Annotated in this window: 103 protein-coding genes, 3 tRNA genes and 1 other RNA gene (2 of these 107 cut by a window edge); 71 read left to right on the top strand and 36 right to left on the bottom strand. The window is 58.9% G+C overall.

Features of this window, described 5'->3' with window-relative positions; translation table 11 throughout:
* From dnaJ to leuA, 12 genes are all read left to right on the top strand, one after another.
* On the top strand, nt 1-147 hold the 3' end of the coding sequence (gene dnaJ, locus AC061P_RS08075; protein WP_449646877.1) for a molecular chaperone DnaJ. Its footprint begins 954 nt before the window's first position; only the last 147 of its 1,101 coding nucleotides appear in the window; its start codon lies off the left edge, out of view; it ends in the stop codon at nt 145-147.
* A 9-nt stretch (nt 148-156) separates the two neighbouring features.
* Nucleotides 157-888 carry a 16S rRNA (uracil(1498)-N(3))-methyltransferase gene (locus tag AC061P_RS08070; RefSeq protein WP_480390869.1) on the top strand — a complete coding sequence of 244 codons (732 nt, stop codon included), beginning with the start codon at nt 157-159 and terminating at the stop codon, nt 886-888.
* 17 nt (nt 889-905) lie between these two features.
* Nucleotides 906-1,256: a histidine triad nucleotide-binding protein gene (locus AC061P_RS08065; RefSeq protein WP_480390868.1), complete on the top strand. Its 351-nt coding sequence runs from the start codon at nt 906-908 to the stop codon at nt 1,254-1,256.
* Complete coding sequence (locus AC061P_RS08060) at nt 1,252-2,310, top strand: PhoH family protein (RefSeq protein WP_449648180.1); 1,059 nt, start codon at nt 1,252-1,254, stop codon at nt 2,308-2,310. The genes AC061P_RS08065 and AC061P_RS08060 overlap by 5 nt, the downstream gene beginning before the upstream one ends.
* Before the next feature lies 1 nt (nt 2,311).
* The gene (ybeY, locus tag AC061P_RS08055; RefSeq protein WP_449646874.1) at nt 2,312-2,773 is read left to right on the top strand and encodes an rRNA maturation RNase YbeY; all 462 of its coding nucleotides are present in this window, start codon (nt 2,312-2,314) and stop codon (nt 2,771-2,773) included.
* A 6-nt stretch (nt 2,774-2,779) separates the two neighbouring features.
* Nucleotides 2,780-4,090: a hemolysin family protein gene (locus AC061P_RS08050; RefSeq protein ID WP_449646873.1), complete on the top strand. Its 1,311-nt coding sequence runs from the start codon at nt 2,780-2,782 to the stop codon at nt 4,088-4,090.
* Nucleotides 4,087-4,986 carry a GTPase Era gene (gene era, locus AC061P_RS08045; protein WP_449646872.1) on the top strand — a complete coding sequence of 300 codons (900 nt, stop codon included), beginning with the start codon at nt 4,087-4,089 and terminating at the stop codon, nt 4,984-4,986. Before AC061P_RS08050 ends, era begins: the two co-directional genes overlap by 4 nt.
* A 99-nt stretch (nt 4,987-5,085) precedes the next feature.
* Nucleotides 5,086-6,252, top strand: coding sequence for a sensor histidine kinase (locus AC061P_RS08040; protein ID WP_449646871.1), 1,167 nt, complete (start codon nt 5,086-5,088; stop codon nt 6,250-6,252).
* Nucleotides 6,249-6,896, top strand: a complete 648-nt coding sequence (locus AC061P_RS08035; RefSeq protein WP_449646870.1) for a response regulator — start codon at nt 6,249-6,251, stop codon at nt 6,894-6,896. The genes AC061P_RS08040 and AC061P_RS08035 overlap by 4 nt, the downstream gene beginning before the upstream one ends.
* A 73-nt stretch (nt 6,897-6,969) precedes the next feature.
* Nucleotides 6,970-7,731, top strand: coding sequence for an ABC transporter ATP-binding protein (locus AC061P_RS08030; protein ID WP_449646869.1), 762 nt, complete (start codon nt 6,970-6,972; stop codon nt 7,729-7,731).
* A complete protein-coding gene (locus AC061P_RS08025; protein WP_480390867.1) occupies nt 7,728-9,122 on the top strand; it encodes an ABC transporter permease in 1,395 nt (464 codons plus the stop codon). The genes AC061P_RS08030 and AC061P_RS08025 overlap by 4 nt, the downstream gene beginning before the upstream one ends.
* Before the next feature lie 238 nt (nt 9,123-9,360).
* On the top strand, nt 9,361-11,142 hold the full coding sequence (gene leuA / locus AC061P_RS08020) for a 2-isopropylmalate synthase (protein ID WP_449646867.1): 1,782 nt from the start codon (nt 9,361-9,363) through the stop codon (nt 11,140-11,142).
* A 179-nt stretch (nt 11,143-11,321) separates the two neighbouring features.
* On the opposite strand, the gene AC061P_RS08015 is transcribed toward leuA, so the two are convergent.
* The gene (locus AC061P_RS08015) at nt 11,322-11,978 is read right to left on the bottom strand and encodes a trimeric intracellular cation channel family protein (protein ID WP_449646866.1); all 657 of its coding nucleotides are present in this window, start codon (nt 11,976-11,978) and stop codon (nt 11,322-11,324) included.
* Between the two features lie 328 nt (nt 11,979-12,306).
* The gene (locus AC061P_RS08010; RefSeq protein ID WP_480390866.1) at nt 12,307-13,074 is read right to left on the bottom strand and encodes an SDR family oxidoreductase; all 768 of its coding nucleotides are present in this window, start codon (nt 13,072-13,074) and stop codon (nt 12,307-12,309) included.
* A gap of 158 nt (nt 13,075-13,232) precedes the next feature.
* On the opposite strand from AC061P_RS08010, the gene recO reads away from it, so the two are divergent.
* The 7 genes from recO (at nt 13,233) to AC061P_RS07975 (ending at nt 20,474) form a co-directional block, all read left to right on the top strand.
* Nucleotides 13,233-13,961, top strand: coding sequence for a DNA repair protein RecO (gene recO, locus AC061P_RS08005; protein WP_449625403.1), 729 nt, complete (start codon nt 13,233-13,235; stop codon nt 13,959-13,961).
* Nucleotides 13,958-14,770, top strand: coding sequence for an isoprenyl transferase (locus tag AC061P_RS08000; protein WP_449646864.1), 813 nt, complete (start codon nt 13,958-13,960; stop codon nt 14,768-14,770). The genes recO and AC061P_RS08000 overlap by 4 nt, the downstream gene beginning before the upstream one ends.
* 81 nt (nt 14,771-14,851) lie before the next feature.
* The gene (locus AC061P_RS07995; RefSeq protein WP_480390865.1) at nt 14,852-15,568 is read left to right on the top strand and encodes an NUDIX hydrolase; all 717 of its coding nucleotides are present in this window, start codon (nt 14,852-14,854) and stop codon (nt 15,566-15,568) included.
* Nucleotides 15,555-16,844: a quinolinate synthase NadA gene (nadA, locus tag AC061P_RS07990; RefSeq protein ID WP_480390864.1), complete on the top strand. Its 1,290-nt coding sequence runs from the start codon at nt 15,555-15,557 to the stop codon at nt 16,842-16,844. Before AC061P_RS07995 ends, nadA begins: the two co-directional genes overlap by 14 nt.
* Nucleotides 16,845-16,846: 2 nt before the next feature.
* A complete protein-coding gene (gene nadB, locus AC061P_RS07985; protein ID WP_449646861.1) occupies nt 16,847-18,430 on the top strand; it encodes an L-aspartate oxidase in 1,584 nt (527 codons plus the stop codon).
* Complete coding sequence (gene nadC, locus AC061P_RS07980) at nt 18,427-19,284, top strand: carboxylating nicotinate-nucleotide diphosphorylase (protein ID WP_449646860.1); 858 nt, start codon at nt 18,427-18,429, stop codon at nt 19,282-19,284. The genes nadB and nadC overlap by 4 nt, the downstream gene beginning before the upstream one ends.
* Entirely contained in the window at nt 19,284-20,474 is a 1,191-nt protein-coding gene (locus AC061P_RS07975; RefSeq protein WP_449646859.1) for a cysteine desulfurase family protein, read from the top strand. The genes nadC and AC061P_RS07975 overlap by 1 nt, the downstream gene beginning before the upstream one ends.
* Here the strand turns inward: AC061P_RS07975 and AC061P_RS07970 are convergent.
* On the bottom strand, nt 20,444-21,406 hold the full coding sequence (locus AC061P_RS07970; RefSeq protein WP_449646858.1) for a LysR family transcriptional regulator: 963 nt from the start codon (nt 21,404-21,406) through the stop codon (nt 20,444-20,446). The two genes, AC061P_RS07975 and AC061P_RS07970, sit on opposite strands and share 31 nt — an antisense overlap.
* Nucleotides 21,407-21,488: 82 nt before the next feature.
* Here AC061P_RS07970 and AC061P_RS07965 point away from each other — a divergent pair, with 82 nt between their 5' ends.
* From AC061P_RS07965 to AC061P_RS07945, 5 genes are all read left to right on the top strand, one after another.
* On the top strand, nt 21,489-22,535 hold the full coding sequence (locus AC061P_RS07965) for an aminotransferase class V-fold PLP-dependent enzyme (protein WP_449646857.1): 1,047 nt from the start codon (nt 21,489-21,491) through the stop codon (nt 22,533-22,535).
* A 55-nt stretch (nt 22,536-22,590) separates the two neighbouring features.
* Entirely contained in the window at nt 22,591-23,976 is a 1,386-nt protein-coding gene (locus AC061P_RS07960) for a glycine--tRNA ligase (RefSeq protein ID WP_449646856.1), read from the top strand.
* 768 nt (nt 23,977-24,744) lie between these two features.
* Entirely contained in the window at nt 24,745-25,422 is a 678-nt protein-coding gene (locus AC061P_RS07955; RefSeq protein WP_449646855.1) for a hypothetical protein, read from the top strand.
* Nucleotides 25,419-26,087 (top strand): DsbA family oxidoreductase, encoded by a 669-nt coding sequence (locus AC061P_RS07950; RefSeq protein ID WP_480390863.1) that lies wholly within the window; start codon nt 25,419-25,421, stop codon nt 26,085-26,087. The genes AC061P_RS07955 and AC061P_RS07950 overlap by 4 nt, the downstream gene beginning before the upstream one ends.
* 3 nt (nt 26,088-26,090) lie before the next feature.
* Nucleotides 26,091-26,240 (top strand): hypothetical protein, encoded by a 150-nt coding sequence (locus tag AC061P_RS07945; protein WP_480390862.1) that lies wholly within the window; start codon nt 26,091-26,093, stop codon nt 26,238-26,240.
* Nucleotides 26,241-26,364: 124 nt separating this feature from the next.
* On the opposite strand, the gene AC061P_RS07940 is transcribed toward AC061P_RS07945, so the two are convergent.
* From AC061P_RS07940 to AC061P_RS07920, 5 genes are all read right to left on the bottom strand, one after another.
* Nucleotides 26,365-28,353 (bottom strand): glycosyl hydrolase, encoded by a 1,989-nt coding sequence (locus AC061P_RS07940; RefSeq protein ID WP_480390861.1) that lies wholly within the window; start codon nt 28,351-28,353, stop codon nt 26,365-26,367.
* 40 nt (nt 28,354-28,393) lie between these two features.
* Complete coding sequence (locus AC061P_RS07935; protein ID WP_480390860.1) at nt 28,394-29,128, bottom strand: efflux RND transporter periplasmic adaptor subunit; 735 nt, start codon at nt 29,126-29,128, stop codon at nt 28,394-28,396.
* Nucleotides 29,125-30,807 carry a glycosyltransferase family 2 protein gene (locus AC061P_RS07930; RefSeq protein ID WP_480390859.1) on the bottom strand — a complete coding sequence of 561 codons (1,683 nt, stop codon included), beginning with the start codon at nt 30,805-30,807 and terminating at the stop codon, nt 29,125-29,127. The genes AC061P_RS07935 and AC061P_RS07930 overlap by 4 nt, the downstream gene beginning before the upstream one ends.
* Nucleotides 30,808-31,123: 316 nt before the next feature.
* On the bottom strand, nt 31,124-31,564 hold the full coding sequence (locus AC061P_RS07925) for a hypothetical protein (RefSeq protein ID WP_480390858.1): 441 nt from the start codon (nt 31,562-31,564) through the stop codon (nt 31,124-31,126).
* The gene (locus AC061P_RS07920) at nt 31,564-32,067 is read right to left on the bottom strand and encodes an aminoacyl-tRNA deacylase (RefSeq protein ID WP_480390857.1); all 504 of its coding nucleotides are present in this window, start codon (nt 32,065-32,067) and stop codon (nt 31,564-31,566) included. The genes AC061P_RS07925 and AC061P_RS07920 overlap by 1 nt, the downstream gene beginning before the upstream one ends.
* A gap of 57 nt (nt 32,068-32,124) precedes the next feature.
* Here AC061P_RS07920 and dusB point away from each other — a divergent pair, with 57 nt between their 5' ends.
* From dusB to AC061P_RS07900, 4 genes are all read left to right on the top strand, one after another.
* Nucleotides 32,125-33,291, top strand: a complete 1,167-nt coding sequence (gene dusB, locus AC061P_RS07915; protein WP_449646848.1) for a tRNA dihydrouridine synthase DusB — start codon at nt 32,125-32,127, stop codon at nt 33,289-33,291.
* Nucleotides 33,281-34,525: a deoxyguanosinetriphosphate triphosphohydrolase gene (locus tag AC061P_RS07910; protein ID WP_480390856.1), complete on the top strand. Its 1,245-nt coding sequence runs from the start codon at nt 33,281-33,283 to the stop codon at nt 34,523-34,525. Before dusB ends, AC061P_RS07910 begins: the two co-directional genes overlap by 11 nt.
* A 32-nt stretch (nt 34,526-34,557) precedes the next feature.
* Nucleotides 34,558-36,492 carry a DNA primase gene (gene dnaG / locus AC061P_RS07905; RefSeq protein WP_480390855.1) on the top strand — a complete coding sequence of 645 codons (1,935 nt, stop codon included), beginning with the start codon at nt 34,558-34,560 and terminating at the stop codon, nt 36,490-36,492.
* 160 nt (nt 36,493-36,652) lie between these two features.
* Nucleotides 36,653-38,278: an ABC transporter substrate-binding protein gene (locus tag AC061P_RS07900; protein ID WP_449646845.1), complete on the top strand. Its 1,626-nt coding sequence runs from the start codon at nt 36,653-36,655 to the stop codon at nt 38,276-38,278.
* A gap of 85 nt (nt 38,279-38,363) precedes the next feature.
* On the opposite strand, the gene AC061P_RS07895 is transcribed toward AC061P_RS07900, so the two are convergent.
* Nucleotides 38,364-38,465, bottom strand: a complete 102-nt coding sequence (locus AC061P_RS07895) for a hypothetical protein (RefSeq protein WP_449648179.1) — start codon at nt 38,463-38,465, stop codon at nt 38,364-38,366.
* Here AC061P_RS07895 and AC061P_RS07890 point away from each other — a divergent pair.
* The 10 genes from AC061P_RS07890 to AC061P_RS07845 all read left to right on the top strand — a co-directional run bounded on the left by AC061P_RS07890 (nt 38,457) and on the right by AC061P_RS07845 (nt 47,218).
* The gene (locus AC061P_RS07890) at nt 38,457-39,482 is read left to right on the top strand and encodes an ABC transporter permease (protein WP_480392170.1); all 1,026 of its coding nucleotides are present in this window, start codon (nt 38,457-38,459) and stop codon (nt 39,480-39,482) included. The two genes, AC061P_RS07895 and AC061P_RS07890, sit on opposite strands and share 9 nt — an antisense overlap.
* 2 nt (nt 39,483-39,484) lie before the next feature.
* Nucleotides 39,485-40,513 carry an ABC transporter permease gene (locus AC061P_RS07885; RefSeq protein WP_449646844.1) on the top strand — a complete coding sequence of 343 codons (1,029 nt, stop codon included), beginning with the start codon at nt 39,485-39,487 and terminating at the stop codon, nt 40,511-40,513.
* Complete coding sequence (locus AC061P_RS07880; RefSeq protein ID WP_480390854.1) at nt 40,510-42,189, top strand: ABC transporter ATP-binding protein; 1,680 nt, start codon at nt 40,510-40,512, stop codon at nt 42,187-42,189. The genes AC061P_RS07885 and AC061P_RS07880 overlap by 4 nt, the downstream gene beginning before the upstream one ends.
* 1 nt (nt 42,190) lies before the next feature.
* Nucleotides 42,191-43,012: an ATP-binding cassette domain-containing protein gene (locus tag AC061P_RS07875; RefSeq protein ID WP_449646842.1), complete on the top strand. Its 822-nt coding sequence runs from the start codon at nt 42,191-42,193 to the stop codon at nt 43,010-43,012.
* Nucleotides 42,999-44,021, top strand: coding sequence for a lactonase family protein (locus AC061P_RS07870; RefSeq protein WP_480390853.1), 1,023 nt, complete (start codon nt 42,999-43,001; stop codon nt 44,019-44,021). The genes AC061P_RS07875 and AC061P_RS07870 overlap by 14 nt, the downstream gene beginning before the upstream one ends.
* A 51-nt stretch (nt 44,022-44,072) precedes the next feature.
* A tRNA-Asn gene (locus AC061P_RS07865) sits at nt 44,073-44,145 on the top strand.
* 133 nt (nt 44,146-44,278) lie between these two features.
* Nucleotides 44,279-45,514: a sensor histidine kinase gene (locus AC061P_RS07860; protein ID WP_480390852.1), complete on the top strand. Its 1,236-nt coding sequence runs from the start codon at nt 44,279-44,281 to the stop codon at nt 45,512-45,514.
* A complete protein-coding gene (locus AC061P_RS07855; protein ID WP_449646839.1) occupies nt 45,511-46,173 on the top strand; it encodes a response regulator transcription factor in 663 nt (220 codons plus the stop codon). Before AC061P_RS07860 ends, AC061P_RS07855 begins: the two co-directional genes overlap by 4 nt.
* A complete protein-coding gene (locus AC061P_RS07850; protein ID WP_449646838.1) occupies nt 46,173-46,916 on the top strand; it encodes an AzlC family ABC transporter permease in 744 nt (247 codons plus the stop codon). The genes AC061P_RS07855 and AC061P_RS07850 overlap by 1 nt, the downstream gene beginning before the upstream one ends.
* Nucleotides 46,913-47,218, top strand: coding sequence for an AzlD domain-containing protein (locus AC061P_RS07845; protein WP_449646837.1), 306 nt, complete (start codon nt 46,913-46,915; stop codon nt 47,216-47,218). The genes AC061P_RS07850 and AC061P_RS07845 overlap by 4 nt, the downstream gene beginning before the upstream one ends.
* 27 nt (nt 47,219-47,245) lie before the next feature.
* Here the strand turns inward: AC061P_RS07845 and def are convergent, their stop codons facing one another.
* On the bottom strand, nt 47,246-47,809 hold the full coding sequence (gene def / locus AC061P_RS07840; protein WP_449646836.1) for a peptide deformylase: 564 nt from the start codon (nt 47,807-47,809) through the stop codon (nt 47,246-47,248).
* Nucleotides 47,810-47,849: 40 nt separating this feature from the next.
* Between def and AC061P_RS07835 the strand changes: the two genes are divergently transcribed.
* Entirely contained in the window at nt 47,850-48,791 is a 942-nt protein-coding gene (locus tag AC061P_RS07835) for a DMT family transporter (RefSeq protein WP_449646835.1), read from the top strand.
* A 129-nt stretch (nt 48,792-48,920) separates the two neighbouring features.
* Nucleotides 48,921-50,165, top strand: a complete 1,245-nt coding sequence (locus AC061P_RS07830; protein ID WP_480390851.1) for a glycosyltransferase — start codon at nt 48,921-48,923, stop codon at nt 50,163-50,165.
* Between the two features lie 53 nt (nt 50,166-50,218).
* Here AC061P_RS07830 and AC061P_RS07825 read toward each other — a convergent pair whose 3' ends face one another.
* Nucleotides 50,219-50,761 (bottom strand): Dps family protein, encoded by a 543-nt coding sequence (locus AC061P_RS07825; protein WP_480390850.1) that lies wholly within the window; start codon nt 50,759-50,761, stop codon nt 50,219-50,221.
* A gap of 126 nt (nt 50,762-50,887) precedes the next feature.
* On the opposite strand from AC061P_RS07825, the gene AC061P_RS07820 reads away from it, so the two are divergent.
* From AC061P_RS07820 to AC061P_RS07810, 3 genes are all read left to right on the top strand, one after another.
* Nucleotides 50,888-51,133: a hypothetical protein gene (locus AC061P_RS07820; protein WP_480390849.1), complete on the top strand. Its 246-nt coding sequence runs from the start codon at nt 50,888-50,890 to the stop codon at nt 51,131-51,133.
* A 118-nt stretch (nt 51,134-51,251) separates the two neighbouring features.
* Nucleotides 51,252-51,325 (top strand) — tRNA-Ile (locus AC061P_RS07815).
* Nucleotides 51,326-51,545: 220 nt separating this feature from the next.
* Nucleotides 51,546-54,383: a discoidin domain-containing protein gene (locus AC061P_RS07810; protein ID WP_480390848.1), complete on the top strand. Its 2,838-nt coding sequence runs from the start codon at nt 51,546-51,548 to the stop codon at nt 54,381-54,383.
* Nucleotides 54,384-54,514: 131 nt separating this feature from the next.
* Here AC061P_RS07810 and AC061P_RS07805 read toward each other — a convergent pair whose 3' ends face one another.
* The 3 genes from AC061P_RS07805 to AC061P_RS07795 all read right to left on the bottom strand — a co-directional run bounded on the left by AC061P_RS07805 (nt 54,515) and on the right by AC061P_RS07795 (nt 56,818).
* Complete coding sequence (locus tag AC061P_RS07805; protein WP_449646831.1) at nt 54,515-55,888, bottom strand: NAD(P)/FAD-dependent oxidoreductase; 1,374 nt, start codon at nt 55,886-55,888, stop codon at nt 54,515-54,517.
* A 4-nt stretch (nt 55,889-55,892) separates the two neighbouring features.
* The gene (locus AC061P_RS07800) at nt 55,893-56,546 is read right to left on the bottom strand and encodes a Pr6Pr family membrane protein (RefSeq protein WP_449646830.1); all 654 of its coding nucleotides are present in this window, start codon (nt 56,544-56,546) and stop codon (nt 55,893-55,895) included.
* 83 nt (nt 56,547-56,629) lie between these two features.
* On the bottom strand, nt 56,630-56,818 hold the full coding sequence (locus AC061P_RS07795; RefSeq protein WP_480390847.1) for a PLDc N-terminal domain-containing protein: 189 nt from the start codon (nt 56,816-56,818) through the stop codon (nt 56,630-56,632).
* Between the two features lie 34 nt (nt 56,819-56,852).
* On the opposite strand from AC061P_RS07795, the gene AC061P_RS07790 reads away from it, so the two are divergent.
* Together AC061P_RS07790 and AC061P_RS07785 are read left to right on the top strand one after the other, a co-directional pair.
* The gene (locus AC061P_RS07790; protein WP_480390846.1) at nt 56,853-58,205 is read left to right on the top strand and encodes a CoA transferase; all 1,353 of its coding nucleotides are present in this window, start codon (nt 56,853-56,855) and stop codon (nt 58,203-58,205) included.
* 54 nt (nt 58,206-58,259) lie between these two features.
* On the top strand, nt 58,260-59,087 hold the full coding sequence (locus tag AC061P_RS07785; RefSeq protein ID WP_480390845.1) for a DUF1684 domain-containing protein: 828 nt from the start codon (nt 58,260-58,262) through the stop codon (nt 59,085-59,087).
* A gap of 29 nt (nt 59,088-59,116) precedes the next feature.
* Here AC061P_RS07785 and AC061P_RS07780 read toward each other — a convergent pair whose 3' ends face one another.
* Nucleotides 59,117-60,586 (bottom strand): helix-turn-helix domain-containing protein, encoded by a 1,470-nt coding sequence (locus AC061P_RS07780; RefSeq protein WP_480390844.1) that lies wholly within the window; start codon nt 60,584-60,586, stop codon nt 59,117-59,119.
* Between the two features lie 143 nt (nt 60,587-60,729).
* Here AC061P_RS07780 and aceA point away from each other — a divergent pair, with 143 nt between their 5' ends.
* The 3 genes from aceA to AC061P_RS07765 all read left to right on the top strand — a co-directional run bounded on the left by aceA (nt 60,730) and on the right by AC061P_RS07765 (nt 65,611).
* Nucleotides 60,730-62,031: an isocitrate lyase gene (gene aceA, locus AC061P_RS07775; protein WP_480390843.1), complete on the top strand. Its 1,302-nt coding sequence runs from the start codon at nt 60,730-60,732 to the stop codon at nt 62,029-62,031.
* Nucleotides 62,032-62,126: 95 nt separating this feature from the next.
* Nucleotides 62,127-63,746 carry a malate synthase A gene (gene aceB, locus AC061P_RS07770; RefSeq protein WP_480390842.1) on the top strand — a complete coding sequence of 540 codons (1,620 nt, stop codon included), beginning with the start codon at nt 62,127-62,129 and terminating at the stop codon, nt 63,744-63,746.
* A 182-nt stretch (nt 63,747-63,928) separates the two neighbouring features.
* Nucleotides 63,929-65,611 carry a bifunctional 3'-5' exonuclease/DNA polymerase gene (locus AC061P_RS07765; protein WP_480390841.1) on the top strand — a complete coding sequence of 561 codons (1,683 nt, stop codon included), beginning with the start codon at nt 63,929-63,931 and terminating at the stop codon, nt 65,609-65,611.
* A 14-nt stretch (nt 65,612-65,625) separates the two neighbouring features.
* Here the strand turns inward: AC061P_RS07765 and AC061P_RS07760 are convergent, their stop codons facing one another.
* Genes AC061P_RS07760 through AC061P_RS07750 form a run of 3 tightly spaced genes read right to left on the bottom strand, consistent with a single transcriptional unit; the run spans nt 65,626 to nt 67,109 of the window.
* On the bottom strand, nt 65,626-65,868 hold the full coding sequence (locus AC061P_RS07760; protein WP_480390840.1) for a hypothetical protein: 243 nt from the start codon (nt 65,866-65,868) through the stop codon (nt 65,626-65,628).
* Complete coding sequence (locus AC061P_RS07755) at nt 65,869-66,459, bottom strand: class I SAM-dependent methyltransferase (RefSeq protein WP_480390839.1); 591 nt, start codon at nt 66,457-66,459, stop codon at nt 65,869-65,871.
* The gene (locus AC061P_RS07750) at nt 66,456-67,109 is read right to left on the bottom strand and encodes a PadR family transcriptional regulator (RefSeq protein ID WP_480390838.1); all 654 of its coding nucleotides are present in this window, start codon (nt 67,107-67,109) and stop codon (nt 66,456-66,458) included. Before AC061P_RS07750 ends, AC061P_RS07755 begins: the two co-directional genes overlap by 4 nt.
* A gap of 274 nt (nt 67,110-67,383) precedes the next feature.
* On the opposite strand from AC061P_RS07750, the gene AC061P_RS07745 reads away from it, so the two are divergent.
* Nucleotides 67,384-68,142: an avidin-fold protein gene (locus AC061P_RS07745; protein WP_480390837.1), complete on the top strand. Its 759-nt coding sequence runs from the start codon at nt 67,384-67,386 to the stop codon at nt 68,140-68,142.
* On the opposite strand, the gene AC061P_RS07740 is transcribed toward AC061P_RS07745, so the two are convergent.
* The gene (locus AC061P_RS07740; RefSeq protein ID WP_449646819.1) at nt 68,139-68,726 is read right to left on the bottom strand and encodes an Lrp/AsnC family transcriptional regulator; all 588 of its coding nucleotides are present in this window, start codon (nt 68,724-68,726) and stop codon (nt 68,139-68,141) included. The two genes, AC061P_RS07745 and AC061P_RS07740, sit on opposite strands and share 4 nt — an antisense overlap.
* 134 nt (nt 68,727-68,860) lie before the next feature.
* Here AC061P_RS07740 and AC061P_RS07735 point away from each other — a divergent pair, with 134 nt between their 5' ends.
* From AC061P_RS07735 to AC061P_RS07715, 5 genes are read left to right on the top strand one after another with little or no spacing between them, the layout of a single operon-like run.
* Nucleotides 68,861-70,423 carry an ABC transporter substrate-binding protein gene (locus tag AC061P_RS07735; protein ID WP_480390836.1) on the top strand — a complete coding sequence of 521 codons (1,563 nt, stop codon included), beginning with the start codon at nt 68,861-68,863 and terminating at the stop codon, nt 70,421-70,423.
* 14 nt (nt 70,424-70,437) lie between these two features.
* A complete protein-coding gene (locus tag AC061P_RS07730) occupies nt 70,438-71,499 on the top strand; it encodes an ABC transporter permease (RefSeq protein ID WP_480390835.1) in 1,062 nt (353 codons plus the stop codon).
* Nucleotides 71,496-72,350, top strand: a complete 855-nt coding sequence (locus tag AC061P_RS07725) for an ABC transporter permease (RefSeq protein ID WP_449646816.1) — start codon at nt 71,496-71,498, stop codon at nt 72,348-72,350. Before AC061P_RS07730 ends, AC061P_RS07725 begins: the two co-directional genes overlap by 4 nt.
* Complete coding sequence (locus tag AC061P_RS07720) at nt 72,347-73,201, top strand: ABC transporter ATP-binding protein (protein ID WP_480390834.1); 855 nt, start codon at nt 72,347-72,349, stop codon at nt 73,199-73,201. The genes AC061P_RS07725 and AC061P_RS07720 overlap by 4 nt, the downstream gene beginning before the upstream one ends.
* Complete coding sequence (locus AC061P_RS07715; protein ID WP_480390833.1) at nt 73,198-74,040, top strand: ATP-binding cassette domain-containing protein; 843 nt, start codon at nt 73,198-73,200, stop codon at nt 74,038-74,040. Before AC061P_RS07720 ends, AC061P_RS07715 begins: the two co-directional genes overlap by 4 nt.
* An 88-nt stretch (nt 74,041-74,128) precedes the next feature.
* Here the strand turns inward: AC061P_RS07715 and AC061P_RS07710 are convergent, their stop codons facing one another.
* Nucleotides 74,129-75,583, bottom strand: a complete 1,455-nt coding sequence (locus AC061P_RS07710; protein WP_480390832.1) for a phytoene desaturase family protein — start codon at nt 75,581-75,583, stop codon at nt 74,129-74,131.
* 180 nt (nt 75,584-75,763) lie between these two features.
* Here AC061P_RS07710 and AC061P_RS07705 point away from each other — a divergent pair, with 180 nt between their 5' ends.
* Entirely contained in the window at nt 75,764-76,267 is a 504-nt protein-coding gene (locus AC061P_RS07705) for a DUF3145 domain-containing protein (protein WP_480390831.1), read from the top strand.
* A gap of 225 nt (nt 76,268-76,492) precedes the next feature.
* Here AC061P_RS07705 and AC061P_RS07700 read toward each other — a convergent pair whose 3' ends face one another.
* The 7 genes from AC061P_RS07700 to aceE form a co-directional block, all read right to left on the bottom strand.
* Complete coding sequence (locus AC061P_RS07700) at nt 76,493-77,398, bottom strand: alpha/beta fold hydrolase (RefSeq protein ID WP_480390830.1); 906 nt, start codon at nt 77,396-77,398, stop codon at nt 76,493-76,495.
* 146 nt (nt 77,399-77,544) lie between these two features.
* Nucleotides 77,545-78,780, bottom strand: a complete 1,236-nt coding sequence (locus AC061P_RS07695; protein WP_480390829.1) for a beta-ketoacyl-[acyl-carrier-protein] synthase family protein — start codon at nt 78,778-78,780, stop codon at nt 77,545-77,547.
* A 116-nt stretch (nt 78,781-78,896) separates the two neighbouring features.
* Nucleotides 78,897-79,145, bottom strand: a complete 249-nt coding sequence (locus AC061P_RS07690) for an acyl carrier protein (protein ID WP_009772406.1) — start codon at nt 79,143-79,145, stop codon at nt 78,897-78,899.
* 68 nt (nt 79,146-79,213) lie between these two features.
* Complete coding sequence (locus AC061P_RS07685) at nt 79,214-80,218, bottom strand: beta-ketoacyl-ACP synthase III (protein ID WP_449646808.1); 1,005 nt, start codon at nt 80,216-80,218, stop codon at nt 79,214-79,216.
* On the bottom strand, nt 80,215-81,135 hold the full coding sequence (locus AC061P_RS07680) for an ACP S-malonyltransferase (RefSeq protein ID WP_480390828.1): 921 nt from the start codon (nt 81,133-81,135) through the stop codon (nt 80,215-80,217). Before AC061P_RS07680 ends, AC061P_RS07685 begins: the two co-directional genes overlap by 4 nt.
* A 95-nt stretch (nt 81,136-81,230) precedes the next feature.
* On the bottom strand, nt 81,231-82,379 hold the full coding sequence (locus tag AC061P_RS07675) for a PucR family transcriptional regulator (RefSeq protein ID WP_449646806.1): 1,149 nt from the start codon (nt 82,377-82,379) through the stop codon (nt 81,231-81,233).
* Nucleotides 82,380-82,429: 50 nt separating this feature from the next.
* Complete coding sequence (aceE, locus tag AC061P_RS07670; RefSeq protein ID WP_449646805.1) at nt 82,430-85,156, bottom strand: pyruvate dehydrogenase (acetyl-transferring), homodimeric type; 2,727 nt, start codon at nt 85,154-85,156, stop codon at nt 82,430-82,432.
* 179 nt (nt 85,157-85,335) lie between these two features.
* Between aceE and AC061P_RS07665 the strand changes: the two genes are divergently transcribed.
* The 8 genes from AC061P_RS07665 to rnpB all read left to right on the top strand — a co-directional run bounded on the left by AC061P_RS07665 (nt 85,336) and on the right by rnpB (nt 95,593).
* Entirely contained in the window at nt 85,336-85,812 is a 477-nt protein-coding gene (locus AC061P_RS07665) for a redoxin domain-containing protein (protein WP_480390827.1), read from the top strand.
* 75 nt (nt 85,813-85,887) lie between these two features.
* Nucleotides 85,888-85,960: transfer RNA gene (locus AC061P_RS07660), tRNA-Val, on the top strand.
* A 126-nt stretch (nt 85,961-86,086) separates the two neighbouring features.
* Nucleotides 86,087-87,481: a pyridoxal phosphate-dependent decarboxylase family protein gene (locus tag AC061P_RS07655; protein WP_480390826.1), complete on the top strand. Its 1,395-nt coding sequence runs from the start codon at nt 86,087-86,089 to the stop codon at nt 87,479-87,481.
* 26 nt (nt 87,482-87,507) lie between these two features.
* Complete coding sequence (locus tag AC061P_RS07650) at nt 87,508-88,422, top strand: DMT family transporter (RefSeq protein ID WP_480390825.1); 915 nt, start codon at nt 87,508-87,510, stop codon at nt 88,420-88,422.
* Nucleotides 88,423-88,431: 9 nt separating this feature from the next.
* Complete coding sequence (locus AC061P_RS07645; RefSeq protein ID WP_480390824.1) at nt 88,432-93,567, top strand: cytosine permease; 5,136 nt, start codon at nt 88,432-88,434, stop codon at nt 93,565-93,567.
* Nucleotides 93,568-93,576: 9 nt separating this feature from the next.
* Nucleotides 93,577-94,395, top strand: a complete 819-nt coding sequence (locus tag AC061P_RS07640; RefSeq protein ID WP_449646800.1) for a Nif3-like dinuclear metal center hexameric protein — start codon at nt 93,577-93,579, stop codon at nt 94,393-94,395.
* Nucleotides 94,396-94,425: 30 nt separating this feature from the next.
* Nucleotides 94,426-95,166 carry a zinc ribbon domain-containing protein gene (locus AC061P_RS07635; RefSeq protein WP_480390823.1) on the top strand — a complete coding sequence of 247 codons (741 nt, stop codon included), beginning with the start codon at nt 94,426-94,428 and terminating at the stop codon, nt 95,164-95,166.
* A 56-nt stretch (nt 95,167-95,222) separates the two neighbouring features.
* Nucleotides 95,223-95,593, top strand: an RNA gene (rnpB, locus tag AC061P_RS07630) — RNase P RNA component class A.
* A 9-nt stretch (nt 95,594-95,602) separates the two neighbouring features.
* On the opposite strand, the gene AC061P_RS07625 is transcribed toward rnpB, so the two are convergent.
* From AC061P_RS07625 to map, 3 genes are read right to left on the bottom strand one after another with little or no spacing between them, the layout of a single operon-like run.
* Complete coding sequence (locus AC061P_RS07625; RefSeq protein WP_480390822.1) at nt 95,603-96,313, bottom strand: VIT1/CCC1 transporter family protein; 711 nt, start codon at nt 96,311-96,313, stop codon at nt 95,603-95,605.
* A 3-nt stretch (nt 96,314-96,316) separates the two neighbouring features.
* Nucleotides 96,317-97,063 (bottom strand): polyphosphate--glucose phosphotransferase, encoded by a 747-nt coding sequence (gene ppgK / locus AC061P_RS07620; RefSeq protein ID WP_449646797.1) that lies wholly within the window; start codon nt 97,061-97,063, stop codon nt 96,317-96,319.
* A 20-nt stretch (nt 97,064-97,083) separates the two neighbouring features.
* The gene (gene map / locus AC061P_RS07615; protein WP_480390821.1) at nt 97,084-97,950 is read right to left on the bottom strand and encodes a type I methionyl aminopeptidase; all 867 of its coding nucleotides are present in this window, start codon (nt 97,948-97,950) and stop codon (nt 97,084-97,086) included.
* Nucleotides 97,951-97,998: 48 nt separating this feature from the next.
* Between map and AC061P_RS07610 the strand changes: the two genes are divergently transcribed.
* Nucleotides 97,999-98,166 (top strand): methionine aminopeptidase, encoded by a 168-nt coding sequence (locus AC061P_RS07610; RefSeq protein WP_449646795.1) that lies wholly within the window; start codon nt 97,999-98,001, stop codon nt 98,164-98,166.
* 32 nt (nt 98,167-98,198) lie between these two features.
* Here the strand turns inward: AC061P_RS07610 and panB are convergent, their stop codons facing one another.
* Nucleotides 98,199-99,029, bottom strand: a complete 831-nt coding sequence (gene panB / locus AC061P_RS07605; RefSeq protein WP_449646794.1) for a 3-methyl-2-oxobutanoate hydroxymethyltransferase — start codon at nt 99,027-99,029, stop codon at nt 98,199-98,201.
* A 150-nt stretch (nt 99,030-99,179) separates the two neighbouring features.
* On the opposite strand from panB, the gene AC061P_RS07600 reads away from it, so the two are divergent.
* Together AC061P_RS07600 and AC061P_RS07595 are read left to right on the top strand one after the other, a co-directional pair.
* Nucleotides 99,180-100,517, top strand: coding sequence for a glutamine synthetase family protein (locus tag AC061P_RS07600; RefSeq protein ID WP_449646793.1), 1,338 nt, complete (start codon nt 99,180-99,182; stop codon nt 100,515-100,517).
* Nucleotides 100,518-100,533: 16 nt separating this feature from the next.
* Nucleotides 100,534-103,464: a bifunctional [glutamine synthetase] adenylyltransferase/[glutamine synthetase]-adenylyl-L-tyrosine phosphorylase gene (locus AC061P_RS07595; RefSeq protein WP_480390820.1), complete on the top strand. Its 2,931-nt coding sequence runs from the start codon at nt 100,534-100,536 to the stop codon at nt 103,462-103,464.
* A gap of 64 nt (nt 103,465-103,528) precedes the next feature.
* On the opposite strand, the gene glnA is transcribed toward AC061P_RS07595, so the two are convergent.
* Nucleotides 103,529-104,965 carry a type I glutamate--ammonia ligase gene (gene glnA, locus AC061P_RS07590; protein WP_449646791.1) on the bottom strand — a complete coding sequence of 479 codons (1,437 nt, stop codon included), beginning with the start codon at nt 104,963-104,965 and terminating at the stop codon, nt 103,529-103,531.
* 136 nt (nt 104,966-105,101) lie between these two features.
* Here glnA and AC061P_RS07585 point away from each other — a divergent pair, with 136 nt between their 5' ends.
* Nucleotides 105,102-105,506, top strand: coding sequence for an RDD family protein (locus tag AC061P_RS07585; protein ID WP_480390819.1), 405 nt, complete (start codon nt 105,102-105,104; stop codon nt 105,504-105,506).
* A 50-nt stretch (nt 105,507-105,556) separates the two neighbouring features.
* Here the strand turns inward: AC061P_RS07585 and AC061P_RS07580 are convergent, their stop codons facing one another.
* On the bottom strand, nt 105,557-106,273 hold the full coding sequence (locus tag AC061P_RS07580) for a DUF4191 domain-containing protein (RefSeq protein WP_480390818.1): 717 nt from the start codon (nt 106,271-106,273) through the stop codon (nt 105,557-105,559).
* 448 nt (nt 106,274-106,721) lie between these two features.
* Here AC061P_RS07580 and AC061P_RS07575 point away from each other — a divergent pair, with 448 nt between their 5' ends.
* Complete coding sequence (locus tag AC061P_RS07575; protein ID WP_480390817.1) at nt 106,722-107,942, top strand: hypothetical protein; 1,221 nt, start codon at nt 106,722-106,724, stop codon at nt 107,940-107,942.
* An 11-nt stretch (nt 107,943-107,953) separates the two neighbouring features.
* Here AC061P_RS07575 and sucB read toward each other — a convergent pair whose 3' ends face one another.
* The 3 genes from sucB to AC061P_RS07560 form a co-directional block, all read right to left on the bottom strand.
* Nucleotides 107,954-109,540, bottom strand: coding sequence for a 2-oxoglutarate dehydrogenase, E2 component, dihydrolipoamide succinyltransferase (gene sucB, locus AC061P_RS07570; protein WP_449646787.1), 1,587 nt, complete (start codon nt 109,538-109,540; stop codon nt 107,954-107,956).
* 60 nt (nt 109,541-109,600) lie between these two features.
* Nucleotides 109,601-110,974 (bottom strand): dihydrolipoyl dehydrogenase, encoded by a 1,374-nt coding sequence (lpdA, locus tag AC061P_RS07565; protein WP_480390816.1) that lies wholly within the window; start codon nt 110,972-110,974, stop codon nt 109,601-109,603.
* A gap of 97 nt (nt 110,975-111,071) precedes the next feature.
* Nucleotides 111,072-112,559: a leucyl aminopeptidase gene (locus AC061P_RS07560; RefSeq protein ID WP_480390815.1), complete on the bottom strand. Its 1,488-nt coding sequence runs from the start codon at nt 112,557-112,559 to the stop codon at nt 111,072-111,074.
* A gap of 101 nt (nt 112,560-112,660) precedes the next feature.
* On the opposite strand from AC061P_RS07560, the gene AC061P_RS07555 reads away from it, so the two are divergent.
* The 3 genes from AC061P_RS07555 to AC061P_RS07545 form a co-directional block, all read left to right on the top strand.
* Nucleotides 112,661-113,596 carry a proteasome assembly chaperone family protein gene (locus tag AC061P_RS07555; protein WP_449646784.1) on the top strand — a complete coding sequence of 312 codons (936 nt, stop codon included), beginning with the start codon at nt 112,661-112,663 and terminating at the stop codon, nt 113,594-113,596.
* 99 nt (nt 113,597-113,695) lie between these two features.
* Nucleotides 113,696-115,117, top strand: coding sequence for an RNA polymerase sigma factor (locus AC061P_RS07550; protein ID WP_480390814.1), 1,422 nt, complete (start codon nt 113,696-113,698; stop codon nt 115,115-115,117).
* 7 nt (nt 115,118-115,124) lie between these two features.
* A protein-coding gene (locus AC061P_RS07545) for a coenzyme F420-0:L-glutamate ligase (RefSeq protein WP_449646782.1) crosses the window boundary here: on the top strand, nt 115,125-115,343 show its beginning. It continues 483 nt past the right edge of the window; only the first 219 of its 702 coding nucleotides appear in the window; its start codon is at nt 115,125-115,127; its stop codon lies beyond the right edge, outside the window.

Raw genomic sequence — 115,343 nt, 5'->3', positions numbered from 1 at the left:
GGCATCCAAGTGGTCACACCTACCAAGTTGAGTGGTGCCGAGCAGACCTTGATCAAACAACTTGCTGCCATTCGCAAGAGCAAAGAACCGCATTTTGCTGAATTCCAGCAGGGCCTGTTCGCGAAGCTTCGCGATCGGTTCCTGTAGGCGACGACCGTGGCGCACCTGTACATTGATGAAGAGCTCGACGACGCGCAGGTCGGCGATACGGTTTCGCTGACGAAAGCGGAAGCCCGCCATGCGGTGACAGTCTCACGCCTCAAGGTTGGCGAGACGATTGCGATTAGCAATGGTGCTGGGCTCACAGTTTCGGGGCCCATCACGACTGCCGAACACACAGAACTCAGCATCGAAGTAGCCGAGACGCACCGCACGCCACGCAGCACCCCTGCGGTGTTTCTCGCTCAAGCATTGGCCAAAGCCGACCGTGATGAGCTTGCGGTTCAAGTAGCGACCGAACTCGGCATTGACGGTGTGATTCCGTGGACGGCAGCACGAAGTATTTCGCGCTGGCAAGGCGCAAAGGTCGCGAAAGGACGCGATCGGTGGGCGGCAATTGTGCGTGAAGCGAGCAAACAGTCGTTACGCACGTGGTTACCTGACGTGCTCGATCTGGTCACAACGAAACAACTGGCTGATTTTGCGTCAAGCACGCGGATGCTCGTCCTCGAGCCAACCGCGACCGAAACTCTCGCTGACCTCGTCGTGGACGATCGCGACATCGTGCTTGTCGTTGGGCCAGAGGGCGGGGTCGCTGACCACGAGTTGGAGCTTCTCACCGCGGCCGGAGCATCCACTGTTCGACTGGGCAGTGAAGTCTTGCGCACGTCCACCGCTGGCCCTGCTGCCCTCGCTGTGCTGAACGTCAAACTTGGCCGCTGGGCCTAGAGGTTTAGGCTAGAGGTATGTCTGATTCACCTTCGATCTTTACGAAGATCATCGCTCGCGAGATTCCCGCGGATATTGTCTTCGAGTCAGATTCCGTGATTGCGTTTCGCGACATCGCCCCGCAAGCACCCGTTCATTTGCTCGTTGTTCCCAAAACCGAGCAATTCGCTAACGTCTCCCAGTTGGCGGCCGGCGACCCGGCCTTGCTCGCCGAGTTAGTCGCAGTAGCCAAGCAACTCGCAGACGAGCACACCGATAGCGAGTACCGATTGATTTTCAATACCGGCGAAAGTGCCGGTCAAACAGTGTTCCACGTTCACGCTCACGTGCTCGGTGGACACCTCGAGGAAGGCACCCTTGGTCATTAGTGACTCTGAGTCCGCACGTACCGAAACGACGCCTCCGGAGGACCGCGAGAGCGTGGCAATCGAAGTAGACGGCGTTGCTATGGTGCAGTTGCTTGGTCCCCAAGACCGACTGCTCCGGGTCGTGGAAAGTAAATTTCCCGATGTAGAAATGCATGTCCGTGGAAACGAGATCACCCTGACCGGGGATCCGGTTCCCCTTGCTGCTGCCGAAGAACTCGTTGACGAACTCATCGCAATGGTTCGCAATGGTCATGATCTTGGCACTCAAGAAGTTGATGCATCAGCGAGCATCCTGCGTCAGAGTCAGGGCAGCCCCAACGCCCTCCTTGGCCAAACAATTCTTACCGCCAGGGGCAAAGCTATTCGCCCTAAAACGCTGGGGCAGTCGCAGTATGTCGAAGCGATGGACAACAACACCATCGTATTTGGTATCGGCCCAGCCGGAACCGGCAAGACGTACCTAGCAATGGCGAAGGCCGTTCAAGCGTTGCAGCGCAAAGAAGTTGATCGCATTATTTTGAGCCGCCCAGCCATCGAGGCGGGGGAGAGGCTCGGCTTCCTGCCCGGTTCGCTGACCGACAAGATTGACCCCTATCTGCGCCCGCTTTATGACGCGCTCAACGACATGATGGATCCAGAACTGGTTCCTAAGTTGCTAGCGGCAGGCACAGTCGAAGTCGCGCCGCTCGCCTACATGCGAGGTCGCACCCTCAACAACGCGTTTGTTGTGCTCGACGAGGCCCAGAACACCACTCCAGAGCAAATGAAGATGTTCCTCACCCGATTGGGATTCGACTCGAAGATGGTCATCACCGGTGACATCACTCAGGTGGACCTGCCGGAAGGAGCGAGCGGGCTCAAGCTCGTGTCGAATGTTCTGCAAGATATTGACGACATCCACTTTGCTGAACTCACGAGTGCAGATGTTGTTCGTCACACCCTCGTTGGCAAGATTGTTGATGCCTACACGACCTACGATGCTGAGAAGCAGCTCGACGACTACAACCGCAAGAGCCGACCGCGAGCTCGCAGCCGCAATCACGAGGGACGATAGCGTGTCAATTGAAATCAACAACGAGTCGACCATTGTCGTAGATGAGCATGCCTTTCAGCGCCTCTGCACTTTTGCTCTCGACCAGCTTCATGTTCACCCGGATGCCGAACTCGGCATCGTCTTTGTCGACGAAGCAGCAATGGAGCAGCTTCATGTGCAGTGGATGGACGAGCCGGGTCCCACCGATGTGTTGAGCTTTCCGATGGACGAGCTTCGCCCGGGAACAGAAGAGCGCCAAACGGCCGCCGGATTACTCGGTGACATTGTGGTGTGCCCTCAGGTCGCCATTTCCCAGGCCGAAACTGCCGGGCATTCCCCCCTCGAGGAAATGCTTTTGTTGACAACTCACGGCCTGCTGCACTTGCTCGGATTCGATCATGCAGAACCTGACGAAGAAAAAGAGATGTTCAGCCTTCAGCGCGAAATCCTGTTGGGCTTTGCCCTAGCCGAACGAAGTAGGTAGCCGCTCATGCTGAACGGCATATTCATCACCGCAGCGATCATCCTCGTTTCGCTCGGTGGTTTGCTTGCGGCGGCGGACTCGGCACTGACAGTGCTGAGTCGGAGCGACCTCGTCGAACTGGCTGGCCGCAGCCGCGCGAAGAAAGCCATTCTGGCGATCTCGCAAGATCTGGGCGCGCACTTCAACGCGCTCAACTTCATGCGAATTGTGCTCGAAACGACCGCTGCAGTTCTTGTAACGCTGGTATTCGCCTCCGTCTTTGAACAGTGGTGGTTTGCCCTGCTGTTCAGTGCGCTCATCATGACCGGCGCCTCGTTCGTTCTCGTCGGCTCCAGCCCCAGGAGCGTCGGACGAGCACACTCGCGCAAAGTTGTTCAGATCGCAGCCCCCGTTGTTCGCGGCATCCGTGTCATCTTGGGACCGATCGCTGATGCCCTCGTCGCAATCGGCAACCGAGTGACACCCGGGCGACCTCGCACCGCTACATTCTCCAGCGAAGAACAACTGCTGAGCATGGTCGACGAAGCAACAGAACACGAAGTTCTGGATCAGGACGATCGCGATCTCATCCACTCAATATTCGAGTTCAACAACACAGTCGTGCGTGAAGTAATGATCCCGCGCACCGACATGGTGACGGTAGAGGCCGATGTTACCGCCAGCGCCGCGATGGGGCTTTTCCTGAGTCGCGGTGTTTCGAGAGTTCCCGTAATCGGCGAAGACATCGACCAAGTAATGGGCGTGCTGTACTTACGCGATGTCGCACGAGTCGTCTACGAACAACCCATCGAGGCAGACAAACTGACCACACGAGAACTAGCACGGCCTGCACTATTCGTGCCCGAGTCGCAGCGCGCTGACAGCCTGCTGCGCCAAATGCAGCTCGAATCGAATCATCTCGCCATGGTCGTTGACGAATATGGCGGCATCGCAGGGCTAGTCTCATTGGAAGACCTCATCGAAGAACTTGTCGGAGATATCTCAGACGAGTACGACCGCGAGGTCGCAGAGTTCGAAGAACTCGCCGACGGCACCTACCGTGTGAGCGCGCGATTGCCCATTGACGAACTGGGCGACCTCTTCGGACTCGAACTTGATGATGACGAAGTCGACTCTGTTGGTGGTCTCATCATGAAAACGTTGGGCCGACTGCCGGAGAGCGGTGCCGTAGCGCACTATTCCGGACTTGTTCTCACGGCCGAGCGCACCGAAGGGCGGCGCAAACGCATCAGCACAGTGCTCGTTGCTAAAGACCCTTCTCTAGACAATCAGTACGACTCAATCTCGAATGAACGAGAGAACGGTGAATCACAGTGACCGACGCCAGTGAGTTCAGAGCAGGATTTGTGACCTTTGTTGGTCGACCCAATGTCGGAAAATCGACCCTCACGAATGCTCTTGTTGGCGAAAAGGTGGCCATCACCTCGTCAAAACCGCAAACAACCCGTCGTGCTATTCGCGGAATTGTGCATCGAAAAGATGGTCAACTGATCATCGTCGACACCCCCGGAATGCACCGGCCGCGCACTCTCCTGGGAGAGCGGCTCAACTCGATCGTGCAAGACACCCTTGGCGAAGTAGACGTCATCGGTCTCTGCATCCCCGCGAACGAGAAGATCGGCCCGGGCGACCGCTACATCAACGAACAGCTCGATTCGTTCCCGCGCGCAAAAAAGGTGGCCATTGTCACCAAAATCGACGCATCGTCGCGACCGGGTGTTGCTGAGCAACTCCGTGCGGTCAGTGAGTTGCGCGACTGGGACGAAATCATTCCGATTTCCTCGTTTGACAGCATCCAGCTCGATATTTTGTCAACCGAACTCGTGAAGCTCATGCCCGTCTCCGAAGCTCTCTACCCGGATGATGCCGTTACCGATGAATCGACAGAGTCGCGCGTTGCAGAGCTCATTCGTGAAGCCGCACTCGAAGGCGTCATGGATGAACTGCCTCACTCGATCGCCGTCACGATCGACGACATGATCGAACGCGAAGACAAGAACCTTCTCGAAGTGTTCGCGAACATCTTCGTTGAACGTGACAGCCAAAAGGGAATCATCATCGGTAAGGGTGGTGAGCGGCTTCAGGATGTTGGAGCTCGTGCCCGTGCGGAGATCGAGAAGCTCGTTGGCAAGCAGATCTTCCTGTCGCTTCGCGTCAAGGTTGCCAAGGAGTGGCAACGTGACTCGAAGCAGCTGGGGCGTCTCGGCTTCTAGTCGGCGGTGGTCACCTTGTGTACATCGGAAGGATGATTCTGCGATCCGATCGCCCAGATTACGGGTTTTTCGATGCCTCAGCCGCGTAGCGTTGATGTCATGATCCGCACTCTGTCCCGTGGCGCTCTCATTACAGACGTGAGTATTGCGCTCGTCGCCACTGCCGTGCGCGCGCTTATCGGCATTGACGTTGTGTCGTTGTGGTTCGTTGTGCTCGGTTTAGGGCTTGCCCTCGCGGTGCGGCGGCTGAGTCCGGCGATTGCGTTGACAATCTCATGGTTTGCGGCGCTTACCCAGATGGCTTTTCTGCTGCCCGTGGACGGGGCCAACCTCGCGATTCTTGTCGTGCTTTTCGCCTCGGCCCGCTTTGGCTCCCGCCGGGTGCGGCTTGCCGGGTTAGTGTCGACCGTTGTTGGTTCCTTACTGGGGGCGATTTATCTCGTCGTCTCGTGGGCTCCGTCGACGGGGAGCTGGGCATCGATTCAGTTTTCGCTGACCTCAGACAGCATCTTCCAGTTCGCCGTCACTCTTGGAGGGATGCTCGCGCTTCTCTGTTTGAGCTGGACTGCGGGATTGCTCGCGCGAACTCAAGCAATCTCTCAAGAAAACAAGCGGGGCAGGCTGGTTGCTGAGCAGATTGCAGCCATCGAGCACGAACGAAATCAGATCGCGAGAGATATGCACGATGTGGTGGCACACTCACTTGCGGTCGTGATCGCGCAAGCGGATGGTGCGCGTTATGCGTCAGCAGCCGACCCGGGCTCAGCCGAACGTGCCCTGTCAACAATTTCTGGAACCGCACGCGAAGCGCTTACTGATGTTCGATTGCTGTTGGGGCAATTGCGGCACAGTCAGACAGCGGGGCCACAGCCGGGGCTCGCCGATATTGCTTCGCTGGTCGACCAGATTCGCTCGGCGGGGCTCGACGTTGTTGTCACCGAAACAGGCAATTCTCCGCTGATTCCCATGGGGCAGCAGATCACGCTCTACCGAATCGTTCAAGAAGCGTTGACCAATGCGCTCCGGCATGGGGACACATCCCAACCCGCAGCACTCGTTCTGGACTGGGGAGAAAGCACTGTGACAGTTTCGGTGACAAACGACTACGAATCTCCTCGTGCGGGCGCCCAAGAAAAAACGCAACCGCACTCGGGGCATGGTCTTATCGGAATGCGAGAAAGAGCGCAGTTGACCGGGGCAGAATTGACCGTTCAAGACCACGACAGCCAATTTGAGATCGTCGTCACAATGCCGGTGGTCCGATGAGCGCCATCCGTGTCGCCCTTGTCGACGATCAAGCACTTTTCCGCGCAGGCATCCGGATGCTCGTCTCCTCCCAGACCGACCTTGAGTGCGTCGGTGAGGCTGGCGACGGCGTTGAAGCAATCAGCATGGTCACTGAGACCCAGCCCGATGTAGTGCTGATGGACCTTCGCATGCCCGTGATGGACGGTATCGAGGCGACACGAGCGATTCTTGAGGGAACGGACGCTCCGCATCCGCGCATCATCGTGCTGACTACATTCGACCTCGACGAGGCCGCCGCACGTGCGATTCGGGCCGGTGCGAGTGGCTTTGTGTTGAAAGACGCTGACCCTGAGTTCTTACTCGCTGCTATTAGAACGGTGCATTCGGGCACAAGCGTCATTGCCGCTGCCGCGACCCGAGAGCTCTTCGAACACTTCGGCAGTGCTCCCCGAGTCCAGCCGGTTTCATTCGAAACTCTCACGGCTCGAGAGCGGGAGATCTTCTTACTGGCCGCTCGTGGACTCAGTAACGCGGAGATCGCGAAAACAGAGTTCTTGAGTGAAGCAACAGTTAAGACTCACGTCAGTCGAGTGCTGACGAAACTCGGTCTCCGTGACCGAGTTCAGCTTGTCGTCTACGCCTATGAGAATGGGCTCGCTTAACTCATCCTCGAGGATGACACGGTGGGCACTGCAGGCTGATTCGCTCGTGGGTCGACCGCGACAAGCTTGAAACATGGACAATTCAAGCGGGAGATCCGAGATCATTGCTCGGGTCGAAAACCTCTCAAAATCGTATGGCTCAGGCTCAACAAGGGTGACAGCGCTGAGTGACGTTTCGCTGGGCATCCGTGCCGGGGAATTCACCGCGATCATGGGCCCGAGCGGCTCCGGCAAATCGACACTCATGCACATTCTCGCCGGACTCGATACGGCGACTTCGGGGCGAGTGTGGCTTCGCTCGACGGACATCACTGATCTTGACGACACCGAGTTGACGATGCTTCGGCGTCGGCGCGTGGGGTTCGTATTTCAGGCGTTCAACCTCGTACCCACTCTCGACATCGAGCAAAATATCTTGCTTCCGTTTCAGCTCGATGGGAGGTCTCCGTCAACGACTGAGCGTGGCTGGATTGAACAATTGGTCGACTCCTTGGGGTTGCGCGAACGGATGAGCCATCGCCCGCACGAGCTCTCGGGAGGGCAGCAGCAGCGCGTCGCCATCGCGCGGGCGCTCGGCTCCCGCCCAGAACTCATTTTTGCTGATGAGCCAACCGGAAACCTCGACTCCCGCACCAGTCGTGAAGTGCTCTCACTCCTAGCTGCTGCAAGCGCAGAATTCGGTCAAAGTATCGCGATGGTAACCCACGACCCGATCGCGGCGAGCTATGCCGATCGCATCATTTTCTTGGCCGACGGACGCGTCGTGGACGACCGCGGCCGATCAAGCGCGGCGGACATTAGCCGGTTCATGCTGGAGATGGAGACGGCATCGTGAGGTTGCTGAATCTTCGCGATCACGCCTCGAGTATCCTCGTCGCGGCCTTGAGCAGTGCCTTCGGCGTCGCCCTATTGCAGCTCACTAACAACCTCGCTACTTCGCTCACGTTGAACGAAGACTACGGGCAGCGCGCGGGGGTTCAGATGGCCCTGAGCGTGCTGGCCTCCGTGTTTATCGTCATCTCGGTGTACGTGGGGTCAATAGTCACAGCGAACACGTTCGCCACCGTGATCGCGGGGCGCACCCGCACGATTGCGCTCGTCCGACTGATCGGGGGCAGTGCGCGCAGCCAGAGAGAGCAAGTTGCGCGCGAAGGTCTTGCTGTTGGCGCTATCGGTGCGGTAATTGGCGCCATCTTTGGCGCGCTGACCGCCTTTGCGATATTCCAGTTCGCACAGTCCACGGATGTGCTGCCGACAATCGCGTACAGCTTCTTTGATCCCATCGCCCTTCTTCCGATCGTTGGTGTAGTTCTCACTACGTGGCTCGCAGCGTGGGTCGGATCGCGACGGGTGCTCACCGTTACCCCGATGCAAGCACTAGGAGCATCCGTAGATTCGCTCGCTCACTCCGGGAAGCCAGCTGTGCGACGAGTTGTGGGGTCAACCCTCCTGTGCGGTGTCGGCCTGGGAGTCGTGGTGCTCGGCATGCTTGTCGGGCTAGTGACTCAACAGGGGATGCTGATCTCACTCGTGGGCGGAGTGATCTCATTCACGGGCTTTATCCTTGGTGCGCAGTTCGTTATGCCCCGTGTATTGCGTGCAGTTGGCTCACTCATCGGGCGCGGAGCGTCGGGGGAGCTCGCAGCAAAAAATGCGCTCCGCTATCCAGAACGGAGCACTCGCATCACGTTGGGCCTCGTAATCGGGGTCACCCTGATCACAATGTTTGCAGTCGCTACGGAGAGTTTTCGATTCCTGATCATGATCTCACCGGCCTATGGGGAGTCCGACGGCGCCGCCGATGCTCTCTCTGTCTTGTCGAGCACTTTCTCGATCCTGATTGGATTCAGTGCGATTATTGCGGCAGTGGGCCTCGTTAACACGCTTTCGTTGAGTATTGTGCAGCGTACTCGAGAGCTGGGCCTTCTGCGAGCACTCGGATTCACGGCTGCGCAGTTACGGGCAATGATCCGTGTGGAGAGCGCGCAACTAACGATCGCGGCGAGCCTAGTGGGTTTAATTCTGGGGACCTTCTACGGCTGGGCGGGTGCTCAATCTCTGTTGGGGTCAACTTCGGGCTCAGCCGTGTTCGTGCTTCCGGTTATCCCGTGGTGGATCCTTGTCGCAACAGTGATCCTTGCGGGCGGGCTCGCCTTAACCGCGGCAATCGCACCGGCTCGCCGAGTGACCCGTATTACACCGGTGGAGGCTCTCGCCGTCGAATAATCGCGCCTGATCTCACGGCCCCGCCCTTCACCTGTGGCGGGGTCGTGAGGTGGGTTAATTGGTGATTGGGCGGCGAAGTGCTGCACAGTGCTATTCTGAAATGGTGTTGTTCGGTCTGCTCCTCCTTAGCTGCCGCGACGAGTCCTAATCCAGGCCTCACTCGTCGCGGAGTTTGTCATTGGCTGACCAGATTCGTAACGAGTGGCTCACAAGGCCTTGAGAGCAGCAGGAGCACCAAATGAAGAACAATCAGTCAGCATCCTCGATGCCGATCCACAAGTACCGTCCGTTTCACGAGATCATTTCTGTTGATCTGCCGGACCGCACGTGGCCATCGAAGCGCATCACTCAGGCACCGCGCTGGTGTGCCGTCGATCTTCGTGACGGCAATCAGGCCCTGATCGATCCGATGAGTCCAGAACGCAAGCGGATCATGTTCGATCTGCTCGTCAAGATGGGCTACAAAGAGATCGAGGTCGGCTTCCCCTCGGCGAGCCAGACTGACTTCGACTTCGTGCGCTCACTCATTGAGACGAATGCGATTCCGGATGACGTCACCATTCAGGTGCTGACGCAGGCTCGCGAAGAACTCATCATTCGCACCTACGAATCGATCAAGGGAGCCAAGCAAGCGATCGTTCACCTCTACAACTCCACCAGCGTGCTGCAGCGGGATGTCGTGTTCCGTAAAGACAAGCAGGGCATTATCGACATCGCGCTCAATGGTGCTCGTATCTGCAAGGCATCCGAGGCAATGGTCCCGGAAACCGAGGTGTTCTACGAGTACTCGCCCGAAAGCTACACCGGCACCGAGCTCGAGTTTGCCGTGGATATCTGCAACCAGGTGCTCGAAGTCTTCAAGCCCACTTCGGAGCGCAAGGTCATCCTGAACCTGCCGGCCACGGTTGAAATGGCTACCCCCAACGTTTATGCAGACTCCATCGAGTGGATGTCGCGCAACGTGAATCACCGTGAGAACGTCATCATCTCTCTTCACCCACACAACGACCGTGGAACGGGAATCGCGGCGGCAGAGCTCGGCTACATGGCCGGGGCCGACCGCATCGAGGGTTGCCTGTTCGGAAATGGTGAGCGCACCGGAAACGTTGACCTCGTTGCCCTGGGGCTCAACCTGTTCACGCAAGGTATCGACCCGCAGATCGACTTCAGCGACCTAGACGAGATCCGTCGCACTGCAGAGCACTGCAACCAGCTGAAAGTTCATGAGCGCAGCCCGTGGGCTGGCGACCTCGTTTACACAGCGTTCAGCGGATCGCACCAAGATGCCATCAAAAAGGGCTTCGAATCGATGGCGGCTCAGGCCGAACGCGAAGGCAAGCACGTCAACGATCTGGTCTGGGCTGTTCCTTACCTGCCGATCGACCCCAAGGATGTCGGCCGTGGCTACGAAGCTGTTGTTCGGGTCAACTCACAATCGGGTAAGGGTGGTGTCGCTTACCTACTGAAGTCCGACCACAACCTTGATCTGCCGCGCAAACTGCAGATCGAGTTCAGCGGAGTTGTGCAGTCGAAGACCGACTCCGAAGGTGGCGAGGTTTCTAGCGAGCAAATCTGGACGTCATTCCAGGACGAATACCTGCCGGCATCCGCCGATCACGCAGACCAGAAATGGGGCCGTTACGAGCTCCTGGCGACACGGACGACAAGCGCCAACGATGGTGAAGTGAGCCTCGAAGCGCGACTGCGCGTCGACGACAGCGAGATCGACACCAGCTACGTAGGAAACGGTCCGATTGACGCGTTCTTGGGCATGCTGTCCGCACAAGGCCAAGGTATTGAAGTGAAGCTCTACGACTACGTCGAGCACACCATGAGCGAGGGCAGCAATGCGCAGGCTGCTGCCTACGTTGAGCTCGATATCCACGGTCAACGACTGTGGGGCGTCGGAATCGATGGTGACATTTCACGGGCATCGCTCAAGGCGATTGTCTCAGCGGTCAACCGTTGGGTTCGCGCAAACCGCACTGCTCCGGAACCCGAACTGGTCGCAAGTAACTAGCGTTCGGTTTTGCTCACAAGCCCCACCTATTTTTCGTGGGGCTTGTGCCCGTTAACTGGCAGGTTTTGGGTAGGTCTTGAGTACGTTTCGGAGCGCTGGCGAGTGCTGGCGGCCGACGGTGAGTGCTGGCGACCGACGGCTAGCGCTGGCGACCGACCGCTATCGACGGCGACCGACCGCTATCGACGGCGAAATTTGGGCATACCGCTGATGGTTCGCTGCTCCGGAAGGCTCCAGTTGAAGAGCACAGCCAACACGCGCACCCCCACGGTGAGACCGACACAAATCGTGGCGGCGACAAATACGGGAACGTCGAAACTTCGCATAATCACGAGGCTGGTGGCGCCAGCGGTCGCTGCTACGGCGTAGAGGGATCCGACATGCATCAGTGCGATCGGCATCGACAGGAGTACGTCGCGCATGATCGATCCGCCGATGGCAGAGATCACGCCGACAAAGATTGCTGGGACCTCTGGAAGGCCCAATGAGAGCGCTTTTGTTGTGCCGATAGCGCCGAAGAGACCAATTGTGAGTGCATCCAGCACTGTAATTAGGGGCCCCATGCGTGAAATGAGGCGCTCAAGCAACATTCCGAAGAGCGCAGCACCTGTCGCCACGATGAGATACCAGTTAGTGGTCAACACCACCGGCACCTCAGAGAGGACTATGTCGCGGACCATGCCGCCGCCGAAACCTGTCGAAATGCCGATGATTGCCACTCCCAGTAGATCCAATCGGCGATCGCGAAACTGAGCCGCAAACATTGCTCCCTGCATTGCACCAACGCCGACGGCCAACAGTCCGGCCCACAGAGGGATCTCGAAGGTCTCATTCACGCACTATTCGTACCACGCATAGTGAGTCGTGCCCGGTTGTGCGGCGGGCAAGCCTGCAATCGTCGCCCGGCAAATCGGGGTCGATGGGCCGACGCGAGCGGCCTTTCGGTGGTGCGGCCTTCGGAAACTCAGGAAAACCGAAACGATTTGCGCACTCGACCTCCACAGCTGGTGGGTCCGCGCTCGTGCGCGCCGCGGATCTCCTGAATTTCCGAAAGGGGTGGGAGCAATTTGAGCTCGCGGCCGACTAACGGGAGTCAACGTTGTGAGCTAATTCGCGTCGGAGCTGTGCACGTGCACGTGCTCCTGCTCGCGCTCGAGCACTGAATTAGTTCGCGCCTGAGTTGCGAAGCGAAGCCGCCGCGCGGGCGTGTGCTTCGGCGTAGGCAGAAAACGCAATTTTCCCGTCGCCGGGCAGCGAAGCGAGGTGAAATCCGCGCGCGAAGGATCGGCCGACAGCCCCAGGAACCGGAAATGACCACACCGGTTTACGCAGCGAATGAGCCGCGTTCCACTGGTGTGCTAATTCCCGAAAACTGAGCTGCTCCGGGCCACCGAAGTCAGCCACGCGGCCGCTGGGGCCAGCATCCACCAGTTCGACGAGTCGTTCGGCCACCTCATCCACCGCTACCGGCTGCATCCGGAAAGACGGAACGATGGTGACGGGCAGCCGGCGTTGAGCAATGAATAGGCGCGCCACGAAACTATGGAACTGAGTGGCGCGAAGAATTGTGTACGGAACTCCAGAGGCACCAATGAATTGCTCGCACAGATACTTGTCGCGATAGTAGCCGAGCGCATGCTTGTCGACACCAACAATCGACATGAACACCACATGGTCAACCGGATGCGCGGCAATGGCCCTCAGCAGTTGCCGCGTCTGGTGCGAATCGTGGGTGTTCGCGCCGCTCGCTAAGTGCACGACCGTTGTCACGCCAGAAAGTGCAGCAGCGATACCGGATCCGGTGCTCAGGTCGCCAACTACGCGGCCCGGACCCGGGCGTCGACTCAGCGATCGCACTTCATGACCGGTCGCCTCGAGCAGCGAAACGGTCGGTCTGCCAAGGGCGCCCGTCGCACCAGTGACAAGAATCATTGTGTTCTCCTAGAAGCCAAGTGCAGGTTCGGAGTAGGTTCCCAGTTCTGCCCAAAATCTACTCCGAACTCGCTCCGTTTGCTGCAGACGAACCCAAAACGATTCGGCCTTCGGGCCGTCGCACAGCAAACCGCAACATGCCGGGGGATACTTGAACCGTGCCTACCTACCGTGATGAAGCCGTCGTGCTGCGCACCCACAAGCTGGGTGAAGCCGACCGTATCGTCACGATGCTGTCGCGTGAACACGGCAAGATCCGGGCGGTAGCCAAAGGGGTGCGTCGCACGGCCTCCAAGTTTGGGGCGCGACTGGAGCCATTTATGGTTGCCGACATCCAGTGTTATATCGGTCGTAGTCTCGATATCATCCAGCAGGCAGAATCACTCGGGTCGTATGGTTCCGAGATTACCGCCGACTATGCGAGCTATACCGCCGCAAGCGTGATGGTCGAGACGGCAGACAAAGTCACGGATGACGATGGCTCCTTGCAGCAATATCTTCTGCTGGTTGGTGCGCTGCGGTCTCTCGCGCGGCGCGAGCACAACCCGAGCCTCACTCTTGACTCGTACCTCTTGCGGAGCCTCTCGATTGCGGGTTGGGCGCCGAGTTTTGTTGATTGTGCGGTGACCGGGGCGCCAGGGCCGCATTCGGTTTTCGTCGCGCAGATGGGTGGTGTCGTGGCTGATGAGGTCGCCCCGCCCGGTTCGCCACGACTGAGTCCTGACACGCTTGAACTACTGGGGGCCTTGCTGGCAGGTCAGTGGGATGTTGCGGAAGCGTCTGAGGAGCGGTCACGTTCCCAAGCCAGCGGCGTCGTTGCCGCCTACACTCAGTTTCATTTGGAGCGCAGTCTTCGTTCCATTCAGCATGTGGATCGGAGCGCATGAGCCGCGTAGCAAAAACTCACAAAGATGCTGGGGAGTTTCGTCCTCTCGACTGGACAGGCATCCAGCCGCCGACGTTGCCCAAGGGCTCGGTACCTGAGCACATCGCGATTGTCATGGACGGCAATGGGCGCTGGGCCAACGCGCGCGGCCTCACGCGTGTAGAAGGCCACAAGGCGGGCGAGGCGAGCCTGCTTGATGTCGTGGCTGGTGCTATCCAAATCGGGGTGAAGCACATCAGTGTGTATGCGTTTTCGACCGAGAACTGGAGTCGTTCGCCCGACGAGGTTCGCTTTTTGATGGGCTTCAATCGGGATGTGCTGCACCGTCGCCGGGATCAGCTCAATGAGTGGGGCGTGCGTGTGCGCTGGGCCGGCCGTCGGCCTCGACTGTGGACTTCGGTCATCAAGGAGCTTCAGTTTGCCGAAAAACTCACAGAAAACAACAGCACCCTGACTTTGACGATGTGTGTCAACTATGGCGGTCGCACCGAGATTGCGGATGCTGTGCGATCGATCGCTGATGATGTTGCGGCGGGCAGGCTGAAGCCGTCTGCCGTCTCAGAGAAGCTCATCCAGAAGCGCCTATACCAACCGCAATTGCCCGATGTTGACCTGTTTGTGCGGTCGTCGGGGGAGCAGCGGATGAGCAACTTTATGCCGTGGCAGAGTGCGTACGCCGAGATGGTGTTTTTGGACACGCTGTGGCCTGATTTCACTCGCGAACAGTTGTGGCAGGCGATTGAGATTTATGCCGGTCGTACACGGCGCTTCGGTGGGGCAATTGACGCCCCTGATACCTCTCCCAGCTAGCGGTCGTACCGTTTTGGTCAGGCTGACTTTAAGGTGTAGTCTGTGTTCAGGTCACGATGACTCTTACTGAAGGGAGTGGCGATGCAGAAGAGCGAACAGCGAATTTCCCTCGCGGTATCAACCGTGATTTTCGCGCTGCGCCCCATCCCTGAATCCGGTCAGAGCGCACTGTGGATCCCTTTGGTTCGCCGCACGCGCGAGCCCTTTGCCAGACAGTGGGCGCTGCCAGGTGGTTGGGTTGACAACGACGAGAGCTTGGCGGATGCCGCGGCTCGCAATCTGCTCGAAACCACCGCGCTTGAACCCGCCTACCTTGAGCAGCTCTACGCCTTTGGCGATGTTGAACGCTCGGTCAGCAGCCGAGTGGTGTCGATCATCTACTGGGCGCTCGTGCGTCAAGAGGAAGCCGAGCGCGCCACCGAGGGAGAGAAAGTTCGCTGGTTTGCCGCCGATGACCTTCCTGAGCTTGCCTTCGACCATAACGTCATCATTGACTACGCCCTCTGGCGACTGCGCACCAAGATGGAGTACTCACGAATTGCGCGGGCCTTCCTCGGGGAAACCTTTACGTTGAGTGAGTTGCGACTCGTGCACGAGGCCGTGCTGCAACGGCAACTCGATCCCGCAAACTTTCGCCGCCAAATCGAAAACTCGGGCTCACTGGTGCCCACAAACCACGTTGTCTCGGGTGGGCGTCACCGGCCGCCGAGGCTCTACCGCTATGACGAGGGCGTTGAGCTCGTCGACAACGGCCCGCTCGGCCATCTAAAGACAGGGAGCACTCGTGTCATCCATTGATTCGACAATTCAGCGCATTACCAAGACCGGAGACGGCGAAACCTGCGCTCCTGAGCTAGCGGATGGCCCGTGGACCTTCGACCTCGGTGTGCCGAGCTATGGTCCTGGCGCATCGATGGGCGACGTGATTCCGACGGGAGCACCACGTCAGGGGCAGCTCCCGCTTGAGTACCAGAAGGCATCAAACGAGGATCTGCACGCGCGCATCATTGCCGCAAAGGCGACCCTCGGCGATCGTGCCGTCATCCTCGGTCACTTTTACCAGCGGGATGAAGTTGTGCAGCACGCCGACTTCTTAGGGGACTCTTTCCAACTCGCCAACGCCGCCCAAACCGTGCCGAACGCTGAAGCGATCGTGTTCTGTGGCGTCCACTTCATGGCCGAGACCGCCGACATCCTTGCGCGCTCCGATCAGGCGGTCATCCTGCCCAACCTCGCCGCCGGATGCTCGATGGCCGACATGGCCGACATTGATTCGGTCGAGGAGTGCTGGGAGCAACTCACTGAGGTGTACGGAACCGAGCCGGATGCCGATGGCCGGGTGCCGATCATCCCCGTGACGTACATGAACTCGTCGGCAGCGCTCAAGGGGTTTTGCGGCCGCAATGGCGGTATCGTCTGCACCAGCTCTAACGCTACGACGGTGCTGGAGTGGGCCTATGAGCGTGGCCAGCGCGTGCTGTTCTTCCCCGACCAGCACTTGGGGCGCAACACGGCAAAGAAGATGGGGATCTCCACCGACCTGATGCCGATGTGGAACCCGAACAAGCCCCTCGGTGGCAATGACACCGCGACGCTCAACGAGGCCAAGGTGGTTCTCTGGCACGGCTTCTGCAGCGTTCACAAGCGCTTCAACGTCGGCCAAATTGAGCAAGCTCGCGCCGATTACCCCGGTGTTCGTGTGATCGTGCACCCCGAGTGCCCGATGCCGGTTGTGGATGCCGCCGATGAGGCCGGATCGACCGACTACATTCAGAAGGCCGTTGCTGCCGCAACCGAGCCGACCACCTTTGCTATCGGCACCGAGATCAACATGGTCAACCGACTCGCGGCGGAATACCCGCAGCACACAATTTTCTGCCTCGACCCAGTGGTCTGCCCGTGCTCGACGATGTACCGCATCCACCCCGGCTACCTCGCGTGGGTGCTCGAGGGACTCGTTCGTGGAGAGGTGCTCAATCAGATCACCGTTCCGGATGATGTAGCAGCGCCCGCGCGGATTGCCCTGGAGCGCATGCTCGCAGCCAAGCCTCCGGCAGCGACGAAAGAGGCATAGCCATGGCACGGGTCATTGTTGTCGGCACGGGAATTGCGGGGCTCATCACCGCCTACCGGGCGAGCGCGCACCACGATGTGGTTCTCGTGACGAAGGCGGAGATGGCGGAGAGCAACACGAAGTACGCCCAGGGTGGTGTTGCTGCAGTGTTGTTCCCCGATGATTCGGTTGCCAGTCACGTCGCGGACACGATGCGGGCAGGCGCCGGCCTCTGCGAGAGGGATGCTGTAGAAGTTCTATGCAGTGAGGGCCCGTTGCGCGTGCAAGAACTCATCTCTCTCGGGGTTGAGTTTGACCGCATTGCCAATGGTGAGCTTGCTCGCGGCCACGAGGCTGCGCACTCCTCGCGCCGCGTCATTCACGCGGGTGGGGATGCCACAGGTCTCGCGATCGAGGTTGCGTTGTTGCGCGCCGTTCGAGCTCTTGCCGTGGAAACCTACGCGTATACGTTTATGCGCGATCTAGTGACCGAGACGGATGCTGACGGAAAGCCCCGAGTCACCGGAATCGATGTCATTGCTCCCGATGGAAACTCGCGAGTGATCGATGGCGACATTGTTGTTCTTGCTAGCGGTGGGGCGGGTCAGCTTTACAAGCACACCACCAACCCCTTCGTGACGACCGGTGATGGTGTCGCTGCTGCTTACCGTGCGGGTGCAGCTCTCGCCGATGTCGAATTTTTCCAATTTCACCCCACTTCGCTGGCGGTGCCCGGCAATCCGCTCGTCTCAGAAGCCGTTCGCGGTGAAGGTGCAACACTGCTCGACGAACACGGCAAGCGATTCATGTTCGATGTGCACCCCGATGGCGAACTCGCACCCCGCGACGTTGTCGCCCGCGGGATTGCCCGCGCCATGGAGAAGCAAGACGGCCGCCCGATCATGCTCGACGCGACGGCTCTCGGCACCGAGTTTTTGGCACAACGGTTCCCCGGAATCACTGAAGTCTGTACCGAGCATGGCTTCGACTGGGGCACTGAACCCATTCCAGTCACGCCAGCGGCGCACTACTGGATGGGCGGCATCCGCACCGACATCGACGGCCGCACGAGCGTTCGCGGTCTCTACGCGGTTGGCGAAGCATCCTGCACCGGTGTGCACGGCGCTAACCGTCTCGCCTCCAATTCGTTGCTTGAGTCACTCGTCTTTGCATGGCGCGCAGCCGATGCACTCAACGAGCCTCAGCGAGCGATCGAGGTAGACGTTCTCGAGCCACAGTTCGAAATCACGGGCAAAGAACCTTTCACTCGCGACCAACTGCGAGAGCTCATGTGGACCCACGTCGGTCTTGAACGCGATGCCTCCCGCCTTGAAGAAGCAGCCACAATCCTCGCGAGCTGGCACTCCGAAGCGAACACCGTCGAGGGTGCCGAAAATGCCAACCTCCTCGACCTGGCGCGCCTCGTCGTTGTTGCTGCGCTGCGTCGCCAAGAGTCTCGCGGCGCTCATGAACGCACCGACTTCCCCGAAACGCGCGAAGAACTCGCATTCTCCACGCGGTGGGCCGCAGTGAACGTGGCAGGAGACTTCATCCCCGCCGAAGATCGCATCGCAGTAGAAGACCAAGCAGAGACGGCCAAGCGATGAATCCCGAACTTGTTGACACTGTCATCCTGATGGCACTCGCCGAAGATGCCCCCTGGGGTGACGTAACGAGCGAAGTTTTTGTACCCGAAACGGCCACCGCAACCGCCGTACTCAACGCCCGCGAACCCGGTGTCGCAAGCGGACTCGAAGTTTTTGCACGCACCTTCCTGCTCGTGGATGCCCACGCCGAGGTAACGCTGCACATCAGCGATGGCGACACGTTCACCGCCGGCCAGCAACTAGCTACCGTCTCGGGTAACGCCCGTGCGGTGTTGCGGGCGGAGCGAATAGCCCTCAACCTCAGCCAGCGGATGTCCGGCATCGCTACCCAGACGGCGGCGTACGTCGCACAGGTGGCGGGTACTCATGCGCGCATTGTCGATACGCGCAAGACGACGCCGGGCCTGCGTGCACTGGAACGTCACGCTGTGCGCTGCGGTGGCGGACATAACCACCGCTTCAGTTTGTCGGATGCCGTGATGGCGAAAGATAACCACCTTGCTGTGCTCGCGGCCGAGGGTATCGATCTGGGTGAAGCTATCCGCCGTGCTCGCGCCCGCATCGGTCACACGACGCACCTTGAGGTTGAAGTTGACCGTCTCGATCAGGTCGAAATGGTTGTTTCGGCTGGCGTCGACACGATCATGCTCGACAACTTTTCGACAGATGACCTTCGCGCCGGTGTTGCGCTGGTTGCCGGCCGCGCCATCGTCGAGGCGAGTGGGGGAGTCAACCTCGATACCGTCGCGGCAATTGCGGCGACCGGTGTTGACGTCATCTCGGTAGGGGCGCTCACTCACAGTGTGCGCTCACTTGACCTTGGTCTCGATATTGCGGTGAGCGCAGCGGCCTGATGATTTTTCTCGACTCAGCAGCAACCACACCGGTGCGCCGCGAGGTGCTCGAAGCGATGTGGCCGCTGCTGACGGGAGACTTCGGTAACCCCTCTAGCCATCACGAGCTGGGAGAGTCCGCGAAACGTGCCCTGGATGCCGCACGCAAGAGCGTTGCTGCCTCGATCGGGTGTCGGGCATCCGATGTCATCTTCACCTCGGGCGGCACGGAGTCAGACAATCTCGCGATCAAAGGGTTGGCGCTCGCTGAGCCTCGCGGGCGTCATATCGTCACGAGTGCCGTTGAGCATGAGGCTGTGCTCGAATCGGTCGACTATCTGAAGCGCATCCACGGATTCGAGGTCACTGTGTTGCCGGTTGACCGCCACGGCCGTGTCGATCTCGCCGAGGTTCGCGAAGCACTGCGCCCAGACACGACTCTGTGCACAATCATGTACGCCAATAACGAGGTCGGTGTTGTTCAGCCCATCCCGGCGATTGCCGAACTGTGCCGCGCCCACGGGGTGCCCATGCATACGGATGCCGTGCAAGCCGCTGGATGGCTCCCTCTCGACCCTGCAGCGCTTGGCGTCGTCGCGCTCAGCCTGTCTGGACACAAGCTAGGGGCGCCAAAAGGAATCGGTGTGCTGATTATCAAGGGCAGCCGCAGTCTTGAGCCTGTGCTGCACGGGGGAGGCCAAGAGCGAGGCAAACGCTCTGGCACCGAAAATATCGCCGGCGCCGTCGGTTTCGCGCATGCGCTGGCGCTCGCCGAAAGCGACCGGGTCGAGCGAGCCGCGCGTATCGCGCAACTGCGAAATGACTTTGTTGCTGACGTGTTGACGCGCGTACCCGACGCGATCTTCACCGGGCCCGCGCTCGGGGCTGCGACAGTCAGTGATGACGACGAGACGGAAAGGCGCGCGCCCGAGCGTCTCCCCAACAATGCTTCATTCTGCTTCCCCGGCACGAGCGGAGAATCGCTCCTGCTCGAACTCGGCCGCGCAGGAATCATCTGCTCTGCAGGCTCAGCGTGCGCTGTCGGCAGCGATGATGCCTCTCACGTTCTTACGGCAATGGGCATTGACGAAGAAATCGCCCAGACCGCGGTGCGCTTCAGCCTCAGCGGGGATACAACCGGCGAGCAACTCGCCGCCGTCGCCGCTGAGATAGAAACCGCCTACCGCGCGGTGCGCTCACTCTCGGGATAGTCCTTCAAGCCCCAGGCAGCTCCGCCAAGCGCAGTGAGAGTCAAGACAGTAGTTGCCACACTCGGAATCCTCGTCGCCCCTGGCTGAATCACGTACTGAATGGTGCGCTCACTCGACGGTTGCGGAGCATGGATGCTCACACCCTCCGGCAGCGTCAGCGACGACAGTGCCAACTGAGGGAGAAGCGCAACCCCAAGGCCGCGCGAGACAAAGCTCAATACGGCGAGAGCGTTATCCGTCTCCAACCCGATCTCGGGCGCGAACCCTTCGAGATTACAGAGGGCAAGTAAATGGCCACGACACAGGGTGCACCCCGCGATCCACGGGTCGTTGGTCAGGTCGGCCAGGCTCACGCTGTCCGCCTTCGCTAGGGGATGAGTGTCGGGCAGTACAAGCACCACCGGCTCCGTAAACAGCGGCACTGTCGTATGGCCGCCATCGCGCGACAAATGCGGGTCAGCCCGGTCTTCCGGATACGAGAACGTGATCGCCACATCCGCAGCCCCATCCCGCAGCAGTTGCAAGGCCTGCGGAGGCTCAGCCTCCACATAATTGACAGTCAAATTCGGATGCTGCTGCCGCAATTGACGAATCAGGGGCGGAATCAGCGTCGACGACGCCGTCGGGAAAGCCGCGATGCGCACTGTTCCACTCGACAAACCGGCCAACTCGGAGAGTTCGGCGCTCGCGGCATCCACGGCATTGAGTACGGTTACGGCGTGGCTGGCGAGAGCGCGACCGGCCTCAGTGAGGCGCACGCCGCGGCCAGAGCGGACGACGAGTGCGAGCCCAATACGAGTCTGCGCGCGCGTGAGGTGTTGGCTCAGTGCCGGTTGGCTGTAGCCGAGGGCACGGGCTGCCTCGCTGATCGTGCCGTGTTCAGAGATGGCGCGAACGATGCGCAGCGTCAGGAGGTCAGGCGTGGTGTCCATAGTAAAAGCATAACCAAATGTGATTCTTTATATCCCAATCATGCTCTTGTCGCATGAATGTCATGCGAGCCATCATGGAGGCATGACCTCCCCAGCGCTCACGAACGCGATTGAAAGTTTCGCGAATACTCGCGGTTACCTTTCCGCCGCCACCATGGGCCTGCCGACGTGTGCCGCCGTCACCGAAATGACCGAAAAGCTGGGGCAGTGGGCCAGAGCCACCTGCAACCCCATGAACTACGGCGATATCGTCGAACGCACCCGAGGCCACTACGCGCGCCTAGTCGGAATCAATGCAGCCCGCGTCGCGATCGGTTCGCAGACCTCGGTTATGGCATCGCTCATTGCGTGCTCACTGCCGACGGGTTCCGAAGTGCTCGTCGTCGAATCCGACTTCACCTCCATCGTGTACCCATTCCTGCAACACCCTGACCTCGTCGTGCGTGCAGTCCCGCTGGCCGAACTTGCGGATGCCATCACCGACAGCACCGCGCTCGTCGCGTTCTCGCTCATCCAATCCTGCAACGGTAAAGTCGCCGACGTTGCGGCAATCACCGCAGCGGCAGCCACCCACGGAGCACGCACTCTCTGCGACATCACCCAGGCCGCCGGCGTTTACCCTGTGGATGCCACCCAATTCGATGCGACTGTCTGCCACGCCTACAAGTGGCTGTGTTCGCCCCGCGGCGTCGCGTTCCTCACGATCTCCGAGGATTTTGCCGAACACGTCACGCCAGTGCAAGCGGGCTGGTATGCGGGAGCGGATGTCTGGGGCAGCGTCTATGGCACCGACATGAAACTTGCTAAGGATGCTCGCCAATACGATGTCTCACCTGCGTGGCAAGCATGGGTGGGGGCCGAGCATCCCATCGCCATGTTCGCCGACCTCGATATCAGCGAAGTCTGGGAGCACTGCACCGGCCTAGCCAACCAACTCTGTGATGCCCTCGGCATCGAACGCCAGAACCAAGCGATCGTGACCTGGCCGGATGAGACGGGCGCAGATCTTGCCAAACTCACGGCCGCCGGAATCACCGCATCCGGTCGCGCTGGCCGGCTCCGCGCTGCATTCCACCTCTGGAATAACGAAGACGACGTCGCGGCGGTTATCGCCGCGCTGCGCGTCTAGCTAAACTGGTCATCCGCCGACCGTGCATCCAGCTCGGCTGACTATTGGAGTTTCTGTGGCTACGCCTAACCCCCTCGACGCCGTTATCAACCTCGCCAAGCGCCGAGGTTTCGTCTTCCAATCGGGAGAGATCTACGGCGGTTCACGCTCAGCCTGGGACTACGGCCCACTGGGAACCGCCCTCAAAGAGAACATCAAAAAGCAGTGGTGGCAGACCTTCGTTCAAGGTCGCGAAGACGTAGTCGGGCTCGACTCCGCTGTCATCCTTCCTCGCAAAGTTTGGGAAGCATCCGGCCACGTCGAGGTCTTCTCTGACCCGCTTGTCGAATCACTGCACACCCACAAGCGTTACCGCGCCGACCACCTTCTTGAAGCCTACGAAGAGAAGCACGGCCACCCTCCCGTGAACGGGCTTGCCGACATCCGCGACCCTGACACCGGCCAGCCCGGATCATGGACCGAACCGCAAAACTTCTCCGGACTCCTCAAGACCTACCTCGGCCCCGTCGACAACGAAGAGGGCATGCACTACCTGCGCCCCGAAACCGCTCAGGGCATCTTCACGAACTTCGCCAACGTCATGGGCGCGGCCCGCATGAAGCCGCCGTTCGGTATCGGCCAAGTTGGCAAGTCATTCCGTAACGAAATCACGCCCGGAAACTTCATTTTCCGTACCCGCGAGTTCGAGCAGATGGAAATGGAATTCTTCGTCGAGCCCGGCACGGACGAAGAGTGGCACCAGACTTGGATCGACGAATCCATGAAGTGGTACACCGACCTCGGCATCAAGCCCGAGAACCTGCGTTTCTACGAGCACGCTCAAGAGAAGTTGTCGCACTACTCCAAGCGAACAGTGGATGTCGAGTACCGTTTCCGCTTTGCTGGCGGAGAGTGGGGCGAACTCATGGGCATCGCCAACCGCACCGACTTTGACCTCCGCACGCACTCGGAAGCTTCAGGCTCAGACCTGTCGTACTTCGACCAAGCCAAGGATGAGCGCTGGACGCCCTACGTCATTGAGCCCGCGTTCGGACTTACCCGTGCTCTCATGGCCTTCCTCATTGATGCCTACGCCGAAGATGAGGCGCCTAACGCCAAGGGTGGTGTCGACAAGCGCACAGTGCTGCGTCTTGACCGTCGCCTCTCGCCGGTAAAGGTTGCCGTTCTGCCGCTATCGCGCAACGAACGCCTTTCGCCGATGGCTCGCAGTATTGCGGCGGACCTCCGCAAGTACTGGAATGTCGACTTCGATGACGCCGGCGCAATTGGCCGTCGTTACCGCCGCCAAGACGAAATCGGTACACCATTCTGTGTCACGATCGACTTCGATTCGCTCGATGACAACGCTGTGACAATTCGTGAGCGCGACTCGATGGAACAGAAGCGTATGCCCATCGAAGAGTTGCGCGGCTACCTCGCGCAAGAGCTCATCGGCTGCTAGCAGTCTCGCGTGGCCCCGGGCGGTATCCGCTCGGGGCCACGCGCACCTGTTTTGCCGTCGCCGGGGCATTCGCGGTGTTCGCGGCGCAGGTTATCCCGCGGTTTCACCGCCGGTTTTGTCCCGAAACTGGTTTTGTCCCGACAGCGTTTTGTCCCGACACCGGTTTTGTCCCGACAGCCGCGTAGTCCCCTTCGGAAATTCAGGAAAACCTGAGTCGCGCGATCCGTGGCCCGGCTGCTTACTTGGCAGTGAGGTGGCGGCTTCGCCAATCTCCTGAGTTTCCGAAGGTTGCAGCTACTCCACACCGGCGATATGTGCACCGACTCCACCAACGTGAACACAGCCATCCAATGACGGCCGGCGCGCAAGATGCTGGCATACATGGTGGAAGTAGATGCGTTAGTGGACGGTCTGGGTGGAATAGCCCAGAAGCGCCAGCTGGTCGCGCTTGGTGCGAGGGACTGTGACTTGACGCGCGCCGTCAAGGACGGCGTAGTAACGAGAGCGCGGCAAGGTTGGTACACGACTTTGGATATTTCCGAGCCTAGAGTGAGAGCCGTTCGGGTCGGCGGGAGGCTGACCGGCATTTCGGCTATTCGAGATTGGGGCGGGTGGGTTCTCGGTGATCATCCGTTGCTTGTTTCTGTTCCGCAAAACGCGGCGCGGCTGCGCAGCCAGTGGAATCGAAGGAAACCGATTGGAACGCGTCGTGGGGTCCAGTTGCATTGGGATCCGCCTACCAGGAGCGATTGGGGAACTGCTTGGTGCGTGAGCGTGTTCGAGGCCCTTCGCCGCGTGATCCTCGATGAGGATCATGAGACGGCGGTCGCAGCTCTCGATTGGGCTCTGCACAGCGAGCGAATCGACCTATTCGACCTCGAGCGGCTGATCATCGACCTCCCCGGCCACAAAAATCGTTTCCGTTCGTGGGCTGACGGTGGATGCGAGAGTCTCCCGGAAAGTCTCGCGCGTACGAGATTGCAGCTTGCGGGGCACAGCGTCGAAATTCAGGTTCCAGTGGGGAGCAAGCGCATTGACATGGTCATTGACGGAATTATCGGTCTCGAGATCAATGGCAGACAGTTTCACGCGCACACTTTTGAGGAAGACCACCTCAAGGGAATCGAGATTACGATCGCTGGGTTCCATGCGATGAGCGTGAGCGCTCAGATGGTGTTCCACCAGTGGGGCTTATTCGAGCAAGCGTTGGACGTCGCGCTTGCGTTGCACTCTTCAGGAGGCCGCCGCGCACGCGGCACGCGCCGCGCACCTTCGGAAACTCAGGACTTTCGACAGGACGGGCCCGAGGAGCCCCGTGTTCTCGGGGCTCCGCAGTCTGCCTCTGCCATATTTCCTGAGTTTCCGAAGGGCGTTGGCGGGGAGCCGCGGGGATTGGCGGGCACAAGCGGGAATAACCGCGCCGCGCAGACGTTGGAGTCACAGTGAATGAAACTGCTGCACGCCCGATTGCCCCCGTAAAAGTCGACATCTGGTCGGATGTTCAGTGCCCCTGGTGCTACATCGGAAAGCGGCGCTTTGAAGCCGCTGTCGACAGCTCAGGCGTTGCTGTCGACATCGAGTACCACTCCTTCGAGCTGGCACCTGACACTCCCGTCGAGTACGAAGGCACGCCGATTCGGTTCTTGAGCGAACGCAAAGGGCTCCCCATGCCCCAGGTTGAGGAGATGCTGACCCGCGTCACCGACATCGCAACGAGCCTCGGACTTGATTATGACTACGAGCACATTCACCAAACCAATACAGTGAAAGCCCACGAACTTCTTCACTACGCCAAGGCTCATGGCCGTCAGCTTGAGATGAAGGAACGCCTACTCGAGGCGTACTTTGTGAAGACCGAACACGTTGGCCGGATCGCTGATCTTGCGGACATTGCAGCATCTATTGGCTTCGATCGCGACGAAGTCGTGAGCGCGCTCGAGTCGAGCGAGTACCTCCCTGCGGTGAAAGCTGACATGGAAGTTGCCATGCAATATGGCATCCAAGGCGTGCCATTCTTTGTGATTGACGGAAAATATGGGGTTTCAGGCGCGCAAGAAAGTGAAACTTTCGCTAACGTTCTCACACAGGTACTTACTGAGAGAGATGCGTAACTAATGGATGCCGCAACGAAGCCAATCCCGACCTTCGCCCTACAGCAGGTTGGTGACCCCAATGTCGGTGTCTGCGACGGTGATGCCTGCATCGTTGACGATCACCGTTCTCAGGCATTTGTGAACCGTCAGATCGACGAAGGACTCGTCTAAGGCCTCCTGCAAGTGAACCGACATTCACATCGTGGTCGCGAACAGTATCTGACTAATCCGTCGCGTCGGGATGTTCTACCACGCCGCCTCGCCTAGACACCCTAGGATTGCTCGCCGACAACTTCTAGAGTTGACTCATTACCCACGCGAGCAGATGGCTTCGGCTGTTGCCATCGTCGATGCGATCCTCGTTGAGATTTGCGCACTCTTGGAGTGCCTGCGCCGCCTCTTCTGGGCCGGCAAGCGCCGTATACATCAGAAGGTAGTCGCCGAACAGCACGTCGTATCCGTTCGGTGCCGCTTCGGCAAGATTTGTGCGAACTCGTTCCGGATCATCGCCCAGATATCCAGCGATAGGGCTCATGGGTAGCACGAGGATTCCGAGCATGGCGCTCGGTTCGGCGCTGAACCAGGTGGCGTAGTCTCGTTTTCCGCCCCAGTTGAGTGACGTGATGGGGTGGTCGAAGCCGTCGTAAACTTCTGCGCTTGTGTCGAAGTTTGTCCAGTAGGCCAGTGCTGATGCGGTTTCTGCTGAAAGCATCCATTGTGCTTCTGTTGCAAGTTCTGGTTGGTGGCTTGCTTGGGCCCACAGCGCTAGTCCGTTCCAGGCGCTGACAGCTTCTGAACTTGATTCTTGATTGTTTCCGTCGGCAAAGGGCGATGTGCCGCTTGCCCAGGAGTGTCCAGCGTAGGCATCGAAGACTCGACGTTCGGGAAAGTAGCTGCTGTCGCCTTGGACGGCGATGTCCGCCGCGAGCAAGTTGATCACGGGCGCCCATTTTTCGACGAGGGCGGGATCGCTGGCGGCCACTACTCCTGCGACGTACAGGAAGTAGCCGTAATGGAAGTGGTGATCGTTGAATTCGTCTGATCCGAAGGAAGCGGCACGTCCGACGATTCCGCGGGCGTCTTCGTCGTAGACGAAACAGCGCTCGGTGCGATTGACGCATCCGTCGGGGGCGGTCCAGATATCCATTTCGCGGACGAGCTGATCTGTGATGGTTGAGGCGAGATCGTCCTCGCCGAGTTGATGGGCGATGTCGAGCATGTTGGCAAGGCGGTACATCCATTTTCCGCCGAAATAGGTGTCAGCGGGGGCGGCGAGCGTGGAGGCGACATCCACTTCTAGTTGTGCCGCGAGCAGAGCCTTGTTCTCGTCGGAAAGGGTCGATAGGTCAAGTGATCCGGTCGGTTTCTGGGTGGGCACCGACCAGGTGAGCTCGGTCACGGTGCAGGCATTTAGTTGCCCGTAGACACTTTTCCAATTGCCGGTGTCGCAGGTTGTGTCGTCTGAGAGCGCGGCATACTGGTGCGGCATGGCGGCCACTATCGTCGCTGCACCATCGGCGGTTGTGTAGGCGATGCTTGTGGTTGTTGTTTCGTCAGCTACCGAGTAACGGATACTCGTGCTCACGATGGGGGATGCCGCGGCTGTCACGTAGTCGTCGATCGATCCTCCGTCGGCGACGGCGAACCATGTGGCCATTTGGCCGGGGGAGAGGCTGAGTTCGGATCCCGACTCGGTCATTTTTCCTTTGCTGACGAGCCCGTATTGGGTTCCTTCGATCGTGGTGGTCCATGCTTTGGTGCCGGCTGTGAGTGGTTGTCCGAGGGTGAAGTTTACTGGTTCGGATGCGGTGAAGCTCACGAACGGGGATCCTTCGACGATCACTGTTGTGCCGATGTCTTTTCCGCTGGTGCTGCTCGCAATCGTGACCGACGCCGCGTCATAGTCGGTTATGGCATAGTCGTCTGCGCCAAAATCGGCCGTTAGCGCGGCAAAGAACCCTCCGGCGATGAGATTCTTGCTGGTGACGACGTTGGGGACTCCGATCGCGAAACCGTTTTCCGTCATCTGGAATCCCAGCGGCAAGGGAAAGACGGGCATTGGCTCAGCGCCGAACACCATTCCGGCGAACCATGTGTTGGTGGGCGGGAGGAGGCCGTCAGCGAGTCGTGCGTGGGGGAGGGCGGTTACCGTTTGTGCCGGCAGTTCTGCGATGAGCGGAGCGACACTACTGTCGGGAAATATAGCGTCAGAGGGGTTAACCGGGGTGGTGGATGTGGTTGTTGCGCTCGTGCATCCGCTGACGGACATGATGACTGTCATCATTGCCAGCAGAGCTAGTTTTCGCTGATCGCTCGCCACGCGACTACAGGCCGATCTTTCTCAGAAAGTCGGCCATGCCATCAAAGGCTCCGGCCAGGATGCCGTTGTCGCTCAATTGCAGTGTGGCGGTGACGGGCGTTCCGGCTTTCACGAGGCCGTTGAACGCGCCATCGGTGAGGGCATCGCTCTCAACACGGATGGTCGTCTCGGCTTGACCGTCTACGGTCTGCACGTCGATGGTTGATACGGAGCCGTCGATGCTTGCGCCATTGGGCAGTAGGAGCGTGACGGGTGCGCTTTCGCCGATGCGGGAGTAGTCCCGCCCGGTGAGTTCGTACTGCGCGACGACCGAGAGCGAGCCTGCTTTTTCGATTGTCGCGAGAACCTGCCCTGCCTGAACGAACGATCCGGGCTTTGTGGTGACGTCTCGCACGGTTCCAGAAACAGCAGCTGTAAGGGTGATCATGCCGTCGTCGGTCACCGTGTAAGCGACGGTCTCGGGCTTGAGGAGTCCCTCGGCGAGGTCGGCTTGAAGCGAGGGGCTCTGGAGGGTGAAGAGCACGTCGCCCGCGGTCACTCTTTGGTCGTCTTCGGTGATGAAGCTGCGCACGAGGGTTCCCCCGTAGTCGATGCCTACGGGGTATCGCTCTGCTGCAATTGATGCGGAGACGCTGGTGGCTTGAGCCTGGCGTTGGGTGAAGACAATGGTTAACCCGAACACCAGGGCGAAGACGACGATGAGTCCGGCGAATAGTTTGAGGTTGCTGCGCCACGTCATGCTGGAGTTCCGTTCAGGGTGAGGAGGTGTTTAGCCAACCGATGGGTGCGGCTGAGCGAGACATGTTCGCGCATGGCGGCGGCGACGAAGCTGCCCATGATGATCGTGTTTGTGACGTTCCACCCGGTTGCGAGGGTGAGAACGCCATTGTCTATGTCTCTGAAGATGGCCACGAATGAGGTCAGGAGCAGGAAGACGAAGAACAGCACTTGGGGAATCATGAAGTTGAACGGTGATGACATTTTCGAACGGTCACCGGTTGCGCTCCACGACTGCTCTTTTCCGGTGAGGACGTTGATGAGTGCCGCGAGGTAGATGGGCGCTGACACGGTTGCGAGCATGAGTGTCTCCCAACGAAACGAGCCCATGGTGTAGAACGCGAGCACAATCTGCATGAGATAGAACCCGGCGTAGAAGAGCACCCAGCTGACGACGGTGGTCGACAAATTCATGGGTCGGAGATCGAAGTAGATTTCGAGTGCGGGGACGACCATAAGTAGAAGGGGACAGATTCCGGTGAGGTAGAAGGATGCAGTCACCAAGTATTGGAGTCGCTGGTCGAGGGTGAGCTTTCGTTTGCGGCTCAAAGGGTTGTGATTGAGCAGAATTTCGAAGCCGCCTGTTGCCCAACGCAATTGTTGTTTCGTGTATGACTCGACAGTGTCGGGAGCATGGCCGACGGCAAGCGTCATCGGGATGAAGATCGTGTGCCACCCACGCTCGTGGAGCATGAGTGATGTCCACACATCTTCTGACATGGAGTCGGTGTAAATACCTCCGATGTCGTCGATGGCTGCCCTGCGGAAAATGACATTGGTGCCAACGCAGAATGCGGCATTGAACCGATTTCGTCCGGGCTGAATGAAGCGGTAGAACACCGACTGCATGTAGCCGGCTCCGCGGGAGATGACGTTGTGCAAGTTTCCGTACGTTTGCGGGGTTTGCACGAACGCGACTTCGTCGCTTGAGAAGAAGGGGATGGTTTCGTTGAGGAAGTCGGGCGATGGCACGAAGTCTGCGTCGAAGATCGCGAAGAATCGTCCTTTGGCCAAGCTGAGGGCGTGGTTGACGTTTCCCGCTTTTGCGCCACCGGAGCTGAGTCTGCGCACGTACCGAGCGCCCAGTTCTGCAGCAAGGTCGCGAACTTCGTCAGATCGCCCATCGTCGAGAACCCAGGTGATGTGGGCACCGCGCATTGCTAGCGCGGCGGTCACGGTTTCGCGAATGACTTGAACGGGTTCGCCATAGGTGGTGATGAAGACGTCGGTGGTCGCTTCGGTCTCATCGAGGTACATGGTCCAGAGGGATGGCGAGTTTGTTAGCCCATCGCGCAGAATGTCGCGATCGTGAAACAGCTTGGATTTCGCGTCGTGAAATGCAAAGCCACGAGGGTCTTGCGAAGCCGAAAGAATTGTCCACATGGACAGCAGTGCCTGGAGGATGAGGATCGTTTCGGCAATGATGACGAGCGTGTACGGCAGCCAGTCTCCACGACTTGCGGGGTTAAGCAGGAATGATGCGTAGGCAAGGATGCCGAGGGTCGCGATCATCACGAGGATCACGAGCGATGGTGACTGTGCTTTTACTGGTTCGGTGATGCGCGGAGCGGGTGAACCTTCTGGGGTTGCTCGTGCGGTTGCTCGCGCAGTCGCCTCAAGGCGAGATTGCAGGGTCGTCATTCTGGCTTCTTTCGGGAGAAGTGTTCTGCGACGCAGCACGAGTAACACTCACCATGACGTTGCCGGATGCGCGGAGGGTAATGAATGCGACCGGATTGTCACAGCGGCATCATTGACGTGCATACAGGTAGGCCGTGCGACGGGGTAGGTCGCAGGCCTGAGAAATCAGTGCTTCAATAACTCGGGTGGGGCGGGTTTCGCGGGTGAGGCGGGTTGTTGGCCCTACCGTACGGCAGGGAGTTGCCCCTCAACAGGGGGTAGCCAAGAGAAAAGGCAATTGTTTACTTTCTCTTAGCGTGTTCGTAACATGGGCGGCTTATCCGACGAAGCCGCGGCCCGACCATTCGATGATTTCTGCTGCGGTCGCGTGCTCTGGTGCCGCCTTGGCGACTCGTGAGGGAACCTGCGTTAGCGGCACTGTTGTTGGGCGTTCCGGTAGGGACTGGTGATGTCCGTCCCGGGCATTGAAGCGTCTATTGATGAGTGCACCGAGGATGGCGCCGATTCCGAATCCGAGCAGAAGCAGAAGTAGGTAGCCGGTTGGATCGGTTTCGGCTGCAATGCCGAGTGCCAGCGTCGCTGCAACACCGACAGCGGCACCGATCGTGATGGCGACCCACCAGCGCTGGAGCCGTGCGTTCTCTTTGTCCCACGCTCTCTGAGCGCGAAGCTGTTCGAGGGCTTGTTCACCTTCAGCTTCGCTTACCCACGTTCGTCCTTCGAAGCGAAACACATTGGGGTGGTTGTCGAGTGCCATTATTCGGTTCCTGCTTCGGTTCCTGCTTCGGTTCCTGCTTCGGTTGTGATGTCGGCGAGGGTGGCGTCGAGTCCACTGATGAGATCATCGGCAACCACCCAGACGGTGTAGCCGTGGTCTCCTGATCCCATCGAGACTCGTTTGCCGGCGATGCGTTCGTCGGCGAACACGGGCCAGGCGGTGCTGCTGCCGAGTGGTGTGATGGTGCCGCGCGCAAATCCGGTGGCCTCGAGCGCGAGGGAGGCTTCGGGCATCCGCAACTTATTGACACCGACGACGGCCCGCAGTTTGGGCCAAGAGATCTGGCGGTCGCCGGGAACCAAGGCAAAGAGGTAGCTGCCGTCACTGCGCTTGACGACGAGCGACTTGACGATTTCGGCTGGGGTAATGCCGAGCAGCTCGGCGGCGTGCTCGAGTGAGGTGGCTGGTGCGCGTTCGACGATCTCGATTGGGATGCCGCGGCGCTCGGCATCGTCGCGAACGCGGTCGGTTCCTGCCGTCATTAGGGGCCTTCCGGTATGCGCACCGCCGGTTCAGGCGCGACATGGGACAATTGATGTGTGACTATTCTTGCCCCTGCCGACCCGCGTGTCGCGCCACAGCTCTCAATCGGTAACCTCGACCTCGATGTTCCGGTCGTTTTGGCGCCAATGGCCGGCATCACCAACACCGCTTTTCGCCGGCTCTGTCGCGAATACGGCGCTGGCCTGTACGTCAGCGAAATGATCACGAGCCGAGCTCTCGTCGAGCGCACGCCCGAAAGCATGCGACTCATCACGCACCACGAGTCAGAGACGACGCGCAGCATCCAGCTCTATGGGGTTGACCCTAAGACGGTGTCTGAAGCGGTCACGATGTTGGTCGCCGAAGACCGTGCAGACCACATTGACTTGAACTTCGGATGCCCCGTTCCCAAGGTCACTCGCAAGGGCGGGGGAGCGGCGCTCCCGTGGAAGATCGATTTGTTCCGGGAGATCGTTGAAGGTGCCGTGAAAGCTGCCGGCGATGTTCCGTTGACGATCAAGATGCGCAAGGGCATCGATTCTGACCATTTGACGTATCTCGAGGCTGCTCGCGTTGGCGCGGGCGCCGGCGTCGCCAGCATCGCTTTGCATGCGCGCACGGCTGCCGAGTTCTATTCCGGTACCGCCGACTGGTCAGCGATCGAAAAGCTCAAGAACACCATCACCGATACACCGATTCTTGGCAACGGTGACATTTGGAGTGCAGCCGATGCTTTGCGCATGGTCGATGAGACCGGATGCGACGGAGTCGTTGTTGGTCGCGGTTGCCTCGGTCGTCCGTGGCTCTTCGGTGACCTCGCTGCGGCGTTCCGAGGAGAGTCGCTCAAGGCGGAGCCAACACTCGGCGAAGTTGCCATCGCGTTCAAGCGTCATGCCGAACTGCTGGTGGAATTCTTCGGCGATGAGGATCGCGCGTGCCGCGACATCCGCAAGCATGTCGCTTGGTATTTTAAGGGCTATGCGGTCGGTGGCGAGTTGCGTGCGGCGATGGCGACCGTGCACGACCTGGCTCAGCTAGACGAATTGCTTGCTCAGCTTGACTGGAACCAGCAGTACCCTGGTGCTGACGCTGAGGGCCAACGTGGTCGTGCGGGAACCCCGAAAAAGCCATCGCTTCCGCAGGGCTGGCTCGATAGCCGCGAACTGCAGGAGACACACCGTAGTGAACTCAACCAAGCAGAATTGAGCACCAGTGGCGGCTAAGGGCTACACAGAGGCTGACGCCGAGCGTTGGTTTCCCGAGCAGCATTCGAGTCGTCGTAGCGATTTTGCGCGCGACCGTGCGCGAGTGCTTCATTCGAGCGCGCTGCGCCGTCTAGCCGCAAAGACTCAGGTCTTGAGCCCCACGATGGGCACCGACTTTGCCCGCAACCGTCTCACTCACTCGCTCGAGGTTGCCCAGGTGGGCCGCGAGCTTGCCGACAGCCTCGGTCTCGACCCCGATGTGGTCGACACTGCGTGCCTTTCTCACGACCTCGGGCATCCGCCTTTCGGCCACAACGGTGAGCGAGCCTTGAACGAATGGGCGCAAGACATTGGTGGCTTCGAGGGCAACGCTCAGACCCTGCGTCTGTTGACTCGCATCGAGCCCAAAGTTTTTGGTCCCGATGGCCGCAGCTATGGGCTTAATCTCACCCGCGCGAGTTTGGATGCGAGCACAAAGTATCCGTGGCCAAGCGCGCAGGGCATCCCTGACCCGAGTGGTCGCAGCAAATATGGATTCTTTGACGATGACACTGCCGCGTTTGAGTGGTTGCGAGCTGGTGCCCCTGATCGCCAGCGCTGCATCGAAGCCCAAGTGATGGATCTCTCGGACGACATCGCCTACTCAGTTCATGACTTTGAGGATGCCATTGTTGGCGACTTTGTGGATGTGACGGCGCTCGGCGCCAGAGTAAATCACGACGATCTTGTGAAGTCGATGTTTGCGTGGATCGGTGGCGAGTTCACGCACGATGAACTGATCGCGGCGTTCGATCGCCTCGACCTGCTTGATCCGTGGATCGATCAGTGGGATGGCAGTCGGGCAGCCCATGGTCGGCTCAAGAATCTGACGAGTCAGCTCATTGGCCGATTTGCAGGTGCTGCCGTCCAGGCCACACGCGAGGCATATCCCACAGACGCTCTGGCACGATTCGGGGGAAGCCTCATCATTCCCCAAGAGATTCAGGCGGAGATTGCGGTGCTCAAGGGGATCGTTGCCGCCTTTGTGATGTCGACGAACGCTCGCCGACCGATCTACCAGCAACAGCGCGATGTACTCACCGAGCTGGCCGATGTGTTGTTGTGGACAGCTCCCCGCAATCTCGATTCCGGGTTCACTGCCGATTGGAATTCCGCTGAGAACGATCACCAACGCAAGCGGGCCGTAGTAGATCAGGTGGCGAGCCTCACCGATCAGTCCGCGATTGCGTGGCATACACGCCTAGTTGGCTAGAGTCACACCGCGGTAAGCCTACAATTACGATTGTGGCTGGCCTTATCAAGAGAAGCGATATCGACGAGGTGCGTTCGCGCACCAATCTCGCCGACATTGTTGGCGACTACGTCGCTCTCAAGAGTGCTGGTTCCGGTTCGATGAAGGGATTGTGCCCTTTTCACGAAGAGCGCAGTCCCAGTTTTCATGTTCGGCCTCAGGTCGGTTTCTACCACTGCTTTGGTTGTGGAGAAGGCGGTGACGTTTTCACGTTCCTGCAGCGCATGGACCATGTCTCCTTCTCCGAAGCAGTTGAGCGCCTCGCCGGCCGGATCAGCTATGAACTTCACTATGAGGACGGCGGCGCTGCAACTGATCACGGCAATCGTGCCCGCATTCTTGCTGCTAATCAGGCGGCATCCGACTTCTTCGTTGCCCAGTTGTCAACTCCAGAAGCGGCACCGGGGCGCACGTTCTTGGGTGAACGTGGTTTCGATCAGTCGGCAGCCGAGCGCTTTGGCATTGGTTTCGCTCCTCGTGGCGGCGTTCTCGCGAAGCACCTGAACTCATTGGGGTTTACCTCGGATGAGCTCGTCATCGCTGGGCTCATTGGCAAGGGGGAGCGCGGCGACTACTACGACAGGTTCCGGGGGCGACTGGTGTGGCCCATTCGCGATGTCACCGGCCAGACTCTCGGTTTTGGTGCGCGTCGGCTTCTCGACGAAGACAAGGGCCCCAAGTATCTGAATACTCCCGAAACTCCCGTTTATCACAAGAGCCAGGTGCTCTACGGTCTCGATCTTGCCAAAAAAGACATCTCGCGCAGCAAGCAGATCGTGGTTGTTGAGGGCTACACCGATGTCATGGCCTGCCATCTTGCCGGAGTGACGACCGCCGTTGCTACCTGTGGCACCGCTTTTGGCGTTGACCACATCAAGATTGTGCGTCGGATGATCGGCGACTACGACAACGCAGACACCACAGCTACCGGCGAAGTGATTTTCACCTTCGACCCGGATGAGGCTGGCCAGAAAGCGGCGAACCGCGCGTTCGCTGAGGAACACCGCTTCGCTGCACAAACTTTTGTTGCTGTTGCCTCTGACGGTCTTGATCCCTGCGATTTGAGGCTCAAGAAGGGGGATGGCGCAGTGCGTCGCCTCGTGAGCACGCGCAAGCCCATGTTTGAGTTCAAGATCCGCCGCGAGTTGGCTGTTCATGACCTTGAGACTGTCGAGGGTCGCGTGGCTGCGCTGCGGGCTGCAGCTCCTGTAGTGGCGGGGATTCGGGATCAAGCGCTTGGTGTTGGCTATGTGCGCAGCGTTGCGGGTTGGCTGGGGATGGAACCGAGCGAAGTTCAGAGTGCGGTGACATCGGCGAAGCGTCAGGCGCCGAGCGCTGCTTCGGCGACCGCTGCGACAAATTCGCGTGCTGGTGAGAGTGCACCGGAGAGTTCGAACGCACGCAATGGCGCTGGCTCCGCTGCTTCGTCGGGAGAACCACCTCAGGAGCAGGGCCCGTCGATCATGAGCCTGAAAACAGACGCAACCACGCGGTTGGAGCGCGATGCGCTGATGGCAGTACTGCAGCATCCGGATGTCGTTGGTGACGAACTCATCCGCAAACTGACTCAGATTTCGTTTGCCGACAACACCCTCGCTGTTGTGCGGGATGCGATCGCTTCGCTGGTGGATCGAGCGCTACTACCTGGTTGGGCTTCGGCGGTTGCCGATGAGGTTCCGCAGTCGTTCTCGACCTTTGTGAAGCAATTGAGTGTCGCGCCGATTCCTGAGCGTGAAGAACGCATCCCGGTGTATTGCGTTCAGATCACGACCGATCTGGTTGAGCGCGACCTTTTGCGCCAAAAGCGGGAGCTTCTCGGCGTGCTTCAGCGCATGGACCGGGAGAGTGATCCTGAGCGTTATGTGCAGACCCAGCGTGACCTGATGAGGATCGAAGCAGAGCGTCGTGCCCTGCGCGAAGACTCCTAGTTTTCCTCGCTTGGTTGCGTTCGTGTAAATATCGTTCATTTGGGTACCAACAACGTAGTGCTTGCCGGCCAATTTGTGTTTCCATTGGTGAACTACGATGCGCGGCGCCTACAAACGCGCCGTCGCATTTTCTGCACGCAACAGGAAGAGGTAGACGGATATGACATCCGCATCCAAGAACAGCAAGCGAGTCCTTGCTGTAGTTGCCGGTTCAGCAGCGTTCGCGCTCGCTTTGACTGGCTGCCAAGCTGGGGGAGATTCCTCCGGCGGTGGCGGTTCTGAGTCGCTTATCGTGGGCACGACTGACAAGGTCACGTTCCTCGACCCGGCCGGTTCGTACGACAACGGTTCGTTTGCACTAATGAACCAGGTTTTCCCGTTCCTGCTCAACTCGCCGCTCGGCACTTCCGATGTTGAACCTGACATTGCAGAATCTGCTGAGTACACGAGCGATGATGAGTACACGGTTGTGCTCAAGTCGGGCTTGAAATTCGCTAATGGCAATGACTTGACGTCTTCTGACGTGAAGTTCAGCTTCGACCGCCAGGTCGCAATCAATGACGAAAATGGACCTTCGGTTCTTCTCGGCAACATTGACAGCGTTGACGCCGTTGACGACACCACCGTGGTCTTCCACTTGAAGAACGGCAACGACCAGACGTTCGCACAGATTCTGTCGAGCCCTGCTGCGCCGATCGTTGACGAAGAGGTGTTCTCGGCTGACTCCGTTACTCCCGATGCTGACATCGTTGATGGCATGGCCTTCGCCGGCCAGTACGTCATCGACAGCTATGACTTCAACAACATTGTTGCTTTCAAGGCCAACCCTGACTACCAGGGTGTTCTTGGCGCTGCGAAGACCGACAGCATCACTCTTAAGTACTACACCGATGCTTCGAACCTGAAGCTCGATGTTCAAGAGGGAAACATTGATGTCGCGCACCGTAGCCTTTCGGCAACGGACGTCGCTGACCTCGAGGGCAATGACAACGTCAATGTCGTCGTTGGCCCCGGTGGAGAGATCCGCTACATCGTGTTCAACTTCGACACCCAGCCGTTCGGTGCTGCGACTCCTGAGGCTGACGCCGCGAAGTCGCTTGCTGTTCGTGGAGCCGTCGCTGACCTCATCAACCGTCAGGAAATCTCTGACCAGGTTTACAAGGGCACCTACCTGCCCCTGTACTCCTACGTTCCTGACGGACTCACCGGTGCAACCGAGGTTCTCAAGGACCTCTACGGCGATGGTGAAGGTGGACCGAGCGTCGACGCAGCGAAGAAGCGTCTTGCTGATGCCGGAGTGGAAACTCCTGTGACACTCAACCTGCAGTACAACCCAGACCACTACGGTGAGTCCTCGGGTGACGAGTACGCGCTTGTTGAGAGCCAGCTCGAAGCTGACGGTATCTTCGACGTCAACCTGCAGTCGACTGAGTGGGTTACGTACGCCAAGGAGCGCACGGCAGATGCTTACCCCGCTTACCAGCTGGGTTGGTTCCCTGACTACTCCGATGCTGACAACTACCTGACCCCGTTCTTCGGTGATGGTAACTTCCTCGGAAACCACTACGCGGATGCTGAAGTCAACGATCTGATCGTTGCTCAAGCAACCGAACTCGACCCTGCCACGCGTGAGGGAATGATCGAGGAAATCCAGGCGAAGGTTGCGGCTCAGCTGTCAACCGTTCCGTTCCTTCAGGGAGCGCAGATCGCTGTGACTGGCAAGGACGTTACCGGAGCTACGCTCGATGGTTCGTTCAAGTTCCGTTACGGTAGCTTGGCAAAATAGGGGCATTTCGCTCTAGTTAGACCTTTGTCTAACGTTGTGACGAACAGGGGGTGGCCCACACACAATGTGGGTCACCTCCTCGTCTTCATCCTCTGCACGATAGGTAGGTATGTCGCAGTCTGCTTCCGCCGTGATTGATCCGGCACCGTCTCCAACGCCCACTAGGCGTCCTCGGGGGATCACAAATCCTCTCGCTCGTTTTCTTATCGTTCGATTTTTGCTAATTTTTCCGACCGTGTTCATCCTCGTAACGATGGTGTTCGTGCTGATGCGGTCGATCGGTGATCCCATTACGGCGGCACTTGGTGGCCGCCTGACGGCCGCTCAGCTTGCAGAGCGCATTAGTTCTGCCGGCTACGACCGCCCGATCTTGGTTCAATACTTCGAGTACTTGGGTCAGATCTTTACCGGTAACTTCGGCACGGCGATCACCGACGGTCGCCCGGTCTCAGAGCTGCTCGTGACGTATGGAAGCGCCACGTTAGAACTCGCGGCCTACGCGATTCTCGTTGCACTGATTGTGGGTATTCCGCTGGGAATGGTTGCGGCGTACTTCCGCGACAAGTGGCCAGACGCAGTGCTGCGTGTTGCCGCGATCCTCGCCTACGCCACCCCGGTCTTCTTCGCGGGGCTGCTGCTCAAGCTGGTCTTCGCTGTGTGGCTCAAGGTGTTGCCTGTTGCCGGCCGCGCATCCACTCGCACTGAATTGCAGCTCAGCACTCTCGACAACAAGTCGGGCATTTACATTATCGATGCGTTCCGGCTTGGCAGCCCAGCCGCAATCGGAGATGTGCTGTCGCATGCGGTGCTGCCCGGCCTAGCGCTCGGTCTGCTCACTGCTGGCATCTTCATGCGTCTCGTGCGCACCAACGTCATCGGCTCGTTGTCGATGGACTATGTGGATGCCGCCCGCTCACGTGGTGTGAGTGAGTTCCGTCTCGTGCGCAAGCACGCATACAAGCCAGCGCTTATCCCGATCATCACGGTGATCGGTCTGCAGATCGCACTCTTGCTTGGAGGCGCGGTGCTGACGGAGACCACGTTCGAGTGGAAGGGTCTTGGCTTCAAGCTCGTCGAGTACTTGGGCGCCCGTGACTTCGTTGCTGTGCAGGGAATTGTGGTTCTGCTGGCGGTCATCGTGGCTCTTACCAACTTCATGGTCGACATAATTGCGGCGATCATCGACCCGAGAGTGAGGTACTGATCATGAATACAACACCCTCACGGTTCGTACGTATTTGGCGGCGTTTGCCCGTCGTCCATCAGGTTCGTCAGGCGGTGGGCCTCCAGCGCGGGATGCTCGTTGCTGGTCTGATCTTGACGGGAATCTTCCTGTTTACTGCCCTGTTCGCGCCCTTGCTTGCGCCCTATGGGTTCTCGCAATTGCGTGACGATGACGGCACCTTTGGTGCTCAGGTTCCTCCGGGTGGTGAGCACATTCTTGGCACCACTGTTGGTGGCTACGATGTGCTTTCTCGCGTGATCTGGGGATCGCGGACTGCGGTGCTGGTGATCGTGGTCGCGGTCGCATTGTCGATCTTCGCCGGGGTGCTCCTTGGCTTGGTCTCTGGCTACTTGGGCAGTTGGCTCGACCGCGTCTTGGTTGTCATCTCCGACGCCGTTTATGCGTTTCCTACGCTGTTGCTCGCGATTGTTGCGGCAATTGCCATTAGCGGTGGTCGTTCGAGTTTCTGGGGCGGTGTATTCGCTGCGGCCATCTCAATCACGGTTGTCTATATTCCGCAGTACTTCCGGGTGATTCGAGCAGAAACGGTGCGAATCAAATCAGAAGCGTATGTGGAGTCGGCAAAGGTTCTGGGTGCGAGTACACCTCGCATCATGTTCCGTCACGTGTTCCGCAATGCCACTCGCACGTTACCGCTCATCTTCACGCTCAACAGTTCGGAAGCAATTCTGACGCTGGCGGGCCTCGGCTTCCTTGGCTTCGGCATTGAGCCTTCTGCCGCGGCGGAGTGGGGTTATGACCTCAACAAGTCGATTTCGGATGTCACGAGCGGTATCTGGTGGACGTCGCTGTTCCCCGGCTTGGCTATCGTGCTCGTCGTGCTGGGAATCACTCTGGTGGGAGAGAGCCTAAACGACCTCGCGGATCCCCGACTGCGCACACGTCGTCGTGCCGAACAGTCAGCGCCTATCCTCGAGACTTCCGCTCTGAACACGGTTGATCTTGATGGCGATGAGACAACGATGGATCCTTTGGAGGCTCGCTCATGAGCGACATTGTTGAGATCAAGAATCTCGAAGTGACCTTCGCCACTGATGGCGGAGATGTAAAAGCTGTAGATGACGTCTCTCTGACGCTTGCTCCTGGCGAAGTTCTGGCGATCGTCGGCGAGAGCGGAAGTGGAAAGAGCGTTACGGCAAAGTCCGTACTCGGGCTGCTTCCCGAGACCGCTGTTGCGCGTGGTGCAATCCTGCTCAATGGCAAAGACGTCGTCGGGATGTCTGGCAAGCGACTTCGCGAATTGCGCGGTGTCGATGTCGCCATGGTCTTCCAAGAGCCGTCACTTGCTCTCAACCCGGTTTTCACGGTCGGGTGGCAGATTGCCGAAGGCCTCCGCGCTCACGGCAAGGTGAACAAAAAGCAGGCTCGCGTCAAGGCGATTGAGATTCTTCGCAAGGTCGGAATTCCTGAGCCAGAGAAGCGCGTCGACTACTACCCCCACCAGTTCTCTGGTGGGCAGAAACAGCGAGTGGTTATTGCAATGGCACTCGTGCTCGAGCCGGAGCTGATTGTTGCCGACGAGCCAACTACGGCGCTGGATGTCACAGTGCAGGCAGAAATTCTTGACCTGCTTCGCCTGTGCCGGGACGAATTTGGTGCTGCAATAATCCTGATTACCCACAACATGGGTATCGTCGCGGACCTTGCTGACCGTGTTGCAGTGATGTATCAGGGCAAGCTCGTTGAAGAGGCTCCGGCACAGGAACTCTTTGACTCTGCGAAGCACCCGTATACCCAGAAGCTTCTTGCTGCCGTTCCTCGCGTCGGAACCGGTGCTGCGCGCGCTGCCGCTCGCGTCGTTGACCGTAAGGATGCGGGGGGCGACTCTCGGGTCGAACCTGTCGTCGTCGCGAAAGATCTACGGATCTCGTTTCCTGGTCGTTTCGGCCAGCCTGCATTCCGCGCGGTTGATGGTGTGAGCTTCAGCATCTCTCCCGGTGAAGTTCTTGGTCTTGTTGGCGAGAGTGGATCGGGCAAGACCACGATTGGGCGCGCCATTGGCGGTCTCAACAAGGTCACGGGTGGTTCGCTGCAGGTTCTTGGTCACGAGATGTTGCACTTCAAGGAGCGCAACTTTCGGCCGGTCCGCAGCGATATCGGTTTCGTCTTCCAAGACCCGGCATCGAGCTTCAACCCACTCCTGACCATCGCCGAGTGCGTAGCCGAGCCGCTGATCGTTCACGGTAAGGCTCAGGATGCCAAAGATGCCCGCGGTCGGGTGAATGAACTTCTCGAAGCGGTGCAATTGCCGCGCGCATTCGGCGATCGCTATCCACACGAACTGAGCGGTGGCCAACGTCAACGCGCCAGCCTCGCTCGTTCGCTGGCATTGCGCCCTCGACTGCTGATTGCCGACGAACCGACGAGTGCGCTCGACGTGTCGGTGCAAGCGAAGGTTCTTGAGTTGTTCGCTGACCTTCAGCGCGATCTCGGGTTCGCGGCGCTGTTTATCAGCCACGATCTCGCCGTTGTCGACATGCTTTCTGACCGAATCGCTGTTCTCTACAAGGGGCAACTTGTTGAGGAGGGCGTTGGCTCTGATGTGCTGGGAAATCCGCAACATCCGTACACCCAGCGCTTGCTTGCATCGCTTCCGGTTCCTGATCCTCGGGAACAAGCTGAGCGTCGCGAAGCACTGAGGTCGCTGACTGCCGTAGATTATTGAGGTGACTTCTACTCAGGCAACAGTGAGCGCGCGTGACTTGTCATTGCGCTACCCGTCGCGCAACCCAGAAACACGTTCGGTTGCCGTCAATGGCCTGAGTTTTGAGATCGCTGCGGGCGAAGTTTTGACTGTCGTTGGCGAGAGTGGCTCTGGCAAGAGCACTCTCGCCAAGGCTGTTGCCCTCCAAGCCGAGACTGGCGCCTACGGTTCGCCGCTGTTTAGCGGGGGTGAGCTGACCGTTATGGGCACCGAGCTTCGGTCGGTCAGCCGTCGCAAGCGAGATCATCTGAGCCTGCGCGTGGGCTATTTACCGCAGGATGCCGGCAACCACCTCAACGGTCGGCTCACAGTTGGCGAGAACATTGCGGAACCGATTTTTGTGCGCGACCGTCGTTTCAATCAGCGTGAAGCAGCCGAAGCGGTCGCCACGCTGATTGACACCGTTCGGTTACCCCTGGCCGTAATGAATCGTTACCCCTACGAGCTGAGCAAAGGGCAGCGGCAACGTGTTGCTATCGCGCGAGCAATGATCCTTGAGCCGCAATTGCTCGTTGCCGATGACCCTACTGCCGGCATCGACGTCAATGTTCGCGCCGCCATTCTTGATCTCATCGTTGACCTCCAGCACGATCGCGAATTCTCGGCCCTTCTCGTGACCGCTGATCTTGCGGCTGTTCGCCGAATATCAACCAACATTGCGGTCATGCACCGCGGAATCCTGGTCGGTATTGGTGAACTTGACGAAGTTTTGTCCGACCCGTGGCATCCGTATGTGCAGGGACTAGCCAATTCGCTTGTGGAGCTCAAAAGTGATCAGCACTAACCTGACCCTACATTCCCCTTCGACCTGGCTGGTTGGCGGCTTTGGGCCAGATATGGAGTGCGAATCCGAAGGGATTTCGGTGATGCGAAGTCGGGCGGATGGGTCGCTAGAGTTTTCTCACGTTGCCGCTTCTGTTTTGTCTGCCTCGTTTCTGGTTGTCGCTGGCGACGCTGTGTACTCCACGCTGGAGGGCTCAGGCGAGATTGCGGTGTTCCGTCGTGACGGGGAGACCTTGAGCGACGCAACGACGACTTCTAGCGGCGGCCAGTATCCGTGTCATATCACGGTGCGCGACTCCGTGATTGTCGCCGCCAATTATGGAACGGGAACGCTGGGTGTCATCGAGCGGACCGCGCACTCAAGTGCTCTCGATGCGCGCTACGTGCAGGAAACGGCCGGTACAGGTCCGCGACCGCAACAGGAGGGGCCTCACGCCCACTCGTCTCTTTTCGTCGACGAGTCGACCCTCCTCAGCCTCGATCTTGGCGCTGACCGCATCAGAATTTTCGAGTACAGCGACTTCACTCTCAATCAGGTGGATGAGGTGGTACTACCGGCAGGATTCGGCCCCCGCGACATTGTGGCCCGCCCCGGCAACCTCTTTTATGTTCTCGGAGAACTCGGGCTTGGTTTTCTCGTATTTGAATGGCGCGATCGCGAACTTCACCAGCTGTGCGCAATCGCGCTGCCGGGCGCGGTCGAGGGCGATCACGCGTCAGCAATCGCTATTTCCGCCGACGGCCGCCACGCCTATGTAGGCGTGCGACGCAGCAACCTCATCGCCGTGCTCACGATTGCTGAAGATGGTCGCAGTGTTGCACCTCTCACCGCCGTATCGTGCGAGGGGGACTGGCCACGTCACATCGTCATGGACGACAACATCTTGCATGTGAGCAACCAGCTTTCGCACTCCGTCGCCAGTTTTCGCATTGATGACAACGGAATCCCGAAGCTGATAGCCCCGCCAACCCGGGTTCTTTCGCCGACATACCTCGCTCGAATCGCCTGATGGTTTTTGATGTGCTCAATCCTTTGCTAAAGTAGTTCCGTTGCACAGCGATCCTCGATAGCTCAATTGGCAGAGCAATCGGCTGTTAACCGGTAGGTTCTTGGTTCGAGTCCAAGTCGAGGAGCTTATGAGTCCCGGCCACTAAGGTGGCCGGGACTTTGTGCATTCCGGAGCGAGGTCGACTACTCCACCGGGAGTAGCCGCGGGTGCGCCGCTGAGCCGATGTGCGTGTGTCGGTCGGCAACTAGCATCAAGGCATGCATTCATCCGATCGACCGTCTCGCACAGCCAGCGCGATGGTAGATGCGATCGCGCGGGGACAGCGCTTTGGTTACCCAGAGTCACGACGGTCCATCCTCTTGCGTCAGTGGGTGCCGGTTGTTCTTTCCCTGATTGTTCAAGTGCCGATTACGCTGATTGGTGTTTCGCGCCCGGGCAACTTTGATGGGGCGAGTGTCGCCCTCATCCTTCTCGCCATCGTCGGACCGGTCCTGCTGATCTGGATTCGGCGGCATCCTGGACCGATCGTTGCGCTGATCTCGGCTGCTGCCGCTGCAGACTTTCTTATCGGCTACTCCGTCATTTCGCCGCCCTACTTGGCGTTGGCTTTTGCCATTGTGATCGCGATCTCTCGAGGAGCCCGTTCGTGGACCTGGATCTCGATGATCGTCGTGTGGGAAGCAACGCTCTTGGCAGGATTGTTAGTGGGCATCGCTCTGGAACCGCCACGCGTCATTGCGACGACTCTCGGGCTGCTCTTGGTGCTCGGTTTTGCCGAATCCCATCGTCGACGCGGAGAACACATTCTGCAGTTTCAGCAAGCTTTCGCTGATCGACGTGAGTCAGAGTTGCGCGCAGAACGCGTTCGCATTGCCCGAGAACTGCATGACGTGTTGGCTCATTCCCTCAGCCAAATCAATGTGCAGGCGGGGGTTGGTCTTCACCTCATGCACAAACAACCCGAACAGGCAGAGGCTGCCCTTGCGAGTATCAAAAGCTCAAGCAAAGAGGCGCTCGACGAAGTGAGATCGCTGCTGGGGATGCTCCGCACGGAAAATGACGACGATGATTCCTTCACCGGCGCGGCTGTGCCGCCGGTGCCAGAGCCTGACCTATCGCGACTGAACCATTTGGCGGACTCGGTGCGATCGCAGGGCCTCGCGGTGAGCCTCAGGTGTGACGTGTCTGCAGAGACGCCCCCAGCCGTGCAATTGGCGCTCTATCGAATTGTGCAAGAGTCGCTGACAAATATTGTTCGCCATGCGAATGCGACGGATGTGAGCGTGAACGTCGGCTACGACGACGGCGACTACCTCGTTACAATTGCCGACAACGGTGATGGAATTGACAGCACTGTCGACAACGAGGGGCGAGGTTTGCTTGGCATGCGAGAACGAGCTGACCTCCTCGGGGGGAAGCTTCAGCTTGGCGAATCCGAATCTGGTGGCGCCCTCGTGACGGCGCGCATTCCGCGTCGACTGGCATCCGCATGATTCGTGTTGTTGTTGCTGACGATCAGCAACTGATTCGTGCCGGTTTCCGCAGCCTTTTGAACGCCGAAGACGACATCGAGGTGGTTGGCGAGGCCGCTACCGGCACCGATGTTATTGACGTTGTGCGTCGTGAGCGCCCCGATGTTGTCCTGATGGACATCCGGATGCCCGACGGTGATGGGCTGTGGGCTACTGAGCAAATCGCCACCTTCCCTGAGCTCGCAGCGACCCGCATCGTGGTCGTGACGACATTTGAGGTCGACGAGTATGTTGCGCGCGCCATCAGGGCCGGAGCGAGCGGATTTTTGGTCAAAGATACTGAGCCGGTGGAGTTGATCCGTGCGGTGCGCGTAGTGGCGGCGGGCGATGCTCTTCTGAGCCCCGGAGTCACGAAGCGACTGCTTGCCCGATTTGCTGGCAGTTCTTCCGTGGCGGTCGACGCGAGCATCCTGACCGCAATCACTGTTCGGGAGCGTGAAGTTCTTTCTCTCGTTGGTCAGGGCCTCACGAACGCCGAAATTGGCGCGAAACTTTTTTTGAGTCCGCTGACGGCCAAGACCCACGTTTCGCGAATCATGTCCAAGCTGATGGCGCGCGACCGCGTTCAACTGGTGGTGATCGCCTACGAAACCGGGCTGGTTTCTTCGGGGCGCGCATAGTGGCCGCACGTGCACGTCAGCGATCGCCAGACGTTGCCGCGGCAATCCGATCGAGCTTTGCAGTGGGGCTCGCGGTTGCCGCCTACGGGGTCTCGTTTGGTGCGCTGTCCGTCGCCGCCGGCTTGGATGTCTGGCAAACCTGTGTGCTGAGTCTGCTGATGTTCTCTGGCGGCTCCCAATTCGCGCTGGTTGGGGTGTTGGCGACCGGGGGAGCCTCAGCGGGAGGTGCCGCTATTGCGAGCGCTGTATTGCTCGGAACACGCAATTCTCTCTATGCGCTGAGGGTTGCGCCGATGATCGGCCCTGGCCGCCTCAAGCGGCTGGTCGCTGGTCATTGGACGATCGATGAGACCACAGCTGTGTCCACCGCTCAACCGACGCTGGAGAGCCAGCGCGCAGGATTCTGGTGGACCGGGCTTGTCATCTATCTGGGCTGGAATCTGACGACGCTGATCGGCGCCCTCATTGGTGATCAGTTGGGAGATGTGAGTCGCTACGGTCTGGATGCGGCGGCCGCTGCAGCATTCCTGGGTCTTCTGTGGCCCCGGCTGAAGCAACTGCAGCCGATCGTGGTCGCGATTGGTGCTGCTGTCGTCGCTGGCGTGCTGATGCCAGTGCTGCCTGCTGGCGTTCCTGTGCTGGCTGCCGCCCTTGTCGCCGTTGTTGTTGGCCTCATGAATCTGTTTGGCACTCGCGAGAGCGACATTGCTGAGGCTGAGCCCGATCCGATGGGGGAGCGATGACTATTTGGCACATCGTGCTGCTCGCGTCGATTGCGGTACTTGCCCTCAAACTTGCTGGCTTCGCGGTTCCGGCAGCGTGGGCAGAAAAGCCCACGGCAGCCCGGCTGACGAATCTGCTGACGGTTGCGTTGCTGGCGGCGCTCGTCGTTGTGCAGACCTTTGGTTCCGCGCGAGGCTTCGAAGTGGATGCCCGGCTGCCAGCAGTAGCACTTGCCGCTGTGCTCTTCGCCATGCGAGTGCCCTTTATCGTCGTGATTATTGCTGCCGCCCTGATCGCTGCAGCAATCCGAGCCTTCAGTTAGCGGTCGAGCCGACGAGAACGTGAACAGCTAGGCGTCGAGCTGTTCCTCGGTGGGTAGCCAGGAGTTTCCCGGCTGACCCCAACCTTGCTTGCGGATCGCTTTCGCCGCGGCCTTAGCATCAGGTTCGCGAAGTCGGTCGGCGTAGAGCACACCATCGAGGTGGTCGTATTCGTGCTGGAAGATGCGGGCGAGCCACCCGGATGCTTCAATCTCGAAAGGTTTCTGATCGAGGTCTACGGCGCGCAGGATTACGCGGTCGGCGCGTACTAAGCCGAACCGTTCGCCGGGGATCGAAAGGCAGCCTTCTTCATCCTCCTCGCCCGGCGCCGCGATGGGGGTTGGGGTGTGCCACAACTCTGGATTGATAGCGACTCCGCGCCAATGCGTGTCGTCTTCATCGATCCAGTCGTAGACGAAAACGCGGAGTCCTACACCGACTTGGGGTGCAGCGAGCCCGACGCCCGGCGCCTCCTCCATGGTTTCGAACATGTCGCCAACAAGGGTAGCGAGGCTGCTATCGAAGGCCGTTACCGGTATCGCGGGAGTGTGGAGCACCGGGTCGCCGGTGATAATGATGGGGAGAACGGCCATGCACCCAGAATATCCCGGTTGAACCGAGTACATTTGACGGGTGCCGCCGGACATTCTTGACCTCACAGAGCAGATCAGTCTCACCCCATCTCAGGCTGTCGGTATTCCTTTGGCGCTCATCGGCGCAATTCTGCTTTCCCTTGGCGCACAGTTTCAACATCGCGGCGTTGCCCGCATGGAAGAACATCACGGCAGCGAAGCAAGTTCTGGGCTCAGCTTTAGTCAAATTATGGCGCTGCTTGCTCGCCCATCTTGGGTTATTGGCACAACTTTTCTGGGCCTCGCCATTGTCTTTCAGCTGTCGAGTTTGGCTATCGCGCCCATCATGGTTGTTCAACCTCTGGGTGCCGTTGCGCTCGTTATGACGGCGATCATGAATTCCCGTCTTGCCAAGGTCAAGCTGGATGCGATTTCTATCCGCGCCATTGTGATGTGCGTTGGTGGCGTTGGAGCTTTTGTTGCCCTCGCTGCGATTTTCGCGAAATCGACGGTGATCACGCAGCGCGAGTTGTCGACTGTTCTGATCATTTTGGTTATCGTTTTGGCGTTGTGGATCGCGTTGTTCCTGTTTTTCCGCAAGAACGCGTCGCCGGTGTTTTACATCCTCGGGGCGGGGATGCTCTTCGGTTTCGTGGCGACTCTCGCCAAAGTGGTCATCGATCGCATCAAGACCATCGTGATTTTGGGTTCAGGAATCGAGAGCACTGATTTGCTTACCGTGCTCTGTATCGTTGGCCTAATTGCGGCATCCTTGCTCGGCTCCTACTTCGTTCAGACGGCTTATGCGTCTGGACCACCGGATTTGGTGGTGGCCGGTCTGACTGTTGTTGATCCTCTTGTCGCGGTGACGGTCGGCATCATCGTGTTGGGCGAGGCCTCGGATGCGCCTCTCTGGGCGGTAGTTTCCTTTGTGATTACGGGTGCTGTCGCCATTTGGGGTGTCTTCTTGCTCTCGAAGCACCACCCTCAACTCAGGATGTAGGTTTCCTTCTCATCGGCAGCGCAGCCCGCTTGGTGGAGTGCAGTGGGGTACGTTATTAGGTGCCGTTGACCTGACCGGGTTGTAAACGAGTTAGCTCGTGACGATAAATTGTTAAGGAACTCTTCGACTGTGACCTCCGCTGTGAGACGCTCGCCCCACGAAGGCAAACCGCGACTTCGCATCCTGATTGGCGCAGATACGTTCTGGCCTCAAATTAATGGTGCCGCAACCTTCATCGCCCGACTTTCCGCCGGGCTTGCCGAGCGCGGACATGATGTTCACATTGCCGCCCCGTCGTATTCCAACAAGAAGTTGGGCACGATGATCGAGGAGCATGAGGGTCAGAAACTGACCCTCCACCGTCTGTACTCGTGGAAGTGGCCTGGTCACCCGTGGCTTCGGTTCATGTTGCCGTGGCGCGTTAAACGCAACTCGGCGATCATCCTTGATCAGATAAAGCCTGACGTCATCCACTTTCAGTCGCACATTGTTATTGGGCGCGGTTTGACCATTGAGGGTGAAGCGCGCGGTATCCGGATGATCGGTACCAACCATTTCATGCCAGAAAACCTGCTCGATCACGCCTACATCATTCCTCGGTTCATGCGCGATAAAGCGATTCGGATGGGCTGGGCTGCGGCTGGTCGTTCGTTCGCTCGGGCCGCGCGGGTGACGACTCCGACGCGTCGGGCCGCCGACTATCTCGAAGAAAACACCCTAGTTCGCAACGTTATTGCGGTGTCGTGCGGAATCGATGCTGATGGTTATAACGGCAATCTCGAGCCCAAACCTGAGAACCTCATTGTTTTCTTGGGTCGTCTCGCTGACGAGAAGCAAATCGACAAGCTCATTCGCGCGCTCGCCATTATGGATCCGGCGCTCGACGCCAAATTGGAGATCGTCGGCGGGGGAGAGCTTGAGGCCAAGCTGCGCTCGCTTGCGGCATCATTGGGTATCGAAAACCGGGTTAAGCTCACCGGATTTGTGGAGCAGGATCAACTGCGCGACGCCCTTCAGCGCGGTTCCGTGTTTGCGATGCCATCTACTGCGGAGTTGCAGAGCATTTCTACGATGGAGGCGATGGCCTCAGGTTTGCCGGTGGTTGCCGCGAACGCGATGGCGCTCCCGCATTTGGTTCATGACGGTGAGAATGGCTACCTCTTCGAGCCAGGGAACGTCGAAGATTTGGCCGAGAAGCTCACGCGCGTGCTTACCCTTCCAGCGGATGAACTGCTGAAGTTCAAGAAGGAGAGCCTGGCCATTGTGGCGGCTCACGATATTCAACGCACTCTCGATACGTTCGAGAGTTTGTACCGCGGCGAAGAAGTTACTGACCCTGCCGCTTTGGGTAAAAAGAACGAGAGCGCCTCCTAAGAGACGCTCTCGTTGGAGCCACAGCAATCAGCTCACTTGTGCAGGCGTGGAGCCTACTTCTTTGCGGGGGTTCGGTTTTCTGCTGAGACCATCCATGCGAACTGCTCAAGGCTTTCGATGATGGCGTGCAGCAGGTCCGCGCTCGTGGGATCTTCTTCGTCGATCGGGTCGTGAACTTCACGGATGGTGGCAACTGTGCCCTCGAGGCGTTCCGTCAGCAGGTCAATGGTGTCTGTCGTGCTGATTTCGCCTGCGGGAAATTCGGGAAGAGTCGTGGTGGCGGCGACGGTGTCACTGCGGCCGTCCGGGGTGGCGTGGAGGGCGCGCATCCGTTCGGCTATGGTGTCGCTGAAGCCTCGTGCGGCGTCAATTATTTCGTCGAGAACGAGGTGGGTGTCGCGAAAGTTCTTGCCCACAACGTTCCAGTGGGCTTGCTTGCCCTGAAGCTGCAGTTCGAGCAGGTCGACAAGCACGAGCTGCATCTTGTCGGCGAGGCCTTTCGATGCGGTGAAACCGTGCTCCGCATTTTGCTGGCGGGTCTTGCGAGCCCCAGATTTGGCTGGACTCGTGGTCTGCGCTTTCTGTGAATCAGTCATGTCGCTACGCTACGAGCGCTGCTTGAGAGCTTGCTCAACGTTCTTTGAGAGTCTGCCGAATATCAGTGTTGGAAAAGAGGAAACTATTGATTTAGGCTCAGATTAAACTCAGGCTAGGAGATATTCATGGGCTCAAGATTGTTGCTCGTCGCGGCGTGGCTGTTGCCGGTCGCCATACTCATTCTCGGCGTTAACGCTGGCGCCACCATCTGGGTCTATATGGAGCCTCAAATGGATATGGTTCCGGCACCAGAAACGTACGGCATCGCCTTCTGGGCCGGCGTCGCCGCGCTGTTGCTGAGTGTGCTCGTTGCTGTCGGAATCTCCATTCAGGTTGCGACTTCGCGACCCTCAGCCCAGACAGTGGGGTAGTGGGCGAACGCGTGTGTTTCTTGTGGCAGCGCGGCGCGCACAATTCGAGGCAGGACGTGTCACCGTGAGTGCCCCATTTGCCGGTAACGTAGATACGCGTTCGCACTCGTGCGGACACGGGGCGGTAGCTCAGCTGGTTAGAGCAAACGACTCATAATCGTTCGGTCACGGGTTCAAGTCCCGTCCGCCCTACCGAAATTTCGTGGTCTTGATTCCGGTTCCGGACAAGCTCCGAGGATCCTGCTATCGAACCCAAGATGACGCTGCCGGTGAGCATTGGCCCACTTTTGGCTTTATTCAGGATTTATTTTAAATACTGGACAAAGTGTTTATCGTCTGGGATGCTATCGCCGTGGACGCAGATCCACATGCGCCAGCTTGGTACGGCGCTCGGCTGTGATCAAGGAGGATCATGAAGAAAAGGATGATTGTTGCGACAATCGTGGCTTCAGCCCTGGTGGCGACATTAGCCACACCGGCATTGGAAGCGGAAGCAGTCGCCATCGGCGCTTCCGACTTCATCAAGGCGAGTGGAGCCGTGCTGAAGAAGAATTCGGGCACCGGCGCCACTGTCAATCTCCGCGGAACGAATGTTGGTGGGTGGCTCGCCCAAGAAGACTGGATGTCACCGCTGGGTGAGTTCGCGGTCGATCGTACTGGCTGGACGATAACCGCCTCGGCAGGTACTCCGAACTCTGCCCTCGATGGCGCCTCAACAACGCGCTGGACCACAAACAGTAACCAAACCGGCTCGGAATGGGTCCGCCTCGATCTGGGCGCCCCGACTCTGTTCAATCGGCTCTCGATCGACAACTCAAACAACTCGGGTCAGTATCCACGCAATATCGCAATTGAGACTTCGAATAATGGCACTGCGTGGAAAAGTGTGGCCAATCAGGCAGGCACCGACGGCGTGACAATCGCGAAGTTCAGTCCGCAGGTTGTGCGATATGTGAGGGTCTCGCAGACCGCTGTCGCCGGTGCTTTGTGGTCGGTGGGGGAGATTAACCTCTTCAACGATCCAGTGCTCTTTAACGGGACACACACTGCGACGGCATCGTCGACCGCAGGTGGCGCAACACCAACTTTAGCGCTGGACGGAGACGTGGCCACGGTATGGCAGAGCGGAGTCCCTCAGGCCCCAGGTCAGACCTACACAATCGACCTCGGCCGCAACGTCGACATGGACAAGGTGCTCTTCGACTCAGGCGCTGCGACATCTAACGACTTTCCCCGAATTTGGGACGTCTACACGTCGTATGACAACGTGGCGTTCACGCACGTAGCCAGTGGATTTGGCACTAACCGGGTGATCCAAGCCGACTTCCAGGGCGGGAAGGGAGGCCGCTATCTGCGCATCGCTTCCAATGGCACGTCTGCGCAATGGTGGTCGATCGCTGAGATTGCGATCTCCTCAGGCAACAACCTCGATCGCGGAGGCTGGGTCATCAGCTCAAGTGTTGGGGCTTCGCCAACTAACGTGGCCGACAACTCAACGAGTTCACGCTGGACGACCGGTGTGGCCCAATCGAGCGGACAGACGCTCAGCGTAGATATGGGCGCACTCATCACGATGAACAACGTCACCACAGACACTGCCAAGAACACCTCAGATGAGCAGGACTATCCCCGCGGATACAACCTTCAGCTCTCTAAGAATGGTTCAAGTTGGACGACCGTCGCCTCCGGCGTGGGAACGCACAAGGCGACCACGATCCATTTCGTTGCGCAAGCTGCTCGCTACTTCCGCATCGTACAGACCGCCACATCCCCACGGTGGTGGTCCGTCGGTGAACTGACTGCCGGTTTATACAACGACGACTATTCGCTAAACAACACGCTGACGTCACGGTTCGGTAGCGGCGGAGCGCAGACGATCATCAATGCTCACCAAGATGCGTGGCTAACGACGACAGACCTCGACAACATTGCTGCCGCAGGGATGAATTTTATCCGGGTGCCAGTGGGGTGGAACACCCTTCTGAACCTCGATGGTACGTGGAAGTCAGATCCTTGGAACAAGCTTGATTGGGTGATCAGCGAGGCGTCAGCACGCGGCATGTACGTACTCATCGATCTTCATACTGTGCCAGGAGGTGGATGCCCTTGGGGCAGTTGCGGCCGCATTGGACCGAATCCCAATGGCTTCTGGGGGAGCGCGACCTACCAGAACTGGACAGAGGATATTTGGAAGGCCATCGCAACCCGGTACAACGGCAATCCAGGCGTCGCCGGCTACGACCTTATCAATGAGCCACTGATCGACTACGGCGAGGACGCCGATGATGTCGCTCAAAAGAGTGACTATTACGATCGGCTGTACGACGCCGTTCGCGCCATTGACTCGGACCACACGATCTTCTTCGGTGCGTTCTTCAGCCTGAACTCCATCGCATCGCCGTCGACTTATGGGTGGACGAATGTCGTATATGAGTACCACCCCTACGACATGCCCAACTCGAAGGACTGGACTGCTCAGAACCAACTCGTTACCAACGAACTCGCTGGGTTGCCAGCAAAGCTCACCAACCCAGGCGTGCCGATGCTGTACGGCGAGTACTCGCTTTACTACAACGATGACGTGTGGTCGCGTTTCATGGCGGGTCTGAACGCGCAGAGTGTGTCGTGGTCCGCCTGGACGTACAAGGTAAAAGGATCGGCAAACGATGGCTTCGCCTACTGGGGGATGTACTACGACAACCCCAATCCAGTCCCGATTATCAACAGCGATAACTCGTCGACCTTCGTATCAAAGGTAGGAAAGTTCGGTACCGCCAATTTCACGAAGAACACGAGGTTCGTTGCTACCCTGGCGAAATACGCCGGGGGCTTGTCCAGCTATTCGCCAACAGCGATTAGCCATACCGGCTGGACCGCCTCGGCATCGTCGACAGCAGCTGGCACTTCTGCAGCGGGCGGAATAGACGGTGCGAACGGGACATCATGGAGTAGCGGGCAGGCGATGGCGGGTGGCGAGTGGTATCGCATCGACATGGGGTCAAACAAGACTGTCGCCATGGTCACCGTGCAGACTCCCTCTGGGGCGACGTGGGACTACCCACGAGGTTTCGACCTGGAAACATCCGTCGATGGAGTTACTTGGACAACTGGCGCTACAGGAATAGCGTACGGGTGGAAGCGTCCAATCTCGATAACTCCGATTAGCGCTCGATACATCCGGGTTACCCAGACGGGATCCGCGCCGCAGTGGTGGTCAATTGATGATGTGTCAGTGGTTTCTTCATACTGATTCATTGACGCACGGGTTATGAAGTAGTCGGAAGTCCCCGGGCCTCGTGCCCGGGGACTTTTCTCAATCCGTCCGCCCTACTCAAGTAATCCGTTAACAGCGCGGTGGTGCGTAGTCCGCTTCTTATCGCTCTAGTGACCACGGCCCGAAACCACGTCGGCAATTGTCGCAAGTGGTGACGTCGTGGTGCGTCTGGTGAGTTCGGCACGATCGGCCAGAGAATATGCCTTGTATAGCGCTGTGACGGCCAACCATCGAAGTGGCTCTGGTTCCCAGTTGCGCATTCGGTGATTAACCCAGGGCAGCTCGGTCAGAGCGCTCGGTGTTCCGAGGATCAGATCGCTCAGCGTTCTTCCGGCAAGATTCGTTGTGGCTACCCCGGTGCCCACGTAACCACCGGCCCAGGCCAGTCCGCTTGCTTGGTCGAGTCCCACGGTTGCTGCCCAGTCGCGGGGCACTCCAAGCACGCCAGACCACGCGTGGTCGATGGCAGTGTCGACGGTCGCAGGAAAGAACCGGTGCAGGATGCCGCGCAGAAGTTCGGCCGTGCTCGACGGTGTGAGACCGTCAGAATCGGTTTGTGACCCGAATCGGTATGGCACACCGCGACCGCCAATCGCGATGCGGTCATCGGCGGTGCGCTGCGCGTACACGTAGGCGTGCGCCATATCGCCGAGAGCATCCCGGCCGTCCCAACCGATGGAATTCCAAATATCAGCGCTGAGGGGCTCAGTTGCGATAAGTGATGAGTTCATCGGTAACCAGGTGCGGTGCAAACTTTTCAGGCCCGCAGTGAAACCCTCGGTTGCGCGCACCACAAATTCAGCCTCAACGGTGCCGTGGTCTGTGATGGCGCGGTGCGGCAGAATCTCGCTCACTCGAGTGTCTTCGTAAATCTCGACTCCGAGAGCTTCGACGACACGGGCCAAGCCCGAAGCGAGCTTCGCTGGCTGTATTCGCGCGCAATGGGGGTGCCAGCTGGCACCGGTTGTGCCGACCACATTGATGCGGTCGGTTGCTTCCTTCGCGGAGAGAAGTTCGACATCCGTCATTGACCACGCGCGTTCCGCGAACGCGGAGGCAACGAGTCGACTTTGTTGTGGTGCATCGTAAGCAACCGTGAACTCGCCGCCCTTGATGATGTCGGCATCGATGCCTTCGAGGGCAGCAACACGAATTACCTCGTCGACAGTCTCATTCATGTGTGTTTGGAAGCGCGCGGCGGCATCCCTGCCATGAGATTTGACATATTGCTCGCGCCCGCCGGTGACGGCGTTCGTTAGCCAGCCTCCGTTGCGGCCGGAAGCTCCGTAGCCAGCAAAACGCTGCTCGAGAAGGACGACTCGAAGTTGGGGCGCCGCTTTTTTCAGGTAGTAAGCGGTCCAGAGCCCGGTGTAACCGGCACCGACAATACAGACATCGGCGCGGAGCGAGCTGGGCAGTGGGGCTCGAGGGGCATCGCGTCCAATCTGGCTCCACCAGAAAGACACATCACCGTTAATCATCCCGTTACGGTACGCGCAGCACTGAACGTTTACGGGAGATCCAGAACACCAGCGAACCGAAGGCCAACATCACGACGACGATTAAGCCAACGTAGAAGAAGACGCTCGCGTAGCCAGTATCGGGGTGCAAGAAGGGGTAGGGAACCCAGCCGTCGGTCGCGCCGCGCACGAGCACCACCACGACCCACACGATGGGGTAGATGAGCACGATCCAGAGTCGGTTGAAGCCGATCCGCGCGCGGTCGGAGAAGAGGACCCAATCGGCAAGCGCGTAGATCGGGGTGACGATGTGCAAAGCAGTGTTTGCCCACGCCACCGGCACGCCCCCGGCCGCGCCAAGAGGCGCCAGCAGCGTTGCGTAAACGACGCCAACGATGATGATGTAGGTCGTCACTGAAGCGCGCGCGATGTTGAGAGCTGGCGACGCAGCCTCTCCCCGAAGCGAAACGACCGCGATAACGGTGTAGACGACGGCAAGGAATATGTTCGATTGAATCGTGAAATACCCGAACATATTGAAGGGGTTGATCGCGGTGCGACCAGCGGCCTCAGCGACAGTCGCGACGACCGCCCCTGCTACTAGGGCAGCAATCGCTAGACGCAGGATGGCAACAACAACGGTGCCATTTCGGGTAGCGGACTTCGTTGCGTTGGCCATAGTTCCCCTCGAACCAAAAAACGTGCGGTCGAGACTGACTATAGCGAGTGCCTAGGTTGTGGGGTCGTCACCATGCTGCGGCGTTAGTTGCGCACCTTGCCGCGACCGAAGATCAGCCACAGGATCGAACCGATGATCGACAAGAAGAATGCCACCAAAATCCAAACAAACTTGCCGAGAACGCCATGATTGTTGCTCTTGGCAATCGAAATGACCGTGATTATGAAGATGATCAAGCCGACAACGCCAAAACTGAAGCTAATAGGTTCCATGGTCTAAATCCTATCGGCGTGGCACTATCAAGATATGAGTTTGCTGGATGCCGCGTGGCAATCCCTTGGGGAAGATGCCGCAGCCCTCGCCCTGGTTCGTGACCATGGCACCGCCGTACCTCTATCGGGCGCGCTACCCTCCGGTCGATTCGTTCACGATGCCATTGCGGCGGCCTCATTTTCTGCGTCCCTGCTGGCGGCACGCCGAGTGGGATGTGCAGTACCTTCCGTCGAGTTGACCCCGCTCAAAGTGGCCACAGCGGTCACTAGCGACAAACACTTTCGGCTGAACGGTGAGCCTGTCTCCGCGTGGGCTGAACTCTCCGGTTTCTGGCCGTGCAGCGACGGCTGGGTACGCACCCACGCCAACTACCCGCACCACCGCTCCGCACTCCTGCGAGCTCTCGGCCTCGCCGACGATACTGGCGCCGATGAGTTCATGCTCGCCCTGCATCCGATGGTCGCTGCTGAGGTCGAAAGCGCAGTGGTCGCTGCTGGGGGAGTCGCTACCGTTGTTCGCACCGCTAAAGAATGGGCCGCGCATCCCCAAGCTCAAGCGATTGCAGATCTTCCCGTTGTTGAATTCACGAGCCTGGGCGATACCGAGCCTGCTCAGCTGATGGACAGTGCCGTCGACGCCCCGCTTGCCGGAGTGCGCGTGCTTGACCTCACTCGAGTGATTGCCGGGCCCGTCGCGGGCCGAACGCTCGCACTCTGGGGAGCTGACGTCTTGCGCATCGACAGCCCGCGGCATCCCGAAATTGACTGGCAACATCTCGACACAGGCGCGGGCAAACGTTCAGCACTGCTCGACCTCGACGATAGCGCTGCCCGGGCGACCTTCGAGAAACTGCTCGAAACCGCGGATGTCGTACTCACCGCTTACCGCCCCGGTTCTTTAGATAGGTTCGCTCTTTCGCCCGCGGCTCTCGCCGAGCGGCGTCCGGGAGTTATCGTGGGCCGCCTGAGCGCGTGGGGAACAGTTGGACCGCTGGCTGAGCGTCGTGGTTTCGACAGCATTGTGCAGGCGGCGACGGGTATTGCGATGGAGGAGGGCACGGGCACTCCGGGTGCTCTTCCTGCTCAAGCACTCGATCATGCTGCCGGCTATTTGCTCGCTGCGGGTGTTACTTCGGCTGTTCGTCGCCGCATCGATGCTGGTCATTCTTGGCTTGTTGAGGTCTCTCTTGCGCGGTTGGCTACTGAACTTCTGCAGCAACGTCGCCCGCGTCACGCACCTGAAGCATCGGGCGACTTCGTTCCGACTGTGACGACTCGTGACGGTGTGACGAGCGCCGTGGCCGCTGCTCACTACGATGGTGGGCCAAGCAACTTTTTGGCGCCGGCCGTTGCGTGGGGTTCGAGCGAAGCGAAATGGCTTTCCTGAAATAATCCCGTGTCGGCGGTGGTTGGCATGATGGACTTCAACAAGGATGGATTTATGACTGACACTGCTGCTCCCGCGATCACTCCCGAAGCTAAGCTCGCGAAATTTCGTGAACGACGCGACCAGGCTGTCGTGCAGCAAAATGGCAACCTTGCTCTGACCAATACGCAGTGGGTTGATGCCGAGCAGACCATTTGGGGAGTTCCCGGAACGTGGGCACCTCATGACAACGGGCTAACGGTCACAGCCACCGCAGAAGACAACATCGTTGTTGACGGCACACTGGTTGACGGCAGCGCTGTTGTGCGCAGCAAGAGCGACGAGAACCCCAGCTCTATCGTGTTCGGCGAAACCGTCACCGGGTTTGTTATTAAGGCTCCCGAGGGAAACCACGCACTGCGCGTCTGGGACACCAACTCGCCGGCCATCCAAGAATTCGGCACGATTGATGCGTACGCTTACAACCCCGACTGGGTGATTACGGCGGCGTTTACGCCCAACCCCGAGGGCACCACCCTCGGATTTGAACATTTGAAAGACAATGGTCAAGAGCGTGAGCAGCCCATTCCGGGCGACATCTCGTTCACGAAGGATGGCATTGACTACAGCCTCGCCGCGTTCAAATCGGGCCGAGCACTTCAACTCGTTTTTGCTGACGCGACGAGCGGCGTCGATACCTACAGTGTTGGTCGCTTCCTGTTCGTCGCCCCCAATCCCGATGGCACGATTGTTCTCGACTTCAACCTCGCGATCCTTCCGCCCTGTGCTTTCAGCTACAACTTCAATTGCCCTATGCCTCCCAAGCAGAACCGCTTCACCGTTCCCATCGAAGCCGGCGAGAAAAACGTGCTGAAGAAAGATGGTTCGCTGCTGCACGAGTAGGCAGGCTGTTTTCCTGGGTCGCACGTTCTCTAAGCGGACGGCGAGTGCGTCTCTAAGAACTCGAAGACTTCGGTGGAGTCAACACCGGGATACATTCCTGTGGGCATCGCCGCGAGAAGAGAACTGTTGAGCCGTGCGCTCGGGAGTGAATGTTGTGCCCACCGCTCCGAGAGATTCTCGGGGGCGCTGCGGCAGCATCCATCATCGGGGCACGTCGAGACTGCCCGATTGGTGGTGTCGCGGCCACGGAACCATTTTGCGGAAGCGAATGGGGTTCCCAAGCTCACGGAAAAGTCCCCGCGACGGCCCGACTGGATGCGCGACGTGCACCAGTAGGTGCCGCCCGGCTTATCGGTGTACTGGTGGTAGGGACTGAAACGGTCCTCGACGTCGAAGACTTTGCGGGCGCTCCAATTTCGGCACACAATTTGACCCTCGATTGCACCAAGAGCATCCGTGGGAAAAGCGGCATTGTCGTTCTCGTAGGCTTTGGAGATTGTGCCGCCCTCGTGCACTTTAAGAAAGTGCACGGGAACGCCGAGGTGCTCGGTCGCGAGATTCGTGAAGCGGTGTGCTGCAGTCTCATAGGGCACAGCGAAGGCATCCCGCAGGTCCTCAACAGACAGCTCGCGTTGGGCCTTCGCCGCCGTCAAAAACTCCACCGCAGTCTTCTCCGGAACCATTAGGGCCGCCGCCAAATAGTTGGTCTCTACTCGCTGGTGCAAAAATTCGGCATAGTCAGCGGGCTCGCGGATGCCCAACACATGTCCCGCGAGTGCCTGCAGCAATGTCGACCTCGGGTCTGTGCCTTCGCCCTGCGCCACTGGCAAATAAATGCGGCCATTGCGCAGGTCCGTCACGCTGCGAGTGGATGCGGGGAGGTCAGGTACATAGTGAAGCGAAAACCCGAGATGCGAGGCGAGGTCTGAAGCTACCCGCTGCGAGAGTGGTCCACCAGTGTGACCAACGGCATCCAATAGCTCTCGGGCGGTGGTCTCTAGCTCGCCAAAGTAATTGTTGCGTTTGCGCATCATGCGGCGCAGTTCGGTGTTTGCCCGCCGAGCCTCTTCCGGTGTTGCGGCGCGTTCACGGTGAAGGCGCTGCAATTCGTCATGCAAGCCCAAAACGGTTTGGATGGCTTCATCGCTTAACGTCTTGCGCACGGGCAGCTCGGGAAGGGCAAGCGAAGAATAGAGCGGACCGCGCTGGGCGCGTTCGAGCGCGATCTCGAGAGCGGCGCGACGTGATGGAGGCTCGGCGTTGAGAAGGTCGTCGACCGTTACGTCGAAAATGCGAGCGAGTTTTTGTAGCTCACTGAGTTTGAGTTCGCGCTTGCCATTCTCGATTACCGACACCTGGGATGCGGCACGGCCGAGTGCGGCTCCAAGATCGTCGAGGGTGAGTCCGCGATCAGTGCGGAGTTGACGGATGCGACGGCCAACGGTGAGGGAATCGAGCATGTCCTCATCGTCTGCCTGCCTGAGCGTGCGTGGGGTCATCTCTGAGTCCTCCATGACTGTCTTCTGCGGAAAAACAGAAGAATTGGATTTATTCTGCCGCAAAACCCGATGAAGAACTAGTGTGCAGGCCTCACAGTCGAAGAAAGGAAGCACCGCAAGCACCACCGACCGAGGAGCACACCATGACGAACAACCGTCCAGGCGACCAGATTCAGACCGCAGCCGAACTCGAAACCGAGTGGAAGACGGATGCACGGTGGAACGGTATCGAACGCGACTTCAGCGCTGAAGACGTCGTCGCCCTCCGCGGGAGCGTTCGAGAAGACCACACTCTTGCTCGTCGAGGCGCCGAGAACCTCTGGAACCTCCTCCAGCGAGACGACACCGAGTGGGTTGCCGCTCTTGGTGCGCTCACCGGCAATCAGGCCGTTCAGCAGGTGCGTGCAGGGCTCGAAGCCATCTACCTCAGTGGTTGGCAGGTCGCCGCCGATGCCAACCTTTCTGGCCAGACCTACCCCGACCAGAGTCTGTACCCGGCAAATAGCGTTCCTGCTGTGGTTCGCCGCATCAATAACGCACTCCTGCGGGCCGACCAGATCGAAACCGCAGAGTTCGGTGCACCGGCTACCGACTGGATGGCGCCGATTGTTGCTGACGCCGAAGCAGGCTTTGGTGGCCCACTGAATGCCTACGAACTCATGTCGTCCATGATCGAGGCTGGAGCTGCCGGCGTGCACTGGGAAGACCAGCTCGCCTCCGAAAAGAAGTGCGGCCACATGGGCGGGAAGGTTCTCATCCCCACCGCTCAGCACGTTCGCACTCTCAACGCAGCTCGACTCGCTGCCGACGTTGCCGGGGTATCGAGCATCATCATCGCTCGCACCGACTCGCTCGCTGCCGACCTCATCACCAGTGATGTGGATGACCGCGACAAGCCATTCTTGACGGGTGAGCGCACGAGCGATGGTTTCTATCGCACCACTCCGGGCATCGAAACGGTCCTGAGCCGCGGCCACGCCTACGCGCCCTATGCGGATCTGCTCTGGGTGGAGAGTGCGAAGCCCGATCTTGAGCTGGCGCGCACCTTTGCGGAGAGCATCCACAAAGAGTTCCCTGGCAAAAAGCTCGCGTACAACTGCTCGCCATCGTTCAACTGGAAGCGTCACCTCGATGACGACCAGATCGCGAGCTTCCAGCGTGAGTTGGCCGCCATGGGCTACGCGTTCCAGTTCATCACCCTTGCCGGATTCCACGCCCTCAACCACTCCATGTACACGCTCGCGCGTGGCTACAGCGAGCGACACATGAGTGCGTATGTGGAATTGCAGGAGGCAGAGTTCGCGTCTGAAGCAGACGGCTACACGGCAACGCGCCACCAGCGCGAGGTCGGAACAGGGTACTTCGATCGCATTGCGACGGCCCTCAACCCCACGAGCGAAACCCTCGCCCTGGTCGGCAGCACCGAAACCGCGCAATTTCATTAGAGGGCACCGCCATTAAAGGGCACCGCCATTGAAGGCACCGCCACTAAAGGGCACCGCCGCTCATTCAACTTCGAAACTCTTTCTAAGGACATCTCATGACCACGCACAGAATGGAACCGATCGCCGAATCGCAGGAACGATTCGACGAGATCCTCACCCCGGAAGCTCTGCACTTCTTGACTCGGCTGCATGACCAGTTCGCTGGTCGCCGCCACGACCGACTCGCTGCTCGTATGGAGTCGCGCAAGCACATCACGAACGGACGCAATTTGCGTTTTTTGCCGGAGACAGCAGCTATTCGTGAGGACAGCAGCTGGCGGGTTGCCGGCGCCGGCCCGGGACTCGACGATCGTCGGGTTGAGATCACGGGGCCGACCGATCGCAAGATGACGATCAATGCCATGAACTCTGGCGCAAAGGTGTGGCTTGCCGATCAAGAGGATGCAACGAGCCCAACGTGGCACAACGTTATCGACGGCCAGATCAACCTGTACGACGCAATCCGTCGCCAGATTGACTTCACTTCTCCCGAGGGCAAGACCTATGCTCTCGGCGAGGAGACGCCAACGATCGTGATGCGACCGCGCGGGTGGCATCTGGTAGAGAAGCACCTCCGGTACACCGACCGGGCAGGGTTGCGCACGCCGGCATCCGGCTCCCTCGTCGACTTCGGGCTCTATATATTCCATAACGCGCACGAACTGATCGAGCGCGGCAGCGGCCCGTACTTTTACATCGCCAAAATCGAGAACCACCTCGAAGCGCGCCTGTGGGATGACGTGTTCACGTTTGCCGAAAACGCGCTGAACATTCCACATGGCACAATCCGCGCGACTGTGCTGATCGAGACGATTCCTGCCGCGTTCGAGATGGAGGAGATCCTGTACGAGCTGCGCGAACACTGTGCAGGTCTCAACGCCGGCCGTTGGGATTACATTTTCTCGATCATCAAAAACTTCCGTGGTCGTGGCGCAAGTTTCGTGCTTCCCGACCGGGCCGCCATCACGATGACGGTTCCGTTCATGCGGGCCTACACCGAGTTGCTCGTGTCGACCTGTCACAAGCGGGGAGCTCATGCCATTGGCGGCATGAGCGCGTTCATCCCGAACCGCCGCGACCCTGAAGTGACCGCTCGTGCACTTGATGCGGTGACTCGCGACAAGCGCCGCGAAGCGACCGACGGTTTCGATGGAACGTGGGTGGCGCATCCGGACCTCATTGCGACCGCGCGCGCAGAATTCGACACCGTGTTAGGGGATCACCCCAACCAGGTTGACCGCCTGCGCGACGATGTGCACGTTACTGCCGACGACCTGCTCGATCTGCGTATCGACGGTGCGGTAACGGATGCCGGAGTGCGCTCGAATGTTTCCATCGCGGTGCGCTACATCGAGAGCTGGCTGCGCGGCGTCGGAGCTGCCGCGATTGACAACCTCATGGAGGATGCGGCGACTGCTGAGATCAGCCGCAGTCAACTGTGGCAGTGGATGCACCAGGGCGTTGTCACCGCAGAAGGAACGCCGATCACGCACCGTCGTATCGAGACGGAGCTCGAAGAGACACTCGCAGAAATTGAGCGCACGCCTGGTGACCGTTTTGAGGAGGCGGCGGCGATCTTCCGTGAAGTCACCCTCGAGAAGGAGTTTCCCACCTTCCTCACTCTGAGTGCCTATAGCAGTTACCTCGTAGAACAGCCCCGCGAGAACGCCGCCTGACAGACCACGGGCTAGCCGCAGGATCTGAGACCACTCGCCCCACCCGTCGGTCGATGGATCTGGCGGCTAGCCCATTTTCGCCCTCTGCTGAGTGATGCGCCCGCTTCGCTGTGCACGTTCGCTAAGTCACGGCGCGACCCGAGGCTTGCTCTGCTGTCGGCGGTTCACGGCAGACTAGGGGCGTGTACATCGTTCTCACGACTGTCGGCCGCGACGTGACTGCTATTCGTGTTGACCCCCTCGGCCTGGTGCTTCGCGAGGAGAACGTCACTGACGTGTCGCAGTTTGTCTCGGATACCCAGTCGAATGAGCCCGATGTGCGGTGGGTCTGGCATGACACGGCCTCGTGGTACCCCCAATTGCTCGCCGCTCGAGTGCGCGTAGCTCGGTGTTTCGATGTGCGGCTGTGCCACACAATTCTTCGCAACTCGGTCTTCACGAGTGAGTCTGCACTCGCACAAGCGCGCAGCGGCAGTTGGGGCTCGCTACCGCAATCCGGGCCACCAGCACTTACCGAACTCGGTCCCGTGCAGCACTCAACGCTTTTTGATTGTGACGAGGATGCTGCCACCGCAGCTTCGGAAACTCTTGATGTGCTGTCAGAGTTTCAGCGTCAGCTCGACGCGATTTCATCATCAGCCGAGGCCGGACGACTGCATCGCCTACTGTCTGCCGAGTCAGCGGGGGCGCTCATCGCGGCTGAAATGAGATTCGCCGGGCTACCGTGGAGCGCCGAAGCGCACGACAGAATTTTGAGCGACCTACTCGGTCCGCGACCGGCAACCGACGGCTCGCGACCCGCGAAACTGCAAGTGCTTGTCGACGACATCCGCACACTGCTCGACGCGCCCCACCTCGCGCCAGAGTCGCCCGCCGAACTCTTGCGCGCGCTCAACGTCGCGGGAATTCAAGCCACGACCACGCGTTCGTGGGAGCTCAAGCAACTCAAGCACCCCGTGATAGCGCCTCTGCTCGAGTTCAAAAAACTGCAACGCCTGATGACAGCGAATGGGTGGAGTTGGCTTGACTCCTGGGTTGTTGACGGGCGATTTCGGCCAGATTATGTTCCCGGGGGAGTCGTTACCGGGCGTTGGGCGACGAGCGGTGGGGGCGCGCTTCAGCTTCCCCACCTAATCCGCAGTGCCGTTCGAGCTGACCCGGGCTGGAAACTCGTTGTCGCCGATGCTGCTCAACTGGAACCCCGTATCTTGGCTGCAATGGCAGGCGATCGCGGAATGGTAGCGGCTGGTGCATCCGGAGATCTTTATGAGGGAATTGTTGCTAGCGGCGCTGTCGAAACTCGGAGTCAGGCAAAACTGGCGATGCTGGGGGCAATGTATGGCGCGACTACGGGCGAAAGCGGGCGCCTCATGCCTCAGCTTGCTCGCGCTTACCCTCAAGCAATCGCTCTCGTCGAGCGCGCAGCTCGTGCGGGTGAGCGTGGCGAAGTCGTCAGCACGCAACTAGGCCGCAGTTCGCCTCCTGGCGCGCACGCCGCTCACTACGACGAATCGCAGACTCCGGCGCAACGGGCTGCATCTCAAGAGCGGGGGAGATCGTGGGGCCGCTTCACTCGTAACTTTATTGTGCAGGGAACCGCCGCCGAGTGGGCTCTGTGCTGGATGGCCAGCATCCGTAACAGGCTAAGTCAGCTCTCTGAGGCGACGTGGTTTACTGACGCGCCGCACCTCGTTTTTTTCCTTCATGACGAAGTTGTTGTGCATGCTCCCGCTCATTTCGCGGATGACGTCGCTGAGCAAATTACCCAGGCAGCGGCGGATGCCGGACGGCTCGTTTTCGGCAGTATCCCCGTCACGTTTCCCCTGAGCACCGCAGTTGTCGACCGCTACGATCAAGCGAAGTAGTGTTCTGGTTGCCGTTAACGGATGCGCGTTGCCTGAAGGGTAAAGGTCAACGGCACTTGTTCAGCTCCGTGAGTGAGTCGATACTCGCCATCATCTCCGCGCGCCATATGCCCGGGAAGGGCATCCCAGGGAACGCTGTGGTGCTCGGCGAGTCCATCAATTCGCATGCCGTGTTTGAGAAGCGCGGTGATCATTTCGCCGAGACCGTGGTTCCACTCGTGGCCTGTAGTGGCAGTGAAGACGTGATCGGTTTGCACCTAAGTTCCGGCGTCTTCCCAGACGAGAGCATCCGGCTGTTCAAAGTATGGGTAACGCACCACGAACGCCTCGGAATTCTCATCGTCTAGTGCCCGCAACAGGGGATGGCCATCGCGAATGAAAAGGCGCCCGCCAACGCGGAGGAGGGCGGCAACGGTAGCGGCCCACTGCTCGATGCTGGGCAACCAGCAGATAGCACCAATGCCTGTGTAGACAAGGTCGAAGGTCGTGCCAGCGAGCACTAACGGTGCGTCATAGACCTCAGATTGAACAAATTTTGTTTTCGCCTGTGTTCGCTCGGCAAGTGAGCGCGCTTCGCTGAGGGCGGCGGGAGAGAAGTCGAGTCCAGTCATTGACGCACCGAGGCGTTCGAGAGACAGAGTGTCTGTGCCGATATGACATTGGAGGTGGATTCCGCGCATTCCGGAGATATCTCCCAGAAGGGGCACATCAAAACGCACGACGTCGCTCAGGAAACTGGGATCGCTAACAAACCGCTCGACACCGTAGTCAGGGGATTGCGCGTGAACCGATGCCCGCTCATCCCAACTTGCGAGGTTTGCTGCTACATACTCGGGAATGTCGGTCATGCTGTCTCCACTTTGTCGTGAGAGGTCGCCACCCGCGGCGCGACCTGTGCTGGTCTGCCGCGTTTGGGCTTCGTTGTTGTGAGTGGGAATGAGTGAACACGACCGTGCGATTGAGCTGTCGTGAGCGAAGTCTCGACATGATCGAGCCAGCGCAGTTCAGCTTCGGCGTGGGCGTGCATGGAATCGGTGACGAGCTGTTCGGCGAAGTCGCTGGCATCTCGAGCATCCGCCCGCTGCTCAACCCCAAGGGCAAGGGCGTCGATCGCTCCCCGGGTTGCCACGCGCTGATGCTCGATGACAGCGTGAGCATCGACGCCCGGCAAGGTCACGGCGATGGCCAACTTGATCGCCAACTCATCACGGCTGGCGGAATAGCGCTCGACGGGCGAGTTTAACCAAGTGTCGGATTCGAGCCGGCCGGAGTCTGTAATGGAGTAGTAGGTGTGTTGTGACGCATCACTTTGCTCTGTGGCGTTCTGTGCGCTCTTAGTCGCGAAGCCGTCGCGTACGAGTCGATCGAGCGTGTTGTAGATCTGCCCAACGTTGATCGGCCAGGTTGAGCCAGTTCGCCGGTCAAATTCTGAGCGCAACTGGTAGCCGTAACAGGGCCCCTGCGCGAGAATTGTAAGCAAACTGTGGCGGATTGACATAGAAGACCTTCCGGGTAAGTCGATGCTGCGTATGCACTAACTGACCCTAGTGAGGTCCCGGATGCCCGCGCCAGAGGCCCGGGCGTGTCGAGCTCATTGGTTGGTGCCACAGTCCTTGGCAACCGTGCGTGACGAAAATACCAGTCGAGACATAATTGATCGTCTGCTCGCGTCACGTTACCGAATGTCTGACCCAAGGCTCACCGTTCTGGATGAACTGGACGCTTGTGCATCGATTTCGTGCAGGCCGACTCTCGGCCGCATACTCGTGGGCGTGAGTGACGTTCCCGCGCCCCAGTCGGCAGCAGCCCCCCTTCCCGAGTCGATCAATGACCGCGAATTTGTCTTGACCTCCTCTTCTAGTAGTGCTGTGGCATCCGAGTCACCGACGCGATTTCGCTATCGCCAAGAGGGTCAGATGATCTGGGGTGAGTATGTCGGCGATACCGTGAGCGTGGGGCGTTTCGTCGGTCGCCGGGACGGGGACGCATTGACAATCCGCTTCGCCCATCGTCTTTCGGCGAGCGACGAGGTGGTTCTCGGGTCTGCGGACAGCACTATTCAGTGGAACTCGGAGGGAAAACTCGAGCTGTACGAAACCTTTGAGAAGGATGGCGAGCCGCAGGTCAGTGTTTGTGTCGAAGCTGATCACTCGATTGCGTGGCCGGTATTGGATCCGGAGTTTCGCACTGAGCCGCAGCTCGACGGCACCACCTTTGTCCTTGAAGCATCTTCGGCCAGTGCCGTAAGTGCAGACCCCACTCGTTTCGAGTTTGATGAGAACTCCGGTGTGGTCTGGGGTTTCTACTTTGGCGACACGGTCACATCAGGTCACTGCGTCGGGCGCTACCGCAACGGTGTTCTCGACGAGTACTTCGTTCACCATGTGATCGCAAGCGACTCGACTCTGCTTGGCGACAGCAGTACAACGCTCAGGCGTCGAGCTGATGGCCGCCTTGAACTTGTCGAAGACTTTGTCCTCGACGGCGTGCCAGGCACGAGCGTTTGCGTGCAGGTTGTCGACGCTCGCTAGTTGTTGAGACCAGCACGGCTGGGGTCAGCGCGAGTGAATCGCGTGAGGCCCAATTGTGCTGGTTCCTGGGGGCGCTCAGGGAGGTCGATGGGCAAGAGGTAGGGCCGCTGAAAGACTTCATCGAGCACGAGTACCGTCTCAAGCGACTTCACTTCTGGCAAGACTGACAGCACGCCGACGATGAAGTCGTGAATTGCCCCAACTTCATGACCTCTGATGAGGAGCATTGCATCGTGCTCACCGGTGGTGATGCGGCACGACTCGATCTCGGTCATGTTCGTGATGCGGTCGCGAAAGCTCGCCCAGGTCTGCGGATGCACGGAGAGAAACACGAGAGCGCAGATGCCGAGACCAGTCTTGGCTGGATCAACCTGGGCGCTAAATCCCGTGATGACGCCATCGGACATGAGCTGCTCAACCCGCGTGTACACATTGGCGCGGGAGACGTTTACCTTCTCCGCAAGAGCCGACATCGATATTCGTCCGTTATAGCGCAGCTCGCTCAATATCTTCAGGTTGATCTCATCCAATACGGGCGGTGATTGTCCAGCGGTGGATGATGTGCTGCTTGCTTTACTAGACATATTATACGAAGTCTCCCTCAACTTTGAACCAAGGTCTGAACTATGGTGCCTTTGATTGGACAGACTAGCGGCATTTATGCCAATCTCAAGAAAAGCCGTCCAGCGGCTGTCCTCAAAACCACAAGGAGTTCCTTTTGCGTACACAGTTCCGCTATGTAGCGGCAGCGTTCGGATTGACGGCATCACTGGCACTTGCCGGTTGCGCCGCGGCGGCGCCCGAAGTAAGCGCTAGCGTCGTTATCGACACCGCCTTTACTCTCGAGACCAGCGACCCGGGACGCAACTACGTACCCACCGGCTACATGGTGTCGAAGGCTCTTTACGAGACCCTCCTCGACTTCGCAGGGTCGGACGAATCAACTCCCGTTCCCGGACTCGCGACGTTCGAGTCGAACGATGACGCGACAGTATTCACCTTCACTCTCGAAGACGGCCGCGTCTTCTCGGACGGATCAGCGATCACCGCCGATGACGTTGTCTTCTCGCTCAACCGCGTAGCGGGAATGACGGAGAGCAAGGCAAACTTCTTGATGAACGGAATCACCGTCACCAAGATCGACGACATGACCGTCGAGCTCAGCACGGAGACCCCGTCGCTCAAGCTCCCCGCTCTCATGACCAACCCGTCACTCGCCATCCTCAACTCGAAGCTTGTTGTCGAAAACGGTGGAACGACGGATGACTCGGATGCTGCTGAAGAGTTCTTGAACACCACCTCGGCGGGTTCGGGCCCGTACATCCTTGATTCGATCAACTTTGAGTCGCAGGTAGTGCTCACCGAAAACGAGAACTACAACGGCGACGAAGATATCGACTTCACTCGTGTCGTAATCCGCAACGTATCGGAAGCGGCAACGCAGAAGATCAACCTTGAGGGCAATGACTCGCAGATCGCTGTTGACCTCAGCGGTGACCAGGTCGCTGGCCTGAGTGACGGCATCAACGTCTTCTCAACTCCGTCAGCGCAGACGATCTTCCTTCTGATCAACCAGAACGATGAAGTAGCCAGCGTTACGTCGAGCCCTGACTTTGCGAACGCCGTTCGTTACGCTCTCGACTACCCGGGTCTGCTTGAGCTTGCTGGTGCCGGCTCCGCGCAGGCAACCGGCGTTATCCCGCCATCCTTCCTCGGCGCACTAGATTCAGGCGTTGAGCAAGACTTGGACGTTGCGGCAGCATCGCTAGAGGCATCCGGCTACAACGGTGAGAGCATCACCCTCGAATACCCGAATGACTACCCGGTTGGTGGAGTGAGCTTCACCCCGCTGGCTGAGCGCATCCAGTCTGAGCTTGCGGATGCTGGCATCACTATCGAGCTCGCTCCGGCGCCGTTCACCACTCAGATCGATCGCTACGTAACCGGCGCTGAAGGATTCAGCATCTGGTTCTGGGGCCCTGACTACGCTGACTCGGCCAACTTCCTTCCGTTCGCGGCAGGGCAAAAGGTTGGACTGCGCGCCGGCTGGACCGCTGAGCAGGACTCGGACGTTGTCAACCTCGCTGCTGCGGCAGAGAATGCAACGAACTTCGACGAGCGTGAGACCGCGTTCAGCAACTTTGCTGAGGCACTGCAGCAGCGCGGACCCTTCGTTCCGCTGATCGTTCCCGGCTCGAACATCGCCACGGTTGACTACATCTCCGGAGTTGCTTACAACTCCACCTGGACGATGGACATCGCCGAACTGCAAGCTAAGTAGAAAGTATCTCTAGCGTGGGAAACACACCCCGCGCGACTCGCAAGTACCCGTCCAGATCACCGTTGGTCGGGTACTTGCTTCGTCGCCTCGGAACCTCAGTCCTGCTCCTCTTCGGGGTCACTATTGTCACGTTCGCTTTGGCGAACCTAGTGCCAGGAGATCCGATTGCGGCAGCGCTTGGTGAAGGGGCGGCGAGCAACCCGGCGACAGTCGCGGCCTACGTTCAGGAACGTGGTCTCGATCAGCCGCTTCCGGTGCAATACGCCAACTACATCGGCGGACTCTTCCAGGGCGATATGGGGGTCTCGTTGCGCACAGCTCAGCCCGTGGCATCCGACCTCGCTCAGGCTGTTCCCGCAACTGTCGAGATCGCCCTCTTGGCCATCGTCGTCAGTTTGGGTGTCGGAGTGGCCCTGGGCTCACTCGCCGCCTACCGTCGTGGCAAGATCAGTGACCAGCTGGTGCGTGTCTTTTCACTTATCGGCCTCAGCATCCCAACGTTCTGGATGGCGCTGGTTAGTTTCAACTTCTTCTTCCTTCAACTGCGTATCGCTCCCGGTTCCGGCAGGCTTTCACCGGCACTTCCTCCGCCGCCGACGGTGACGGGGTTCTACACAGTGGATTCGTTGCTGGCCGGCCAGTGGGTCACCTTTACTGATGCGCTTGCCCACCTCATGCTTCCCGTGTTCGTTCTGTCGCTATTTACCATCGGCCTCCTGACACGGTTTGTTCGCACCTCCGTTCTTGAGGTGTTGGATGCCGACTACGTTCGTGCTGGTCGCGCCAAGGGCCTCAGGGGCTCACGGCTGCTCTTCGGTTATGTGCTGCGCGGTGCTTCGCTGCCTATCCTCACGATCGTGGGTCTCGCCTTCGGAACGTTGCTGTCAGGAACAGTTCTGGTTGAGGCAGTCTTTGCGTGGCCTGGCCTCGGTAGCTACGCGTATAACTCGGCGACGAGCCTTGACTTGCCCGGCGTCATGGGCGTCGGTCTCGTTGTCGGCGTCGTCTACTTGACTATCAACTTCGCCGTCGACCTTCTTTACGGTGTACTCGACCCGAGGGTGAGGCTCGCATGAGAAAACGTTGGCTAAAGATTCCCGCAGCCTGGGTGACTCCGCTTGGAGTCATCGGTGCGGTCATTGCTGTGGCGTGGGTGGGCATTGCCTTCACGTCTCGACTCTGGGTTCCTTTCGACCCTCTCGCTCAGGACTTGCCCCGGCTCCAGGCTCCCGGCATTGACACGCTCATGGGCACGGATGCTCTCGGCCGCGACATTTTCTCGAGACTGATGACCGGTGCCGGCGTGACGATTCCGTTGGCGCTGATGCTCGTACTGATGTCCTTGGTTGTGGGAACGCTGATCGGCGCAATCGCCGGGTACTTTGGCAAATGGGTGGATGAGTTGCTCATGCGATTGACTGACTTGGTCATGGCGTTCCCCACGGTCATCCTGGCCATGGTGGTTGCGGCTGCTCTTGGCCCGTCGCTCTTCAACGCGGTGATCGCAGCCTTTGTGGTTTCGTGGCCGCAATACGCTCGAATGACTCGCAGTATTGTGCTCGGACTTCGCACTCAGAACTATGTGATGGCTGGTCGTCTTATGGGCTTCTCGCCGTTCAAAACCCTCCGCGTCGACATCGCCCCCAACGTTGTCGGACCGATTTTGGTGCTCGCGAGTCTCGACGTCGGCACGGCGATTCTTTTGCTCTCTGGACTGTCGTTCTTGGGCCTTGGTGCGCAACCGCCAACACCAGAGTGGGGTTCCATGATTTCGGCGGCCATCCAAAACTTTGATAGCTGGTGGATCGGGCTGTTCCCCGGTCTCGCGATTCTCACCGTGGTAATGGCGTTCAACTTTGTTGGCGACTCGCTGCGTGACATTTTCGATCCCACCTCACAGGTCTCGAGAGCGGCGGCACGATCATGAGCGACGTAGCAACACCAGAGTCAGCGGATGCTGCGAGCACTTCCCGCAGCGCAGTTCTCACGATCGACGCGCTCACGATCGGCATCGGCTCGCGAAATAACGTCAAAGCCATCGTTAAGGGCATCAGCCTCGCACTCACCCCCGGACGTGTTCAGGGGCTCGCGGGGGAGTCGGGGTCAGGGAAGACGATCACGTCGTTGGCGATTCTGGGGTTGCTTCCCAGTAACTCAGTTGTTGGCGGGTCGATCCGTCTCGAAGACACCGAACTTGTGGGGATGTCGCGGCGCGAGTTGAACCAGATCCGTGGTCGACGTGTCGCAATGATTTTCCAGGATCCGTCGTCGAGCTTGCACCCTCAGTTGACGGTCGGTACGCAGCTCACCGATCACGTTAAACGTCATCTGGGGTTCTCGACCAAGCAGGCTCGCGTCCATGCAATTGCGCTTCTGGATCGGGTGAGGGTTCCGAATCCCGAGGAAGCTCTTGCTCGGTATCCCCATCAGTTTTCGGGCGGTCAGCGTCAGCGCATTGCGATTGCGATTGCGTTGGCGTGCGACCCTGTTGTTTTGCTTGCTGATGAACCAACCACGGCTCTTGATGTGACGGTGCAAGCCGGTATCTTGCATTTGCTGCGCGATCTTGCGAATGAGCGTCAGCTCGCCGTGTTGCTTGTTACTCATGACCTCGGTGTCATGAGCGCCGTTGCTGATGACATCGCCATTATGCGTCATGGTGAAGTCGTTGAATCCAATGTTCGGCAGGAGATTTTCGATCATCCGAAGCATGCTTATACGCGTGAGTTGCTCGCGTCTTTGCCGGGTGCTTCAGGCTTTCAGGAGGCGAACGAATGAGCGAACTGCTTGAGGTCTCTGACCTCGTTATCGAATATCACGGAGCTACTGTCGTGCGTGCTGTCGACGAGGTGTCGCTTACTATCGCGCCGGGCGAGGTCCTCGCGCTCGTCGGTGAGAGTGGTTGCGGCAAGTCGAGCTTGGCGCGCGCTGTTGTTGGTATGGAGAGGCCACGCGCTGGAACCGTGAGCTACCGTGGCTCGAATGTTCCCTTGCTTGGGGTTCGTCGTCGAACACCGAATTTCACGTCGATTCAGATGGTTTTTCAAGACCCGAACTCGTCGCTCAATCCCCGTATTCGTGTAGGACAGCAGGTTTCTGAGGGCATTCGCACGGCAGTGGAGCGCGGCGACGAGGGTTCGGTCCCTGAGGAGTGGCTTGAGCGGGTTGGCCTCCCCACGGAGATGGTCTCTCGTTATGCCCACGAATTGTCGGGTGGACAGCGGCAGCGGGTTGCTATCGCCCGTGCACTTGCGGCTAGGCCCGATCTTCTGGTCGCCGATGAACCGATTTCAGCTCTGGATGCGTCGAGCCAGGCATCGGTTGCCAACATGATGCGCCGGCTCGCGCTCGATGCCGGCGCCGGTTTGCTCTTCATTTCTCATGACCTTGCGATCGTGCGTTTGATCGCTGACCGTACTGTCGTGATGTACCGCGGCAAAGTCGTGGAATCTGGTGTCTCTGACCTTATCTGGAACGAGCCGGTGCACCCTTACACTCGCGCTCTCATCTCGGCCATTCCTGAACCGGATGGAAAGGGCAACCTTCCGGCGGCGCCTGCTGCTGAGGCTCCCGAAGAGTGGCGCAGCAGCATCCCTGAGGCACTGAATCGTTCCTAAACGGGTACGGGGTAGCGTCCTTGCTGATGACGGCTGACCGCATCCTTCCTCGGTTATGGCCGTTTGTTGTTAGACCGGGAGGGGTGCGTTAGCCACCAATTGTGAGGTCAGGTGTCTTCGTGATTCCGAATTCATGTCGCAGCGCTGAACGAGCGGCATAGAAACCACACAGTCCGTGAACTGCTGGCCCTGGCGGTGTCGACGACGATGCTAGATAGATGCCCTTCGTCGGGGTGCGCCATGGATCAGTTGACACGACGGGTCGCTGGAGAAGCTGCCGAAGAGTGACGGCGCCAGCGGAAAAGTCACCGCCAACGTAGTTGGGGTTGTATCGCTGAAGGTCTGTTGCGGCCATGTGGTGCGAACCAATAATGAGATCGCGGAATCCTGGCGCAAATCGCTCAATTTGGGCGACGATCAATTCGGTCATGTCGACAGTAGAGCCGCTCGGAACGTGGGCGTACGCCCACACCACGTGTTTGCCCGCCGGTGCTCGACTTGGATCGAGAACGGTGGGTTGCGAGACGAGCACATACGGTGATTCGGGATGAATTCCGTGCGCAACCTGATCCTCGGAATGAGCGATTTCTTCTCGAGAGCCACCCAAATGAATTGTTCCCGCGTTCGCCACTTCGTGATTCGTCCACGGAATGGGGCCAGAGAGGGCGAAATCCACTTTGGCTGCCGCGTTACCGTAGCGGAAGCGGCGAAGCGATTTTCTGTAGCGTGACGGCAGCTTTTCGCCGGCGATGTGGTCGAGCGCGCGGGCGGAAACATCGAGCAACACCGCTTTCGACGCAGGCAATTGGTCAAGCGAATCCACTTCAGTGCCTGTGGTGATTGTGCCGCCGTGGGCGCGTAAATCGTCGGCCATCACATCGACAATTCCTTGACTGCCTCCCACAGGAATCGCCCAACCTCGCGCATGAGCTTGGGCCCCGAGGAGCAGGCCGGCACCAGCCGATGACAGGCGCGGCATTGGGCCTATCGCGTGAGCGCTGAGACCCGCAAGCATGGCAGGCGCAATACTTTCCCTAAACCGCATGTTCCATGCTGGCGATCCTTGCTCTAGCACGCGCAGTGCATAGGCCGCTGCGGCGATGGGGGAGCGCGGAATGCGGAGAAGTTGGTTATTTGTAAAGTTGGTGACGTCATCCATGCGATCGACCAGGGGGCGCATGAGGCGGTGCCAAGCCGCACCATCCCGGCCCAGCGAATCGACAGTTCGATCGAGGTCTCGGTAGGCGATTCCCGCCTCGCCCTTGTCGAGCGGATGCGCGTAGGAAATTTCGGGAACGATAAAGTCAAGGCGCTCTGCGAGCTGAAATTCTTGGAAGAACGGTGAGGCGAGCGCCATCGGGTGTACTGCCGAGCAGATGTCGTGTCGGAAGCCGGGGAGCGTTATTTCGGCGGTGCGTGCTCCACCGCCGATCGTGTCGTTGCGCTCGATGACGTGGACGGCGAGCCCTGCCCGAGCCATCGTCACCGCAGCTGCGAGTCCATTGGGGCCTGAGCCGACGATGACAACGTCCGTATTTGTCACTGAACACCTTTTCTTTGTTGAGCAATTCGAGACTACTAGGGAAATTCTCTTGCGTATCTCACCCACCTTCGGCGATAATGTCCCCAAGCGGTTCGCCGCACAATTTAATAGCTTAAGTGCCGTCACAGGTGCCGTTCGTGGGTCGATGGGGAAGTCGCACCCAAACGGAACGGAGATATCGTGACTGCACAAAACGCTCGCGGAGTGCTCTACGTGCACTCTGCTCCTCGCGCGCTCTGCCCACACATCGAGTGGGCAGCTGGTCGCGCTCTTGAACGTGCCGTGAACTTTGACTGGGATGACCAGCCGGTGCTCAAAGGTTCTCAGCGAGCTGAGTTCTATTGGGAAGGCCCTCAGGGCTCTGGCGCGCAACTCGCATCGTCACTCCGCGGTTGGGAGCACCTTCGGTTCGAGGTAACAGAAGATCCATCGCCGGGTAGTGACGGAGGTCGTTGGATGCACACGCCCGATCTGGGGATATTTTTCGCCCAGACAGACAGCGCTGGCAACATGGTTATCCCAGAAGATCGGGTTCGCTACGCCATGGAAGTGGCCGGATCTGACGCTTTCGAGCTCCACCGTGAACTTCGCTTGGCACTGGGCCAGGCGTGGGACGACGAACTCGAGTCTTTCCGCCATGCCGGTCAAGACTCGGCACTGGTGTGGCTCCATAAGGTGGGATGACGATGATCTCCGAACGCCCGCAGGCCCTTCAGTACGCGGCTGACACGCGGATCTTCCTCATCGAGTGGAGTGACTGTATCGATGTGGTTATCGATCCAGCAGATTCGAATTTTGATGGCGAATGCACTCTCCATGACGGGTGCCGGTCAATCCTCTAAAGATGCAGTCACGAGTGAGAGCTCCTTTGCGTCCAGCGCATCGCCTGGCTCCTAGTTTTGCCTGCTACTAGTTTCGTGCCAGTGCGAGAACGTCAATCGTTGCGCGCGCAAATTCTTCTGGTGCTTCTTGCGGTGTGTTGTGGCCAATGCCCTCTAGCGTACGAAACTCGTATGGTCCGACAAATTTGTGGGAGTCTGCCTCCGCAGAGGAGACTCCGACGCCATCCGCTGCACCGTCGAGAACAATTGTTGGAACACTGATGTTTGGCTGGGCCAGAAGTCTGTCTTCAATGTCTTGATAGCGGTCATCCCCTGGGGCCGTGCCATATCGATGCCGGTATGAGTGAACGACAACCTCAACGAAGTCTGGATTGTGCAGACTTGCGCGCGACTGTGGAAATGCGGACGCTGCGTGCTTCCACGTGGGTGACCAGTTAAGCCACAACAGCTGGCAGAGTTCATCTCTGTTCTGTTCGAGCCCTCGGCGACCACGTTCTGTTTGGAAATAGTACTGGTACCAGTACGTTGCTTCTTCTGCAGGAGAAGCGGGTTCTTGTGCTGTCGCTAGGTCCTGAATGTTGTAGCCGTCGACTGAGACCAGCCCGATGACGCGCTCCGGAAAGATCGCTGACACGATGCACGCAGCTCGCCCACCCCAGTCATATCCGGCAAGTACGGCCTTCTCTATTCCGAGTGCGTCCAGGAGATCTACGAGATCCTGAGCTAGAGCGCCCTGTTGACCGGATCGTAGTGTCGCGGGATCAACGAATTGAGTCGCGCCAAAGCCCCGCAGGTGGGGCACAATGACCCGTAGTCCCTTCTCCGAAAGTATCGTCACTACCTCGTCGTAGGCGCGAACGTCGTAGGGAAAGCCATGAAGCAGCACGACGGCGGTGTCGGCATCGTCGTTGATCGACTCGTAAGCGAGAGTGAGGGTGCGTGTGCTGACGCTTCGCTGGGTGGTCTGAGGCATAACGCGAGAATAGTTCCGGCCTCAGACAATTACAGGGCGATGAACGATCCTTATCGTCGTTGACGAAGAATCGCCCGCCAGATCGTGGATCGTGACGGGCGACTCTTTGTTGTAGTGCTTCGCACAGAGTGCGCGAAATGAGCTTGTTAGACCGAGCGGAATGCGGCGACAGCGTTGTGTCCGCCAAAGCCAAACGAGTTGCTGATTGCTAGCTGCGGACCCGTGCCGAGGTCGCGCGGCGACGTTACAACATCCAGTGGAATTGCGGGATCCTGTTCGGTCAGGTTGATCGTCGGAGGAGCTGTGCGGTGGTAAAGAGCCAGCACAGTGAAGATCGCTTCGAGTGCACCTGTACCGCCAAGCAAATGCCCTGTCGCGCCCTTAGTGGCCGAAACGGGAATGTTGGGCAGGTGGTCGCCAAAGATGCGTAGGAGCGCCTTGTATTCCGCGATGTCACCGACGGGCGTGCTCGTAGCGTGAGCATTGATGTGTGTGACGTCTGCCGGAGTGGCTCCTGCCGCCTCCAGAGCGTCGCGAACGGCGCGTGCCGCAGCGGTTCCCTCAGGATCGGGCGCAGTGATGTGGAACGAGTCGCTCGTAACAGCACCACCGGCCAACTCGGCATAAATACGTGCTCCACGAGCAAGCGCGTGTTCTTCCGTCTCGAGCACGAGCGTTGCTGCACCTTCGCCAAGAACGAAACCATCGCGCGAAATGTCATAGGGGCGCGAAGCAGTCGCTGGGTCATCGTTGCGCTTCGACAGCGCTTGCATTGATGCGAAGGCGGCAATCGGCAGAGGGTGCACCACTGCTTCAGTTCCACCAGCGATCACGACATCCGCGAGTCCAGCTTGAAGGTGGGCGTAAGCATTTGCCAGTGCTTCGGTGCTGGAGGCACAAGCAGAAACATCGGTGCGGGCGTAAGCGCGTGACGGGATTGCCATGCTAATAGCCGCTGCCGCAGCGTTGGGCATGAGCATCGGGATGGTCATGGGCAGAACGCGACGCGGGCCCTTTTCGCGCAGGGTGTCCCAGGCGTCAAGGAGAGTCCAGAGGCCACCGATACCGGTCGAGTAGTCGACACCGATACGCACAGGGTCGACGTCGGGCGAGCCAGCATCAGCCCAAGCTTCACGGGCAGAAATCAACGCGAATTGGCTGGAGGGGTCGAGGCGCTTGTACTCAACGCGCTCAAGAACTTCTTCTGGCCGTACCTTCGCCTGAGCGGCAAAGGTGACAGGCAAAGAGTGTTCCGCGACCCAGTCGTATTCGAGTGAGCGGGCACCGGATTCACCGGCGAGGAGGGCGTTCCACGACTCCGTCGCGGTTCCGCCGAGTGGCGTAGTGGCACCAATGCCGGTGACAACGATCTTTTTGGTCATTTCACGTTCCTTTTGAATATACGACTCAGGCATTCCACAAGGGGCTGCGCGTAGACATAGTGCTGCGCGGCGGCCAACCGAACTCGTGTCGATTGGCCGGCCGCGATTAGCTCGATCTAGCCTTGAGCGTTGGTGATGAAGGTGACAGCGTCACCGACGGTCTTGAGGTTCTTTACCTCTTCGTCGGGGATCTTTACGTCGAACTTCTCTTCGGCGTTGACAACAATCGTCATCATCGAAATCGAGTCGATATCTAGGTCATCGGTGAACGACTTGTCCATCTCGACAGTATCGGTCGCAATGCCGGTCTCGTCGTTGATGAGCTCAGCCAGTCCGGCCATGACTTCTTCGGTGGACAGTGCCATGTTTTTCTCCTTGGGGTGTGAATTGACCGTTAGCCAGTGTAGGCCAGCGGCCGCGCTTAGCGGGGGTGCTACGGCAGAACGATTACCTGCGCGCCGAAAACAAGACCAGCACCGAAGCCAATCTGCAGTGCAAGGCCCCCACTGAGTTCAGGGTTTTCCTTGAGCAGACGGTGAGTGGCCAGCGGGATTGACGCGGCTGATGTGTTGCCAGTGTCGGCAATATCGCGTGCGATGACAACGGACTCCGGAAGCTTGAGTTGCTTTGCGAACTCATCGATGATCCGCATGTTTGCCTGATGGGGGATGAACGCTGCGAGGTCCTCTGCAGTGATGCCTGCGACATCCAGAGCCTCTTTCGCTACCTTCGCCATGTCCCAGACGGCCCAGCGGAAAACCGTCTGGCCCTCCTGGCGGAGCGTCGGCCAAGCCGCATCACCCTCGCGGAAGTCGACGAGTGTCGCATTCATCTTGATGGCGTCTGCTTTAGAGCCATCGGAGCCCCATACTGGTGCGGAGATTCCGGGAGTGTCACTCGGTCCGATAATGACGGCACCTGCACCATCGCCAAGCAGGAACGAAATACTACGATCGGTGGGATCGACCACGTCTGACAGCTTCTCGGCACCGATAACTAGCGCGTACTTCGCTGCACCGCTGCGGATAAGCGCGTCGGCCTGAGTGACGGCATAGCTGAAACCAGCGCATGCTGCATTCATGTCATAGGCCGCAGCCGGATTCGCACCAACGCGGTCGGCGACGACGGCGGAGATTGAGGGGGACTGCTGAACGTTGCTGATCGTTGCAACAATCACCACACCGATCTCGGCAGGATCGATACCCGACTTCTCAATCGCTTCACGTGCCGCATCCGTTGCCAAGTCGAGCGCAAGGATGCCAGCGGAAGCACGACGGCGTGTGATCATTCCAGTGCGCTGTTGAATCCACTCATCGCTCGAGTCAATCGCCTCGACAAGCTGGTTGTTGTCAACAATAAGGTCACCGCGTGCGGCGCCGTAACTATAAATTCTGGTGAACTGTGTGCCGACTGACTGGTTCAGTGTGGGTGCGGTCATGCGTTGGCCTCCATCAGGTCAAATGCTGCTGATAAGTCATCTGGTGTCTTGACGGCGACCGCCGGGATGCCCCGGAGTCCACGCTTCGCGAGACCAACTAAAGCGCCGGCAGGCGCAAGTTCAATAATTCCGGTGACGCCAGCATCCGCCAACGCATTCATGGTGAGATCCCAACGCACCGGTGACGACACCTGGCCAACCAACAACTCAACGAAGTGCTCGCCGACTTCAATGAGCGATCCATCACGGTTGGTAAAAATGGGGAGAGTGGGATCGTTCTTGGCGAGTCCAGCGGCGACCGTCTCCAGGTGAGCGACGGCGGGCTGCATGTAGTGCGTGTGGAATGCCCCAGCGACCTGCAGGGGGATAACGCGAGTGCCCTTGAGCGGTTCCTCGGCAAGTTTGGCGAGGGCATCGAGCGCTCCAGCGACAACAATCTGGCCGCCACCGTTGAAGTTTGCCGGCTGCAGCCCAAGCTCAGCAAGGCGTTCGAGCAGCGCTTCTTCATCGCCGCCGATAACCGCGGACATTCCTGTGTCCTCGAGGGCGGCCGCAGAAGCCATCGACGAGCCACGTTCAACAACGAAGCGGATTGCATCATCCTCAGAAAGGATTCCCGCCGCCGCCGCTGCCGTAATCTCGCCGACAGAGTGGCCAGCAACCGCACCGATGTGCTTACGGCGGTCGCCGCCGGTGAGCGCAGTGAGAGTCAGAAGACCGGCCGCAACGATGAGGGGTTGGGCAACCGCGGTGTCGCGGATAGTGTCGGCATCCGACTCCGTGCCGTGCTTGACGAGATCGATTCCCGCGACCTCAGAAATGGCCCCGAGCTGATCGCGCAGGGTTTCATCCTCGAGCCAAGGTACGAGAAAACCGGGGGTCTGGGAGCCCTGACCGGGCGCTACTACAACAATCACTTAGCTAGTCTGCCAATCTTTTCTCAGAAACGCTTGGATGACCCCACCAAACCTTTGGGGGATCGTTGTGTGAAATCACCAAAGAAGGAACGAGGCTAGTGTGAGCGGCCCGCGTCTGGGTCCGAAATCGACCCGACAATGAGTGCTGCCTGCAGGATTAGCGCTTCACGAGCCCCGGTAGCATCCCAGCCGATGACTTCGCTGACACGCTTGAGGCGATACCGCACCGTGTTGGGGTGCACGAAGAGTTCCCGCGCCGTCGCCTCAAGCGAGCGGCCGTTGTCGAGATAACACCACAGCGTGGTCAGTAGATCGGTTGAATGAGCCTGAAGAGGCTTGTAGATCTTGTTGATGAGCGTCGAACGCGCGAGCGGATCTCCAGCGAAAGCACGTTCCGGCAGTAGATCATTGGCCAAAGTCGGTCGTGGAGCGTTTCGCCACGACCGAGCAACGGCGAAACCTGCCAAGGCGGCCTTCGCGCTCTTAGACGCATCAACCAGACTCGCAACCTCAGGACCAAGAACCAGATGGCCACTTCCGAACCCGGGTTCGAGCTGTTCGGCGATCGTGATGAACGGGAGGGGCTCAGCATCCTCGCTCTTTTCAGAACGGGGAGCAGCGCGCCCGATCACCAAAACAAGGCGACTACCTTGAACACCGATCAGAACATCGGCATCCAAATGCCGCGCTGTGCGGCGAAGCTGGTCGACATCGAGCATCCGAGGTGCGGTGCCAACAAGCACACACACCTCTCCATGACCGTTCCACCCCAAAGCGGCAATGCGACTGGGGAGCTCGTTGTCGTACTCCCCGCTGAGAATCGAATCGACAACGAGAGCTTCAAGACGTGCATCCCAGAGTCCTCGTGCTTCAGCGGCTCGAGCGTAGACATCTGCCGAAGCAAACGCGATTTCCCGTGAGTAAAGCAGGATTGCTTCACGCAAGACATCGTCATCAGCCTTGACCCGTGCTTCAACAACCTCAACCGTGATGCGGATCAGCTGCAGCGTCTGTTGCAAGGAGACCGAGCGGAGCAGCTCGCGAGGTGCTGCCCCGAAAACATCTGCCGCAATCCACGGTGTCGTTGTCGGATCTTCGAACCAACTGATGAAGCTCGTAATGCCGGCCTGCGCCACGAGTCCGACAGCGGAACGCCGCCCTGGTGGCATTTCGCCATACCAGGGCAGCGTGTCCTCAAGCTGTTTCAGTGTTGCTGTCGCAAGTTCGCCCGAAATCACACGCAACCAGGCGAGCGTCTGCGCCTTGGTCTTCTGTACCGGGGGAATGGTTGCGCCTAGCTTTCGCCGCCGGCAGAACCGGTGGTGCCTGCATTGACGTCATGGAGGCTGTACTTCTCAATTGCTTGAGCGGGAACAGCTGGGTCCATTTCGCCGCGCTTGACGAGTGACTCCAACGTGCGAACGACGAGCGAGTGGCTGTCGATCTTGAAGAAGCGTCGTGCAGCGGCGCGTGTGTCTGAGAAGCCGAAGTCATCAGCACCGAGCGTCGCGAAGTCGCCAGGTACGAACGCACGGATCTGATCCGGCACCGCATGCATGAAGTCAGTGACCGCAACAAACGGGCCCTTGGCATCCGCAAGCTTCGAGGTGACATACGGCACACGCGGCTCTTCGTTGGGGTTGAGGAAGTTGTATTCCTCAGCCGCAAGTCCGTCGCGACGCAACTCAGTCCACGAGGTGACTGACCAGACATCAGCAGCAACGCCCCAATCGGAGGCGAGAATTTGCTGCGCTTCGAGCGCCCACGGAACAGCGACACCGGACGCCAACAATTGTGCCTTCGGACCAGTGATCGTCGGAGCAGTCAAGTGATAAATACCCTTGAGAGCACCGTCGACGTCGAAGTTCTCCGGTTCGGCAGGCTGAACAAGAGGCTCGTTGTACAACGTCAAGTAGTACATGACGTTGGGATCCTCGTGCTCGCCGCCATACATACGCTCGATTCCCGCGCGAACAATGTGGCCAAGCTCATAACCGTATGCGGCGTCATAACTGACGACTGCAGGGTTAGTCGATGCCAGCAAGAGCGAGTGGCCATCAGCGTGCTGAAGCCCTTCACCCGTGAGCGTCGTGCGACCCGCAGTTGCGCCCATGATGAAACCGCGCGCCATTTGGTCGCCGGCAGCCCACATCGCGTCACCAGTGCGCTGGAAACCGAACATCGAGTAGAAGACGTAAACCGGGATGAGGGGCTCACCGTTGGTGGCATACGAGGTGCCGACGGCAGTGAAGGCAGCAAATGCTCCTGCCTCGTTGATGCCGACGTGCACAATCTGCCCCTGAGGGCTCTCCTTATACGCCAGCAACTGCTCACGGTCTACCGAGGTGTAGTGCTGACCGGCAGGGTTGTAAATTTTAGCCGTGGGGAAGTAGGCATCCATGCCGAACGTGCGTGCCTCATCCGGAATAATCGGAACGATCCGGTTACCAATTGACTTGTCGCGCAGCAGGTCTTTCAACAAGCGAGCGAACGCCATTGTGGTGGCGATCTCCTGCTTGCCTGAGCCCTTCTTGACGACATCGTAGGTCTTCGCCTCTGGCAGTGAAATCTGCGTGTACTTCGTGCGACGTTCGGGAACGTAGCCGCCGAGTTCGCGTCGGCGCTCCTGCAAATACTGAATCGCTTCGTCGTCTTCACCCGGGTGGTAGAACGGGGGCTGGTACGGATCTGCTTCGAGTGCGGCATCCGTAATCGGGATGTGCATTTCGTCGCGGAACTTCTTGAGGTTATCGAGCGTGAGCTTCTTCATCTGGTGGGTCGCATTGCGGCCCTCGAAGCTCGGGCCGAGACCGTAACCCTTGACCGTCTTCGCGAGGATGACCGTTGGCTGGCCCTTGTGCTCACTGGCAGCCTTAAACGCTGCGTACACCTTGCGGTAGTCATGGCCACCGCGCTTGAGGTTCCACACCTGATCGTCGGAAAGGTGTTCAACCATTTTGAGCGTGCGGGGGTCGCGACCGAAGAAGTTCTCGCGAACGTAGGCTCCCGACTCTGCTTTATAGGTCTGGTAATCGCCATCGGGGGTTTGGTTCATGAGGTCGCGAAGTGCACCCTCATGGTCGTTGGCAAGCAGGTCATCCCACTCGCGGCCCCAAATCACCTTGATAACGTTCCAGCCAGCACCACGGAAGAAGCTCTCGAGCTCCTGAATGATCTTGCCGTTACCGCGCACAGGGCCGTCGAGGCGCTGCAGGTTGCAGTTGATAACGAAGTTGAGGTTGTCGAGCTTCTCGTTCGCGGCCCACTGGAGGGCTCCGCGGCTTTCGACCTCGTCCATCTCACCGTCACCCAAGAAAGCCCAAACTTGTTTCTCTGAGACGTCGCGGATGCCGCGGTTGGTGACGTATTTGTTGTTCTGTGCCTGATAGATGGCGTTGATCGGGCCGAGACCCATCGACACGGTGGGGAACTGCCAAAACTCCGGCATAAGGCGCGGGTGCGGATAGCTCGAAATACCGTTGGGTGCCTGAGACTTCTCTTGACGGAAGCCCTTCAGCTGATCTTCGCTCATGCGGCCTTCAAGGAAAGCACGAGCGTACATACCGGGGGAGGCGTGGCCCTGGTAGAAGATTTGGTCTCCACCAGATTCGTGGTCTGCACCACGGAAGAAGTGGTTGTGGCCCACTTCGTAGAGAGCGGCAGACGAGGCATAGGTCGAGATGTGCCCTCCGACGCCCACGCCTGGACGCTGCGCGCGGTGCACGGTGATCGCTGCATTCCAGCGGATCCACGCACGGTAGCGACGCTCAAGAGTCTCATCACCCGGGAAGTCGGGTTCGTCATCCTTGGCGATGGTGTTGATGTAATCGGTGGTCGGGACCATCGGTACACCGAGGTGCAAATCTTTAGAACGCTTGAGAAGGCTGAGCATGATCTCGCGACCGCGCTCGTGGCCTTGTGCTGCAACGAGGGAGTCGAGTGATTCGTTCCACTCGGCGGTCTCCTCCGGGTCCTTGTCGGTGTTGGTTACCGAGTATGGGTCCTGGTCGTTTACCGTCACCGTTGACCTCTTTCGTGTAGAGAACAGAGTCGTGCGAGTCGAGGCACTACCGGGTTACGGATGTGATGGGATCAACTACGCCCATCGATTCTAGTTGTCGAATGCAGCAAGTCTCGAACCGAGGGTGATTGCGGCCTGAACTCACAGGTCACGCGCTTGCGAATGAAAGGTCTGAAGCCATGAAAATTGCTGTCGGAGATCACGCACCGGACTTTGAATTGAAAAATCAGCACGGTCAGCTGGTGCGATTGAGCGCCCTGCTCGCACACGAACCGGTGCTGGTCGTGTTTTTGCCGCTCGCGTTCTCTCTGGGCTGCACGAGTGAAGTCGAGACTCTTCACCGCGAAAAACAGCGCTTTGTGGATGCTGGACTCGCCGTAGTGGTGGTTTCTGTTGACTCGACAGCCACGCTTCGTGCATGGGCGGATGCTGGCGCCTATGACTATTCGTTTCTTTCAGACTTTTGGCCGCATGGCGCTGTGGCCCGAAGCTTTGGTGTGCTTCTCGAAGACAAGGGTTTTGCTTCGCGAACGAGTTTCTTGATCGATCGATCGAGGATCGTGCGTGATGTTATTGAGGCCCCACTAGACGGCATCCGCGATTTTTCTCGGTATGAAGACGCGATTTCGTTGATGGAAATCGCCGAGTGGTCGTGAGCGCAGCTGCGGTGTTCAACGCCTTGTAAAAAAACCTGTAACATTATCTCGCGCTGCTTCGCATTGCGACGCTGCGGGCCTTTAGCTCAGCTGGTAGAGCGCCACGTTTACACCGTGGATGTCATCGGTTCGATCCCGGTAGGGCCCACCGCAACAGAAAACCCCCGCAATCGCGGGGGTTTTCTTCGTTTTCGCCGCCTTTTCAGCGATAGGCTCCGGGCAAGATCGCGGGCGATCAACTCGGATTCGCCTTACCCTCGCGAGGTGGAGCATCATGTCAAATGATTTGCTAGATCCTGTGCTTGAAACGGCACGTCTGCATGCCGCGAGGTATCTCGAGGGGCTTGCGACCCGTCATGTTGGTGCGTTACACGGTCGCAATGAGATGTTTGAGAGCCTCCGCGCTCCGTTGCCGGTCAGCGGAGAAGACCCTTCGGCCGTAATTGACCTTTTAGCGAGTCAAGCTGAGGTAGGGATGACGTCGTGCAGTTCTCCTCGATATTTCGGGTTCGTGATCGGCGGCACTCAACCAGTGGCACTCGCAGCGGACTGGCTGGTGTCGACCTGGGACCAAAATGCAGGCATCCACGCCATTTCACCGTTCTCGGCCGCAGTGGAGGAAGTAGCGGCTGAGTGGATGCTCGAACTTTTCGATCTTCCGCGAGATTCTTCTGTCGGGTTCGTCACTGGTGGGCAGATGGCAAATTTCACTTGTCTGGCAGCGGCGAGGCACAACGTGTTGAGGCGAGTGGGGTGGGATGTAGAACTCGATGGGGTTGCTGGTTCCCCCCATGTCAATATCGTCGTTGGCGCGGGCGTGCACGTCACGATCGATGTGGCTCTCCGCTATCTCGGGTACGGAACCCGCTCGCTGTTGATTGTGGAGTCCGACAGTCAGGGACGTATGCGCGCAGACAAATTGCGCGAACTGATGGCGACGCTCGAAGGTCCGACGATCATCTGCGCGCAGGCAGGCAACGTCAATAGCGGGTCGTTCGATCCGTTGCGAGAAATAGCGGTGGTGGCCAACAAGGCTGAAGCATGGTTGCACGTTGATGGTGCCTTCGGTTTGTGGGCCCGCGCCAGCACGCAGCTGTCAGCGCTTGTCGACGGGATCGAATTGGCGGATTCATGGTCGACCGACGCCCACAAATGGTTGAACGTACCGTATGACAGCGGCGTGGCGATTGTGAAGCACTCTGCTGACCATCGTGCAGCGATGACATCATCCGCTTCGTATCTCATCCAAACCCACGGGCCAGAGCGAGACGCGATCGATTGGGTTCCTGAACTATCCCGGCGGGCGCGAGCCATACCGATTTACGCGTGTTTGCGGGCATTGGGCCGGAAAGGTGTTGCGGATCTCATAACGCGGGGTTGTGCGCGAGCCCAACAAATGGCGTCGATGCTGGAAGCAGAGGAAGGCGTCCAGGTTCTCAACGATGTCGTGTTGAATCAGGCACTGATTCGTTTCGGTGACGACGATGAAGTCACTCGTGCCGTTGTTGCTCACGTTCAAGATGAAGGAACGTGCTGGGCTAGCGGAACCAACTGGAATGGCCAAGCGGCAATGCGGATCTCGGTGACAAATTGGGCTACGTCAGAAGAAGACATCGCTCAGAGTGCTGTCGCCATCCTGTCGATCTACCAGAGGCTGCGACACGAATGAGGTCAGCGCAGCAATAGGCTGACCTAGTGCCGACAACTGCAACAAACCGGGCTGGATCTCTGGCCATAATTGGCGCGGCCGTACTGTGGGGCACTACGGGAACCGCAGCAAGTTTCTTCCCGGAAAACGTCAGCTCACTAGCTATTGGTGCCGTGACGATGATTGGCGGCGGAGTACTTCTCTTTCTTCGCAGTTTTCGGAGTTCCCAAGTTGCGTTGCGCGATTCACGTGCGCGACGGTGGCTGTTGCTCGGGGCGCTCGGGGTGGTCATGTATCCGCTCGCGTTTTACAGCTCAATGAATCTCGCAGGAATAGCTGTCGGAAACGTGGTTTCTCTGGGCACGGGCCCCCTCTTCGCGGCTCTCCTTGAACGCCTTATCGATCACAGGCACCTCAGCAGACTGTGGGCAGCAACAACATCAATCGCGCTGCTCGGAGTCATCCTCTTGGCGTTCGGTGGCAGTCACCTAGGCGCTACGACTAGCGGAACACTATTTCCCGGCGTGATTCTTGGTCTCGTCGCCGGGTTCGCCTACGCCCTCTACACCTATTGCTCGACGCGAGCTATCCGTATCGGTCACTCGTCGGACGCCACAATGGGCGCAATGTTTGGAACGGGCGCTCTCGGGCTGTTGCCCGTGCTTATTGCCTTCGGCGCGCCCATTCTTCACTCTGCTGGGAGTATGAGCCTCGCGGTGTATTTGATCATCGGTCCCATGTTCGTGGCGTATGTCCTGTTTGGTCGAGGACTTCGGACAACCAGCAGTTCGACGGCGACCACGATCACCCTTCTCGAACCTGTTGTTGCGACGCTTCTTGCGGTGCTCATTGTGGGGGAGGTGCTTTCGCCGGTGTCGTGGGCGGGTCTTGGCCTCATATTTGTTGCGGTATCTGTACTGAGCACGGCTCGTCATCCCCGCAAAACACTGGACTCGTCTTAGTATCTGTGCATGGCATTCCACGACGACGTTGACGACGCGAACGATGCGAACGACAAAACGTCTTCCGAGCATGAGTTCGAACTACCTTTCCCTCGACGTGCCGCGTCGGGAGTGCCCGCTGCGAATTCGGCGGATGACGGCGATGACTCGACGCCCGTCGACCTCAGCGAAGCGTCCACGGGGGGCGTTTTCGATTTGGATGCCGAATTTAATTTGGGCGCCGAATTTGACTTGGATACCGCGCTGGGTTTGCCCGCTTCGCCCGATATCGCAGCGCCGGCGGACTTGCCACCGCCTCCCAGCGCATCCAGTTTCGCCCCGATTGATTTGAACGAGGAGTTCGAACGTTCCGACCTTTCGGAGGGGCTCGACCAGGGAAAGCCGCCGTGGGCGATGGCGCCAGCTCCCGATCCAACGCAGGCTGTCTCTCAGCTCGAAGCGCCGGATGGTCTCTCAGACGAACAGCGCACGGCAGCAAGCGAATCGGATGATGCCGGGACGGCCCAGAACTCGGGCAGTTTCGAGAACGCTTCCGATGCCGATGGTGCTTCGGTCGACGACTTTGCGCCAAAGTCTGCTGCGGCAACACACGACGATCCGTACCAGATTCCTGCTGACTACACGACACCGGATTTCTTCGCTTCGCGCATCTCACGCCGTCGTGTAACTCCCGACGAGAACGATCTCGATAACACTGCAGAGAACGGTCCCGCGGACGACACTTCTGTAGAGGGCGCTTCGGTAGAGGGCACTTCGGCGGAGAATACCGAGGAGCACGCGTCGCCCGTTAATATGCCTGCGGAACCGTTTGATGAACGCGGTCCGCAGGTCGATGAGTTTGCTGACTCGGCAGAACCAGAAGATACACGTGACTTTGATTTCGATTCCCTGTTCGCAACGACAGAGCCGGATAGCGCTGCGAGCCCCATGCTTGCAGGCGAGGATACGGCGGCGGATGTCGCGCCACCGTTGAGTGCAACGCACTCGGCTCCGGCCGACGATAACCTCGCGACCGATAACGTCTGGAAGCTTGGGCCACTCGAGCCCAACGTTCAGCCTGAGGCGCCCGACGAACCCGTAGATTCGGATGAGGTCACAGTTCCCGCTAACGGTGATTCGGCATCCGCTGGACTCCCGCCGGCGATTGAAGAGGTCATCGAGGGCGCACCGATGTGGAACCTCGACGGCGTTGATACTCCAGCGGCTGCCAGCGCTGCAGGCTCGAATGAGCCTTCGCCCCCAACTGCAGCGTCGCCTTTCGGAGGCTCACAGCCGGTCGAATTTCCTGCGGACGCGTTCTCCGCTGCCGCTGCCGAATTCGCTCCACAGGCAGCAGCTTCGTCATCTGTAGATGACCAGTCCGAGAACTCAGAGACGTCAGCGGCAGCGGGAACAGTTGATGCCGATGGCTTCCTGGTACTGCCTGAAGTCAGCGACGAGTCAGATCTGTTTGATGATTTCGACAATGACGAGCCGGAAGAGCCTTTCTTCACCCCATCCGCAGAGCCCGCGACGGACAGCGTTGCGGCGGCGGACACCGAGTATGTTGCAGATGCTGCAGATGCTGCAGATGCTGCAGATGTTGGCGACGCTGCAGATGTTGGCGACGCTGCCGACACTCCCATTGACTCATCGGTCGCGCCATCCGAGGAGCAGCTGCCGGTCGTGCCATCCGACTCGTTAGCGGCATCTGCCGAAACAGAGCCTCCCGAAACAGAGCCTGCCGCGGAGACAGAGCCTGCTGCCGATCCACAGGTTGGCGTCGAGGACGACTTTACTGCTGTAGCCGTCGTGCCTGCGGCCGATGGCGAACCGGTCGAACCCGCAGAAACTGATGCGATCGCCAAAGGGAGTGGCTGGGTCGACGCGCCATTCGCTTCGGCGGCTAGTGAATCACCGTCAGCAGCTTCGACGGCTGAGCGTTCTGAACCACAAATAGCTGAATCGCCCGCATCTGCAGAGCCGACTTCCGAGTCCGGAACGACTGACGACACAGCGATTGAGCTTACGGCCGAGCAGACTGAGACTCCTGAACTCGCGTATGAGTCGGAAATTCCCGCACCACCGGTACGGCGATCAATGGCTGACGATGAGCTGCTGAATTGGGCTGATAATCCGGAAAACCAGTCAACCGGCACCCTCAGCGTGATCGAAGTGCTCGAAGCTCAACTACGACTTCGCGAAGAAGAAGCTCGCGAATATCGTGAATGGGAAACAACACTTCGCTCTAAGGCAGCTCCTCTTCCTGAAGAGAGCGTCGAATCAGTTCCGGTGGAAGAACGAGCATCCTCGGCTGAGTCACCAACTGAGCCCGCGGCGTCGAGTGAACCCACTGCCGTTGCTTCGCCCGCAGCGCCAGAAACAGCGCCAGAACCCGTCGCGCCCGAAACGTCGGCAGCAGCACAATTGCCAGCCTGGGATGTGCCGCCGCCCAGCGACACCTGGGCACCCGGTGATGACTTCGACGACGAAATTCCGTTCGCCGCGCACGCAGACCCGACCGGGTCAATCACCCTGCCCCTTCTCAACGAAGAACCCACTAAAGCGACTCGTGACGACGACGAGGCTACCGCCTTCGCTGCAACCGGGTCATCTACGGTCGACCAGTCCGCTGCAGACGGAAGTGGCTTACCGAGCGACGCAACGTCGCCGATGCCAGCACCCGCAACACCACCAGTCGAAGACAGCGCCGCCGTAGCGGCTGGTCAATTTTCCTCATCTCCGCAATTTCCGGCCGACGAAGATGGCGACTACGACGAGATTCCGTTCACTCCGCCGCCTCTAGTCGAACCGATTACGGCGCCATCGACACCGCGCGCAAACCTCGACGAACACGTCTCTTTCGGAGACTTCGGTTTCACGCCGCCAATAACAGGAGACCCCGAAGCAGGTGACGAACCAGCGTCAGCTTCCGCGGCGGCAGCTGCGAGTGACACCGACACCGAGGCTCCCTTCGCGTTTGATCTCGACTCGGCCGCAACATCCGCCGTCGCAGAATTTGAGAGTTCTGAGGCCGACCTGGCCGACAGTGCGAGCACGGACGGTGCCGTAGGAGACGACGGATCAACGTCGGCTGGCTCGCTAGCCGAAAGCGATACGGGCCCTGTTGCATTCAATTTCGCTTCGCAGGAAACACCGCGCTACGTTCCCGCAGCACCTGTGAGCTTTGATGACCTGCTCAAGACCGCTGGCCTCGAGGAGGCGATCGACGAGCCGGAAGCGAACGAGGATAATCCGTTAGACGCGTTCCTCGCCGAACCGCAGAGTGACGCAGCTCCAGCGTCCGAGGCTCGGCCGGAGTCCGAGTCCGAACTTGTGCAGCAGAGCGACCCGCTCGCCGCAGTGCAGACGGGTTCGTTCCCGATCGCCCAAACCGCGTTCGAAGAAGAATCCGACGATGCTGTAGACCCAAGCGATCGCCGGGTACCGCTGGCAGACCGGCCTGATTCGCCAGCTACAGACGACAGCAACCCCATCCCGTTTGCGGCAGCTGGAGCGGGTACTGCCGTTGCTACAGGGGCCGCAGCAGCGGCAACTCAGTCTGCATCAAGTGGCGTAGCCGCGCCAACGTCTGCCGCGATTCCGCCAGTGACAGACTCATCCGCTATTCCGCAGCCGATGCCCCTCGCGACAGCGATGGTCAGCCAGCAGCCTCTCGGCCTTGAAGACGTCGCTCCTACTGCGCAACGCGTTTTTAGTCTTGAGGAAAGCGGGCTTGAGCCGACTCCAATCGACCGACGCATCGGTCACGCCGCTCGTTTGTTCTGGCTCTGGTTCGCCGCGAACTCATCGATCATTAGTATCGGACTAGGAGCAGCAGTCTTTGCTGTGGGAATGAGTCTCCGGCAGTCTGTTGTGGCGATTCTCGCCGGTGTAGCACTGTCGTTCATCCCCCTTGGCCTAACGACACTGGCGGGCAAGCGAAGCGGCCAGCCCACAATGGTCATCTCACGATCAGCATTTGGGTTGATTGGCAACGTTGTTCCCTCGGTGATCGCGTTGATCGCTCGACTCTTCTGGGGAGCAGTTCTCCTCTGGGTCCTCGCGTCGTCCGTCGCCATCGTCCTGATCGGCTCCGACATGAATGTCGGCCTGGGTGATCGCCAGATCTTGCTGCTCGCTCTCGCGCTCTCGTTCCTCGTTGCGCTCGTGATCGCCTTCGCTGGCTACCCGCTGTTTGCGCGCATCCAGCTGATCCTGAGCATCATTTCGGGACTGTTGGTCGTTGGCCTCATCGTCTTCACTGCTCAGTACATCGATGTATCGCAGGCCCTTGCTACCCCAGACGGATCGTGGCTACTGACCGTTACAGGCGCGGTACTTGTCTTCAGCTTCTTAGGACTCGTCTGGGCTTACAGCGGTGCTGATATCGCGCGCTACCAACGCCCATCGTCAAGCGGACCGGCTTCAGCTCTCTCTGCCGCGTTCGGTGCCACTCTTCCCGCGTTCGTGCTGATTGCCTATGGCGCGCTACTAGCAGCGTCAGACCCGGCGATCGCTCGCGGTTTCTTGGCCTCACCACTCGACACCCTCCTACTGCTGCTTCCTGGCTGGTACCCGATTCCCCTCCTGTTGGCTGCGGGGCTGAGCCTGCTTTCCGGCATAACGCTGAGTCTTTACTCTGGTGGTTTCGCTCTACAAGCTGTCGGTGTGCGCCTCCCTCGCCAGTGGTCGATCGTCATTGTCGGAGTGCTCTTGGGGGCGCTGGCCGTCTTGTTTGCTTTCGGAGTGGATGGCGGAATCAACGAACTCTTCCGCGATGTGGCAACGACCCTTGCTGTGCCGACGGCAGCGTGGGTAGGAATCTTTGCCGCAGAAACGATGATTCGCACTCGCCGTCTCGACAGCGCCGCGCTGACTACGCGCGGAGGAATCTACCCAGACTTCCGGTGGGTAAACCTCAGCGCCTTCATCGTGATTTCGGCGATAGGGTTTGCGCTGACCAGCGCAACGATTGCATGGCTCTCTTGGCAGGGGTATGGCTTCGTAGCGTTGGGCATCGATCTCAGCTCTGAGCTGGCCGCAACCGACCTGGGGGTACTCGTCGCGCTCGTTCTCGGAATTCTCACGCCAATCGTTGCTGGCATCCCCGCGATCCGGCGTCAAGAAGCGGGCAGCCCTGATCGTGCTGCCCGCCCCGCCTAGACTGAAAGCGTGTCTACTACTGTTGCCGAAGTAATCGCTGCATCCGAAAAACTCTGGCCGTCTTCTGGGGCCGAGTCGTGGGATGCGGTCGGTCTCATTGCGGGTGATCTCGATGCACCGGTGTCAAGAATTTCCCTCGCAGTTGATGCTGTGCTGGACACGGTGAACGAAGCGATCGAAGATGACGCTGACATCCTCATCACCCACCACCCATTACTGTTGCGCGGCGTCACGTCAATTGCGAGCGACCGCTATAAGGGCGCAGTTCTTACCAAACTTGTCAGGGCCGAGTGTGCGCTCCTCGCTGCACACACCAACGCGGATGTCGTTGAGACCGGTACTTCTGGGCGCTTCGCAGCACGGTTGGGCCTCACTGACGTTGCACCGATCGTTGCTGGTCAGACTCCGGATCGCGGCATCGGTCGCACCGGAAATTTGCCAGAGCCAATGACGCTCGGCAGACTCGCTCGTCTCATTGGCGAGATCTTGCCGCCAACAGCGACTGGCATCCGAGTCGCTGGTGATTTCGATCAGCTCGTGCAATCGGTGGCGCTGTGTGGGGGAGCCGGTGACGCATACTTGAACGAGCCGGCGGTTCTTGCCGCTGATGTGTACATCACGAGTGATTTGAGGCACCATCCGGCCTCGGAGGCACGAGAGAACGCTCGCCTCATGAAGGGCCCGGCGCTTGTGGATGTTTCGCATTGGGCAAGTGAATGGCTGTGGCTGGAGGCTGCAGCAGAAGAATTACGGGCTTTGCTCCCAGAAGTCATGATTACGGTGAGCGAACTGCGCACCGATCCTTGGGATTTTGCGGTTGTGCAGTAAGCGCACCGGTAGACAGAAAGAAGTATCACTATGGCGTTAACTGCTAGCCCAGCCGACCAGGCATTACTCCTCGACTTGCAGGCGTTTGACACGAAGATTTCGCAGCTTGAGCACCGTACCAAGAAGCTCCCGCAGCACGAGGCACTAGCGGAGTTGCAACAACACCGAGACAAGCTTCAACTGACCCTTCTTGAAGAGCGTGGAATCAAAGAAGATATCGAGCTTGAGCTGAGTCGTATTGACTCCGATGTGAAGGTTGTTGACGCCCGTATCGCTCGGGACAGCGCCCGTCTCGATGCAACGTCGTCGGCAAAAGACGCGGCGGCTTTCGAACACGAGTTGACCGCACTGCGAACGCGCTTGAGCAACCTCGAAGACATTGAGCTTGCCGTTATGGAGCGCCTCGAGGGTCAGCAGAAAGTTGTCGACAACCTCATTGAGCAGGGCCAAAACCTTACTGCCCAGACTGCTGAGCTTGAAGCAGCCCGAGATGAAGCTCTTCGAGAGATTGAGGCCGAGTTGGGCACCGTGCGGGCGGGGCGTACTGCGCTCCAGAGCACGATTCCTGAAGACCTCCTCGCTCTCTACGAGCGCCAGCGCACTCGCTACGGAACCGGTGCTTCGCTCCTGCGAGGAGGCGTTTCCTTGGCATCCGGTGTGAAGCTTCTCGAGAACGAGATGCAAGAAATTCGCGCGGCAGCTCCCGATGCGGTCATCATGTGTGCCAGCAGCGAAGCAATTCTGGTGCGCACGGACCAGTCCGGACTCTAGCGCCACAGCACTGTGGTGTGCCACCTGCAGCTCGAACGATAGGCTTGACAGCTGAATGGGTCGGCAAGACGGTCGCGTTGCCCGCAAGGGTACCGAGGAACGTCCGGGCTCCGTAGAGCAGGATGGTGGGTAACACCCACCCGGGGTAACCCGCGAGAACAGTGCAACAGAAAGCAGACCGCCACAGGTTTCGACCTGGGGTAAGGGTGAAACGGTGGTGTAAGAGACCACCAGCGGCCGGGGTGACTCGGTCGGCTAGGTAAACCTCGTCCGGAGCAAGATCAGACAGAAGACGCTAAGGCTGCTCGCCGAGTCTTCGGGTAGATCGCTAGAGGTGTGCGGCAACGTACATCGTAGATAGATGACCGTCCAGCACGAGATCTCGGTCTCGTGTGAACAGAACCCGGCGTACTAGCCGGCCCATTCTTCTCTTCGGTTAGACGATTCCTGAGGTTCCGAGCAAAGTTCCGATAAGGAACGTTGTTGCGAGAGCCAGTGCTCCACCGATCACAATTCTTAGCGTAGGGCGCAGCCAATGGTTGCCGCCGACCCTAGCCGAGAGAGCACCGGTGATGATGAGCGCGGTGAGCACCGCGATGAATGTTGCGAGTACCCGCACCGGTTCGGGAGCGAGAAGGATGGCTGCTACCGGCAGTATCCCACCGACGGTGAATGCCAACGCCGATGCTCCAGCAGCGTCCCACGGGCTAGCAACGGCATGTTCTGTGATCCCGAGCTCGGCTTCCAGATGCGCGGCCAACGCGTCGTGTTCGGTGAGTTCTTTCGCTACCTGCGTGGCCGTAGCCAAACTGATGCCCTTTGACTCATAAATCGCCGTCAGCTCGGCAAGTTCCTCTTCAGGCATTTCGGCAAGTTCTCGTCTTTCTTTCTCGATGAGTGCGCGCTGGCTATCGCTTTGACTGCTGACGGAAACGTACTCGCCAAGAGCCATCGAGATCGCACCGCCGACCAGCCCGGCAATGCCGGCAGTGAGGATGGGCGCTATAGCTGACGTAGCTCCAGCAACACCGACAACAATCGCCGCAACAGACACAATTCCATCATTGGCTCCCAGAACTCCAGCACGAAGCCAGTTAAGGCGCCCTGCGAGATCTCCGGTGTGGGGTTCATTCGGGTGAATACTCACGAGCTATTCCTTTACGGCAAGGGCGGCTGCGCCAAGAATTCCAGCGTTGTTGCGCAGCTCTGCAGGGATGATGGGGGTAGTGAGCTTCAATAATGGCAAGAACTTTTCGTGGCTTTTTGAGACTCCGCCTCCGACAAGGATGAGGTCGGGGGAGAAGAGCAGCTCGAGGTGTGAATAGTAGCGCTGCAGTCGCTTTGCCCACGATTTCCAACTGAGTCTGCGACGTTCCTTCGCTGCGAAAGATGCCCCCTTTTCGGCATCACGACCGCCAATGAGCAGGTGGCCGAGCTCAGAGTTCGGGATGAGTGTGCCGTTGTAGATCAGCGCGCTGCCGATTCCCGTTCCCAGCGTTGTGAGTAGCACGAGACCGCGAACGCCTTTTGCTGCACCGTAGCGAACTTCGGCGACACCAGCGGCATCCGCGTCGTTGACAAAGTGGATGTCGCGCCCGAGTGCTTTCTCGAACAGTTCTTCCGCTTCGAGGCCGATCCATTCGTCAGAGATGTTGGCTGCTGACATGGTTTTTCCGTTGTGAACGATGGCAGGAAAGCAGATTCCGATGGGCATGTCCTCAGGAATGCCACCCAGTTTCTCGATGAGTTCGACGACGACATCAATGATGGCGTGTGGTTTGCCCGATTTGGGCGTCGCGAGCTTCTTTCGCTCGCTGACAAGTTCTCCGGTACTTGTATCGACGATGGCACCTTTGATTCCCGTGCCGCCAATATCGATGCCTAGAGCCTGAGTCATTGTGTGTCTCTTTCGCGTAGTTAGGGAAGCGTCAGAATTTCAGTGCCGCGTTCTGTGACGACCATCGTGTGCTCGAATTGTGCGGTCAAACTCTTGTCGCGGGTTGTGACCGTCCAGTCGTCTTCCCATTGATCCCACTCGTGAGTTCCGAGCGTGAGCATTGGTTCGATTGTGAAGACCATCCCGACCTCAATGACGTCATTGAATTGCGGCGCCGAATCGTAGTGGGGAATGATGAGGCCGGAGTGGAAGGCTTCGCCAACTCCGTGGCCAGTAAAGTCCCGAACAACGCCATAGCCGAAGCGCTTGGCGTATGACTCGATTGCACGACCTATGACGTTAACCTGGCGGCCGGGAGCTACAGCCTTAATTCCACGATTGAGTGCTTCTTGAGTTCGCTCGACGAGGTTGCGCGCATCTTCTGACACTGTGCCGACCAGGAAGGTCTTGTTGAGGTCTCCGTGCATCCCGTTTTTGTATGCGGTGATATCAATGTTGATGATGTCACCTTCTTCTAGCACGGTGTCATCGGGAATCCCGTGACAGATCACCTCATTGATGCTCGTGCAGCACGATTTGGGAAAGCCCCGATAGCCCAGGGTGGATGGGTAGGCTCCACGGGAGATCATGTATTCGTGAGCGATCTGGTCGAGTTGTGCGGTGGTAACGCCCGGTGCGACCGCGGCGCCTACCGCTTCAACAGCACCGGCTGCGATCTTGCCAGACTCACGGATGCGGTCAATCGCTTCTGCACTGTAGACATCAGACCCGGTGAACGGGCGTGGTGCCTTCTTGCCGACATACTCCGGACGGGTTATTGACGACGGAACTGCGAGTGGGGGTGGGATTACTCCCGGAACGAGGTGACCAGATTTATTCCGAGGCATCTGACCAGTCTACCGGCGTAGCCTTGTGCTTAACGAAGGGACTAGACCATGACGCAATGGTGGTACAACCACAAGACCGGTGAAGTCGAAGAGGGCCCACAATCTCTCGGGGTAGATCGGGACGGTCCGTTTGATAGCCGTGAGAGCGCTGAGCGCGCACCCCAAATCATCGCCGAACGAGCTCGCAAGTGGGCCGAAGAGGAAAAGGCAGACTAAGTCGTGTCCGCGCTGTTCTACAGCGGGGCGCTCTAATAGGAGTGTTCCGCTGTGGGATAGATTCCTGCTTCGACTTCAGCGCGATACTCAGAGACGGCACCGGAAAGTGTCGAACGCAGATCGGCGTACTGCTTCACAAATTTAGGGATGCGGCCCTTCGTGAGTCCCGCCCAGTCCGTCCAGACGAGCAACTGCCCGTCAACGTGGGGGCCGGCGCCAACACCGATCGTGGGGATCCTGAGCGCTTCGGTGATCTTGGCGGCAGCATCCGCAGGAACCATTTCAAGCACAACAGCGAATGCACCGGCCTCTTGAACCGCGAGTGCATCCTCAAGCAACTGTTCGAAACCTTCGCCTCGCCCTTGAATGACGTGCCCGCCGAGGCCGTGTTCACTCTGCGGGGTGAAGCCGATGTGCGCCATGAGAGGGATGCCGGAGTCGACAATTCGACGGATCTGTTCGGCACTGCGAACTCCGCCTTCAAGCTTCACGGCGTGAGCGCCCGTCTCTTTCATGAACCGGAACGCGGTGTGGAGGGCTTCATCCGGGCCAGTCTCGTAGGAGCCGAATGGGAGATCCGCAACGACAAAAGCGCGGGTAACAGCGCCTGCTACCGCCCGCGTGAGCGGAATGAGGTCATCGATGCTGACCGGCAAAGTTGTGTCATAGCCGTAAACGTTGTTACCTGCGGAGTCCCCGACTAGCAGAAAGTCGATGCCGGACTCGTCAAAAATGCCAGCAGTTAGTTGGTCATAGCTGGTTAGTCCAACGATCTTGATGCCATTCTCTTTTGCCGTCTGAAAATGGCGAGTGCGGACACGTTTCAGGTTGGCTTGCGCGGCAGCTGCTGCAGGGTCAGTCATACGGGTAAGTCTAACGACACCGCAGCAGCCGATGATTGGGTCGCGCGGCGGCGATTGCGCTGCAATGCCGCTTCAGAGCAAGTAGCCTAAGGAAGGCACAATCGACGTCGCGGTTTCGCGACACGGCACGGATCGAGGGACTCAATGTCAATGGACAAGCAGCGCGACTTCGTTCTTCGTACGATCGAAGAACGTGGAATCAAGTTCGTTCGTCTCTGGTTTACGGATGTCGTCGGAACCCTCAAGAGCGTTGCTGTTGCTCCTGCCGAAATCGAGGGCGCGTTTGCCGAAGGATTGGGCTTTGATGGTTCAGCGATTGAAGGTTTTACCCGCGCTTACGAAGCAGACATGCTTGCGCATCCAGACCCCACAACTTTCCAGATTCTGCCGTGGCGTGGCGAGATTGATCCCACAGCACGCATGTTCTGTGACATCACAACGCCAGATGGCCAGCCTGCAGCTTCTGACCCCCGCAATGTTCTGAAGCGCACACTCGAAAAAGCTGCGGATCGCGGCTTTACTTTCTACACACATCCTGAGATCGAGTTCTACCTCCTCAAGTCGAGCAAGCTGAAGAACGGTAAGCCGCAGCCCGTCGATTCAGCCGGCTTCTTTGACAACGTTCCTGGCGGAACAGCACACGATTTCCGTCGCCGTTCTGTGCGGATGCTCGAAGACCTGGGCATTTCGGTTGAGTTCAGCCACCACGAGTCTGGTCCTGGCCAGAACGAAATCGATCTTCGCTACGCAGATGCGCTGACGACGGCTGACAACATCATGACGTTCCGCACGGTGATCAAAGAGGTCGCAATCGAGCAGGGCGTTTATGCAACGTTCATGCCGAAACCGATGTCCGACCAGCCAGGTTCTGGCATGCATACCCACATGTCGCTCTTCGAAGGCGACCAGAATGCGTTCTACGACGCGAGCGGTCACTACCAGCTTTCCAAGGTCGGGCGGCAATTCATGGCTGGCGTTCTCAAGCATGCACCCGAAATTACAGCGGTCACGAACCAGTTCGTCAACTCCTACAAGCGGCTCTGGGGTGGCGACGAGGCGCCGAGCTTCGTAACGTGGGGCCACAACAACCGTTCTGCACTCGTCCGGGTTCCGCTGTACAAGCCAGGCAAGGGCCAGAGCGCTCGCATCGAATACCGTGCCCTCGATTCTGCAGCGAACCCGTACTTGGCATACTCGCTTTTGCTCGCTGCTGGGCTCAAAGGCATCGAAGAAGGCTACGAATTACCTCTAGAAGCTGAAGACGCCGTCGGTGACCTTTCCGAGCACGAGCGCCGGGCTCTCGGCTACGAGCAGTTGCCCTCGAATCTCAATGATGCTCTCGCGATCATGGAGAGTTCCGAGCTCGTCGCTGAAACGCTGGGGGAGCAGGTCTTCAATTTCGTTCTCCTCAACAAGCGACGCGAATGGAAGGCATACGGCGCTCAGGTGACTCCCTATGAGCTGGAGAGCAACCTAGAGATTCTCTAGAGGACGCCGACGTCTCATGTCTAAGTCTCCCTATACTCTGACCGAACTCGCCAAGCTGGGTTTCCTAGAACTGAGCGAAGCGCGTGAGCGGCTTCTTGCTCTCGATCGTCCTGAAGTTCCGCAACTTTTCGCGCGAGCGGCAGATCCCGATCAGGCGTTACGGCTGCTGTTATCGCTCTCCGAAACGGCACCAGAAAAGCTTGAACTCATCCTCGAAGACGCTGCCGCTGCGGTGCGTCTTGTGCAGATCTTGGGTGCGTCATCCGGGTTGGGCGATTTCTTTGTCCGCCATCCTCAAGAATTGGATGCTCTTTGCTCGCCTATCGAGGGCCCGCCAACGCCAGAAGAATACGTGGCGAAGCTGGCTGAGGCGACGGTGGGGCTTGACGGCGAAGACGCGTGGGTCGCATTGCGAATCCGCTACCGGAGCGAACTGGCCAAGCTAACGGGGTGGGATTTAGCGCAGGAAGATCCCCTTGCTGCTGTGGACCGTGTGGCGATGGCACTGGCGGATCTCGCGGGGGCAGCGCTAGAAGAATCGCTAAACATTGCTCGCCGCACAGTCAATTTTCCCGCATCTGATATCGCGGGCACTCGGGTCGCAATTATCGGAATGGGGAAAGCCGGCGCCCGCGAACTCAATTATGTGTCGGATGTCGACGTCATTTTTGTCACCGAGCCGGATGGCATCGAGGCGAACCGTGCTGTCGACATCGCAACGAGCCTTGCTGTTCAGACGATGCGCGGAATCAATGACCTCACCCTTGAACCCGGGCTGTGGGAAGTCGACGCCAATCTCCGACCAGAGGGCAAAGACGGTGCGCTGGTTCGTACGTTGGAATCGCATCTTGCCTACTACGAACGCTGGGCAGACAGTTGGGAGTTTCAAGCACTCCTCAAGGCCCGACCGATTGCGGGCGATCAGGACCTCGGCGAACGCTACGTTGCCGGAGTTGCGCCGATGGTGTGGTCGAGTGCATCCCGCGAGAACTTTGTTGCGTCGGTCCAGCGGATGCGGGAGCGGGTAACAGAGAACATCCCGCCAGAAGAACGCGACGTGCAACTCAAACTGGGCCCCGGTGGCTTGCGTGATATTGAATTCACTGTTCAATTGCTGCAACTTGTGCACGGACAAAACGACGAAGAAGTGCGTCAAACTTCGAGTCTGCGGGCACTCATCGCTCTAGCGGAGCAGGGCTATATCGGCCGTACTGAGGCGGGCGAGTTTGCGCGTGATTACCGGTTCCTCCGCCTATTGGAGCATCGCATCCAGTTGTCACGACTGCGGCGCACTCACCTGATGCCGCGCGATCCTGATGATCTGCGCGTCTTGGCTCGCGCTACTGGTGTTGCTAAGAGTGCAAGTGATCTGACCGAGCAGTGGCAGCGGACCAAGATTGCGGTTCGTCGTTTGCACGAGCGCCTGTTCTATCGCCCGCTCCTTTCAGCTGTCGCCGCTCTTCCAGAAGAAGGGCTCGCGCTGTCTAGCGATCAGGCGTCGGCGCGACTTGCTGCTATCGGCTTCCTCGATCCGAAAGGTGCTCTTGCCCATATTGCGGCACTCACCGGGGGAGTCAGCCGCCGAGCGACTGTGCAAAAGACACTTCTTCCCGTCATGTTGCAATGGTTCGCTGACGGAGCGGACCCCGACTATGGGCTTTTGGCTTTTCGACGACTCAGCGAGGCTCTCGGAGAGGCGTACTGGTTCCTGCGGATGCTGCGAGACTCCTCAGGGGCAGCGGAGCGGCTCACCCAAGTGCTCTCCTCATCGAAGTATGTCGGTGGGCTTTTTGAGAGGATTCCCGAGGCGGCCGCCTGGTTGGAATCCGAGAAGGAGCTTCGCCCCCGATCGGCGGACGTCTTGCGGGATGAGGCACGAGCAATCGTCGCGCGTCATCGCGGTGACGAGGATGCCGCGGCTGTCGCGCTGCGCACTGCGAGGCGACGTGAGGTGTTACGTCTCGCACTTGGCTCGATCCTCGGAGTTATTTCTATTCAGGAGTTGGGCCGTGGTCTCAGTGATGTGACCACAACAATCCTCGAGGGCGCGTTGGCGGTGCTCCGGCCCGAGCCCGACGGCATAGAGTTCGGCGTAATTGCGATGGGGCGCTACGGCGGTGCGGAGTCTGGCTTCGGCTCAGATACCGACGTGATGTACGTCTACCGAGCAACGGATGCCGAGAGTGAAGTTGCCGCCAAACGAGCGGAAGCTCTCGCTAAGGGGCTCAAACGCATCACGGAAGATGTGAAGTTGCCGCTCGACTTGGATCTCGACTTGCGGCCAGAGGGGAAGAACGGCGCAGTAGTGCGCTCATTGGACTCCTATCAGGCCTACTACGAGCGTTGGTCACTCACGTGGGAAGCACAGGCGTTGTTGCGTGCGCGCGGCGTAGCGGGCGATCTGGGGCTGCTAAACGACTTTGAAACCTTGGCTAATGGTGTTCGCTATCCGAAAGCGATTTCTCCCCAAGATGTACGCGAAGTGAAGCGGATCAAAGCCAGAGTCGAGTCCGAACGACTTCCGCAAGCTGCTGACCCCTCGCGACACCTCAAACTGGGACGCGGGTCGATTAGCGATGTCGAGTGGTTTGTCCAGTTGCTTCAACTCCAGCACGGCGCACGGGTGCCGGGGCTCCGCACGACGTCAACTTTGGATGCACTTGACGCTGCTGTGGCAGAAAAACTCGTCATTGCCTCTGATGCTGCCCGGTTGCGTGAAGCGTGGATTTTGGCTTCGCGCGCACGCTCCGCAATCACCCTGTGGACGTCAAAGTCTGCCGACGTGCTTCCTAATGATCGGCTCCAGCTAGAGGGTATAGCCCGAATGCTGGAGTACCCACCTGGCTCTGCTACCAAACTCGAAGAAGACTACCTTCGTGCAACCCGCCGAGCTCGACGGGTCTTCGAGCGACGCTTCTATGGTGTCGCGAATACCGTCCGCCGCTAGCCGGGTTAACGCAAATCGGGCCGCACCCCGAAAGGTGCGACCCGATTATGTGCTGTGTTAGCGCTTAGACGCCGAAGTACAGTTCGTACTCGTACGGGTGCGGGCGCTGTGCGAATGGGAGCAGTTCGTTCGTACGCTTGTAGTCGATCCAGGTCTCAATGAGGTCCTTGGTGAAGACGTTTCCTTCCATGAGGAACTCGTGGTCACCTTCGAGAGCTACGAGAGCTTCTTCAAGAGAGGCAGGAACCTGAGGAATCAGGCGTGCTTCCTCGGGAGGCAATTCGTAGAGGTCCTTGTCGACTGGCTCGTGCGGCTCAATTTTGTTCTTGATGCCGTCAAGGCCAGCCATGAGCTGGGCAGCGAACGCGAGGTAGGGGTTACCTGATGCGTCGGGTGCGCGGAACTCGATGCGCTTTGCCTTGGGGTTCGTTCCGGTAATCGGAATACGGATGGAAGCCGAACGGTTTCCGGCCGAGTACACGAGGTTCACGGGAGCTTCGAATCCTGGGATCAAACGACGGTACGAGTTGACGGTCGGGTTGGTGAATGCGAGCACCGCTGGTGCGTGCTTGAGCAGTCCACCGATGTACCAACGAGCCACGTCGCTGAGTCCGCCATAGCCCTTTTCGTCATAGAACAACGGAGTTCCGTCGTTCCACAGCGACTGGTGCGTGTGCATTCCCGAACCGTTGTCGCCAAAGAGCGGCTTCGGCATGAACGTTGCAGTCTTGCCCCATTCGTTCGCCGTGTTCTTGACGATGTACTTGAACTTGAGGATGTCGTCGCCAGCGTGAACCAGAGTGTCGAACTTGTAGTTGATCTCACCCTGCCCTGCCGTGCCGACCTCGTGGTGGCTGCGTTCGACGTCGAGTCCGACATCGATGAGCTTGACGACGATGTCGTCGCGCAAGTCAGCGTGCTGGTCGACGGGGGAGACGGGGAAGTAGCCGCCCTTGAATGGCGTTTTGTTTGCGAGGTTTCCGCCTTCTTCCGTGCGTCCGCTGTTCCAAGCACCTTCGCTGGAGTCAACTTCGTAGAAGCTCTTGTTGGCGCTTACTTCGTAGCGAACATCGTCGAAGATGTAGAACTCTGCCTCGGAGGCGAAGAAAGCAGTGTCGGCGATTCCTGTCGACGTGAGGTACTTCTCAGCCTTCTTGGCTACCTGGCGCGGGTCGCGAGGGTAAATCTCACCATTGCGCGGGTTGTAGATGTCGAAAATGATGATGAGGGTGCGCTCGACACGGAACGGGTCAACGTATGCGGTGGTGACGTCGGGGATGAGCTGGAGGTCTGATTCGTGGATCGACTGGAAACCGCGGATTGATGAACCATCAAAGAGCTGGCCTACGGTGAAGAAGTCTTCGTCGACGGTGGCAGCAGGAATGTTGAAGTGCTGCTGGATTCCGGGCAGATCGGTAAACCGGATGTCGAGAAACTTCACGTCTGTGTCCTTGATAAATGCAAGAACCTCAGACGAATTGGAAAACTTCGGATGAGACATTGAGTGGAACTCCAAGGTGTTCATTGGCGATCGGCTGTCGTTACAACCACCTCTTAGGGTACAGAACCCGAGTTTCACAATCATCACCGAATTGTTTCGGGCGTGTTACATGAGAGGTATTGGTTAGGCTGAGGCAGTGAATCAGCAGCAAAACTCTAACGATCAGTGGCCGGGCAAGCGAATCGGACTCCCTGCCGAGGGCCCACGTTCGATTGTGCGACTCGGCCGTCGCCTTGTCGCCTTGGCGATCGACTGGGGTTTTGCCGTCGTTGTATCGATTGCCTTTTTTGATTATGACGCGTTCGCGACCCTTGCTGTTTTCGTGACAGCCGAGATCGTCTTGCTCATCACAGCGAATGGCAGCTTCGGGCACCTCATTATGGGGATGCGAGTGGTGCCCCTTGCCGGAGGCTACCTCGGTGTCTGGCGTCCCATTGTGAGAACGCTCCTCATGGCCATTGTGATCCCGGCGGTGATTTGGGACATCGATCAGCGAGGCATGCACGATCGACTAGCAGGGACTCTACTCGTTCGTCGCTAGCCCGGCAGGTCTGCGCAAGCAGCACACTCCTGCACGTGGCGCGAGAAGTGCTAAGCGCGTTGTGAGCGCTGCGCGCGGGCTTTCATCGGATCGATTCCCTTGGGAATGGGCAGCCCATTCTTGTCGAGGGACGTAAGACGATTCGAAATCGCGAGTATTTCTGGCTTGCGGAGAACGCTCTTGAGTCGACCGAGGGCGGGGGCAAGTTTGTGAAGCGGCACCGACTCAGCGTCAGGGCCGACATAAATGAAATGGACGGGAACGTTGGGCAAGAAGCGAACAAGCTTGCGACGTTCGTCTTCAAGCATCTTTTGCGTGCGGCTTCGCGGGCCTTCGCCGATTAGTGCGACGCCACCCTTGCCGACCGCACGATAGACAGCATCCTGGGTCTTGGGGCTAATCGCGACCGGCATTTCGCTCGCGGTCCAGCCGCGGCGAAGAGAACTCTTCAAAACGGCGCCAACTGCACCGGGCTCGCCAGCGATCTGCGAGTAGGCAGCGCGTTCGGCGCGACGACCGAGAACGATGAGGAAGGCGAGGAGTCCAGCCATAGCGCCAGCAATGATATAGAGGACGAAGCCGAGTACGTTGTCTGCAGAGAGCAGGAACGCAAGGGCGAGTCCGACGACTATCGGCAGCAGGAATGCGAGCAAGAAGAACCATACTGCGAGGTTGTCGTACCGCCTCGTCATCTGGAAGACCTGATACATCTGCTTGATGCGGCCTGGTTCTTTTGGAGCCTTTGTCGTCTTTTCTCTGCGTGCCATGCTTCTAGGATACGGCCTAGAGCGCGTTCCGGAATTCCGGATCTGAGCTCTCGCCGCAATCGGATCGTTCTCAAAGGAGAGGCGCGCCCACCTCGCCCCAACGGGTAGGGGTAATGGACGGTTTTCCCCAGCTCGCCTCTCGTCCCCAGTGCCCCCGGAATTCTCCGCAAAGAATGGTTCCGTGACTGATGACGTTGTGGCTGGCTATAGGAGTGTTCGGGTTCTGGAAGAGAACGCTCGGGCACGCCTTGTTCTTGCCCACGCTCGACGGCGGAAGCGGATATCCGCACAAGATCAGCACTCTGTAACTCCGCAATCATCTGCGGAAAGCTGGCCTGAAATTCGATCTCTCAAACAATTCCCGAAGACCACGACGAGCACGCAAATACTTAATGAGATCCACTGTCTCTCTCTGGCTAGTGGTCGTCACGTTCCCGATATCGACGATGTGGCTGCGTCCGCGGACGACGAGCCGATTCTGGTCGTGCGATGGGGCGGAGGCGTTTCGCTCCGAAAGATTCTGCGCGATCGCGACTCGTTGCGTCCAGGCGAGGCGATCACGATCGTTGCACCGCTCCTGACGTCACTCGGCCGTGCGCATCGATCGGGTGTCGCGATCGTCGCAATAAATCTGGATGCCGTCCAATTTGATGAGACGGGGTGCCCATTCTTTACTGATTTCAGTTTCGCGCAGCTTCATACCGCACCGCGAACACCTCACGAGCTCCAGATTAACTGTGCTTTCACCGATGATCGTCGATTGTTGGCACAGCTCGCTCGAAGCGTTCTCGCCGCTGTGCGCGGTGATCGAGACGGGCAGCGTGCGGTGTGCGAGCTCGATGATTGGCTCGCTGACGATGCTCACTTCGATGAACCCAACTGGGATCACCACCTAGAGAGGCAACTGTTCAGCATTGGCGCTCCTGAGCCGCTGCGGCTCAACAGCGATGCCCCCCAGTCCGCCGCTGAGGAACCGACCGCCCTCCGCGTGAGTGCTGTCGTCGATCGTGCGGTGCACACTGAGAGCGAAGCCAGTTCCGTTCTTGCTCTACCGCCGTGGCTCGACCTTGACCTCACGCAGGTGCTTGAGTTAGTGCGCCGGCGGAGCGCGGCGGGGATTCGTGCGGCATCTGCGTGGTGCAGGCCCGTTCGCAAGCGAACGTGGCTGTTCGCGACTGCTGGCCTACTCTGTGTGTTGCTCGCTGGCGTGGTCCTCGCCGTCGATGCAACCGATGAGGGCGAGGCTGCAGTGCAGGCGAATCGACTCTCCGGTCCGGTGGAGGAAGAACCAACTGAAATCACTGAGGAAACGGTCGATGCGCCGGTATCGGTGGCGCTGCTCGGGGGTGAGGCCGCGGATGCATTGCCTGTGTTGTTGAAGGCCAGGTCAGAATGTCTTCGAGACCTCTCCACGGTGTGTCTTGAGTCTGTTTCTCTTGTCGGCACCCCGTCGTATGCGAGCGATGTCGCGCTGGTCAACGCCGTACTCGCTGGCGGTGAGTTCCCGACTGCGTCGCTTTTCGCTATCGAGAAAAGTGTGGAAGTTCAACAACTTGGGGATAGCGTCCTTTTTGAGTTCGCGACAGCGGATACAAGCAAACCGGCCTCGATCCTTCTGGTGAAGGGCGAGGCCGGTTGGCGAATAAGAAGCTACACGCTTGCTCAGTAGTGCGTAGTTATCTAGATTCCGAGCTTGTCGGCGAAATCGCCACCCTCGAGACGGTTCTTCATGTCAACGAGGAAACGAGCTGCGTCGGCGCCATCTACGATGCGGTGATCGTAGCTGAGAGCCAAGTAGACCATCGAGCGGATGCCGATTGAGTCACCGTTAGCGTCGCTGATGACAACGGGCTTCTTCGTGACGATTCCGGTGCCGAGGATGGCGGATTGCGGGAGGAACACAATCGGAGTGTCGAAGAGTGCGCCGCGCGAACCTGTGTTAGTTAGCGTAAACGTTCCTCCAGAAAGCTCGTCGGGCGTGAGCTTGTTGTCGCGGGTTCGCTTGGCGAGATCGGCGATCTCTCCAGCGAGTCCTGCAAGGTCAAGCGATGCCGCGTCGCGGATGACCGGTGTGAGGAGCCCACGCTCGGTGTCGACAGCAATGCTGATGTTTTCCTGCGCAGGGTACACGATCGAGTTGCCTTCGATTGTCGCGTTGATAATCGGGTTCGACGTGAGTGCTTCAGCTGCCGCAAGGGCAAAGAATGGCAAGAACGAAAGCTTCGTTCCGGTCTTCTCTAGGAACTTGTCCTTGACCGAAGTGCGGAAGTTGGCCACTGCGGTGACATCGACCTCAACCACCGAGGTGAGTTGCGCGGAGGACTGCATCGAAATGACGGCACGCTCAGCGATGACCTTGCGCAAGCGAGACATCGGTACTGTCGTTCCGCGCAACGGTGAAACTTCGCGAGCAGCGGGTGCACTTGCAGCAGCCGCGGGCGCTTCTACGTTAGCGGCCTTTTCGCTTGCTTCGAGAACATCCTGCTTACGAATTCGACCACCAACACCGGTACCGGTGATTGTGCTCAAGTCAACACCACGCTCATTAGCTAGCTTGCGCACGAGGGGAGTGAGGTACCCGGCCTGCGAGTCATCAGCGTCGGAGTCATCAGCCTCGGAATCGTCAGCGTCAGAGTCATCAGTCTTAGTGTCGCTGTTGGACTCGACACTAGCTTCTGCTGCAGCGTGAGCCGGAGCTTCAGCAGCAGGCGCAGCCTCAGTAGCTGCAGCCTCAGTCGCCTGAGTTTCCTCGGCAGGAGCCTGCTCAGCGGCAGGAGCTTCCTCAGCGGGGGCTTGCTCGGAAGCCGGAGCTTCAGCGGAAGGCGCCGCAGCCGGAGTTGGCTCGGGCTCAGCCGCAGCAGGTGTCGCTTCGGGCTGTTCTTGAGCTGGTGCTTCTTGAGCTGGTGCTTCAGCAGCGGGCGCAGCTTCAGCAGCGGGCGCAGCCTCGGTAGCGGCCTCAGCAGCCGGGGCGGTCGCCTCAGCTTCAGCGGCGGCGGGTTCGGCGGCGGGAGCAGCATCAGAGCCGCCAGATCCGTCACCGATTCGTACCAGTGCAGTGCCCACTTCTACTGTTTCGTCTTCGGCGACCAGGATCTCTTCGATGACGCCGGCGACAGGAGAAGGAATCTCCGTGTCGACCTTGTCAGTTGAGACCTCGAGTAGGGGCTCATCGACCTCTACGCTATCGCCGACTTGCTTAAGCCAGCGGGTCACCGTGCCCTCGGTGACACTCTCGCCGAGTGCCGGAAGGTTAACGGATTCGCTCATCAGTACTGCTCCTTTGTGATGCTTGTCATCAATAGCTTAGTTCCGTGGTTGAGGCGGAGCCTATACCGCGTGAAGCGGTTTACCGGCCAGAGCGAGGAATGCCTCGCCGAGGGCCTCGTTTTGGGTGGGGTGTGCGTGAAGCAGCGGCGTAATGTCCTCTGGATGCGCTTCCCAGTTGACGATGAGCTGTGCTTCACCAATCAGTTCGCCTACTCGTGCACCAATCATGTGGACGCCGATGACGGGCCCGTCGACTACCCGAACTACCTTGATCGATCCAGCAGTACCGATGATGGCGCTCTTGCCGTTTCCGCCAAGGTTGTAGTCGTAAGCCTTGACGTTGTCCGCGCCGTGAAGCTCAATGGCCTTCGTTTCGCTGAGACCTATGGAGGCAACTTCAGGGTCGCTGTACGTGACCTTGGGGATGTTGAGGTCGTCGATAACGATCGGCTTGAGGCCAGCGATTTCTTCGACAACGAAGATTCCTTGCTGGAACCCGCGGTGTGCGAGCTGGAGGCCAGGAACAATGTCGCCTACGGCGTAGATGCCGGGAACGTTGGTTGCGAGTCGGTCATTGGTTAGCACGAAGCCGCGATCCATTTCGATGCCAACTTCTTCGAAGCCAAGCCCGGCAGTGGATGGTCCACGCCCGACAGCAACCAGAAGAAGCTCCGCCTCGACAGTCTCACCGTTCTCCAGCGTGACAACGACACCGTCATCGTTCTGCTCAACGCTCTTGAAGCGCACACCGGTGTGGAAGTTGATTCCGCGACGGCGGAACGCACGTTCGAACTGCTTGCTGACGGATTCGTCCTCATTGGGAACGAGGTGAGGGAGACCTTCGATGATCGTCACGTCGGCGCCCCAGCTCTTCCACACGCTAGAGAATTCGACACCGATGACGCCGCCGCCGAGAACGGCAACCTTCTTCGGAACGAAGTCGAGTTCAAGAGCCTGTTCGGAGGTGATTACTCGACCGCCGATTTCGAGACCGGGAAGCGAGCGAGAGTAGGAACCTGTGGCAAGAACTACATTCTTGCCAACTACGGTGTCTTCACCGACCTGGACGGTATTGGGCGCGACAAGCTTGCCCTCGCCCTCGATGACGGTGATTCCGCGCATCTTGATGAGTCCCTGAAGGCCCTTGTACTTGCTGGCAACGATGTCCTGGCGGTACTTCGTTACCCCCGCGATGTCAATGCCTTCAAGGGTGGTGTTTACGCCGTACTTAGCCGCTTCCCGAGTAACGTCAGCAACTTCTGCCGAGTGGAGAAGCGCCTTCGTCGGAATGCAGCCGACGTGGAGACACGTGCCGCCGAGCTTGCCCTTCTCGATCAAGCCAACGGTCATGCCCAGTTCGGAGGCGCGCAACGCGGCTGCGTAGCCACCGCTTCCTCCACCAAGAACGACAAGGTCAAAATTGTGCTCAGCCAATACAGCAGCTCCTCTGTAAGGAAATTTGTTCGACGGTACGCAGAGTGTGTTCACGGTGCGACCGGATGGTGCGGAAAGTACCCGCGTAAAAACCTTACTACGGTCGAGAAAATTCCTCGGCCAGTTCGATGAGCGTTCTTACACCGATTCCGGTTGCGCCCTTGCCGATGTAACCCCAGCCAGTGGCGCGATTATCGGAAGGCCCGGCAATATCGATGTGCGCCCACGGGATAGTTTCGGTGCTGTCAGCGCGCTTGCCAACGAAGTCCTTAAGGAAAGCGGCAGCGATCAGCATGCCTCCCGCCGAGTTCCCCGCCTTTATGTTGGCGATGTCCGCAATGTCCGAGGCAAGCATCGGGCGCAGTTCTGGGCTGATCGGCATTGGCCAGAAAGGCTCTCCGACTCGATCAGCAACCGCAACTACCTGACCTACGAGTTCCTTGTCGCCCATTGTCCCCGCATAGCGATTTCCGAGGGCGACAACCGCCGCGCCGGTGAGCGTCGCGATATCGACAATGGCATCGGGGTTCTCTTCGCTGGCGGCGACGAGGCCATCGGCCATGACCAGGCGGCCCTCAGCATCCGTGTTGAGGACTTCAACGGTCTTACCGCCGCGAATGGTCAGTACATCGTTGGGGCGGATAGCGGTGCCAGATGGCATGTTTTCCGCAAGGCAGAGCCACGCAGTAAGGCGAACCTTGGTGCCGAGTTTCGCGCACGCTTCGACTACAGCCATGACGGTTGCTGCGCCACTCATGTCGAACTTCATGCCGATCATGCCGAGTCCTGGTTTGAGTGATAGCCCGCCGGAATCAAACGTGATTCCTTTACCAACCAGTGCAAGGTGCTTGGTGGCGCCTGCCGGGTTGTAGCTGAGCTTCACCAGTCGGGGTCCGCGGCTCGATCCTTGACCTACACCGAGGATGCCGCCATATCCGCCATCTTCGAGTTCTTTCTCGGCAAGGATTTCTACCTCGATATTATCGAGATCGGCCAGCGCACTTGCGCGTTCAGCGAAGGTAGCGGGGTAGAGCTCACCGGGAGCTTGATTGACAAGGTCGCGGGTCACGTGGGTGGCATGGGCGATGATGAGCGCGCGCTCTACTAACGCAGGGTCGTCTGCCGGGCTTACTACCGTGATCGTGGCGGCAAGGCTCTTTGCGGCATCGGGTGCAGTTGACCGGTAGACGTCGTAGGAGTATGCGCCGATCGCTGCGCCTTCTAGGGCCGCGAGCGTGTCCTCAGATGATTCGATACCTAAGGCGAGAGAAATGTGCGCAGCACCCTTCAACTGGCGAGCAGCGGAGCCAGCGGCGTAGCGCACAACCTCGGCGGTAACTTCCTTGTCTCCGAGGCCGATGAAGGCAACTGCTGGTGCTGAGATTCCGGAAGCGGGGATGCGGTAAAGCTCATCCTGAGCGCCAGTCGCGCCGATGATCTTCAGCGCGTCAGCAAAAGGCGCAAGCGCGGCAGAACTGTCGACCAATTGCGGTCCAGATTCCGTCTTTACCACCCCAATTACGAGTACATCGGATTCAATTTCAGAGGCGGGCGCGGTGGACAAATGCAAAGTAGCAACGGTCATACCCTCATGATATCCAGCATCCGGCTGCGTGTTCGCTAGCAGCTTGATGTTGTGGGCCGTAATCCTCAGGATGCAGGCGCCCACGCGATTAGAGTTGAATCATGCGAGATCCGGCAGGCCTATACGACATCGTCACCGATGTTGCTGCAGTGCCCCGCGGCCTCCCACTGGTAGCGGGTCTTACGGGCTTTGCTGATGCTGGCGGGGCTGTCAGTCAGCTCAGCCAATACCTACTCGATACGCTCGAACGCACGGTGGTTGCATCATTCGACAATGACACCCTTCTTGACTACCGGGCGCGACGACCGACGATCTATTTCGATCAAGACCACTTGAGTGATTACCGTCCGGCCAAGCTTGAGCTGTATCTCGCCAAGGACGAGCTAGGGCAACCCTTCTTGTTGCTTACGGGGTACGAACCAGATTTTCAGTGGGAACGATTCTCGGCTGCAGTCCTCCGCCTTGTTGAGAAATTCGACGTAGCGTCAACCACTTGGGTTCACGCTATTCCCATGCCGGTTCCGCACACGAGAGGTATCGGCGTTACCGTCAGCGGCAATCGCACTGAGCTGATTGACGCACTTTCCGTCTGGAAGCCTCACACGCAGGTCCCGGCAAACGCCATGCACCTCATTGAGTTCCGCTTGCAAGAGCTCGGGCATCCGACCGCAGGTTTCGTCTTACTCATTCCGCACTACTTGGCCGATACCGAATGGCCGACCGCCGCTGTTACCGCGCTAGAAAGCGTGAGCGCGGCGACTGGCTTGATTTTTCCCACCGATCGACTGCGTGAAGATGGCCGGGAATTTTTGGCCAAGATCGATAGCCAAGTCGAGAGCAATCAAGAACTCGCGCGCCTCGTCGGCACTTTAGAAGAGCGTCACGACAATTACATGGAAGAAAATCCGATGCGGTCGCCACTGACCGATGAGGATGGCGAATTGCCGTCGGCCGATGAAATCGCCGCAGAACTGCAAAAGTTCCTCGCCATCAAGCGCGCGGGCGATGACAATAGCAACCCGGGACTCCCTCTTTAGCTCTGGTGTGTAACCGCCCAAAAGCGTGGCATACTAGAAGTAAGACCCGTTCTTGTTCTGGGACTTTTGTGCAGTGCACAAAAGGTTCAGATACTTGACATGGGTCTTAGTACTGCCCGAAAACCTCGGAAAGGTGTTCACATGGCGACCCGAACCAAGACTGCGGAGTCCGTAACCGCATCGAAGAAGGCTCCTGCTAAGACAGCAGCGAGCACGAAAGCCGCCGCAGCGGCCGACGAGGCGACCACATCTGTTGATGGCGTGGAGACTGCCGCCAAGAAGCCAGCAACCAAGAAGGCGACGACGACGAAGTCGGCCGCCGAATCGGCAACGGCAAAGAAGGCTGCAGCAGTGAAAAAGCCAGCCACAGCTAAGGCGCCGGCCAAGGCGAAAGCCCCGGCCAAGGCGAAAGCCCCGGCCAAGGCCCGTAAAGCTGCCGCTTCGACCGTCGAAATTGTTGAGGCTGATGGTAACGAGGAGCCGAAAGACGACGACCAAGAAGAGAAGTCGACGAGCAAAGACGAAGCGCTGCCCACTGGTGCGCTCGTACTCTCGCTCGTTGATGATGAAGATGACGTTCCGGTTTACTCGGCTGCGATCACCGGAGCAACTGCTGACCCCGTCAAGGACTACCTGAAGCAGATCGGTAAAGTTGCTCTGCTCAACGCGGCTCAAGAAGTTGAGCTCGCGATGCGTATCGAAGCGGGACTTTTCGCTGAAGACAAGCTCGCTGCGATGACTCCAGCCGAAGTTCGTTCGACTCTTGGTCGCGAACTTCAGTGGGTTGCCAAAGACGGTCAACGCGCTAAGAGCCACTTGCTTGGAGCCAACCTTCGACTGGTTGTCTCGCTCGCCAAGCGTTATACGGGCCGAGGAATGCAGTTCCTTGACCTCATTCAAGAGGGAAACCTCGGTCTTATCCGTGCTGTTGAGAAGTTCGACTACACCAAGGGCTTCAAGTTCTCGACCTATGCAACGTGGTGGATTCGCCAGGCGATTACCCGGGCGATGGCCGATCAGGCTCGCACGATCCGCATCCCCGTGCACATGGTTGAAGTCATCAACAAGCTTGCCCGCGTTCAGCGCCAGATGCTCCAGGACTTGGGTCGCGAGCCCACTCCGGAAGAGCTTTCGCGCGAACTCGATATGACCCCTGAGAAGGTTGTCGAAGTTCAGAAGTACGGGCGTGAGCCAATTTCGCTCCACACGCCGCTTGGTGAAGACGGCGATAGCGAGTTCGGTGACCTCATCGAGGACACCGAGGCCGTAGTTCCTGCGGATGCCGTTGGATTCACCATGTTGCAGAAGCAACTGGAGAGCCTGCTTGATTCACTTTCCGAGCGCGAAGCTGGAGTAATCCGCATGCGCTTTGGACTCGGCGATGGAATGCCGAAGACTCTCGACCAGATCGGTGACACGTTCGGTGTTACGCGCGAGCGCATCCGACAGATTGAATCCAAGACGATGGCCAAGCTGCGCCACCCGTCACGTTCGCAGTCCCTACGCGACTACCTCGAATAGGCCAACAATGGGTTCTGAAGCGAATGCGGGAAAGAGTCTCACCGTCGAGGTAGATGGAGTTGTTTACGAGCGACTTCCCATCAAGACTCGCTTGGTGGTTCATAATGACGACATAGTTCAGGTTGTCACGGAGTACGCGACAGACGTCGTGCGCGATGGCGACATTCTTTTCGTGACGGAGAAGATCGTCGGAATCACGCAGGGCCGCGCGTACCCAATCTCTGAG

It is taken from the genome of Rhodoglobus sp. G.S.4 (assembly GCF_056619605.1).
This window is presented reverse-complemented; position numbering and strand designations above follow the sequence as displayed.

Coding starts and splice junctions, on each gene's coding strand:
- AC061P_RS07550 (WP_480390814.1), top strand. CDS start 113,696: ATGGGTCTTAGTACTGCCCGAAAACCTCGGAAAGGTGTTCACATGGCG.
- AC061P_RS07635 (WP_480390823.1), top strand. CDS start 94,426: ATGGCGTTAACTGCTAGCCCAGCCGACCAGGCATTACTCCTCGACTTG.
- AC061P_RS07880 (WP_480390854.1), top strand. CDS start 40,510: ATGAGCGACATTGTTGAGATCAAGAATCTCGAAGTGACCTTCGCCACT.
- AC061P_RS07655 (WP_480390826.1), top strand. CDS start 86,087: ATGTCAAATGATTTGCTAGATCCTGTGCTTGAAACGGCACGTCTGCAT.
- AC061P_RS07825 (WP_480390850.1), bottom strand. CDS start 50,761: ATGACTGATTCACAGAAAGCGCAGACCACGAGTCCAGCCAAATCTGGG.
- AC061P_RS07725 (WP_449646816.1), top strand. CDS start 71,496: ATGAGAAAACGTTGGCTAAAGATTCCCGCAGCCTGGGTGACTCCGCTT.
- AC061P_RS07790 (WP_480390846.1), top strand. CDS start 56,853: ATGAGTTTGCTGGATGCCGCGTGGCAATCCCTTGGGGAAGATGCCGCA.
- AC061P_RS07885 (WP_449646844.1), top strand. CDS start 39,485: ATGAATACAACACCCTCACGGTTCGTACGTATTTGGCGGCGTTTGCCC.
- AC061P_RS07945 (WP_480390862.1), top strand. CDS start 26,091: ATGGATGCCGCAACGAAGCCAATCCCGACCTTCGCCCTACAGCAGGTT.
- AC061P_RS07595 (WP_480390820.1), top strand. CDS start 100,534: ATGTCTAAGTCTCCCTATACTCTGACCGAACTCGCCAAGCTGGGTTTC.
- AC061P_RS08065 (WP_480390868.1), top strand. CDS start 906: ATGTCTGATTCACCTTCGATCTTTACGAAGATCATCGCTCGCGAGATT.
- AC061P_RS07685 (WP_449646808.1), bottom strand. CDS start 80,218: ATGACCGCACCCACACTGAACCAGTCAGTCGGCACACAGTTCACCAGA.
- AC061P_RS08030 (WP_449646869.1), top strand. CDS start 6,970: ATGGACAATTCAAGCGGGAGATCCGAGATCATTGCTCGGGTCGAAAAC.
- AC061P_RS07795 (WP_480390847.1), bottom strand. CDS start 56,818: ATGGAACCTATTAGCTTCAGTTTTGGCGTTGTCGGCTTGATCATCTTC.
- AC061P_RS07610 (WP_449646795.1), top strand. CDS start 97,999: ATGACGCAATGGTGGTACAACCACAAGACCGGTGAAGTCGAAGAGGGC.
- AC061P_RS07740 (WP_449646819.1), bottom strand. CDS start 68,726: ATGTCTAGTAAAGCAAGCAGCACATCATCCACCGCTGGACAATCACCG.
- AC061P_RS07805 (WP_449646831.1), bottom strand. CDS start 55,888: ATGATTAACGGTGATGTGTCTTTCTGGTGGAGCCAGATTGGACGCGAT.
- leuA (WP_449646867.1), top strand. CDS start 9,361: ATGAAGAACAATCAGTCAGCATCCTCGATGCCGATCCACAAGTACCGT.
- AC061P_RS07995 (WP_480390865.1), top strand. CDS start 14,852: ATGCAGAAGAGCGAACAGCGAATTTCCCTCGCGGTATCAACCGTGATT.
- AC061P_RS07695 (WP_480390829.1), bottom strand. CDS start 78,780: ATGACCAAAAAGATCGTTGTCACCGGCATTGGTGCCACTACGCCACTC.
- AC061P_RS07965 (WP_449646857.1), top strand. CDS start 21,489: ATGACCTCCCCAGCGCTCACGAACGCGATTGAAAGTTTCGCGAATACT.
- AC061P_RS07970 (WP_449646858.1), bottom strand. CDS start 21,406: ATGGACACCACGCCTGACCTCCTGACGCTGCGCATCGTTCGCGCCATC.
- AC061P_RS07580 (WP_480390818.1), bottom strand. CDS start 106,273: ATGGCACGCAGAGAAAAGACGACAAAGGCTCCAAAAGAACCAGGCCGC.
- aceA (WP_480390843.1), top strand. CDS start 60,730: ATGACGAACAACCGTCCAGGCGACCAGATTCAGACCGCAGCCGAACTC.
- AC061P_RS07940 (WP_480390861.1), bottom strand. CDS start 28,353: ATGATGACAGTCATCATGTCCGTCAGCGGATGCACGAGCGCAACAACC.
- glnA (WP_449646791.1), bottom strand. CDS start 104,965: ATGTCTCATCCGAAGTTTTCCAATTCGTCTGAGGTTCTTGCATTTATC.
- AC061P_RS07750 (WP_480390838.1), bottom strand. CDS start 67,109: ATGTCAATCCGCCACAGTTTGCTTACAATTCTCGCGCAGGGGCCCTGT.
- AC061P_RS07975 (WP_449646859.1), top strand. CDS start 19,284: ATGATTTTTCTCGACTCAGCAGCAACCACACCGGTGCGCCGCGAGGTG.
- ppgK (WP_449646797.1), bottom strand. CDS start 97,063: ATGACTCAGGCTCTAGGCATCGATATTGGCGGCACGGGAATCAAAGGT.
- AC061P_RS07690 (WP_009772406.1), bottom strand. CDS start 79,145: ATGGCACTGTCCACCGAAGAAGTCATGGCCGGACTGGCTGAGCTCATC.
- sucB (WP_449646787.1), bottom strand. CDS start 109,540: ATGAGCGAATCCGTTAACCTTCCGGCACTCGGCGAGAGTGTCACCGAG.
- AC061P_RS07555 (WP_449646784.1), top strand. CDS start 112,661: ATGCGAGATCCGGCAGGCCTATACGACATCGTCACCGATGTTGCTGCA.
- AC061P_RS07845 (WP_449646837.1), top strand. CDS start 46,913: ATGACTATTTGGCACATCGTGCTGCTCGCGTCGATTGCGGTACTTGCC.
- panB (WP_449646794.1), bottom strand. CDS start 99,029: ATGACTGACCCTGCAGCAGCTGCCGCGCAAGCCAACCTGAAACGTGTC.
- AC061P_RS08040 (WP_449646871.1), top strand. CDS start 5,086: ATGATCCGCACTCTGTCCCGTGGCGCTCTCATTACAGACGTGAGTATT.
- AC061P_RS07920 (WP_480390857.1), bottom strand. CDS start 32,067: ATGACGGCAGGAACCGACCGCGTTCGCGACGATGCCGAGCGCCGCGGC.
- AC061P_RS07820 (WP_480390849.1), top strand. CDS start 50,888: ATGGGCTCAAGATTGTTGCTCGTCGCGGCGTGGCTGTTGCCGGTCGCC.
- AC061P_RS07700 (WP_480390830.1), bottom strand. CDS start 77,398: ATGCCTCAGACCACCCAGCGAAGCGTCAGCACACGCACCCTCACTCTC.
- AC061P_RS07925 (WP_480390858.1), bottom strand. CDS start 31,564: ATGGCACTCGACAACCACCCCAATGTGTTTCGCTTCGAAGGACGAACG.
- nadB (WP_449646861.1), top strand. CDS start 16,847: ATGGCACGGGTCATTGTTGTCGGCACGGGAATTGCGGGGCTCATCACC.
- AC061P_RS07600 (WP_449646793.1), top strand. CDS start 99,180: ATGGACAAGCAGCGCGACTTCGTTCTTCGTACGATCGAAGAACGTGGA.
- AC061P_RS07715 (WP_480390833.1), top strand. CDS start 73,198: ATGAGCGAACTGCTTGAGGTCTCTGACCTCGTTATCGAATATCACGGA.
- AC061P_RS07560 (WP_480390815.1), bottom strand. CDS start 112,559: ATGACCGTTGCTACTTTGCATTTGTCCACCGCGCCCGCCTCTGAAATT.
- aceB (WP_480390842.1), top strand. CDS start 62,127: ATGACCACGCACAGAATGGAACCGATCGCCGAATCGCAGGAACGATTC.
- AC061P_RS08000 (WP_449646864.1), top strand. CDS start 13,958: ATGAGCCGCGTAGCAAAAACTCACAAAGATGCTGGGGAGTTTCGTCCT.
- AC061P_RS07930 (WP_480390859.1), bottom strand. CDS start 30,807: ATGACGACCCTGCAATCTCGCCTTGAGGCGACTGCGCGAGCAACCGCA.
- AC061P_RS07900 (WP_449646845.1), top strand. CDS start 36,653: ATGACATCCGCATCCAAGAACAGCAAGCGAGTCCTTGCTGTAGTTGCC.
- AC061P_RS07855 (WP_449646839.1), top strand. CDS start 45,511: ATGATTCGTGTTGTTGTTGCTGACGATCAGCAACTGATTCGTGCCGGT.
- AC061P_RS07810 (WP_480390848.1), top strand. CDS start 51,546: ATGAAGAAAAGGATGATTGTTGCGACAATCGTGGCTTCAGCCCTGGTG.
- AC061P_RS07800 (WP_449646830.1), bottom strand. CDS start 56,546: ATGGCCAACGCAACGAAGTCCGCTACCCGAAATGGCACCGTTGTTGTT.
- AC061P_RS07645 (WP_480390824.1), top strand. CDS start 88,432: ATGGCATTCCACGACGACGTTGACGACGCGAACGATGCGAACGACAAA.
- AC061P_RS07785 (WP_480390845.1), top strand. CDS start 58,260: ATGACTGACACTGCTGCTCCCGCGATCACTCCCGAAGCTAAGCTCGCG.
- AC061P_RS07935 (WP_480390860.1), bottom strand. CDS start 29,128: ATGACGTGGCGCAGCAACCTCAAACTATTCGCCGGACTCATCGTCGTC.
- def (WP_449646836.1), bottom strand. CDS start 47,809: ATGGCCGTTCTCCCCATCATTATCACCGGCGACCCGGTGCTCCACACT.
- AC061P_RS07860 (WP_480390852.1), top strand. CDS start 44,279: ATGCATTCATCCGATCGACCGTCTCGCACAGCCAGCGCGATGGTAGAT.
- AC061P_RS07665 (WP_480390827.1), top strand. CDS start 85,336: ATGAAAATTGCTGTCGGAGATCACGCACCGGACTTTGAATTGAAAAAT.
- nadC (WP_449646860.1), top strand. CDS start 18,427: ATGAATCCCGAACTTGTTGACACTGTCATCCTGATGGCACTCGCCGAA.
- AC061P_RS08010 (WP_480390866.1), bottom strand. CDS start 13,074: ATGATTCTTGTCACTGGTGCGACGGGCGCCCTTGGCAGACCGACCGTT.
- AC061P_RS08035 (WP_449646870.1), top strand. CDS start 6,249: ATGAGCGCCATCCGTGTCGCCCTTGTCGACGATCAAGCACTTTTCCGC.
- AC061P_RS07780 (WP_480390844.1), bottom strand. CDS start 60,586: ATGACCCCACGCACGCTCAGGCAGGCAGACGATGAGGACATGCTCGAT.
- AC061P_RS07755 (WP_480390839.1), bottom strand. CDS start 66,459: ATGACCGACATTCCCGAGTATGTAGCAGCAAACCTCGCAAGTTGGGAT.
- map (WP_480390821.1), bottom strand. CDS start 97,950: ATGCCTCGGAATAAATCTGGTCACCTCGTTCCGGGAGTAATCCCACCC.
- AC061P_RS07720 (WP_480390834.1), top strand. CDS start 72,347: ATGAGCGACGTAGCAACACCAGAGTCAGCGGATGCTGCGAGCACTTCC.
- AC061P_RS08050 (WP_449646873.1), top strand. CDS start 2,780: ATGCTGAACGGCATATTCATCACCGCAGCGATCATCCTCGTTTCGCTC.